Here is a 115,343-nt window from a genome sequence, read left to right as displayed (position 1 = left end):
AGATGTGAAACGCTTTACTTTTCACATTTAACTTTTTACTGTTTACAAATTATCAGATGCGTACCATTCTGCAAATGAAGATTCGGTTTCCTGAAGTTTTAGTGAAAATAGTTTAATTCCTGAAGGTAGTCTTGCGATAATTCTGTCTGCAAAATCAACCACCATATTTTCGCTGGTTGGCTGATAATCGACTAAAATTACATGATGTCCACGATTTTTGAGTTCGTTTGCTAATTCGATATGTGGTGTCGTTTCATTAAAAACAGTTGCATGATCAAACTGATCGACGATTTCTTCTTTTACAATTTTCTTTAGATCCGAAAAATCGATTACCATTCCGAATTTTACATTTGAGCGGTCTGTAATTGGTGAGCCAATAACCGTTACCGATAATTTGTAACTGTGTCCGTGAACGTTCTTGCATTTTCCGTCATAACCGTACAAAGCGTGTCCGGTTTCGAAACTAAATTGTTTTGTAATTCTGATATTACTCATCGGGTATTTTTTCTGCAAATTTAGGAAATAGAAGCGAGAAATGTTCTTTTAATACAAAAAGGTGTTAATTACAGTACTAGCCCTGATGGAAGCGGCATCCTTTTGTGCCAGGGTTCGGTACAAAAGATATAGCGCACAGCAGGATCAGCTCCTGAAAAAACTACTTCTTGAATTGCAATAAAGCCGTTTTACTAAAATCAGATAAGATTAATTTACCTGTAATTGCCGCACGTTCAAAAAGCAAGGATTCCCAATGTTCCGTGTTTTCCCAGATAATTTTCTTCATTTCACATAAAGCATCGGGATTGTATGCACTCAGTTTTTTGGCGAAATTTTCGACAGCAGCTTCCAGTTCGGTTGCAGGATGGATTTCAGAATATAGCCCATGTTCAAGCGCCCATTCTGCCGACTTCCACCCGTGAGCCGCCAATGTCATTTCGGTCATTGCCATTTTACCTATTTTACGGGAAACAGCGGGTTCAATCACAAACGGTCCAATCCCAATGGCAAGCTCTGAGAGTTTTACAGCACTTTCTGTCGTTGCAAAAACGTAATCGCAGGCAGCAATAATTCCAACTCCGCCTCCCACTGCTTTTCCTTGTACACGACCAATAATAATTTTCGAACAATTGCGCATCGCATTGAGTAAATGGGCAAATCCGGAGAAAAATTCAGTTCCCTGTTCTTCGTTTTCAACCTCCAAAAGTTCATCAAACGAAGCTCCGGAACAAAAAACTTTAGCCCCTTGGCTTTGCAAAATAATAACTGAAATAGTTTCATTTCTGCTCAACAAATTAATTTCAGCAGTTAAGCGATTCAATAAATTGCGCGGAAAAGAATTACTCGCAGGATGCCCAAACTCTACCGTTGCAACTGTACCAGTAAAACTAGTCTGTAAAGATCCGTTTTGATTTTCTAAACTCATAAAAATAGATTTGAACGTAAAGTTACGGTTTTGACAAGTATTTTCAATTCAATGCGATTTGAAATTTGTTTTTTGAAAATTAATTGACTTTATTTGCTGTCGAAATGGGGGATTAGCTCATTTGGCTAGAGCGCTTGCCTGGCAGGCAAGAGGTGACCGGTTCGAATCCGGTATTCTCCACAAAAAAAAACCGTATTACTTTATTGAGATACGGTTTTTCTTTTCAACTTAATTATCGTTCACTTACATTATCAAAATCAGGTTCATCTTCATCGGATTTCTTAAAATCGTTATTCAATAAATCGGTCAGTTTCTTTTTTTCCTTTTGATTTTTTTTTATCATAAATACAATCAAAGCAATTAATACGATTGCCATAACTCCTAACACTATCCAATTGATTTCCATAATCTTAAAAATTTTATTAAAGTTATGACTTTAAAATTCTCCTGACATTATTAAAAGGTTAAACCTCAACAATTGTGTTAAACTGTCTTTAGCAGCCTTTTATATCTTGGCAATTATAATTAAATTGCTGTTAGGGATTAAAACTATAGCCTTTTTAGGCCACATCGTTTACAAAAAATCAATGTCATGGATTCTGATAAATTTATTTTCTGCCTTGAAGGCGTTTTAGACATAGAAAACAACACAGCCACAGAAGTGGTCAAAAACTTAGAAAAACTGGCTTTTAATCAGGGGATTTCGAGCATTTATAAAACCTGCGACACGATAGAAGGACTTGAAGAAAGTCTGAATACCTTACTTTATGATGATCATAATTTTAAGGATTACGAAATCATCTATCTCGTTATGAAAGGCGAACCCAACAACATTTGTCTTCATGACTACTATTATAGCTTAGAAGAAATCGCCGAACTATTTGAAGGAAAAATGAGGGGCAAAATTCTACATTTTGCCAACTCAAAAATATTGGATTTAACACCTGAAGAGTCACAGTATTTTTTAGATATTACCGGCGCACGAGCTATTTCGGGCTACGGAACAGTTTCTAATAAATTTACCAGCACAAGTTCTGTTGACAAAGCTTTTTTTAAATTATGCCAGCAGGAAGATGATCTGATTGAAATTGTAGAAACCCTTTACGAAAAGCATTATGACCTTTGCAAACTGCTCGATTTTAGATTGTATTATTAATTTTTTTAAGGAGCAGTTTATTTAGTGATCAAACACAACTTTTGTCCCGCTATACATTTCAATCTTTTTTTCGATAAAGAATCTCAAAAAAAGGATTTCCATTTCTATCGGGGCTATATTAGAAATTTTAGAATTTTAAGAACCCAAAAAAAGCCCTCCATAACGAGAGCTTTCAAATATTTTACAAATCAAAACTTAAGCCTGATCGTCCGTTGTGGCCCCCGGAGCATTTGTTTTAACAGAGGCAATACCGTTATCTCTTGCTGCAACACTTTCGTACATTTCGCTTGAGCCAATAATTTGACCATTGGTAGCTTTTAAGTTAAAATATGGCTTTCCGTTTGAAGATTCTTTTTTATCAAATTTTGAATCATCCTGAGAGTTTTTTTTCACAGATTCTATTCCGTTCAAGCAAGCTGCTTTAGTAGTATACCCTTCACTTGCCAAAATGGTTTGGCCATTTCCAGCTTTTAAATTAAATTGAAACTCTCCGTTGGCTCTCGTGGTAATCACAAATTTTCCCATAGTGTTTTTTGGTTTAAGTTAGAACTATTTTTTTATCGTGCATTTTATAAAAATACAAAACTTAGAAATATGATTTAATGTTAAACAGTAATTTATAGAATTTATAAACTATTTAAGCAAAAACCCTAACCGAATCGAACCGTAAAAATAACCTGTATTGGTATTGTGAACCGGATCTTTTAATTCTCTTCCCCGATAAATAAAGGAGTATGAGATATTAAAATTGTTGTAACGATATTTGAAACCTGCTTCGGCATTAAAACGCAGTGGTTCCAAATCAAAAGTCAGCGGACTGCCATCATTAAACATACTGCCCTGAATTGTCGCATCATAAAATTGATAATTGACACTCGGTATCGCATAAAAGTAAAACTCCTGAATAGTATGCTGCGGTTCAAAACTTACCGAAGCATCGTGCAAATTAGAATCGTAAACAGGCAGTAATTTCTTAAATCCAAATCGTGCTAAAAATCCTGTCGAAAACCCTGTAAAAATGGTTCCCAAATTAGCTTCAGACTGAAAATGAAGATCTGAAAAATCATGATGTTTAATTGGAAATAATTTTTTAGAATACAGAACATGAGCCTGAACAGCCAATGCATTATGAAGTTGGTTCTCCCAGCCAAAAACTTCTTTATAACCAATTATTTTATGAAAACTTTCCTGCGTTTCTTCGCCAAAGGCATTCGGCCCCATGTAACCAAACTGAAAATCCGTTTTCAAAACCGATTCGCTTTGGTAAAAAAAATTCCTCCCCGCTTCAGCAAAAAGATATCCGGTAAAAGGACGGTCGTTTATCGTAACGGCTTCTTCATTAATAAATCTAGGATTATAAATATATTGCCCGATTCTGAATTCGGTTATCTTTTTATTGATTTTCTGGTTGGTGTTTTTCGACAAAAACCTATAAAAAAACTCTAGCCCATTGGTGTAATACATATCATTTTTAGACGAAGTATACAAATCATTATCTGTGATAAAACCTATTTCGGAGGTTTTTCCCTGAGCAAAAGATAATGCTGTTGTTAAAAGGAGAAATACAAAAACATTTTTTTTACTTCCCATTATAATTGATTTTTCCAACCGCACGCATTTCGCGAACTATTCTTTCTTTTCTTCTAATAATATAACTTGACGAACCAGTAGCCTTAAATTTGCGTGGATTTGGCAATATAGCCGCAATTCCGGCCGCCTGCATTGGAGTTAAGCTTGAAGCATCTCTTCTGTACCAATGTTCTGTTGCTGCATAAGCACCATAAACACCATCGCCCATTTCGATACTATTCAGATAGACTTCCATGATTCGCTCTTTACCCCAAATAATTTCAATGAGAACCGTAAAATAAGCTTCCAATCCTTTACGGAAATAACTTTTTCCCTGCCAAAGAAAAACATTTTTGGCTGTCTGCTGCGAAATGGTACTTCCACCACGAATTCTTCGGCCCCTCTCATTGCTTTTATAGGCTTTTTGAAGCGCTTTAAAATCGAATCCGTTGTGATGTAAAAAAGTGCCGTCTTCACTGGCGATAACCGCCTTTTGAAGATTCATGGAAATTTTTTCAATCGGTTCCCAATTATGGTCAAAATAAACTTCTTTACTATCCATTTTATTTTCAATGGCACGAATCACCATAAGCGGTGTAAACGGTACCGGAACAAATTTAAAAATCACAACTGATGCAATCGAGAGCCCGAAGAACCATAAACATAATTTGATAAAAAACCATTTCACTTTTTGGCCAAATGAGCGATTAGACTTTTTAGAAGCTGGTTTAGATTTACTCGAGGTTGTTTTTTTTGGTGCTGTTTTTTTTATTGCCATTATATTAAATCTGCTAATTCTGTTCCTATTAAACTGCCTATTGCTACTCCCATTCCGCCTAAACGAACTCCACAAAATACGTTTTCAGATAGTTGTGAGACAATAGGTTTTTTGCTGTTTCCTACTCCCATAATACCACTCCAGCGATGAGCGATCTGGAAATCCTGATTTGGTAAAATTACATTTTTAAGTAAATCTTCCAATTTATTTTGCACAATTTTAGTCCGACCGAATTCAGTCGTATTTTCCGTTTCAAAATCTAAGTTTCGTCCTCCACCCAGCAGAATTCTGTCACCGATATTTCTGAAATAGTAATACCCTTTGTCTAAATGAAAAGTTCCTTTAATATCTAAATCAGCAATGGGCTCCGTAATTAAAACCTGTGCTCTGGCTGGCTGAACAGCACCTTTTGTCAAAGTATTGGCAAAACCATTGGTTGCAAAAAGTATTTTTTTAGAAATAAAACTAAAATCATGCAGCACCACTTCAACATGGTTTCCTGTATCCCCATAAGAAGTTACGGTTTGTTGATTTAAAATCAAAATATTGGCAGCAACAGCTTCTTTGAGCAATTCCTGCATCATATTTCCGGTATCTATTTGCGCCTCAAAAGGATTAAAGATCAAATATTCGTGTATGTTTTGAAATCCAAACCGGTCTACTTCTTTTGAAAAAACGTCTGCTTTAAAAAGTGGTTTTAAAATTTCATTGACAAACGGCAATCTTACCACACATTCGTTAAATGCTCTCTCGTCCTCTTTCAAAAATAATTCGTATCCGCCATGAGGCCTAAAATCTATAGCAAAATCCCCTAACCTTTTTCGAAGCAATTGCAAACCTTGCCAGCGTTTTTCAATCAACTGAACTACATCTTCTTCTGTATGAATTTTTAAATCCTCCATAATTTCAGAAAGGCTTCCAAAACAGGCAAAACCAGCATTTTTAGTACTCGCGCCTTGTGGCAGCATACCTTTTTCTAACACCAGGATTTTCGCTGTTGGAAATCTTTCGCGCAAGCGTAATGCTGCATGAAGTCCTACTATTCCGCTTCCAACTACAGTATACTCTACATTTGTAAACCAATTTTTAAGTTCCCAATAACTTAATTCCATTTGTCAATTTTTTATAAAAATAGCATTTTTTTAAATTCCAAAACTTTTAAATTCCAAATTCCAAATATCATTTTGTGTTGGATTGAATAACTCCGTTTGCCAAATTGACAAAAGGTAAAATAGTAGAAAAATTTGGAATTTATTCCTACAATGAATGGTATTGGGAATTTATTTTTTGGGTTTTATTTAAAAAGATTGGAATTTAAAATTTGTACTTTTAGCACCATGAAAATTAAAGTTTTTATTATGAAAAAAGTATTATTTATAACCTTACTAATGATGAGTTTGAATGCTATCGGACAAAATGTAATGTCACAGGAATTGTTATGGAAATTAGGAAGAGTAACGACTCTTGGGCTTTCGAAAGATGCAAAAAATATTGTTTTTAAGGTTTCAACTCCTTCTGTAGAAGAAAACAAATCAAATTCAAAATATTATATTTTGCCTGTAAATGGCGGAAGTGCAAATGAAATCAAAGATACTAAAGACGTTTTGGCTAATAAAAACATTTCGCCAGACGGAAAATTTTTAGTGTATAATGAAGAAGTCAAATTAGAGAAAGTTTTAGGAAAAGATTTTTACCCAAATCTTGATAAATCGGATGCTCAAATTTATGACGGTCTGGATTATCGTCATTGGGATACCTGGAACGAAGGAAAATTTAATCACGTTTTTTATAAAGAAAACAAAGAAGGTGCCACAGGAACTGACATTTTAAAAGGTGAAACTTTTGATTCACCGCAAAAACCTTTTGGTGGTGACGAAGACTATATCTGGTCCCCAGACAGCAAAAACATTTTGTATGTGTGCAAAAAAAAATCAGGAACTGAATATGCTATTTCTACCAACACCAATATTTATGAGTATAATTTAGAAACTCAAAAGACTACTAACAGAACTGAAGATAATTTGGGCTACGATACGGCTCCGCAATTTTCTCCAACAGGAAATCTCACCTGGTTACAAATGAAACGTGATGGCTATGAGTCGGATAAAAATGATATTATTGTTGAATTTAAAGGAATCAAAAGCAATTTAACAGCTAACTGGGATGGAACTGTAGATAATTTTATCTGGAGCAAAGATGGTAAAAATGTATATTTTGTTGCTGCTGTTGAGGGTACAAAACAACTTTTTACGGTAAACTTTCCGGGATTAACCAGAATAGCCATTCAGGTTCGTCAAATTACCAGAGGTGATTTTGACGTAAATAACTTAGTTGGCTTTTCAGGTGATGATATTATAGTGACACGATCTGACATGAATCATGCTTCGGAGATTTTTTCTTATAATTTAAAGAAGAATAGCTGGAAACAATTATCAAACATCAACACCGAAACTTATAAAACAATAGCATTAAGCAAAACCGAAAAGCGTTATGTAACCACAACTGACGGTAAAAAAATGTTAGTTTGGGTAATTTTGCCGCCAAATTTTGATGCTACAAAAAAATATCCAACCTTATTATATTGTCAGGGCGGTCCACAAGCTGCATTGACACAATCGTATTCTTTCCGTTGGAATTTTCAGCTTATGGCTGCCAAAGGTTATATTGTTGTTGCACCCAATCGTCGTGGAATGCCGGGTCACGGTGTAGAATGGAACGAACAGATCAGTAAAGACTGGGGTGGTCAGGTTATGGATGATTACCTTTCTGCTATTGATGATGTTGCCAAAGAAAACTATGTTGACAAAAGTCGCTTAGGTTGCGTAGGTGCAAGCTACGGAGGATATTCTGTATTTTATCTGGCCGGAATTCACAAAAACCGCTTTAAAACTTTTATCGCTCATGATGGTGTTTTCAATACGCAAAGTATGTTTGGAACTACCGAAGAAGTTTTCTTTAACAACTGGGATTTTGGAGGTGCGTACTGGGAAAAGGACAATGCAGTTGCACAAAAAACATACACCACCTTTAATCCGGCAAGTTTAGTTGGGAACTGGAACAGACCTATTTTAATTATTCAGGGCGGAAAAGATTTCCGTGTGCCAATCGGGCAAGGTCAGGAAGCTTTTCAGGCGGCTCAGTTAAGAGGTATCAAAAGCCGTTTGCTTTATTTTCCAGAAGAAAATCACTGGGTTTTAAAACCTCAAAATGCGCAGATTTGGCAAAATGAATTTTTTAAATGGCTAAATGAAACCCTTTAATTAATGACTCAATTATAATGTGCCACAGATTTATAGTCTGTGGCTATTTTTTTATAGAAAGTTTGGCTTTTTAAAACAGAAAATATTGAATAAATTGCAGTAATCATTTTCAAAAAATAAATTCCTTACCACCAGTTTATGGAAAGCAAAAGAAGCTACATGCCTATTAAAGTACTTTTCGGCTATCTTGCCCTAATCGGATTAGTCGTGATTGTGGGATGGTTTTTATATTCTGAAAATGTAGTTTATAACAATTTGGAAAATAAAATTGCTTTTGAAAAAACAAAGATCTTAAGAGTCAGTAAGCTTTTTTCTAACGTGTATAAAACCGAAAGTTTAGCCCGAAAAACAATTCAGACCAACTCTGAAAAAGATTTCAAACGTTATCTTATCGAAACAGATTCCTTAAAATCAAGAATTGATACGCTAAAACAAATTGTTAGTACTGAGTATCAAAAAGTTTTATTGGACAGTGTTACTTATTTATTGTCTGAAAAAACAGAAAATATCACGCAATTAAAAGCTATAAAAAACAAAGCAGAAGATGAAGTTTCTGTAAATACCGCGATAAATGAAATAACCAAAATGGAGTTTAAACTCCGAAAACTGGAACTTCAGGACTTTGCCAAAAGCCCGAATGATTTAGGAAGTTACCAGCGAAATGTTTTACAAAAATATGTGGATTACCTGAATCAGAATATTCCTGATGACAGTACCAATACCTTAAGCAAGCAAGCATCTGATTCGATTTTAGCGAATTCAAAAAAACTGTTGAGTGATGTAAAATTAAAAGCAGAAAAGAAAAAAGAATCCCTGAATTTTGAAGAAAACAAACTGCTTAAAAACGAAATTGCCATATCTGAACAGCTCCGAAAAGTACTTCGTATTATTGAGCGGGAAATTATCATCAATTCGATAAAAAACAATTCACTCAAAGAAAAATCACTTAAAAAAGTAAATGAAATTGTTACTGCATCGGCCATAATCGGTTTGTTGCTTACGGTAGTTTTTTCGATAATAATTGTAAGCGATTACTCGAAATCGCAATTGTATAAAAAACAGTTAGAAATTGCGAATTTCAAAACCAAAAATCTACTCAAAAGCCGTGAACAGCTTATCTCTACAGTAAGTCATGATTTAAAAACACCATTGAGTACGATTGTTGGCTATTCAGAACTTTTGGGTAATTCTGATGTAAATACGAAGCAATCATATTTTATCAAGAATATTAAAAATTCTTCTGAATATATTACCCAACTCGTTCAGGATTTACTTGATTTTTCTCAAATTGAAGCCGGAAAAATCACAATTGAAAAAGTACCTTTTTTATTACCTGAAATCATTGATGAAGTTGCTAAAAGTATTCAGACAGTTTACAAACAAAAAAAAATCGAACTTATTATTAACATTGATGAAAAGCTCAACACAAAAATTGTTGGGGATCCTTTTCGTCTGAAACAGATTTTAAGTAACATTATTGGAAATGCCTATAAATTTACTCAAGAAGGTTTTATAAGAATCAGCGCTTTTGTATCTGAAGACAGTAACTTTTTCACCATTACTATTGAAGATTCAGGTATTGGAATTGAGAAAGAAAATCAGAAATTAGTTTTTGAAGAATTTGCGCAAGCCAATGAAAACATCGAAAAAACATATGGAGGAACCGGCTTAGGATTATCAATCTGCCAAAAAATAATTTTGCTTTTGGGAGGAAATTTAAACCTTGAAAGTACATTTGGAAAAGGAAGTAGTTTTAAAATTCAGCTTCCCTTATTGCTTGACACCAGTAAAACTGTACCTGATAAAAAGCCAGAAGAAATTATTCCGATTGCTAAAAAACTAACTTTTATAGTTCTGGATGATGACAGCAACTTATTGAATTTAACCAGCACCGTCTTAAAACAGCAAGATCATCAGGTGTTTTCTTTTACCCGTGCAGCAGAAGCATTAGAAACAATTAAAAATACCGATTTTGATTTTATTGTTACAGACATCCAAATGCCTGAAATGGATGGCTTTATGTTTATTGAAAAGCTAAAAAGCGAAACAACAAATTTATTTTATAAAAACCAGCCCATTATCGCCATAACAGGCCGAACAGATTTGGATTTTTCTGTTTATGCAAAAGCAGGATTTACCACTGTGATCAAAAAACCGTATTCACCAAAAGTTCTGCTTGAAACGATTCAGCGTGTTTTGAATAACAATCTTGTTTCTGATAAAATTGTAAATACTGAAGAAGTTATCTCTACAAAATCGTATTCACTGACAACTTTAAAAGAATTTTTGGGCAATGATATTGATACTTCGAAAGAGTTTCTTACATCATTTATGGAAAGTACCAAGGTAAATTTAAGTGCTTTGGAAAATGCCGTTCAGGAAAAAAACATAGCTGAAATAAATTCAATAGCGCACCGAATTGCACCTATGTTCAGACAAATTCAGTCACATGAAATTGGAAGAATACTGAAAGCATTGGAACAAAATAATTTAGACAATTCGGATTTGGAATCTCTTTATAATGCCTTAAAAAATAAAATTGATTCGCTTTTTGCTATTTTAAAGAAAGAAGTTCTTTAATCTATATTATATTGCTTTAGTTTGTTATAAAGCGTTTTTCGGGTTATTTTTAGCAATTTTGCTGCTTTAGATTTGTTGTTTTGAGTTCTGGATAGCGCATGAATAATGGTTTCTTTTTCATTTTCAGATAAAGAAAAACCCCCTTCATTGCTCTGTGTTTGTTTCTGAAAAAATTCGATAGGCAAAACGTCACTTTCAATAAAATCACCCTGTGATAAAAGTGTGGCACGCTTAATACAGTTTTGCAGTTCGCGTAAGTTTCCCGGCCAGTTGTATTTTTGAAAAATAGACACCACTTCAGGCGAAAACCCAATAATGTCTTTATTCAATTGCTGATTGGCTTTCTCTAAAAAATAATCTGCAAAAACCATTAAATCATCTCCTCTGTCTGTCAATGAAGGCGACTGAATAGAAAATTCGTTGATTCGATGATACAAATCTTCTCGGAAATCTCCATTTTTAACGGCTTCACGTAAATCCTCGTTTGTTGCCGTAATAATCCGGATATCAACATTAATTTCTTTGTTGCTTCCAACAGGCTTTATTTTTCGTTCCTGAAGCGCTCTCAATAACTGAATTTGGTTTTCATAGGAGAGATTTCCTATCTCGTCCAAAAAAATCGTTCCGCCATTTGCTGCTTCAAAATAGCCAGTTTTATCACTTATTGCTCCTGTAAAAGATCCTTTTAAATGCCCAAAAAATTCACTTGCTGCCAATTCTTTAGGTATAGCACCACAATCAACCGCTATAAAATTATTGTTTTTACGATGACTTTGCTGATGGATACTTTTAGCTATAATTTCTTTTCCGGTTCCGCTTTCGCCAATAATTAAAACAGACATATCGGTAGGACTAACCAGTTTAATATGCTCTAATAATTTTTTTGATGCTACAGAAATTCCTCTTACAAATTCGTTTTCAGAAGAAACTTTTTTAGGCAAGACTTTTTTTTCTTTTACAGGATCCTTACTTACTTCAAAGTTTTGCAGTGTATTGGTGATTACCAATAAAACCTCATCAGGATTAAAGGGTTTTGAAATATAATCAGAGGCACCATTTTTAATGGCTTTTACCGCTGTATTTACATCTGAATATCCTGTCATAAGAACAACGGGAATTTCAGGATTAGATGTTTTAAATTCAGCCATCAATGCAATACCATCCGAATCAGGCAAACGAAGATCTGTCAAAATCAAATCAAAAGATTCTTTTTTGATGCATAATCGGGCTTCCGCTGCAGAAAAAGCAACGGCTACATCGTATGCTTTTTTTGTTAGAAATTTTTCTAATAATTTGCAAAAAGAAATATCGTCTTCTATTATTAATATCTTCGGCATTTGCTTTGAGGGACTTTTTGTGCTAAAATACTACTATTATAGTAGGATTTTCATAAAATTATGCAAAAAAAAAGAGACTGCTAAAAGCAATCTCTTTTTCACCAAAAACATAAATCTAATTCACCTAATTATATTTTTAACCAGTTACCATTGACATCTGAGTAAACAGTAGCCTTTTGGTCTCCAACTGATATTTCTAATTTGTATTCTTTTTTATCGTTAACAAAGGCTTTTTCAAGCTTTGCTCCCGGATACGCCGCTTCTAAGGCTGTTTTTACAGCAGCCGGAATTTCTTCTGTCTTAACTTCGGTATATTCTGATTGAAAACTTATACTTGTTTTTACGGGCTCAACATTAGTCGTAGTTGTTGCGTAAATTGACAAACTTCCAAGAATTATGGCTGCTGATAATATTAACTTTTTCATAATGCTGATTTTTTAATTATTTTTTAATGATGTTTCCTGAAGCATCTGTAAAAACAGTATACTTTTTATCTCCGCTTGAAATTTCGAGCTTATACTCGTTTTTTTCGTTTTTGTACGCTTTTTCAAGTTTCGTGTTAGGAAAAGATTTTTCAATTGTAGACTTTACAGCGTCTGGAACTGCATCTGCAGCAACTTCTGTATACTCATCCTGAATAGTAATGAATTTTGCAGTAGAAATTGTTTCTGGAGGGGTAGCGGCCTGAACTGACAACCCTCCTAAAATAATTGCTGCAGATAAGATTAATTTTTTCATAATAGTTTTTTTTTAATTTATTTTTTAATAATGTTTCCCTTTTCATCTGTATAGACAGTAGATTTTTCTCCTCTAACTGTTATTTCGATTTTATATTCCTTTTTGTCATTCACATATGCCTTTTCAAGTTTTACACCTGGATAAGCATTGTCCAATCCTGTTTTAATAGCTGCCGGTACAGCATCAACTTCTTTATATTCATCCTGAATTATTAAATTGACAACTGGATCTGTTGAGCTTCTAAATGTAGCTGCGTTAATAGACAAACTTCCTAAAACGATTGCTGTTGATAAGATTAACTTTTTCATATTAATAGCTTTAAGGGTTACTTTGATTATTTTTTAATCCAGGTTCCATCTGCATTAGCAAAAAGATTACCTACTTTGTCACCAACAGTAACATCTAATTTATATTCAGATTTTTCGTTTTTATATGCCTTTGAAAGGACAGCATCTGGATATGCTTTTTTAAGAGCTTCTGTAATTGCTGCTGGTACTTCTTCTAATTTAACTTCAGTATATTCATCCTGAACTGAAATTGTTTTTACTATTGTATTTGATATTGGAGAAGTCGAAGCAAATGAAGTTAAACTTCCCAAAACGATTGCGGCTGATAAAAATAAATTTTTCATAGTGTATATATTTAATTATTTATTATTGTTTACGCTTTAGATAGAGAAATTATTATGCCGCAATTAAAATTATCTAACATTAAGAGCTAAAGTACTGTTTTTAATACAGTTAACTAAAAATAAGCTTTTTTTTTATATGAAAGAAGTGTGTAATTTTAAAAAAATGTGTGTAAAAAATACACAAGAAAAGTGTTTCTAAGTTACTTATAAATAATGCAGCAAAAAAACATTTTATAGTATGGGTTTAAAAAGTTTGGGTTTAAAAAAAATTGAAGACCTTGATTTTATAGATTATTGTGGCAACAACATTTTCTGCTAGGGAAAAAACTTATAAAATATTTTAAAAAAAACAAATACAGAAAAATAATTACAGAAAAATATTGCATAAAATATTTTTTTAACAAAATAGCAAACAATTTCATTATAAATATAATTTGTACATCAATATGTTAAAGAAATATATTGTAATTTCGCACCAAAATTTTAAAAATTGTAATTAAATGAAAAAAATAATACTATTACTTGTTCTACTTGTGACAGTTTTAACGGTTAATGCTCAGACAAGCACTGGTGAAAGTTTAACAGATGGAAATTTCAACAAATGGTCTATAGAATTTTCAGGTGGATTTAACAAACCACAAAAACCAATGAAATTTTATACATCAACGCCTAGTCTTTTTGTAGTTGATTTGGGTGCAAGATATATGTTCAACAACAAATTTGGTTTGAAAGCTGATTTGGGCTATAATAGCTTCCAGGAAGAAAAAAACTCAACTCCTTTTGATACAAAATACTATAGATTTGATGTTCAGGGTATAGCCAATTTAGGACGAATTATGAACTTTGAAACCTGGACTAATACTATTGGTTTATTAGGACATACAGGATTTGGTGCTGCATACTTTGAGGATAAAAATTCTTCGCTAGATGATAAAATGATTAATTTTATTATTGGTATAACTGGTCAGATTAAACTATCAAACAAATTGGTTTTGACAGGAGATTTTTCAACTATCATGAACGCTCTTCAAGGCTACACATACGATGCGGCTGCAGTAAATCCGGAAAAAGGTTTCAACGGAGCTCTATTTAATGGAACTTTAGGCTTAACATTATATCTTGGAAAAAATGAAAAGCATGCAGATTGGGTTACTCTTATTGATAAGGATGTACTTGCTCAAAGAGAAAGAATTGATGCTCTTGAAAAAATGTTAATCGATAGTGATAAAGATGGTGTTGCTGATTATTTAGATCTTGAACCAAATACTATTGCCGGACTTATGGTAGATTCTAAAGGAAGAGCTGTTGATTTAAATAATAATGGAATACCTGATGAATTAGAAAGTTATTTAACAAAAACTTACGCAAATAAATCAGAGGCTCCAATCAGCGACAGCCAATCAATTACAAATTTAGTTAACGGAGGTTATGTTGCAGCTTATTTTGATTTTAATAAGTCGACTCCAACTGATTCTTCTATGGACGGTATTAATTTTGTTTTAAATTACTTAAGAAACAATCCTTCAGCTTCAGTAGAAATTACGGGTTATGCTGATGAGATTGGAAACGCTACATACAATGAAAAATTAGCAACTGAAAGAGCAAACAGTGTAAAAAACATTCTTCTTAAAGCGAAAATTGCTTCTGAAAGAATAAATGTTGTAAGTGGAGGTGTAGATGCTTCAGTAGATAAAGAATCTGCTACAGCAAGAAAGCTGGTAAGAAGAGTTACTTTCAAAATAAATAATTAGACAGCTTAATTGCTTTAAAACAGATAAAAAAGCCACATTTAATTATGTGGCTTTTTTTATGAAATCCTGTAATGAAGAGATTTATCAGACATTGTTAAATTCTAAAGAAGGTAAAAATCCATTACATCTAAATAGTGAAGAATAAAGAAAATATGCTAGATTTTGATTTTAAAAATAAACTGTTGTTTGAGGCATCAAAGCTTTAAGTTTAGCAACCGTTTCTTTATCCATAGGATTACCTACCAGAATCAGCGTTTTGAGTTGTTGCAAATGCTTAATATTTACGGGCAAATCTTTTAGTTTATTATTAGCCAAATTTATACTTACAACATTTTTTAGTTTCTCAATCCTTGGAGAAATTTGAGTGACAGCATTATCACTTAAATTCAGATATTCAATATTTTTAGATTGAAATAATGTTTCAGGAACTTTTATAATACTATTTTTTTGTAATTCTAAATATTTTAAGTTTTTAGGCAATTTTACTTTTCCTAAATCATTAATTTGATTAGAAGATAGATTGAGATATTTTAAGTTTTTTATTTTATCAAGACTATCTGAAACATAACTTATCTGATTATTATTGAGATTTATCTCTTCTAAAGAAGGTATGCTTAAAAGGGCTTCGGGAAAAATGTTTAAATTATTTGACTCAAAGTGCACAACTCTTAGGTTTTGAAGTTTTGAAATATTTGAATTTATAGTTGTTAAACTATTTAGGTTTATCGAAAAAGTTTTTAGTTTTTTTAATTCACTAATTTCATTCGGAATAAATTTAATGCTGTTTTCATTAACATTCAAAATTTCAAGTTCCTTTAGAGAAAATATAGCTTTATCTATTTTTTCTAAATGATTTCCCATTACATTTAGAAAAAATAGAGAGTCCAGTTTTATAATATCAGGAGGAATGTTGTACAATCCTTTATTTCTGAAACTTACACTATAAACAATTTTCTTACTTGAAAGCGCCTCATCAATATCTGTATAAGTAGGGTATTTGATTGGATCAATTTGTGCTTTTACAGAAGAGACAGAAAAAACAATTGCAATTATTAAAAGTAATTTTTTCATAAATATAAAAGCTGCCGACATAAAAATGCCGGCAGCTAAAAAATAAAATTAATACTTATTTTTTTAGAAGTTTTACCGTTTTTTGAAACCCATCAGCTTCTATATTTAAAAGGAGCATATTCGAAAATTGAAGTTGACGCGTCAAATCTAATTCCGTAACTGAACCTGTTTGTGAGAAAAACTTTTTATAAACAATTTGCCCTAACATGTTGTAAGCTGTAACTTGCAAATTATTAAGATTATCTGAATTAATCTGTACAATTCCTGAAGTAGGATTAGGAGACACAACAATATCACTTTGTGTTGGATGATCAATCATCCCCAACGAACCATCTGTCCCTAAATTTTGCTTTAATGCTATAACTATTGTGGCTGATTTCCCTCTGTAATCAATAGTATTTCCTGTGGCATCAACATCTGTAGCAATGCCTGAACCCGGATGTTGAATAGAGAAAAAACCAAATTTATGATCTGGTGTAAAAGTAAGGCCGGTAGGCTCAGAACCAGCAGGCATAGAAGCAAAAAGCTTAACTTTTGGGCTTGCCTGAGTATGATCTGGAGCTATTACCCAAATATAATTTTTTCCTCCATCCTGAAGGACCCAAAGATTCCCTAACTCATCAAAAGTTAAATTATCGTTTCCATCACCCCAGGATTCAGTTTTAACTCCATCTGAAGTATTAAAAGAATATACAGTTGATAATCCACCTACAAAAACTTCTACATCTGAAGCTGTTGTTCCATTATCTTTTAAACGATATACTTTGTTTAATCCTTTTGCTGTAAAATATATTTTACCGTCTAACGGACTTATTTCAACATCTTCTATTCCGTTAAATTTGGTTCCACCTAATGACTCTGCCAAAGAAGTTGTGTTGTTTTGATCTGCTTGTGTTTTATTTGGAACCTGAATCCAAGTTGCTGTTGTAGATACCGGATTTCCATTAGTTAAACCCTGATCCAGTTTCAAGACATATAAATTTCCAGAAGAAAGGTCATTTTGAGTATCTAAAGTATATTTGTACAACATGTGTGTTCCGCCATCTTCTCCATAATAAGCTATTGTTCCGGCATTATTAACCACTACATTTTCGTGATTCATAATTCCCATTTGCCAAAGTTTCCCTTTAGTCCCATTAGTATTTTTAGAAACAACCTCAGCTGTAGCCGGGTCAATTTCTACTAACCAGCCATAATCTTTATAACCATCACCATTTGTATCATTCCCTGTTACCGATTCCTCTGCAGTAACGATAGTTCCCCAAGGCGTAACCCCTCCGGAACAGTTTCTGATCGTCTGCACTAAACTTGGTGTTGAAAAATCAACCGCTCTTGACTTTGTCAATCCCCAAAGTTTTGTTGTGGCATTGTAATTAATTTCTGCAATTGTAACACCACCTGGATTTGTTTCATGGTTTACCGAAAGATATCCATCTGTACTGCTTGCCACACCGCTTGTTTTTTTAGCTACATAACCCGTAAAATCATTCTGACCTCCAATGAATCCTCCACCTTCAGTATAATTATCGCCTTCTTTAAGAATCATTTGATATTTGTGCTGTGAAGGAATAATTAATTTAGCAGTCTGAACTGTAGGCACAATAGAGGTAAAACAGCTGATGTGATTTCCGTCATTACAAGAAGTATCTGGAGGAATTACTGCTGGTGCGTCTGCTTTTTTAAGATAAGCATCCATCCTTAAATCAGAACTGCTTGCTCCTCTATTGTGTAGTTCAATTGAAATTCTGTTAGTTCCTTGTACAAAATTTGCCTTCGGAATAGAAAAAATATTGTAAATGCTTTCATTTGCTCCATCAATTGTTGTATTTGAAAGTGTTTCGTAGGTAATTGTTCCAACAGGCATATTATCCCTTACTACCTCTACTCCATTTAAAAAAACAATTATTCCGTCATCTCTCATTACTCCAAGTTCCATCGTAGTACTAAGATCTGATAAATTAACTGTAAAATCTTTAGTAAAATAGGCTGCATTTAAAGGCTTTTTGATGGTAGTTGTTACAGGATCTCCATATCCTAATGGTCCATTTCCTGAAAGCCACCCTGAAATATTAAAATCAGGATTTTTCCATTGATCTACTAACTGAACGCCATTGTCATCATAGCTCCATGATGAACCTTTATCAAAAATTGTAGTCTGAGCATGAATTGCTGAACTTGTGATTAATAAAAGAGCTGCAATTGAAAGTAATTTTTTTTTCACGGTATAGTATGTTTTGTTATACTATGCGAAGTTATTTTTCTGTACCGGACTTTGTATTACGCTTACTTTAAATAAACATGCTAATAAATTAGCAAATCTTAAACTCAATGTTAAGCAGTTAATATTAAGTTAGTATTGGGCTTTACTGATGTCAGTCAGGGAATTAATAAAAGCAACAAGCTGTTTTATTTCTTTTTGATCCAGATTAAGTTTGTCCGGAGACAAGGTTTGGTTGTTAATTTCTAAACCCATTCCTTCCCCACCGCCTTCATTATAAAAAGTGATTACTTCTTCTAAAGTTGAAAAAGCACCATTATGAAAATAGGGTTTTGTAAGAGCAGCATTTCTTACCGTCATTGTTTTAAAAGAATTTTCATAAATCCATGAATTCTCTTTTTTTACATTACTGTTTATTCTGCCTTTATCCGCGTCTATTTCAATTGGAAGAATTTGCAATGGATTCTTGGTTACTCCCAAAACTTCTGATTCATTTTCATTATAGAAAGGAGGAACTAATCCTGAAAAATTCGGGGCAAAGTGACAAGTTGCGCAGGCCGCTTTTCCCATAAAAAGATTAAAGCCTTTTTTGGCATCTTGAGAAATCTCTTTTTCGTTTCTCATAAATTTATCAAAATCACTATTGAAAGAATAAAGCGATGCAACATAAGAGCTCAAAGCTTTAGAGAAATTTTGTTTATCAATATCTCCATTTTTAAACGCTTTTTTGAAAGCTTTTTTATACTCTGGATTTGTTTTTAGTTTTTTGATGATGCTTTCATAACTCGTATTGAACTCTTGTTCATTATAAATAACGTGTTCTACTTGTTGTTCCAGATAAAAGGCACGCATGTCATAGAAAAATCTTTTAGCAAAAACAGCATTATATAACGAAGGGGAATTTCTTAAAACTGTTTTCCCCTCTACATTACTTAATGATTTTATTTTTAAATCGGTAAAAGCATTTTCGGGCAAATGACAGGAAGCACAACTCATTTTGCTGTCATTACTCACCTTTTTATCAAAGAAAATTTCTTTACCCAAAGATCTCAATTCGGCATTATCTTCAGATGGTTTTAAAAGTGTATAAAAATAAGGGTTCAGGAAATCATCGTTAAAAAAGTTTTTATTGTTGCTATTCCATCCCGATATTTCTTTTAAGTCATCAGGAGAATTATCCCAATTCCCCAGTTCTTCATATAAAGGCTGAAGATGCATTTTGTAAAATTCTATTCGGTCAAAAGTGTCAAAATTGCTGTTTTCAGAAAGATACTTGATACTGCCTCCTAATAACTTCTCTGCTTTTTGAGTGTCAAATTTTTTAAAGTAATCATCTTTTTTAATGTAATTATCAATCCCTTTTAGTGCATGAATTGATTCTTCAAAAACATTAAGCGAACCTGGAGTATCAAACCCTGTAACACCCATCGTATAGATTCTGATTAGTTCTATCCGTACAGGAAGCGTTTTATTCTTTTCTTCAGATAAACCGTTTTTTACTGAACTTAAATAAAAATCATTATAACTGTTATAAAGAAAATCTGTTATTTCAACTATTTTATTTTGTTGCGTACTTACTTCATCTGAAAATACAAGTTCATCCAAAACCTGTAATCCTTCTGGCGGTAATGTATTTGATGCCGTACCTGTACCTTCTACATGAAATAATGGTGCGGCATTAATATGGGTTTTGGAAAATTCAGGGTAATGATATGCAATATAAAACTCTATTTCCTTATATAAATTTCGGGTGTTTTTTAATGACTCTTGTAAAGCCTCTTTTGAAATTTTATTCTCCTGAAACAGATGGGCATCCGATTTTAAAATAGCTAATTGATCTTTGAATGTTTTTAATCCGTGACTAATTAAAGCATTTGTAGATATGTATTCATCATCACCAGAATTAAAAGACATTATTACAGAACCTATAAAAAGTGTAATAATGAGAAACGAAAAAGATTTCATGTTTTTTTATCTGCAAAAGTACCCTCTTTAGATTGCCCTAATTTTAAGTTTGGATTAAATAATTAGTCTGAGTTGGTTAAATAAAGAGGAGTGCAAAATCGAGGCATAAAAAAACCTCATCTTTCAATGAGGTTTAGTATTTATTCGATTGGATTCATTTTAAAAGTATCCATAAAAGCAGTTGTATAATCTCCTGCTATATATCTTGGATCATCCATTAATTGTCTATGAAAAGGTATTGTCGTTTTTACACCTTCAATAACGAATTCATCTAAAGCTCTTCGCATTTTGCTAATTGCCTCTTCTCTGGATTGTGCTGTTGTAATTAACTTAGCAATCATTGAATCGTAATTTGGCGGAATTGTATATCCTGAATAAACGTGAGTATCTAAACGAACTCCGTGTCCTCCAGGCATGTGAAGCGTCGTGATTTTTCCCGGTGAAGGACGAAAATCATTATAAGGATCTTCGGCATTGATACGGCATTCTATAGCATGCAATTCAGGCAAATAGTTTCTTCCTGAAATTGGGATTCCTGCAGCTACCATAATTTGCTCACGAATTAAATCATAATCAATGACCTGTTCAGTGATTGGATGCTCTACCTGAATACGCGTATTCATTTCCATGAAATAGAAATTTCTGTGTTTATCCACTAAAAATTCTACTGTTCCGGCACCTTCATATTTAATGAACTCAGCAGCTTTTACAGCAGCTTCTCCCATTTTAGTACGCAATTCGTCTGTCATGAAAGGTGAAGGTGTTTCTTCAGTTAGCTTTTGGTGACGACGCTGAACTGAACAGTCTCTTTCAGAAAGGTGACACGCTTTTCCGTATGCATCTCCAACAACCTGAATTTCGATATGACGAGGCTCTTCGATAAGTTTTTCCATATACATACCGTCATTTCCAAATGCAGCAGCAGCTTCCTGACGTGCACTTTCCCAAGCTTTCAACAATTCATCTTCTTTCCAAACGGCACGCATTCCTTTTCCACCACCACCGGCCGTTGCTTTAAGCATCACCGGGTAACCAAATTCTTTAGCTAATTGTTGTGTTTGCTCAAAAGATTCTAATAATCCCTCTGAACCTGGTACACATGGAACTCCTGCAGCTTTCATAGTCGCTTTTGCAGAAGCTTTATCTCCCATTCTGTCAATCATTTCAGGAGCGGCACCAATAAATTTGATTCCGTGTTCCTGGCAAATTTTTGAGAATTTAGCATTCTCAGATAAAAATCCATATCCTGGATGTATTGCATCTGCATTGGTAATTTCGGCAGCAGCAATTATATTTGACATTTTCAAATACGATAAGTTACTTGGAGGAGGACCAATACAAACCGCTTCATCTGCAAATTTAACATGCAAACTTTCTGCATCGGCTGTAGAGTAAACTGCAACAGTTTTGATTCCCATCTCTTTACAAGTACGAATTACACGAAGTGCAATCTCTCCTCTATTCGCAATTAATATTTTTTTAAACATCTTATTTAAATTAAAAATTACAAATTCCAATCTCCAAATTCCAACAATTGGTTTTTGTGATTTCTCTATTGGAATTTTTAAAAATTATGATGGATCAACTAAAAATAAAGGTTGGTCAAATTCTACAGGAGACATATCGTCAACAAGAATTTTTACAATTTTACCTGAAACTTCCGATTCGATTTCGTTGAATAATTTCATTGCTTCAATTACACAAAGAACATCACCTTTAGCGATTGTGCTTCCTACTTCAGTAAAAACTGGCTTATCCGGGGATGGTTTTCTATAAAATGTCCCGATAATTGGAGATTTTATAGTAATGAATTTAGAATTCTCAGCTGGAGCTGCTGCTTCACTATTTACATTTACAACTACCGGTGCCTGTTGAGGAGCAACTGCTTGTGGCAATGTAGCCTGAGCAGGTAATTGTTGCACATAAGTAGCCTCAGTTACATTTGTTTCTAAAGTTGTTCTAATGGTAATTTTCACATCATCCATTTCTAACTTTACTTCTGCAACTCCCGAATTTGCTACAAATTTGATTAGGTTTTGAATTTCTTTTAAATCCATAATGATTCGTTTTTAGTTTTAATTTATTTGGTATCGTAAGCCCATTTCAAGTAAATAGATCCCCAAGTGAATCCACCACCAAAAGCGGCAAAAATAATATTATCTCCTTTTTTCAACAAGTGCTCAAAGTCATATAACACTAATGGCAAAGTTGCCGAAGTCGTATTACCATATCTTTCGATATTCATTAATACTTTTGAGTCTTCAAGATTCATTCTGCTTGCAGTCGCATCAATAATACGTTTGTTCGCCTGATGCGGCACTAACCAATTTACATCTTCGTTAGTCAAATTATTTCTTTTCAGAATTGTATCGCTTGCATCAGCCATATTTGTTACAGCATATTTAAAAACAGTTTTTCCATCCTGAATAATATTATGTCTGTTTTGCTGTACCGTTTCTAAAGTAGTTGGCACAAGAGAACCTCCGGCTGGTATTTTTAGAAAATCACGTCCTATGCCATCGCTTCTTAAATATTCGTCCTGCAAACCTAATCCTTCATAATTTGGCTCAAATAAAACTGCTCCTGCTCCGTCTCCAAAAATAATGCAGGTTGTTCTGTCTTTATAATCAACAATTGATGACATTTTATCAGCACCAATTAATAAGACTTTTTTATATCTTCCGGATTGAATATAAGCTGCGGCAGTTGACATTCCGTATAAAAAACTGGAACAGGCTGCCTGCAAATCATAAGCAAAAGCATTTGTAGCTCCAATTTCTGTTGCAACATATACACCTGTTGCCGCTACAGGCATATCAGCTGTAGCTGTTGCCATAATGATCATATCGATTTCCAAAGGATCAATATTAGCTTTTGCTATTAAATCTTGTGCTGCTTTTATAGCAAGGAATGAAGTTCCTTTATCAGCATCTTTCAAAATTCTTCTTTCTTTTATTCCGGTACGAGTAGTAATCCATTCGTCATTAGTATCGACCATTGTTTCTAGTACTTTGTTTGAAAGTACAAAGTCTGGAACATAAGCTCCAACAGCGGTAATTGCGGCTGTGATTGTATTCATTATATTCTATTATTTCCTCTCAAATACTACTATTTGAAAAATTTTTAAAAGACTTGAAAATTACAAAAAAAAATCTAAACGCATTGTCGTAAATTTCCTTAAAAAAGAAAGTTATATCCAACAAAAAAAACTCTCACATAGTGAGAGTTCTAATATCATTTAAAAAAACGTATTAAGCAACCGCTTCAGATTTATCGATAACAACTTGCCCTCTGTAATACATTTTACCTTCATGCCAGTAAGCTCTGTGGTATAAATGTGCTTCGCCAGTAATAGGACATGTAGCGATTTGAGCTACAGTAGCTTTATAATGTGTTCTTCTCTTATCTCTTCTTGTTTTCGAGATTTTTCTCTTAGGATGTGCCATTTTACTATATTATTTATCCGTTAATAGTTTTTTTAATTTGTCCCAACGCGGGTCAGTATCTTCTTCTTGTTTACTCTCTTCTTTTACTTCTTTGACTTTTAATTCATTTAGTTTTATAAGCGCTTCGGTTTGCAAACTTCCGTCTTTCACGCCTGGATGAACCCGTTTTAGCGGAACCGACAATACAATCATTTCATAAATGTATTGCGCAACATCTAATTCGAATTCGCCATGAGGCAAAATCAGCAATTCTTCATTGTCATTATTGAATTCATCTCCAAAGCGAACGATGAGTTTCATCTTTCCCTTTATAGGTAAATCAAAATCTTCTCCGGTTAAATCACAGGGCACATTTACGGTTCCTTTGTGTTTGAAATTCAACTCTAACAGGTTGCTTCCTTTGTCTAAAACTAAATTTACTTTGATATTAGAATTTTGAAATTCATCATAATCAAAGTTCTCAAAGAACTTGTTACTTATTTGATACTCAAAATGGTGTTTTCCTAGCTTTAATCCCACGAAAGGAATTAAAAATTCTTTTGTTTTGCTCATTTCAACATCAATTTGTCCAATTAGTATCTAAAACTCAGATACCTGAATTGGGGTGCAAAGATATAAAATTATTATAAAACTAATAATCTTATTCACCTTTTTTTGTTTATAACTGTTTTTCTTTTATTTTAAGAGGTTTTGCACTAATCTCTTCATATTGATTACGCGAACGAAAAATATCAATTGCAAGATACACTGCTTCCTTAAAAGAATTATAATCTGCCATATCCTTTCCGGCAATATCATAAGCTGTACCGTGATCCGGAGAGGTTCTCACTTTATTCAGTCCTGCTGAATAATTAACCCCTTTTCCAAATGAAAGTGTCTTAAAAGGAATTAATCCCTGATCGTGATATGTCGCCACAATGGCGTCATATTTTTCATACTGACCGCTTCCAAAAAAGCCATCGGCAGGAAATGGCCCAAAAACCATCGTACCTGAGTCAAATATTTTCTTTAAAGCAGGCTTTAACACTAAATCATCTTCTTTTCCTATTACACCTCCATCACCTGCATGAGGGTTTAAACTCAATACTGCAATTTTCGGTTTCACAATACTAAAATCCTGAATCAAAGATTTTCTGATCGTTTCAATTTTTCTCGTAATTAATTCATCTGTCAAATGTGATGAAACTTCACTTAAAGGAACATGATCTGTTAACAAACCTACTCTCAAATTATCCTGAACCATCATCATCAAAGCATTTCCTTCTAATTCCTGATCTAAATAATCAGTATGTCCGGGAAATTTAAAATCTTCTGATTGAATATTATATTTATTTATAGGAGCAGTTACCAAAACATCAATCAAATCTTCTTTTAAAGCCTTAGTTGCAGCTACAAATGACTTTATAGCATACGTTCCTATTTTTTCATCGTTAGTCCCCAAATTAATATCAACACCTTCTTTCCATAAATTATACACATTAATTTTGCCTGGTATAATCTGTTCTAATTTGTCTATGCCGTGAAACTGAACTGTGGACGTAAAGCTTTTTTTAACAAAAGAAAGTATTTTGGCATTTGCAAAAATAACCGGCGTACATAATTCCAACATACGAGAATCTTCGAATGTTTTTAATATAACTTCGCTTCCAATACCGTTTAAATCTCCAATCGAAATCCCAACAATTATATTTTCTGCTTTTTTATTCATGAGCTCCAATTATTTATTACTAATTTTGATGTGCAAATTTAGTAAATAAAACCAACAATGTTCACAGGAATTATAGAAACCTTAGGTAGGATTCACGAAATACAAAAAGATCAAAACAATCTTCATATAACAGTTGACTCCTCTATAACAAACGAATTAAAAATTGACCAGAGTGTATCCCATAATGGAATCTGCCTGACAGTTGTAGCTATAAAAGATTCTTTTTATACTGTAACAGCAATTGAGGAAACTATTTTAAAAACCAACATTGGAGACTGGAAAACCGGAGACATTGTTAATCTGGAAAGAGGAATGAAACTTGGTGACCGCCTGGATGGACATATAGTTCAGGGCCACGTAGACCAAAAAGGGATCTGTATTAAAATCGAAGAAGCTAACGGAAGCTGGAACTATACCTTTCAATACGATAAAAACCTAAACAATATTACAATCGAAAAAGGTTCAATAACTGTAAACGGAGTTAGCTTAACAGTGGTAAATTCCAAAACAAACGAGTTCAGTGTTTCCATAATACCTTATACTTTTGAAAATACAAATTTCAAAAATTTCGAAATCGGAACTAAAATAAATTTAGAATTTGATGTAGTAGGAAAATACATTTCAAAACTCTACTCAATAAACAAATAAAAACAAAAACTACCATAAAAACAAAAGCTTTAGTTTACACTAAAGCTTTTGTTTTTAATTTATATTTATAGATTACATATATCCCTAATAAGATTGCTGCGAAGATCAATATCCACAAACCAATACCATCAATTGGAGCAGGTGGCGGCGGTGGACCAGCTAAAGCCACAGCACCTTTAGCCGTAGTGGCAGGAGGACTTGGCGGGGTCACTCCCGCAAATGCGCTCAATATACCAAATAACATCAAAAAAACAGTCGCAATTTTATTTATTATTTTCATAAAAAACGAAATAATTGAATCTTAGTTTACTTAAATTTGATTTACAGACTTTAAAGAAAGCGTGGTTCTTTCACAAAAAATCCTGAGCAAATTTATACGTTTTTTATTCAAAACCAAGTATTAAACAAAAAAAAAGCTTCATAAAAATTTTATGAAGCTTTTTTAGTGGTCCCACCTGGGCTCGAACCAGGGACCACCTGATTATGAGTCATATTTTATTTATTTTACAATGACTTACTTTTACTTATTATATCTGAAAATCAATTATTTACAAAATTTAAAAAACAAAATACATTATTATAAATGATAATATTTGTAGATTTGTTCGTCAAATGTTCGTCAAATTTTTGCCTGTTTTTGCCTGTTTTTCTACGATTGCATAGCAAATGTTCGTCAAATTTACAAATTAAACATCAAAAGAAAATGATTTCCTATAAATTTACATTAAAAAGTACTTCAAATGCACAAGGGGATTATTCTATTATCCTTGTCTTTATAAAAGATCGAATAAACAGTAGTTTATCAATCAATAAAACATGTAAATATGAAGATTGGTCGTTTGATACCCAACGGCTAAAAAAATCGCACAAAGAGTATAAACAAATTAATGAACTAATCGAAAAATACTCGAATAGAATTAATGAAATAATTCATGATTTTGAATCAGATGAAAATCCATTTACAATACAAGATATTATAACTAAATTCAAAAAAAAATCTGGAAAACAGAAGGCCTTGAGTTATACGGATTTTCACGAAACTTTGATTGAAGAAATTAAAAACGCAGGAAAACTGTCAACGAGTAGTATTGAAAAGGAAACACTAAGATCAATACAACGTTTTTTGAATAAGACTGAAATCACTTTTAGAGATTTGTCCGTCGATGCAATCTATAAATATCAATCCTTTTTAAATGCCAACAAAAATAGCCAGAGCACCATTGGTATAAGAATTAGAACTTTAAGATCTGTTTTTAATAAAGCAATTAGAAGAGAAATCATTCCTGCTTCTATGTATCCTTTCACTAAATTTAAAGTATCCAAGATTAAGGAAAGTGGTAAAAAAGAATACTTGTCTGAAGAAGAACTCGATTTCCTGAAAAAAGCAGATTTATCTGATAAAAGTGATATTATTGCAAGAGATATGTTTTTACTAAGCTATTATGGAAGAGGCATCAATTTCATTGATCTTATGCAATTAAAGAAAAGAGACTTGTATAAAGAGACTATTACATATAAAAGAAGTAAAACAGGAGTAATTGTAAATTTTAAATTAAACGACTTCTGGAAGCAAAAAATTAACGAATATGCCTCTCCTGTTGACTCTATGTATATATTCAATATCATTCACAATAATCAAGATTCCGAAACCTATATAAATAACAGAAAGGAAAAATTTCTAAAACTTTATATAAACAAACCTATTAAAAAAATTATTAATGATTTGGGGATCCAAAAGAATATCACTTACTATTGCGCAAGACACACATTTGCTACAATCCTGAAATTTAATAATATATCAATAGATATTATTAAGGAAGCTTTAGGCCATAAAGATATCAAATCAACTATGTCCTACTTAAATACTCTTCCAAGCAACACTTTAGACAAAATGATTGATGATATTATATTTTAATGACACACATAATGCGCAAATTCTGGTAAAAAATGACCAATCACGCAGCAAATCTACCGGATCGCTTATCAATTATAATTATTACTTTTTGGTACATACTTAATTACATTTTTAAGCGATTTTTATGTTTCCATAAGATTTAATTTAAATAATTATTAAATGGAGATAGTAATATTTTGACATTAGCAAGAAAAATATACGTAATATTTTTCTTTAATCTATTTGATTGTGATCGTCATATTTGGAACTACAATACTTCCATTACTTCCCGTATAACGTTGCGCATAAACCTCTATATAATCATTAGTTAACATTTCAGTTGAGGCATTAAGTGGCAGGACCACAATATCATTTGTAGATACACCTTTACCGTAAACTTTATACTGACTTAGAAAAGTACCATTTTTTGCTATATAAACAATGTAAGTACCTGCAGCTGGAACCTGAAAAGAAATAGAACCCGTTATTTGAAAAATTCTTTTCTTTTTTCCAATGTACCTTAATCTATTTGGGGAATCAGTTGAAAATCTGAATAAATTGGAATAGGTTGTGGACGGCGTTCCTGAGCCTACTTTCACAATATCACTAGGATTTGAATTATTGAAAGCCACTCCAAGACCACTGCCTACAGTATAATCCATGGCAAAATCTGCAGTAGCATTTCCATCGGTCTCATTAGGAATTCCAGCAGATCGAACGCTCCAGCTATTGTTAAAATTGTATCCTGTATAACTTCCTGTAGTATATGGCTTAACATAATTTGCAGGAGTTGGTCCTGTAAAAACAATTGACTCTAAAACAGCATCACCTGTAATAGTAAGACCTGCTGTAGAAACATCGAGACCAATAGCACCTGTATTCACATTTGAGAAACCACCTTGTTTTTCTATCAGATTAAATGTTCCTGTAAATTTTTCATAAGTACCATTATTATTGCTAAACCACGCCTCGTTACTCAAAAGTAATTGACCGATATTACTATAAGTAATTCCGTTTGTATTTCCTGAAAAATTAACTATACTTAGAAAAACTAATCCATAACCGGATATAGTTCCTATGCTATTAGAATTAGCGACAATACAATCTCTAAGCAAAAAGGTTTGACCGGAAGTACCGCTTAGGTTGAAAACTGTAGCTCCTGGTGTCGTAATGGTAAGATTCTTTATGCTACCACCTGTTGTTCCATCAAAAAGATTTCCTGATGTTTTAACAACAATGTCCTCATTAGCATCCAAACCCTGCAAGTATGCATTGTTTAAATCTATTGGAAAATTAAATACGATTTGTCCATTAATTTCATATAATGTATTAGATGCCAAAACATATTTAGCACCACCACCTGCTGCAAGCTCAGTAGCCAATACAGTTGCTAAATTGTCACCAGCCCTAATACGCTTAAAATTTAATCGCGGAAGTGCACCATTTATTGGTACCCATGCTGAGGTAGCAGATATATAAGAATAAAACAATTTAAAGTCAGTATCATAGACCATCAGTCCGTCAGCTGGTGCAGCTATAGCATTCCTTTGTATTGTAGTCATCCGTGGTGTTAACAAGCCATGAGTAGTAGAACTTATATCTAAAATAGAGCTTGCATCAGGTGTTACCGTACCTATACCGATCTGTGCATTTCCTAACAATGATAATAAGAAAAAAAAGAGCAATAATATACTATGCTTTCTCTGCGTATGTGTATTTACCATAATTTTACTATTAATTAGTTATTAAAGATTAAGATATTTTACGAGCGGTGTGGTGTATTAAAAATCCCATACTGTTTCTCACTTTTTTACCGAATTTGATATAATAATTTTTTGAGATATTTTTTCATTGTTAGCGGTTAGAAAAGTGGCAATGTAAATTCCAGAGCTTAAGCCCGAAGTTGAAAAATTATAATTCTGTTTAACGCCTATATTACTTTCACTCAATACAGCCTTGCCACGAATATCAAATAAAACAAATGACTCAAAAATTATATTGTTTGGATTTGAAGCTTTCAAGACTTCATTGATATTGTCTTGAAGTATTAAGAGTTGACTTTTTATTTCTTCATCAATACCAAGAGTCTGATTGGTAAAAGTTATTTTAAATCGGTCAGTATACACCCCAGGTGCAATAGTAATCTGATAAGTACCGTTTTTGATATCATGATAAGATGAATCAAGTTGGTCAAATAAGTAAATATTTTGGGAAGAATCAAAATTAACAATCTCAGGAATATAAATTTTTAGAGTTGTGTCAGCAGCAGCTTTAACAGTTAATGGTATTCTTTTTGAAAGTTCAAAATTAACTCCTTGGATTACATAGCTGGCATCTTCCAACCAAAATGAAATGTCATTAGGAAGGCTTTGATCCATATTAAGGGCATCGATACCTTTATCAATCCCATCTGTAGCTTCTGGCATAAAAGCCAGAGCAAGCTGCCTTGTAAATTGATTGTTTATTATCGTATTTATTTTAAAATATGATATTGGAGTGTTCTTCTCTTTTGGGGAATCTGAATCTATAATTTTTATTGACTTGGCAAATTGAGATAGACCGGTACCTTCTTTATAAAATGCACGGTGCGAATTTTTAAAGGTGACCGAACCGTTAGCTACACCATTAATTAAAAAACCTTGTCCAATAGGGCTGTATTTTCGCTCTATCACTAACCCGGAGGATGTGCCAGCAGAGTTTAAACTACCATCACTGTTATAGCTGTTAAAAGTAGCTGCGACATATAATCCTGAAGACCCTAATGATACTGGAGAATATGTACCATAACCTCCACGATAAGCAGATAAATAATGAGAATTCACTGTTTTATCCTGCTCCCAAAAGTAAGCAACTCCAGTGCAGGCTGTATTAGATGGATCTAGTAGGAAAGCATTTAAATGAAGTGCGGAAGGGTAAGGATTACCTGTAAGTGTCGCTGCATTTCCAGCTCCAACAGCCACTGATATATTTCCATCATTGGGTTTACCCCTGAAATCATATCTTTGAGCTCCGGTACCAGGATTATTAATAATTCCTGTACCTTCGGGATCAGTTGTATCAATACCACTTGTCCCTTTCATTGTAAATCCTTCTCCAGCGGCTATTGTTGTAGAACCTCCAACCTGAACCCATTGCGAGTAGTTATTGGCATTGGTTAACTTATATATCCAATATGATGCTATAGCAAGCGGGTTTGCTGATCCGTCATAATTTGTAAGAGGGAGTATTACTGCAGGCACCGCATCAGTTGAAGTAGTTGGACGATTTAGCAATGTAATTCCAAAAGGTGTATTACCGGCTGATGAAATTGGGTTTCCAACAGGGGAACACCAGTAATTATACTCAAAGTTATCAGAAGTACCTTCCTGATAAACAGATATAATACCTGTTCCGCTATTGGTAGATACTCCCGTAGCACCCTGAACCAACTGAGAATTATTCCTTAAATATAGATTTGAATTTGTTGCTAAATTTATATTCTGATTTACATACAACACCTGATTTTTAACATATACAGGAGAATTTGCTCCTATATATATTTGTGAAAATGTTTGAATAGAAATAAAAACAAAAAATAATGGTAATATTTTTTTCATAATTTTTTTCTTTATTTTAAATACCAAAAAAAAGACTTCCACTCGCAGGAAACATTTATAGAATACTTTTTTTCTCTTAACTATAATATAAAACCCAAAAATAATTCCAAGTGCAAATAATATATATATCAATGAATCTATTGGTACCACTACTGGATCATCAGGTAATCCAGGAGGTGGTGGATTTTGAGCAAAAGCAATGTTATGTATAAGTAAAATTGCTGTACAGAAAATAGTGTAAAAAAGTGATTTCTTCATTTTTGAGGTGCAAAATTAAATGTAATTACTTTCAGCCCTTCTGATTTCTTTCGTAAACTTTTATCATTAATCTTAAAATTGTTAATTTATTGTAAACTAGAGAGTAGAAAAAAAATTAAAAAAGTTTTGTAATTATTATATTACAACATTAAGTCTCGTTATTAACAAAGTTGATTCTATATTATGGATTAATGTTATATAATTTATAGTTAAATTTTACATAATTCCCATGTATTAGAAAAAAAATATTATGGCATTTACTTCTAATGATGATCGAGTAAAAAAAGAAATCAAGAAACTATTTAAAATTTTTATTGTAATTTGAGTAGAAAAGTTTACATGGAAATAATCAAGTTTATTCATGTTTTTTATATATTAATTTAAATTTAGATATTCTGGATTACTTAAGCATTTTTAAAAAATTCAAAACTTTTGGAAATTTAAAAACAATCCTACTAGAACAGTGGCATAGATCACTTAGAATAGAAAACTTTTAAAAAAAAAATTAATTCAATTACTTTTCTTGTTAAAACTTTTGAATATAACTAGGCTTTATATTACCTTTAAAAAATGAGAAGAAATGGCGAAATAATAATAATTGAAGACGATGAAGATGACAGGATGCTTCTTCAGGATATTTTTGAAAGCTTGAACTATCCCAATAAGATAACCTTTATAGAAGATCCCATGGATGCAGTCTCGTATTTGGCTGATCCTCTTGTAACCCCGTTTATCATATTTTCTGATATTAATATGCCTAAGATAAATGGATTTGAATTGCGAGAGGATATACTTTCCGATGACACATTAAGCACAAAGTGTGTACCTTATATTTTTCTTTCAACATCCAAAACTCCCGAAAATATTATTAAAGCATACACCTGCAACGCACAGGGCTACTTCAAAAAAGAAGATGACTTCTCTGTTTTTAAAACCGTAATACAAAATATCGTGGAATATTGGCTTAAAAGTTTGACTCCAACAAACTCTTTATTATAATAAATAGTATTCACACTCAAAAGAAATGCTGTTATTATCAGCAATAATAAGTTAAGAAGAGCCATAAATAATTATTTCCTTTTGATATTTAGACGAAAGTAAAATTTTTTGTAGTTATGCTTCGCCAAACTTTATATTTAATTTTCGTTTTGGAACCAAAAAAATACTCTAATCAAATGATTTTAAATTTTTATATTTTTTTCCAGCAGTTAAAAGAACTTTAGTTAATAATTTTATCAAGAGATGAACAAGCTTGCATCTGCGTAATGCATAATTTTTTTGGTTTTCTGTATAAAATTATTAGAAGATAACTTTATTTTTAGTTTAATATTAAGGTATCAATCACTTCTTTACTTTTGCGTTTTAATTATATGAAAAGTTCTAACAATAAAAATCACTCGAATTAATGCTTTCTTGTAATGACGTTTCATTTAAGTCAACTCAAAAAAAAATTATATGTAATCCTTACAAAAAAAATGTACAAAAACATTGTAAAGACAAAAATAAAAATTGAGAAGCATCATCTATTAAAAAAACTATACATTTCCCTCTGTCAATTACTTTCTATTGAGTTTGCATACTCTTTTTTCATCAGTTTTTTAATTTCTTCGCTATTATTAGCATACATATATTCCCAAGCTCTTCGTATCCTTTCGTTTTGAATTTGTCGCAATTCAATTTCTTTCTTATTATCGTTATAATGTATTCCCCATTTGTAAAGATCGCTTACGGCTACCATTATAGCAAGCCATAAAAACCACCTGCCAAAAACAATTTTATAAAACAGTTTTGCATCCTGTTCCGGAAATAACAAAATCTGGAATTTCCTAAGGATACTTTTTGGTTGCCTTCCAATCATATATTTTATATCCAGGAAACCTTTTTGAAGAATAGTCTCAACTTGCATAATATCCAATTGTTCTGAAACATTTTTTTCTATTTTATGTTCCTTTTTAGACAAATCGATTTTATTCTCTACGTTTTTAACTGCAGCAATAAGCGCCTCAATATGCTGATTGTTTGTTTTCTGTTCCAGTGTAAATTCCTCCAATACTAATTGTAATGTCTCTCTTTCTATATGCCCTTTGTCTGTATTTGAATTTGTTTCCATATTTTCTAATTTCTAATACTATCTCCTTAATGCTGATTTCTTCTTTTTCTTTTGAGGAATTCTCTGTAATTCAGGATCGATATAATCCGGCTCATATTCAGAATTCATTAATTGTCCTATAGCTCCTAAAACGTCTTTAACAACTGTTTCTCCTTGTCTATCTAAAGTATAGCCTTGCTTTTCTTTGTTTTGTTTTTTAGTGTTAAAAGAATTAGATATTGACTGACTATCTCTATCATAATTTTTTTCTTCACCAGCATTTTTCATGACATACTGTTGTTTCTGATGCAAGATCTTTTCAATTTTCATCAATGAAAAACCAACTTCACTTCCTTTTATTTTTACTTTTTTATCATCTATAAAAGAAATCCCCCTGCCCTTAAGAACTTTATAACCCAACTCCCGCATAAGTCTTTCAAATGCTAAATATGAACTGGCATACTTTAATGTCTGTTGAACATCCTCTTTAAGTTTTTCCTTTCTACTGTCATGGCGAGGCAATAACCTGTCTTTAGGAGAAAGGAATGCTCTTGGACTTAATACTTCTTGAAGACCGTATTTCTTTTCAAGCCGTCGACAAAGTTCTGCCATTCGTTTATAGCTATTACTATCATTGGCAACCTTACCATCAAAGCCAACTCGATTGGATGCAATATGAATATGTTGCTCTTTGGTATCCTTATGTAGCACACAAATGTATTGGTTATCTGCTATACCAAACTCATTAGCGCATTCTCTCCCAATCTCTCTTAATTGTTCTTTGGTCAATATATCTTCTGGAGCTAGACGTAAGGTGAGATGCAACATTGGTTTCTCAACACGCCTACTTAATTTCCTAACATCCTTAAACTGTTGAGTAAGCTCATATTTGTTACCGAAACATTTATTATACTCCAATACTTCTGCACGACCTTTATGTTGCAAATGGTCTTGCAATTCAAGTGCAAGTTTTTTCTCTTCAGACAATTCTCTTTTATCTTCCAAACAGTAGCTAATGCAATGGTAAAAAGAGTTGCCTATACTTACATGACCTATCATGACATAAAATTTTTAATTTGTACGGCAAGATCTTTAACCTGTCGAGTCTGCACTTTTAATTCTGCCCGTTCAACTGGGTTTAATTCATCATTACTATTTCTCTTTTTGGCTATCTGGTTGAGGTTGGCTGCCATGTGATTGAGCACTCCTGTAAAACTTAGAATTTCTTTTGGAAGGGCTTTATTTCTATAATCAATCTTTGCTGTTAATCCGACTTCACGAAGGTATTCGGAAACAGTAAGATTTACTTTTTTAGCTTTGGATTCAATTATTTTACGCTCGTAGAGTGTACATTTAATTGCCATAAGTTGGTCTCTTTTTATCGCCTTTTTCGGTCTACCTCCTCTATTTTTTTTAGTTTCATTCTGTTCTTCCATAGTCTCTTATCATTTATTTTTTGAATGCGGATGCATGAAAAAAATTCCTCTAAACGAATGCAACTGCATGAGGGGAGCCAGCGTTTTGGTTTTACCAAAACATAGCTGGCTACCACTCGAACGTCATATAGATCTCCTAAAACTATGACCTCGTTTAACTTGCTGTTCCTGGTTTAACCATTCGTTTAAATCTTTCTTTTGCTCATATAAAAAACTTTGGTCGGTATATTTTGTTGAATCTCTTTGTAGGGCTTCATTAGTAAATTTGACACCTCCCATATCTCTGTCTAAATAGAGATCAACTCTCTCGTGTTTTTCCATCAACTGTAGTGAGTTGTTAAAAAAAGATAGTGAATTAAGTATTAGAAAATTTGTTTGTAGGTTAACCGATTTTTGATTCATCATTTTATAAGAGAGGTAGTCAAAAAAACCCTCAAAAACGACTACTGATTTTGCTTGGCTATCTATGAAGGTGATATCTTTTGGTGAGCTGCTACCTTTAAAATTTTCATTACGCAATTCATATCCTCCCGAAATATTCTGAAACCCAATAGCAGTATGCTTTCGATTATTTAAACAAAAATCAACCTCTTTACAATTGTATCTTGCTATCTCTTGTGAAATACTTCGGTTATGTAAATAAGCCATCAGGAATTTATTTTCTAATGTGCGAACATCAACAATAACAATTTTATCAAGGAGATTATCTTTCTTCTCATTTGCAATTCTTTGATTTGAAGACTGTCGATTCTCATTCTTAAGTGATAAACTTGTCCCGGAGGAAATACTACTGCCATTTAAAAGCTGTAAAAATTCAGAAACTGTACATCTAAAATATTCAATCCCAAAATCAACTACATTTCCTCCCTTGCCTAATCCATGGTCATACCATAAATTTAATTTTTGATTCACTTTAAAAGAGGGTGTGTTTTCATTTCGAAATGGCGATAGAAACCAATAATCCTGATTTTTAATTTTCGATGGCTCATGTCCTAATGTTTCAAGACAATTGACTAAATCAATTTGATTCGCAATTTTACAATTGAACTTTTCCATAACTATTATTTTTAAGTAACCTTTCTATTTGATTTGTGTAAGTCTGTTTATTTGCTGATGAAAAAAAAATATTTTTTTGATGCTTTGATGCAAATCTGACATAAACCATTGATTATTTTAACATTGCACTGCATCAATAGCTGCATCAGTGCATCACTTTATTTTTGTCCTGCATCGGTTTTGCATCAAAAAAGATTTTTTTTAGTTTGATGCAAGGTTTGATACAGATGTGTTTAGCTCAGATACAAGACTTTACACTAATTTTGCATCAAAGCATCAAATATTTTATAAAACAAAATCTTTTTAATGGTATAAAAACGTCCTCTTCGATCTACTTTTACAAATTCACCATGCGACAATAATTCAACTCCACAATAAGACTTCGTATTATCTTCCGGTGTAAAACCCCATCGTTTCAGAATATTTCTTATTTCATTAGCAGAAATATCCATTCTGTTATTTTGCTTTCTCAGTAGAATAAAAATATCATTAGGAGCTAATTTCAACTCATCCTCTTCCATTTTCTCAAAACATTCATGAATCAATTCAAGCATCAGTATTTCTTCTTTATTTCGATTTACAAGCCTTAACAAAGAGGCGGTCATAATCTGTTCAGGTTTAAACCACATTCTAGTTTTTTGTTGAGAAAAATAATTTCTCATTTGCAGGTACTTTAAGAAATAAGGAATTTCTTTGTTCAGTTTTTTAAGAAAGAATACATCTTCTGTATTTATAGTACGAATTTTACGAATCCAAAAACGAATTTCTTCTTCGTCTATTTGAATAAAATTATCTTCATTATTAGAACAAAGAACAAATTTTGCAAAGAATTCAATTTCTTGTCGATCCTTTCCCTTTGCTTCTACTTTATCTTTGTCAGTCGTAGAAAGGTACTTTAAACGTTCTGTAATTTCTTTTTTATCAAAAAACACTTCATCAATCGCTACAAGTAACATACTCGCCCAATCAGAATTAAACTGCGAGCCAAATGAATCTCCTTTTATGTAAGTCATATTCATTCCAAAAATTGATTTCAACCACTTTATGAAGGAGCTTTTTCCTGTCGATCGTTCTTTGCTCACTAAGCAAAGAATCGGTAATGTTTGCGTAGGTTTTTCATATAAAAGTTTTATGTAGTCTAAGCCTAATTGTGCTTGATCGCCAAAAATATGTTGAATAAATTGCAATGAATTCGGAATCAATTTTTCTAGTTCATCTATCGGAAAATCCTTGACGATGGGTTCGTTAGGTAGTTCATGATAGGTATTATAGAAATCATCTACAATTTGCTCGTAACCAAAATGATTAGGAATACAGCAAAATCCATCTAATTTAAGTATGCTATTCAAAAATGATTTTCCATGATCTGAAATGATTGTTTCACGATTCCACCGAACCATTACTTTTACTTTATCGCCAGATATTAAAGGTTTATCAATAATTTTGAAATAGGAAGTTCCTACTCTGATATAAGGAATATCTAAGTCCATAAGATTCAAATTATAATCCTTACAATCTTGTCATAAGAATTTGATTAAAAAATAAAGGATTTTTATGCGTTCATTTACGGAAGTTGAACGCCTTATTTTTTCCACAAAGTAGCATTTGTGTTCTCAAGATCTTCAGTAGTACTAATGATCTCTCCGTTTAAATAATCAAGAAGATCTGCTTTTCTAAAATAGATTTTCTTCTGACCTTTTTTCTTGGAATATCTAATCTTTCGTTGGTGAGTAAGCTGATAAATGTATTTGACCTCTATTGATAAAAACTCGGCAGCTTCTTCAGAGGAATAAACATCTTTACTATTTAAAGATAGTTTCATTAATGCCTTTTTAATAAACGCATCTTGTTTCTTTGCTAGTTCCATTACGATCAATTCCAATCGATCAATTTTGGAAGTAAAATTACTTGCATCCATGTTTCTAATTTTTAAATTATGAAACAAGTTTACGGAGGTTTGGTTATGTAAAAAATCGTGTAAAAACAATTTACATATTTAAAATAACTAATAATAATAAATTCTCAAACAGAACAAATCACTTTAGCTTATTTTATCTTTAAAAAACATATTTGAGTAATCAAATTTTACATAGCGATCAAGGCAATTTTTCAAAAAATCTTGTAAAATCGTTAATGTGTAAAATTTTATCTCCATCATTTATTGTAATATACTTATTCAAAAAATCAATGATTTTGGTGTTTGTTTTATCTTTAATCTGAGAATTCCAATTTTTTTGAATATTGAAAAGTGCTGTCAATATTTCAATTATGTTCTGTTTTGAATTTCTTTTATTATCTATTTTTATTGAAATTGATCCTTCTTTTATTTCCATTCCATTGCATAACTTATAAAGATTTTCAATTGAAGAACTATCTCGAAAGATATTAATATACTTCTCTATTACCAGATCAAACTCTCTTTGATGAATCTGTTTAATGATATCTCCATTGGTTAGATTTACGGCATCTTTAAAATTTACCCCATTCTGATTTATTGATCCAATTACATTACTTTCTTCAAAAACAACTTCTCTTTGTTTAAATATTTCCTTAGGGTTTTCAAAACAATCTTTTACTATTTTAAAAATACTCCTAGGTGTTTTTATTTCAAACATATAAAACAATAGAAACTGGGTAAAAACAAGTAAAAAGAGATTCAATAAGATTTTGTAAGTTTCTGAAACACTCAAAACTTCTTTACCAAGAAAGACTCCTAATAAAAATGATAAAAGCAAAATTAGAACCAAGATCAACAACCTACTTTTATTGATTCCTATATAATATCTAAATTTCTCTTCAAAATATAAATTTACAAATAGAGGTTTAACTATGAAAAAAAATCTAAAAAGCAGATATACAGGAACAACAATTCTCGCAAAAATCAGAATAAATGACAAGATGTAGATATAATTGGTCATATTATATTCAATTAAGTTATATAAAAGTAAACAAAACTAATTGATTATAAAACAATTGATGTTCGTCAAATGCTCGTCATAAGAAAATAAAAAAGCCTTTACATCACTGTAAAGGCTTGATTTTATTAGTGGTCCCACCTGGGCTCGAACCAGGGACCACCTGATTATGAGTCAGGTGCTCTAACCAGCTGAGCTATAGGACCGGTTAAGAGTTTGCAATATTACTACTATTTTTTATTTGCTCCAAATATTTTGCACTATCATTTATGGTAAATTATAATATTAACAATTTTTATCAAAAATAAAATTGATTATCAAGCGATTATTAAACTATTAAAATTATCTAATTTCCTGACAAAGCTCAACTAAAACGCCATTTGTGTTCTTTGGATGTAAAAAAACGACTAACTTATTATCTGCACCTTTCTTCGGAATATCATTTATCAAAACAAAACCTTCTTTTTTTAATCGTAATATTTCTGCGAAAATATCTTCAACATCAAAAGCAATGTGATGAATTCCTTCTCCTTTTTTCTCTAAAAACTTAGCAATGGAACTTTCTGGATTGGTTGCCATTAAAAGTTCAATTTTATTTGTTCCTGTCTGAAAAAAAGAAGTTACAACGCTTTCAGACTCTACCGTTTCCGTTTTATACGTTGGAACTCCTAATAATTTTTCAAATAAAATATTGGCATCATCCATATTCTTAACTGCAATTCCTATGTGTTCAATTTTATTTACCATATTATTACAATTTATTGAGTGACATACGTATTAAAATAACCGCATTCTGCAATTACATCCTGATAATATTTCGTATTCGAATAATCGTTTTGCAATGTTTTAAATCCGTTCCATGCGATAAAATTAATTTTATCATCCTGGATTTCCCACCAGCTGTTAACTTTGTTATATTTAGCATTATAATATTGATTGCGCTCACATTTTGACATTAAATAAATGCATTTTGCTTTTTGCTCTTTGGTTGTTGCGGCCTCAAATGCTTTTTGATAATACATTTTTGGCAAATCGCAATTGGTTATCATTCCTTTCATCGAATCTCTAAACGAATACGGACTTGATCCATAACCTACTATTGTAATTTCATAAAAAGTCCTGCCGTTTCCAAAATGTGTAATGTTGTAAAATGCATTTCCAAGCAACAAACTATTCGTATAAACATCATCTTTTTGAGCCAGTTTATCCTGCATAATCTTAATTGTATTTAAAAAATCAATATAGCTGTATTTCTTTTTTTGATAAGCAACATGATCGCAATCATGGCAGTCTTTAATATTTCCGTTAAACGGATTCCCTAAAAAAGTCTGATACTGAACTGAATCAGCCTGTTGTATAAACACAATTGCTTCTGAAATTTTATTTTCAAAAGTTGCCTTAACAGCCTGAAAGTTATTGATATCTTTTAGTTTCAAACTATAAATTCCCGCGCCAATTTTTTCGATTTCGGTTTTATTGGGTTTGGATAAAAATGCTTTTATCCCCTGCAGGTTTTTTTCATTATCATAAAAAGCATTTCCATTGTTCCAATAACTGTAGCGCGATTCTCCGAATATTTCAGCCATAACCGGATCTGCTTTTGCTTTATAAAGTGCAGATAAATAACTTCTGCTCCATGATGATGCATTTTGATAACGAAACTCCTGCCCTTTATAAGTCTTTGGAAGCTCATTATAAAGCCAATTCAAATCTGCTAAAATTGTTTTTTCGTTTTTATCAGTCAGTTTATCTATTTTGTTCAGATTATTTACAAAGCGAAGCAAACGCAATTGCATTCCTGCCAATTCTGTTTTCGGAAGCGTTTTTACCGCCTTGTCTAAGCTTTTGTCTGCATTTGCATAGTCTCCTTTTAAAGTTTGAAGATATCCCAAAGAAAGATCCCACAGATAAGGTCTCTCTGTATTTCCTGCTGCTGCAATTTTTTCGATTAAACCAAAAGCCGTTTTATCAATTTTAGACTGATTTTCTGTTTTATTTTCGGCAACAGTCTGGTTTTTCATTGGCACATTTTCTCCTGCATTTTGCTGAAAAGAATTATTGATCGCCTGTTCCTGTTTGTTAACCAGTCTTGTTGCCAGATAATTCAAATGCTTACTTTTAGGATCTAATTCATAAATCTTTTCAATCGCTTGTTTTTCATCTTTATAATATCCGTGAATGGCCCAAAGAGCGGCTTTTTCCTTATTATTTTTAGCCAATGCTAATGATTTATTCCAATCAGCATCATTTTTGGGATGGAAACTATAAGCCGTTACAATTCGCAGTTCCGGGCATTTATCAAAAACCTGAGCATATAAATAATTTGAAGTAGCATATTGTTTTGACTTATAGTGAATTCCCGCTACATAAGAAAGAGCACGGTAATATAGCATATTCTTAGGTACGGAATTTTCTGTTTTATTAAAAAAATCAATCGCTTTTTTCTTGTCTGTACTATAAAAACGCGCTTTCATGGTCAAAAACCAATATCTGTTTTTCAAAAACGGATCTGAAGTCGTGTTATAAACATTTTCTATAGACTGAATCATTTTCAAATCTTTAAAAGTCTTAGCCACAACTGGATCATAGCTCCAATAATCTTCTCCTATAGAAACAGTTTCAATTTTTTGTGCCAGATACAAAAACTCAATAAAACTTTTTATCTTATCATCTTTAAGACTAATTTTTTTACCCCATTTTACAGAAGCTGCATTGACTTTTTTGTTTTTATAGTATACGTGAAGCTGCTCAACTTCTTCTTTATTTTTTATGGTGTTTTTTTCATTCGTATAATAATGTGGTTTATCATCTCCAATTAAAAAATAATTTATGGTTGCCGTATCAACTTTTCCTTTGAGATAAGTTCCCCAGTCTGACTTTATATTTTCGTTGAAACGTGAATTATGCTCCGTATCAAAACCAATTCCATAAAAGACATCTCCCGCTAAGAAAAGCGGCGAGTAAGATTTATCTGCAAACGTTTCGGGTGTAAAATTCGAATTGTAACCAAAAAAATCCCAATCGTCACCGCCCCCGCAAGCATAAATCACTCCGTAAACAAAAAGTAAGGAAGTGCTAGAAACAAGAAACAACTTGTTTAAAAATATTCTTTTCATAGTTTTCTATATTGAATTCGTCTAAATCGTAAAATATGATTTCGTTAGGTTTTTGTACACAATTTTTATTTAAATTTTCTGCCATTTCTATTAAATCTTCTGATGAAATAGCTTCTGTTTTTAACAAATCATTTTCTTCATAATAGACACCATTTTTATAATTTGGCTTTTTGACTTTAAAAAAAACCGAATTTACTTTTTCAAAATTTTCGTCTTTCTTCAGTTCCGAAATACTCAGTTTGGATCGCAGCCCAATCACTTTTTGATTTCTAATATGAACTGCCCAGGAATAAATTGGCAGGGCAAAATCAAGATGCAAAGGATATTTTTTCAAACTTTTAAGATAACGCTCTGCAATTTTTTTGTCATAAATGGAATTTAATGAATCCACTGCGATTGTACCCATATTGTAATACATCAAAACGCCCGAATCGACATTTGGTATTTTGGTTTTTTTGAAATACTTAATCTGATGAAGCCGTATCGTAGCTGAAATTTTCTTCTGCGAAAGCTTTTTAAATAACGCAATAAACTGAAGATAATTATCCCTGCTCGAAAGTGTCCAGTCGCAGTCTATTTGAATTTCCTTACTGTCGATTTTATTTTTAGTATTGATTTCATTAATCAGTTTAACCGTTTTTTGAGCTAAATCTTCAATATCAAGATTTTGTTTCAGCATCACTTTATTTTTGATATAAACTACCGGTACAACATCAAAATCATTCATTTTTTCTTTAAAATGGATTGGTGTTAAAGGAATTGGATTTGTATCTTTTGGATGTAAATCAATATCGAAATAACGAATGTAAATTTTACGGATATTATTCTCTCGGAGAATTTCTTTTTCAGTATTCGATAATTTAAAAATGGTTTTCCAGTAATAAAAAGAAACAATCGGTTTAGTCTTTTCATTACACGAAATCAATAAAGAGCAGAACAGTACCAAAAAAAAAATCTTTTTCAAACCCTGTAAATTAAATTAAAGCCAAAAGTAAGAAATTATATCTCGTTTATAAATTAGCTGCAATAACTTTTTATAAAAATCAAAATACAACTTTCCTTAAAGTTCTAAAACCTAATAAAACGATAAAAAATTTCGATTAAAGCAAATATAATTGTTATTTTGTGCAATTAAATCACAAATTGTTATGTTGAAAAACAGCTTAAAATATTTTACTTTTTTAATAGTATTTTTAATGATGAGTTGCGCAAAGCGCGGCAGCATAACGGGAGGTTTAAAAGATACACTTGCACCAATTTTAAGATCAAGTTCACCAAAAAACTTCAGTACTGAGTTCAAAGCTGATGAAATCATTTTGACATTTGATGAATATGTAAAACTTAAAAACGCTAATAAACAGCTGATTATCTCTCCGCCAATGAAAAATCCGCCTATTATTACGCCTACAAATGCCAGTAAATTTATTAGTATTAAGATAAAAGATACTTTACAGCCTAACACGACTTACAGTTTTAATTTCGGACAAAGTATTACTGATAATAATGAAGGAAATCCGTATAATCAATTCAAATATGTTTTCTCAACAGGTACTTATATCGATTCTCTTGCCCTAAACGGAAGGATTAAAGATTCTTATGATAAAACCGCTGATAATTTTGTAACTGTAATGCTGTACGAGGTTAATGATAAATTTACGGATTCTGTTATTTACAAAGAAAATCCACGTTATATAACCAATACTTTAGATAGCTTAACGACATTTAGACTAGAAAATTTAAAAGCCGGAAAATATCTTTTGGTAGCTCTAAAAGACAAAGGAAACAATAATAAATTTAATCCGAAAGATGATAAAATTGGCTTTATCAAACAGCCTATTACCATACCGAATGACACTATTTACGAAATAGAATTATTTAAAGAACAGCTTCCTTTAAAAGCTTTTAAACCGATACAGGCTTCAGGAAACAGATTGTTGCTTCCGTATGAAGGAAAACAGAATTTTAATAAAGATTCGAAACCTAAAATTGTACTTAAAAATAGTACTGAAGTTCTGGAAACCATCATAACACGTTTTCCAAAAAAAGACTCTTTGCAAGTTTGGTATAAACCAATAAAAGTAGATTCGTTATCAATAGAAGTCAGTAAAGATAATTATGACAAGAAGTTTAGTTTTAAAATTAAAAACCAGAAAAAAGACTCGCTAAATATTACGGCATTGCAAAATGGTATTATCCATTTCAGAGATCGATTTACGCTTGAAACTGCAACACCGCTAGTTGCGTTTGATAAGTCAAAAATTAAGCTAGTCAACAAAGATTCTGCAGCAGTTGATTATACGACAGAATATGATGAGTTTGAACAAAAGCTATATATCGATTTTAAAAAAGAGCCTGCACAAAAATATAATTTCACATTTTTACCCGGTGCGTTGACAGATTTTTACGAGAAATCTAATGATACGTTATTGTACAAATTAAATACCCGAGAAATAGAAGAATATGGCAATCTTACACTGAATTTACAAAATGTAAAACGTTTCCCGATTATTGTTGAATTAACCAATAAAAAAGGAGATGTCGTACTCGCCAGTGATTATTCTGAAAGTAAGACAAAATTTGAGTTTCAGCTTTTAGAACCAGCTGTATATAGTGTCCGTGTAATTTATGACGACAACAAAAACAAGGTATATGATGCTGGAAACTATTTAGAAAAAAGATACGCAGAAGAGGTCTTTTATTATCAGGAAGAAATTGATTTACATGCAAATTGGGACAAGATCGAATCTATAGATTTAAGTATTCCTTTCGACCCTGAATTAGAAAAAAAGAAAGAACAAGTAAAACTGCAGGCAGAAAAAAAGAGAAAGAAAACGGCTTTTTAATTCTTGATTTCAAACACATCTTGATCACTTAGGAAATTCAATTTTTTTCGGCTTTCCAACATCACATTTTTATCTAGCTCAACTATAAAAACACCTTCATTTTCTTGTGGGTATAAAATTGGATTCCCAAGAAAATCAACCACTTGCGAATGGCCGTTATATTGATGATCATTCGCATCAAGACCTGTTCTGTTTACTCCAATTGTGTAAGTGAGATTTTCAACTGCACGGGCTTTCAGTAAAATATCCCAGGCATTTATACGTACTTTTGGCCAGTTGGCAACATAAACAAGCAAATCATAATTTTCGACATTTCGGGCAAATACCGGAAATCGTAAATCATAACAAACCTGCAGGCAAATCTTCCAATCCTTATATTCTACAATTTGTTTTTTGCTTCCGGCAGTATATACTTTATCTTCACCTGCCAGCGTAAACAAATGCCTTTTATCATAAAACTGAATTTCTCCTGATGGAAAAACAAATAACAACCGATTGTAGAAATTATCGCTTTCTTTAATGATTAAACTTCCTGTAATAGCTGTTTTTTTAGCTTTTGCTAAAACCTGCATCCAAAGAACGGTTTCTCCTTGCATGGTTTCAGCCATTTTTGGAGCATTCATAGTAAAGCCTGTCGAAAACATCTCCGGAAGCACAATTAAATCAACAACAGCCTTTATATCATTGATTTTAGCTTCAAAATTAATTCTGTTATTCTCTGGGCTTTCCCAAACAAGAGTAGATTGTATAATAGCTATTTTCATTTTGTAATTTTATATAAAGATAAAAAAAACGCATTCAAATTAATGAATGCGTTTTTTATAAAAAGCTAAATCTATTTTACTTATCCTTTTAAACTTGCTGCCAAATACTCACGGTTCATACGCGCGATATTTTCAAGAGAAATTCCTTTTGGGCATTCTACTTCACAAGCTCCGGTGTTGGTACAGTTACCAAAACCTTCTAAATCCATTTGGTGAACCATATTTAATACACGTTCAGTAGCCTCAATTTTACCTTGCGGCAACAAAGCATATTGAGATACTTTTGCACCAACAAATAACATTGCCGATGAGTTTTTACAAGTTGCCACACAGGCTCCACAACCAATACAAGCCGCTGCATCAAATGATTTGTCTGCGTCGTCTTTGTTAATCGGAATTGTATTTGCATCAATTGTATTTCCTGAAGTGTTTACCGAGATAAATCCTCCTGCATGTTGAATTCTGTCAAAAGAACTTCTGTCAACCACTAAATCTTTAATTACAGGGAACGCTTTTGCTCTAAATGGCTCAATAAAAATCGTGTCACCATCTTTAAACATACGCATGTGCAATTGACAAGTTGTAACACCTCTGTCTGGTCCGTGTGCTTCTCCATTGATGAATAAGGAACACATTCCGCAGATTCCTTCACGACAATCGTGATCAAATGCTACTGGCTCTTCTCCTTTGTTGATTAGCCCTTCGTTAAGAACGTCAAGCATTTCAAGGAAAGACATATCCGGTTCGATTCCGTCGATTGGGTAATCAACAATTCCCCCTTTATCCTGGGCGTTTTTTTGACGCCATATTTTTAATGTAAGTTTCATACCTTTTTAGTTTGAAAGTCTTAAAGTCGAAAGTCGAAAGTCGCTTGGCACATTTTGCCTTTTGACTTTAAGACTTTGGACTTTCGACCAAATTCTTATTTATAGCTACGCTGTACTAATTTAATGTTTTCGTAAACCAGAGGTTCTTTGTGTAATACTGCATCACTTGGTTTGCCTTTGTATTCCCAGGCTGCAACGTATGCAAAGTTTTCGTCATCACGAAGTGCTTCCCCTTCTTCTGTCTGGTATTCTTCACGGAAGTGACCTCCACAAGATTCGTTACGGTGCAATGCATCTTTTGCAAACAATTCTCCTAACTCCAAGAAATCGGCAACACGGATTGCTTTTTCAAGTTCCTGATTAAATTCGTTTGCAGTTCCAGGTACTTTTACATCTTTATAAAATTCTTCACGTAAAGCAGCAATTTCTACAATCGCTTCATTTAAACCTTTTTCATTACGAGCCATACCTACTTTATCCCACATGATTTTTCCAAGTTTTTTATGGAAATGATCTACAGAATGAGTTCCTTTATTATTGATAAATTTATCAATTAAGTCTTTTACGTTTTTCTCTGCTTCAACGAATTCCGGTAAGTCTGTAGAAATCGGACCCATTTTAATATCTGGGGCCAAATAATCTCCAATAGTATAAGGGAGAACGAAATATCCATCAGCTAAACCTTGCATCAAAGCAGAAGCTCCAAGTCTGTTTGCTCCGTGATCAGAGAAGTTAGATTCTCCGATTGAGAAACAACCCGGAATTGTAGTCATCAAATTATAATCAACCCATGTTCCACCCATTGTGTAGTGAACCGCCGGGTAAATCATCATTGGTGTAGTATAAGGATCTTCGTCAACGATTTTGTAATACATCTGGAATAAGTTTCCGTATTTACTTTTCACGATTTCGGCTCCTAGTTTAGTTATCAAAGCACTATCGTTTGCATCTAAACCTTTCACATAAGCTGCTTCTGTACCGTATCTTTTAATCGCTGCAGCGAAATCCAAATAAACAGCTTCTCCTGTTTTGTTAACTCCAAAACCGGCATCACATCTTTCTTTTGCAGCACGGGACGCAACGTCACGAGGTACTAAGTTACCAAAAGCAGGGTACCTTCTTTCTAAGAAATAATCTCTTTCACTTTCAGCTAAATCTGTTGCTTTTTTCTTTCCCTCACGAATTGCCTGAGCATCTTCTAATTTTGCAGGAACCCAGATACGACCGTCATTACGTAACGATTCAGACATCAAAGTCAGTTTTGACTGGTGATCTCCTGAAACCGGAATACATGTTGGGTGAATTTGTGTGTAGCAAGGATTCGCGAAAAACGCTCCTTTTTTATGAATTTTCCAGGCTGCTGTTGCATTACTTCCCATAGCATTTGTCGAAAGGAAAAATACGTTTCCGTATCCTCCGGAACCAATAACTACGGCATGAGCAGAATGTCTTTCTATTTCTCCTGTAATCAAGTTACGAGCGATAATACCTCTCGCTTTTCCGTCAACGATTACTAGATCAAGCATTTCGTGACGGTTGTACATTTTTACTTTTCCACGACCAATCTGACGGTTCATTGCAGAATAAGCTCCTAATAATAATTGCTGTCCTGTTTGTCCTTGTGCGTAAAAAGTACGGGAAACCAAAGTTCCTCCAAAAGAACGGTTATCTAAAAGTCCGCCATATTCACGTGCCAATGGCACCCCTTGAGCCACACACTGGTCGATAATATTAGCTGAAACTTCAGCCAAACGATGAACGTTTGCTTCACGTGCACGATAGTCTCCTCCTTTTACAGTATCGTAGAACAATCTGTAAACAGAGTCACCATCCCCTTTATAATTTTTTGCTGCATTGATACCCCCTTGTGCAGCAATAGAGTGCGCACGACGAGGGGAATCCTGAAAACAAAATGCTTTTACGTTATATCCTAACTCAGCCAAAGTTGCCGCAGCAGAACCTCCAGCCAAACCTGTACCTACGATAATAATATCTAAATTACGTTTGTTTGCAGGGTTTACTAAATTAATATGATCTTTATAATCTGTCCATTTGTCCGCAATTGGACCATGTGGAATTTTTGAATCTAATGCCATTATAATTGATATTAATTATTGAAATGATGAAATAATGCGATAATTACGAAAGCGGCCGGTACTACAACTGCAAACCAGTAACCTACTTTACTTAAGAATCTTGAATATTTATTGTGCATCCCCATTGATTGAAGAGATGAACCGAATCCGTGCCAAAGGTGAAATCCTAAAAGTACAAATGAAATACAGTATAATCCTGTACGAATTGGATCATGAAATTTATGAACTAACTCTCCGTAATATCTTGTAGCATCCGGCTCATTTCCTGCGATATACTTGTAGGCAACTTCAGGAAACCAGAAATCATAAAAATGCAATCCTAAGAAAGCCAAGATAACCAATCCTGAAATAATCATATTTCGGGAACTCCATGAAGCATTGGCAGCTCCGTTGTAATTTGCATAAGCAATTGGTCTTGCAGCTCTGTTTTGGATAGTCAGTACAAATCCCATAACGAAATGGAAAATTACCCCGATTGCCAAAACTGGTTGCATTACATATTGTATTAGCGGATTGTAACCCATAAAGTGAGAAGCTTCGTTAAAAGTATCTTCACTAATAATAGAAATGAAATTTAAGGAAACATGCAGCGCTAAAAACGTGATTAAGAATATTCCCGAAAGTGCCATTGCCACTTTCTTTAAGATGGAAGCATTCAATAGTGCAGATTGTGCCATAATTGTTTAAGTAGTTTGTTTTAAAAAATTAAGCAAAAATAAACCAATTACACATCAACTACAACCATTTCGTTGTTATTTATAATGATTTTAAAATAGACTACTATACGTACTTTTACGTATTAAAAAAACAAATAACACATTAATTTTTAATAAAAATTTTTAAAAACACAATTAAGAGCTTTATTTAAGAAAAATATAGAACTCACAAAAAAATAACAAAAGTTAACTAAATTATTATTTTAATCAAACTTTTAATTTGTTTTCATCAAAAGTGGGTGAAAAGCGTAATTTTGTAATCTTATAAATTGCTATTCTATTGCATAATTTTACCTTTATCCGCTTCAAAAAAAATGAGAATGAAAACAGGAATTGATGCTATTTCTTTTGATGTAGCCAACATACACTTACCCATCAAAACTTTGGCTTTCGCCAGAAATATTGAACCAGAAAAATTAGAAAAAGGACTCGGATTAATTAAAATGACTTTGCCGGATGTTCATCAGGATCCAGTTGTTTTTGGAGCCAATGCGTTGACCAAATTAGTCCTTGAGAACGAAATAAACCTGAACGAGATTAGCCGCATTTATGTAGGTACAGAAAGCGGTATCGACAGTTCGAAACCCATCAGTTCTTTCTTAATCAGTTTAATGGAACAGAAATTTGGAGAAGATTCTCTTGCCGAATGTGATGTTGTCGATTTTACTTTTGCCTGTATCGGCGGAGTTGATGCTTTGCAAAACTGTATTGATTTTGTAAAACTGAATCCGGCTAAAAAAGCAATTGTGGTTACGACTGATTTTGCCAAATACGATTTAAATTCTACCGGAGAATATACACAAGGCGCAGGTGCTTTGGCAATGTTAGTGACTTCAAACCCGAGAATTATTGCTTTTGATGACAATTGGGCAACGAGCACAAAAGGTGTTTTTGACTTTTTTAAACCGTACAGAACTATCTCAAAAGAAGCGATTACACAAAAGGAAAACAATGATCCGTGGTTTGATAATTTAGAAGCTGAAATCGAAATTCATAAAGACCAGCCGGTTTTTGATGGTCAGTATTCGAATCAATGTTATATGGATCGTACTCGTTCTGCTTACTTTTCATTCAAAAAATTAAAAAACACAACCGAAACTTTATACAATTCCTGGAACAGCATCATCATGCACCTTCCCTATTCTTTTCAGGGAAGAAGAATGTTATCTGAAATTTATGCCTTAGATCATTCCGATAAAATCATTTCAGAAAATATAGAGCCATCAGATTATCAGAATAAAATTAAAGAAGTTGGAAAATCTGAAGAATACAAAAAATTTGTAACCGAGAAATTACAGCCTGCAGAATTGGCTTCTTCTTTAATTGGAAACCTTTATACAGGTTCCATTTTCATGGGATTGTTATCAACTTTGGCTCATTACTATGATACGGAGAAAGATATTGCAGGAACAAAATTCGGATTTCTGGCTTATGGAAGCGGATCAAAATCGAAAGTTTTTGAAGGAACGATTCAACCGGAATGGCAATCGGCTCTAGCCAAAACCAAACTTTTTGAAAATCTGGAAGAAAGTACAGAAATAGGTTTTGAAACTTATGAAAGCCTTCACAAAAAAGAACAAAAACAAAGTATTCGAACGCCTAAAAACGAATGGGTTTTAGAGCGAATCGAAAAAGAGATCCCTAATTTGATTGGGGCGAGATATTATAAATGGGTGGATTAAATTTCAATTTATAAAGTCCAAATTCCAAAACCGAAGTTTAATTACTTCGGTTTTTTTGCTAAAAACATTTTCGATAATTCAATTTCGAGTTTATCAAAGTTTTCTTCATTTTTATCGACTACAAAAGGTTTTAATTTCTCATACTCTTCGGCTGTATCGAAAATCATTTTGAAAACCACTTTTGTGGAATTCTCTGATACTTCATCAAAGGTAACAAGAATCTGAAAAAGCGGTTTTGAAAATCGTTTCCAGGCTATAAGACTTGGTTTTTCTATTCTTGTAAACTCACATTCATTAGGATAATTTCCTTTTTCAGGTCCGTGCATAATAAAACTCCATTTCCCTCCAGGACGAAAATCGAATTCGTTGAAGGTATTTGTGAATCCTTTTGGTCCCCACCAATTTTTCAAATGATCCGGATCTGACCACGCTCTATAAACAAGATCTTTTTGTTCTTTTATTATTCTCGTTGTTACAATTTCACGATCAGGTGTTGCTGAAATAATTTCTGTTGCCATTTTTTGTGATTTTAATTGCTCTATATCTATGGGTGCGTGTTTTTTTTATGCAATGTAATTGATATTCAGAAAGTTAAACATGAAAATATTTAATAATAGCTAGAACTTCATGCCTGTGTTATTTCAATTCAGTCTTCATTTGTTCGGCTAAAGATTTAATTTTTTCATTGCTCATCAAATATGAATTCGCTTCTGTAAACCAATGATTGAAATTTTTAATATCTTTCTTGATATAATGTGCCTGCAAAATGTTGTAGGCATTTTCAGAGTTATAGGTCTTATCCTTGCATTCTTTAAAAACTTTTCGGCAGACATTTTCAGCATCCTGAATATTACCATTTTTAGTTTCAGCATAAATTAATTCCTTATTCGTATAAGCATCCAGAGGATTTTGTTTTAAAGCAATTTTCAGCACATCAACCGCTTTTTGATATTGTTTGAGGCAATTATAAGAAAAAGCTAATTCTACACTAAGACCTTTATATTCCGGATCCATTTTATTAGCTTTTTCAAGATATTCCAATGCTTTTTCACATTCATTCCAGCCGTTGTACATGAATCCCCACCTGTAAAGACGTCCTATTGAATTTTCATCCCCTTTATAATGTTTAAGCCAATCCGGTGTTTTTTGAATATGCAACTCTGCAAATTTTGATTCGGGTATAAATGCCACTAAAGTATTATTTGGCTGTAACCTATATTTCATCGAACTTGTCTTTTCCTTTTTATCCATTATAAATTTTCCGGCTTGATCAATTTTAAAAAAACCTTCATATTCCAATGTTAATCCTGCCTGAGCATCAACATATATGAATCCGAAATTATAATTACCGATACTATCGGCCTGAAAAGCAACCCACTTATCTTCACTTTCTACAAATTTCTTATCAAATTGAAGTTTTTGTGCCGAAAGATTAATTGAGATTATTAAAGCAAGTAGAGTAAATAGTTTATTCATAGGGGTGGTTTTTAGTTTTGATTAAACATGTTTTTAGCAACAATTGCTTGGTCACGGATTGCAAATCCATACTATCGGGTTAAACAGTTAACCATTCTAAAGTTATGAGTTTATCACAATTATCATTCATATCAGAAGCCCAGTCAATTAATATCCCAGAACCTCCTTTTCTAATTTCATTTCTAACAATATCACAAGTTTCTTTTGCATCCTTAGGTCCTTGTCCCGCTAATTCAAAAACGATATGTTTTGTTTTAGAGAACGTTGCATATAATGCAAGTAGTCTTTTAGTATTCCAGTAAAGTTCATTTATTTTCGTCTTCTTATTAATCCAGGGAATTTCAAAAATTTTATGGATAAACTTACTCTCCAAATTTGCATTTTTCCTTAAATATCCATCAACTCTAACTGGAAAAAACAAGTTTCTAAATTTCGATTCTTTAAAATAATCTACATAAGTCAGAGGCTTAAAGATAATTACATTTTCGTTTTTTATTTTTCCCGTAAAAATATTAACTAATTCCGTTTTGATACTTTGGAAATGAGCTCCACCGTACAAATATAAAACGACCAGCTCTCCTTCTCTTAGCTCAAAAGGCGGTATAAAATATTGGTCGGTTCTTATTCCTTTACTTTCAATTAGCAGTTCTTTCATTTTTATTAAATCAAAATCATCACAATATACAAAATCGAATTATTAAATCCATTTCGATAAATTTTCTTATGAAACCGAGTTCGCGTGAGGGATAGAGGCGGTATCCTTTTATGAAGCGACAGCGGAATAAAAGATATAGCCGAAAGCCCGGCCCTTGGGACACGCCCAAACAATATGAAAACTTTAATAAATCAATTATACGTCACTTCTTCAAAAAATCATTAATTTTGAAATTCGAAGTTCAAAAACGAAATAATTATGAAATATCATCAAATAAACAGCGCTCTTTTTGTAAAAAACCGCAGAAAATTCACGGCAGAAATTAAACCTAACAGTGTTGCCGTTTTCAACTCCAATGACATTTACCCAATTAGTGCCGACAGCACGATGCCTTTTGCACAGCACAGGGATATTTTTTATCTGAGCGGTGTGGATCAGGAAGAAAGTATTTTGCTTTTGTTTCCGGATGCGCCTTATGAAAATCAAAAAGAGATACTGTTTCTGAAGGAAACCAACGATCATATCGCAGTTTGGGAAGGCGAAAAACTAAGTAAAGAACGTGCTTTTCAGGTTTCGGGAATCAGAACGGTTTATTGGCTGCAGGATTTTCATAAAGTTTTGAACGAAATGATGACCTATGCCGATACGATGTACATCAACACCAACGAACATTACCGTGCAGCTGTTGAAACAGAAACCCGCGAGGCCCGTTTTGTAAAATGGTGGAAAGAGAAATATCCGGCACACAATGTGGCGAAAAGCAACCCGATTTTGCAACGTATTCGTTCTGTAAAGGAAAGCGAAGAGATAGATTTGATTCAGAAAGCCTGTGACATTACCGAAAAAGGTTTCCGCAGATTGCTTCCTTTCGTGAAACCCAATGTTACCGAATATGAAATCGAAGCCGAACTGATTCACGAATTCATTCGTAACCGTTCTAAAGGTTTTGCCTACACCCCTATTATTGCTTCGGGAAACAATGCGAATGTTTTGCATTATATCGAAAACAATCAGCAATGTAAAGAAGGAGATTTGATTTTATTGGATGTTGCGGCAGAATATGCGAATTATTCCAGCGATATGACGAGAACGATTCCGGTTTCGGGAAAATTCTCGGATAGACAAAAAGCAGTTTACAATGCGGTTTTAAGAGTGAAAAACGAAGCGACAAAAATGTTGACTCCGGGAACACTTTGGAAACAATACCATGTGGAAGTGGGTAAAATTATGACTTCGGAATTGCTTGGTTTAGGTTTGATTGACAAAGCCGATGTTCAAAACGAAAATCCGGACTGGCCGGCTTACAAAAAATATTTCATGCACGGAACGTCACACCACATGGGACTGGACACGCATGATTACGGACTGCTTCACGAACCAATGAAAGCGAATATGGTTTTTACGGTAGAACCGGGAATTTATATTCCGGCAGAAGGTTTTGGAATCCGTCTGGAAGACAATATTGTAATTCAGGAAAAAGGAGAACCTTTTAATTTGATGCGTAATATTCCGGTTGAAGTCGATGAGATTGAAACGCTGATGAATGCATAAAATAACAAAGCCCTTAATAATTTACTTCATTAAGGGCTTTTTAAATTATAAAGATCAGTGTTTATCCGATTTTTGATATTTGCAAATCCAATTCAAATTTGCCTGTAGCTTCGTTTTCGTTAATCAGATCAAAAAGCTCTAAAGCTCTTCTTGCATTTTTCTCCTCTTCTCTTTGCTCAGCAACATACCACATCATAAAATCTTCTGTAGCGTAATCATTTTCAGCTCTACATTTTGCAATAACTCTATTAATTGCCTGCGTAACTGCTATTTCATTTTGCAAAGCAATTTCGAATACTTCTCTAAAAGAAGCAAATTCCTGCTGCACTTCCGGAACAGATGGTGTAACTGCAATCCCTCCCATGTCTGTAATATATTTGAAAACTTTAAGGAAATGCTCTCTTTCTTCTTCCGCTTGCTTATACAGATACGATGCTGTATTTTCATAACCATTTCTATCCAGCCATGCAGCCATCGCTAAATATTTATTGGAAGCGTCACTTTCTATCTTTGCCTGTAAGTTTAATATATTTTGTATTCCCTCAACTAATGAAGTACTTGTTCTTAGTAAATCTTTCATAACCTTTAAATTTTATACGTGTAAAGTTACAAAAATTAAAGGGAACAGTCTTATGTGCCTGTAAATTTGGATTTAATCTAAGTAAACATCAAATCAACTCTGCATTTAGAATATTGCAAAGCATAGAATGTAAATTAAGGGTAAATTTAGTTCCGTTTAATAATTCTCTAAGCTGTACTATTTCGCAAATAGTTAGGTTTCTCGAAAAATTTCTTTTAGTGGTTTCAATCAACTGCGCATCCGAGTGATCAGACAAATCATAAAGCATGTTAAGAATATCAACGCTATTAACCTTTCTCTGAAAAATTAAAAAATCATGAATTTTATAACTTGATACTGTGTCTACAAAATTGATAATAATACTATTAGTCAAATCACATTGATAACTGTATCCTTTTTCGGTTTCAAATAATATTTTGCTGGTCAAATCACTAACTAATGCCATTCTGATAAAATTAATACAGTGCAAAAATATAGAATTTATAGTAATTAAATGCATAATTAAGACTAATTTAAAATAACAAATCTTTTTAATATCTTTAATAAGATGTTTTCATCTACAATTTTCTGTCTCAAATTAACATCTTAAGAAAAAAAATTGTAACATTTAAAAACTTCATTCGACTTATTTTAAAACTAAATCATTTAAAAATTATGCAGTCACACGAAATAGATTATCAGATTTTTGGAGAAGAAATGCAGTATGTTGAGATAGAATTAGATCCAAAGGAAATTGTAATTGCCGAAGCTGGCAGTTTTATGATGATGGAAAACAATATCAAAATGGAAACTATATTTGGTGACGGTTCTCAACAACAAGGCTCAGGCTTGTTTGGCCAGCTTTTAAGCGCCGGAAAAAGAGTTCTTACCGGAGAAAGCTTGTTTATGACTGCATTTTTAAATCAGGGTAATACAAAAAGTAAAGTTTCATTTGCATCCCCCTATCCAGGAAAAATCCTTCCAATTGATTTAACGCAATTTCAGGGTAAATTCATTTGTCAAAAAAGCTCTTTTTTATGCGCTGCCAAAGGTGTTTCTGTCGGAATAGAATTCTCTCAGAAATTAGGACGCGGTTTATTTGGCGGCGAAGGCTTTATTATGCAGAAAATCGAAGGAGACGGTATGGCATTCGTACATTCAGGAGGAACAATGGCAAAAAAAGAACTAGGTCACGGTGAAGTGCTAAAAGTAGATACAGGATGCATTATAGGTTTTACCAAAGACGTAGATTATGACATTGAATTTATTGGCGGCATTAAGAATTCTCTTTTTGGAGGCGAAGGTTTATTTTACGCTACTCTAAAAGGTCCGGGAACGGTTTATATCCAGTCACTGCCTTTCTCCAGATTAGCAGATCGCATTATTGCATCAGCACCAAGATCTGGCGGAAACAGTCGGGATGAAGGAAGCCTGCTGGGCGGATTAGGAAATCTTTTAGATGGTGATAATAGGTTTTAATTATATTACGGTTCATATTACAGTGAGCCGTTTTTTTATTTCACCACTCTATTTGTTATAAAAAAAATAATAACAGATAGGATAATATTAAATCCTAAGTGTATTTCTAATGCAGTCGTGCTTTATTATCTTTGTTTTTATTATTTAAATTATCATTTTGAAAACTCTTCTATACAAGAATACCAAAATATCCTATACTGATTCAGGTGAAGGAACTGCAATTGTTTTACTTCACGGCTTTTTAGAAAACAAAAAAATGTGGCAGGGTTATGTTACTTTATTCTCTGAAAACTATCGCGTCATCACAATTGATCTATTGGGTCATGGCAAATCAGATTGTTTGGGTTATTTACATTCAATGGAAGATAATGCCAATGTAGTTCATGAGGTTTTAAAAGATTTGAATATTCAAAAAACTATTGTTGTAGGACATTCTATGGGCGGTTATGTAGGTTTGGCTTTCGCCGAATTGTATCCGAAAGAAATCCAGAAATTAGTTTTACTGAATTCCACTTCCAAAGAAGACAGTGCCGAAAAAAAATTAAACAGAACGCGAGCCATCAAAGCAGTAAAACAGAATCATGTCACTTTTGTGAGCATGGCTGTTGCTAATTTATTTAGTGAAAACAACAGGACCCGCCTTATTTCTGAAATCGAAGAGGTAAGAGAACAAGCTTTAAAAACACCTCTACAAGGAATTATAGCATCTCTTGAAGGGATGAAAATCAGAAAAGACAGAGAAAACATTTTGAAACAGAATCTTTTTCCGGCCTTATTAGTTTTAGGAAAAAAAGACCCTGTTTTAAATTATGATGAAAGTATTTCTCAAATCGAAAATACAACTGCACAACTTGTTTCTTTTGAAGATGGACATATGAGCCAAATCGAAAACAAGGAGGAATTAGAAACTATTTTGCTTCATTTTTTTTCGTCTTAAAAAGACTTTTAGAAAAGAAATCTTATCACAAATCATTAGACAAAAGTTAATTATTTTTAGTTAATCAAAATAATCTTAAATTTGAGGTCTAATTTGATTTAATGAAGAAAGAGCTCAAAATACTGTTAGTTGATGATCATAGTGTAGTCCGGCACGGAACTTCTTTACTGCTAAAAAAAGCTTTTGAGGGAATTGTAATTAGCCATGCTGATAATTTTAAAGAAGCAATTGATAAATTAAACCAAAAACAGGATGTTGTTTTTCTGGATATAAATATTCCGGGGGGAAACAGTACCAAAATGGTTGAAAAAGTCAGACATGATCATCCAGAAATATTAATTATGATGTTTTCTGCATATGATGAAACTCAATATGCGCTTCGTTATATTCATGCTGGCGCTAATGGTTTTTTAAACAAATACAGCAGCGATTCAGAAATAATCAAAGCGGTAAAGCTATTACTCGAGACCGGAAAATATTTAAGTGATGCTGTAAAAGAAAAAATCGTAGAAAATACATTTTCTAAAAACCCTGTAAATCCATTAGATAAACTATCAGAGAGAGAAATTGAAGTTGCCCAGCTTCTTGTTAGTGGTGAGGGAAATCTTGAAATTTCAAACAAATTAAACATCCAAATGTCAACTGTGAGTACTTTTAAAAGCCGAATTTTTGAAAAATTGGGTATTAACAATATTGTTAAATTAGTTGAAGTTCTAAATATTTACAAAAACTAATTTTTGTTTTCAAACATTCTACTGTACACTTCTCTTTTTATTACAATACTTTCAATTTCATTTTACTTCTATAAACTTGAAAAGCTCTGGGTTAATCTAACTCATATTTTACATTTCTTTTATTTATATTTTATTCAGCCTTAATAAATTTATTAGCTAAGACTTCAAAAAGAATTTGCAGAATTCAGGTACAAAATACTGTTTTCTGTAGGTAGTTATATATTATTTTCTATGTAGTAAATTAGGCTATAAAACTGCATTTATGTCTGTCATTAAAAAAAACAAACAAAGATATCTTCGATTTAAGGACACATCTATAAAAATCTGATTTTCAACACTACAAAAAATAAGTAGGAAAAAGATACGCATTCTTTGTAGAATTAGTTCTACAACGGAAGACTAAATGCGCTACAACTATTTACTCATTTAATAATGACCTTTGCATTTGAATTAATTGACAAAATCAATGAAACCCAAAGCTTTAGATTCAGTTCACTTAATAAAGTAACACAAATATAAGAAAAAAGATATTTTTTTATACACTAAAAATTTTTATTGCTTAATTATTACTAAATAACCAGAATAAAGCATAAAAAAATAAAAAAAAACAACTCACACAAATTGAAATTAATAAAAATACCATGAAGCAAAAAAATCTTTTAAAAATATACCTCTTAATCGTCTTTGGCGTATTTTTTTATTTTGATTCATATTCTCAAAAAAGTGTTTATGCAGGAATAGAAATAGGAAGTAAAGGAATAAAAATTTCTGTCATTGACGTCAATAACATTAAAAAAGGAGACTACGACATAATATCATACTGGACAGAAAACATTGGAATAGCAAAAGGCATATCAATTGATGGTAATCTTGCAGAAGGAGATATTAACAGAGCTGGAGCTGTTGTTTTTGAAAATCTTACCAAAATCAAAAACAAATATAATGTTGCTGATGAAAATATATTTATTGTTGCTTCTTCCGGAGTAGCATTAGCTAATAATACACAGGCTTTAATTGATAAAATTAAGGTCTCAACAAACAAAGAGCTTGAATTCATTAGTGCTGAAACAGAAGGAAAAATGCTCTTAAAAGGATCTATACCTCCAAACGAGTATCAGGATGCCCTCATACTTGACATTGGAGGAGGTAATACAAAAGGAGGATATGTAGATGTTCAGAATGATAACAAATTTGAGTTTTTTCCTTTAAAACTAGATTATGGAACTATTACACTTACTGAAGCAATTAACAAAACAATTGTAATTCCTAAAGAAACTGAAGACATTGAAGTATACAAAGAGAAATCATTTGCCTATGCCCCACTTTTAAGAGAAAAAATAAGCGAAATGCTTAATACAAAACCTTTGTCATTGCAAAAAAAGAGAATATATCTTTCCGGAGGAGCAATTTGGGCATTTACAACTTTGTACTACAACAATGACAATGACGACCATTTTGTACCATTAAAAATGGAAGACATTTTATATTACGATGCTATTTTAAAGAACAATTTTGGCAAATACGAAAACCTGGCGAAAACTAATAAAAATGCTGATAAAGTAATTAACACCTACAGTCAGAGACATCTAATTTCGGCTAATAACATTCTTATAGCCTGCTTGGAAAGCATTCCTGATTTGAAATCAAAAAAAATATATTTTGCAAAAGAAGGACAAATTGCATGGCTGGTTTCCTATGTTGTGGATCGTTCGAAAAAAGTCAAAAATAATTTTTAATATTTTAAAATAAGCAGTTTATAATGAATTTAATCGCTGCTTAATTGATGTAAAACTAAACAATGTTGAATATATAACAATTTAAAAACAATTTATAATGTCAGATTTTTTAAAACAATTTGGAGATGAAATCAAAAAAAACATCCCTGGTTATGTTGCAGTTGCCGTAACCGAAATAAAAAGTGGTATATCTTACTTTAGTGATTCATCACTTGACGGTTTTGATCCTGAATTAGCTTCAGCTTTCAACCTCGAAGTTGTAAAGGCAAAATTAAATGCAATTAGCGCATTAGGTTTAGACCAAAGTATCGACGATATCATGATTACGCTTACAAATCAAATACACATTATTGACATCTCTGAGAACAATGAGTATTTTATTTACCTGGCAGTAGATTCAAATAATGCTAATTTAGGCATGACCAAAGCTCTTTTAAACAAATACAAAAAAGAGATTTCTGGTAAATTATAATATCATTTTTACATATAATTTTATAGCTTTTTTTGCCCCAAATCGCTATTACCATTAAACAGTTTAATTTTCTTAATTAAACGCTTACTAAACAAAAATGATATTACTTAAAGTTTATTGATTAATTTCAATAAACTTTTTTTGTTTAAAATTATTTACTTGAAGTTGCAAATAATGACTCCACAATTTTCTTTTTAATCATTTCTTTTTCCTTATCCACAATAAAAACCAATCGATAAGCCAGAAGAAATCCTAAAAAACCTAAACAAGTTAAAAATATCCAATTCGCTTTATAACCATACTCTGCTATAATGGTCATACCAGATTTAGTACTTAAGATATGCGCAATACTGTAACTCATTGTAAAGACAGCCATAAATTTACCTTCCTGCTTTTTTAAAGATCTTTTTTTGACAAAAGAATTTGCAAAAGGAAAAGTAAACATAATACCAATAGTCATAAAAACCATCATCACAACGAGTGCCAAAACACTATTTTCGATCAGCAAAAATAAGTAACTGACTGCCATAGCTAAAACACCTAAAGAAACCACTAAAAGTTTATTTATATTCTTAGCTTCTACATAACCGACAATAGAAAGCTCAAAAAGCAAAATTAAAACACCATTTAATGCTAGAAACAGACCACTCTCGATACTTGAAAAATCAAAAACTTCTTTATAGTAAAGGGAAAGAGTAGTAAACATTTGAAAAAAAAGTATCCCGGTAATCAGAGTAACAACTAGGTGAATCAAAAAAGGCTTATCCTGAAAAACTGAGTTTTCTTCTTTTAAATGTTTAAAAGTATTTAGTTTATAAGGCAGTTTTTTCTCTTTAACATAAATAGAAAATAACAGAATACTTAAAACACAGGTTAATCCATCTATTAAAAACAAAAAGCTATAATCTAAAACGGTAATAATTATTCCTCCGATTAATGGACCAAACATAAAACCTAAATTTACAGATGATCGTACTAACGATAAGGCTTTTGTTCTTTCATTTTTACCCGCGTAAGTATCCAAAGAAACTAACATTGCAGGTCTATACATATCTGAAATCGTCGTGAGTAATAATACACCCAAACAAAAACTGTAAAAAGTAGTTAAAAACTGTAACAGAATAAATATAAGTCCGCTTGTAAATAAGCTAAAGACCATAACCTTGTAAAAACCTATTTTATCAGATAACTTCCCACTGATCCACGTTCCTAAAAAAGAACCCACTCCAAAAAAGACCATTACCCATCCTATTTGACTGTAACTAAAATGAAGTTCTTCCAACATATATTTAGAAAGAAACGGAACCACCATTGTCCCTAATCTATTAATAAATGTAGTGATAGCCAAAACTTTCACCTCTACTGAAAACTGGCTGAAATTTTTGAAATAATTTTTAAGTAACGTTGTCATAAATTTGTAATCTTAATATATACTTAAGCGTATTTGTCTTTAAATAAAAATGTATGATTTATCAATACAATAATTTCATTTCGTAATAATAATAATTTGATATAAAATTCTTCCTGACAAATCCAAAACCTTCATAAAGTTGGTGTGCTGCAAAATTTTCGGTATCTGTATTTAATGAAATATGATCAACCTTTGTTTTTTTTGCGTAATCGATACATCGCAACAAAATTTCCCTGCCAATATGTTTTCTTCTATAAGCAGGCTTAACATACAGATATGAAATATGCCAGTTATATTTTATCTTAGATAAAGGACTTACTTTATAATGCAGAACTATAAATGCAACAGGAATATCCTGTTCTTTTTTAATAAATATTTTTGCCTTGTTTCTGTCGAGTTTGTCTTTTATAAACAGTACAGCATTTTCTAAATTAAGCAGTTTTTCATCTATTAATTTAGACTCATAAATTATATCTTTCACCGATTCAAAATCCTTTGGGCCAACTTCTAAAATTTCATGTGCATTCTCCATAAAAAAAAGCTAAGAGAAATTCACAAAAAACCCTTATTTAAAAGGGGTTAATAAAGATTTTCATCTGATTTTATATAGTCGCAAATCTAAGTAAATATTAATCAAAAAAGTGTGATTTTCTATTATTTTTTATCGGTTTTTAAATGATATAAAAACGTTAAATATTCAGTAAAAATTAGCTTACATTTTTTTTTACTTTTTGCACCAAAACCCACCAATTTTATACAGCAATAAAAAAGGCTGTTCATATAAAAATGAAACAGCCTTTTCCTCATTATCGGGGGCAAAATCTTTGTCGTTTTAATTTTGACATCTTGTGTCAAACTTCTAAAATAATCCTTTTTTAGATGCCACAAAGATATTCGAATAATATAACTTTTCAATAACCAACTGTTAAAAATGGCTACTGAAATCGATTTCCGAATCACTTTTATTTATAACATATTAATTCTTTATTTTTAAAATAAAGAATGCAAAAAAATTAAATAAAAAATTCATATCTCATTATAAAACAAAAAGATAAATTATAGACACACAATTTACAATTTGAGAATTACACTTCATTTGATAGAAAAAAACTTCATAAGTTTAAAAAAGACTATTTTTTAAACAAAACAAGTGATTATCTTCTGACTATAAAACACTTGACAAATATCCCTTCTGGATAAGATCTTCTTTTTGATTGATATTATACAATTTACCATCCTTAATCAAAATTAACCGGGTCGATATTTTGATTACATTTTGATAATTATGATCCGTAATAATTATAGCTTTTTTCTTAGAATTCTCTTTTATTAATACATCTATAACATCAAGCATAATGGGTGACAATCCGTTATAAGGTTCATCTAGAAGAACAAATTTTGAAGAATTACTAAGTACTATTTTGATTTCTAAATAACGGCGCTCTCCCGCTGACAGGTGTATTATTTTTTTATTTAAAATAGACTTAATCATTTCATCTTCGTAAAAACTTTCAATTTCTTTTGTGTCAATCGATAATAAAACAGCTTTTTTAACAGACAAATGATTTGGAATAAACTGATTCTGATGCAAATAACTAATTTCATTAAACAAACCCATTGCCTTATTTTTTGAAATTCCATTAATGCGAATACATTTATCCGGAGCCTTCACAAGACCAGCAATAATTTTCAGTAATGTAGATTTACCGGAGCCGTTACTCCCCAACAAGCCGACAATTTCAGATGTTTCGCATTTTAAATATATATCAGAAAGTATAACACTTTCGTCAAACTGCTTCTGAATTCCGTCGACCTCTAAAATGTGTTTTTTCAAAACAACTTTTTTATTAAAAAAATTATTAGATCTATTAAAACTGTAGTACAAAAAGTAAAAATATAGCTAAAGACCCAAAGCTGAATTTTATTAATGCCGTTATTTGAATAAAACAGGTAATCATTTTTACGATACAATTCTTTAACACCAATACTTATTAAAAAACCAAAACTCAAAAACATAATAAAAAAATAATCAAAGCCACCTAACAAAACAGCAATAAAACATACAGCCAAATTAAGTACTAATGTGGTTTTAAAAAAATCGAATATATTGAATAGCTTTCTGATATTTAATTTATTTTTTCTTCAAAAGGAATATTTGCATCAAAAATCTCATTTAACAAAAATACAATTTCATCTAAATAGTGGTTTAGAGTTTGATTGGTAACAGTACTATCTAATTCTTTATCTTCCTTAAAACCGAACGGCAAAAAACCTGACTTTAAATTTTTAAATGAAATAATCCCAACTTCAACAGGAATCTCACCTGCTTCTTTTTCAAACATAAAAGCATACGCTAATACCTGAATAATTTTGTCGTTTTTAAGCTCCTGAGTCAATCCATTCCATGATTTCAAGACCACATTAGTTTTTTCAACTTTTCCTGTCTTATAATCGATGATTCTTATTTTTCCATTGCGCAATTCAATTCTGTCAACATTTCCTTTAATTAAAACAGGAAATGGTAGTTTTGGATGTTGCAGTTGACGTTCAAAAGTTTTCTCTAAAGCAATTATTTTAATGGCATCTCCATTTTTAATTGCATCCAATTCCATTTTTAAGAAATTAGAAACATTACGCTTTGCAACTTCAAAAGCCAAAAGATTACGCCCTTTTTTAATTTCCCCCTCTTTATAAACCAATTTAAACTGCCTTAAAACTTCACCATCTAACAATTTAAAACAATTTAAAATATCTGATTCTGAAATAAACTTACCTATAAAAGGTTCATATAAGGTTTTTAAAGTTTCATGAATAATGGTCCCCAGCGTATTTAATGCAATGTTTTCTTCGACCTCTTCGACTTCTCTAATGCGTAAGATTTTTTGAAAATAAAAATCAATTGGATTCCGAATATAACTTGTCAAGGCAGAAGGCGAAAACCCTGTTGCCGCAATTTCTTTCAAACGGACCAGTACGTTATCCGATTTTGGAATCAGCATTGGTTTATAAGCCGTTGTCGGCAAAACCGGGTTATAAATGTCAAACGTTAAATTATGATTAGATTGTTTTTCTACTTCTAATTGTGTGATAAAACGACTGCGTTCACCGGCATCCAAGCCATCATTTTCGGTATTATAAATCAAATAAATATTTTTGGCTCTTTGCAAAAGATGATAAAAGTGATAGGTATAAATTGCATCCTTTTCCTTAAAAGTTGGCAAACCAAGTTCTCTTTTCACATCATATGGAATAAAGGAATTTTGAGATTTACCAGCCGGAAATTTTCCTTCATTCATCGAAGTTACGATTACTGTGTCAAAATCCAAGACCCGACTTTCTAAAACCCCCATTATCTGCAGACCATTCAAAGGCTCACCTTCGAACGAAACTTCTGCAACATCAATAACCTGCTTATAAATTGCATATAAAGTCTGAATATTGTCTATATGGGTATGTTGAGAATAGTAATTGATTAATTTATTGATAACTTTAAAAATAGAGAAGACAAAAGTTTTGGCAATTTTTTCATCCTCTTTGTCATTGCTAAAATTTTCTTTTATCAAAAGCAAAAGCGCAGAAATACTTTCCAGTACTGCCAAAGATCCATTTTCCCATTTTTTAAATAACAAATCAAATAAAACTGACGGATTTGAATTAAGTTCTTTTAATCTGGAATAGGTAATAAAAGTATAATTATTCTCTTTTATAATTTTAACCAATTGACTTGTTTTCGCATAGGGCTCAATGAGCGGATGTGTCAAAATATCAAGTACATCTTTGTAATAAAAAACATAACTCACGCCATTTCTGGAAAGTGCGTTTGTATGCATTTTAAATAACTTCGCAATTAAAATTTGTGAAGGATTATTTTTACCTGAATACCCCATAGTGATGTTAAGTCCCCCAACGGAATTTGGTAAAGAGTACAAAACAGGCATCAATAAATTTTCTTCCCCAAGTACAATAGCCACTTTATCAAGAGAAGAACCCGGATTATCCCTGATTATATCCTCAATGATACTTCCGGAAAGTTTTGCCTGACCAATAGTTTTTGGAGTTCCTATTACATGTATGTTTTTTGCCTGAGAAAAATCATTCACAATCCACTCGAAAGAATTCGATTTATAGTGTTTCCAATTTTCTTTAAATCGCCTAACAAAAAGACCGGCATCGTGATAAGGATCATTTAGAAAAATTTGATCAATATCCCAATAAATTTTTGCCTGATCAAGCGCCAAAAGATGTTGTACTATTTTTTCTTCAGCTGCATTTAAAGCATTAAATCCCGCAAAAACATAAGAGTTATTTGAAATAGTATTCGAAAAATGATTTAGATTATGTACTGCTTCACGATAAATAAGCCCTTGATATCCTATTGACTTATTTAACAAATGTTCATATAGTGAATTATAATACAGCGGCAGAAGTTTCCAAAAATCAATATAATTTTCTAATAGCCTGGTTTTATTTTCAACTTCTATTCCCCATTTCTTTATATCTTCAATATCCTTTAGATATGACAAAACATGCGAAGGCTCTAAAAGATATCGATCAATTTCATTAAAATCCTGAAGAAGTGTTTTTGCCCAATTGGCAAATAACTCAAATGATTGCTGATGTTGCTTTTCGGTAACCGAAAGATAAACTTCGTAAAATTCAAATAATAACTCAATTGAATCAACAGAGCGTACAGAAGCAATTTCTTGTACAAAATCCTCAATTGAAACAATTTTTGGAGAAAGAATAGTGTTATAAATTTGTTTTCTCAAAGCTTCAATTAAAAAAACCTTAGCCCTCTTATTAGGAAGCACAATAGTAATTTCAAATAACCTATCAGAATAATCCTGAATAATAGTAGCTGCAATTTTGTCAAGAAAAGAAGTATTTATCATATGATAAAAATAAAAAAAGCCATTCAATTAAGAATGGCTTTTTAAAATTATTTAGAAAAGTAAATTATAGTTTACCTTCGTATTTTGAACCAATATGTTTAATTTCAGTTCTTCTGTTTTGAGCTTTACCCGCAGCAGTTTTGTTGCTTGCTACTGGCATAGACTCACCAAATCCTTTTGAAACTAAGTTGTCAGCGCTAACACCTCTTTCGATTAAGGCATTCATAACAGCTGCAGCTCTCTCTTCAGAAAGTTTTTGATTTAATGCATCAGATCCATCACTATCTGTGTGTCCTTCAACACTGAATTTTGCATTTGGATAATTTTTAAGGATTTCTTTTATAGCATCCAATCTAGCTGGCGTTTCTTTGTCACCTGATTTGAAAGTAGCTTTACCTGAGTTAAAGTAAACTGCTCTTGCCTGAACTTTAAGTTCTTCTAAAGCTTCTGTAGTCACTTCAGGACAACCTCTATTGCTAGCTGGACCAGCTACAGTAGGACAATCATCATCTTTGTCAGCAACACCATCTTTGTCAGCATCTAAGAAAGGACAACCACCGTTTTCTTTTGGACCAGCAACAGTAGGACATTTATCATCTTTATCTGCAACACCGTCACCGTCAGTATCAGGACAACCTTTTAAAGCAGCTAAACCAGCAACATCCGGACAAGCATCATCTTTATCAGCAATTCCATCTCCATCAGTATCAGGACAACCGTTTAATGCTGCTAAACCAAATACATCTGGACAAGCATCACTTGCATCAACAATTCCGTCTCCGTCAGTATCAGGACACCCATTGAATTGTTTCAAACCAGCAACATCCGGACAAGCATCATCTTTATCGTAGATTCCGTCTCCGTCAGTATCCTTACCTCCGAATTTGAAAACTAAACCAGCAGTATGCTGGAAATGCGATGGAGTATCTGGAGTTCCAGAAGCATCTTCTCTATCTCCAAAAGCCCATTTGTATCTTGAAGCAAGCTCAAGACCAATAGCATCTGTAAACCAGAATGTCAAACCAACACCTGGATTAACAGTTCCAAAACTACTGTCTCCAAAGAAAGTATAACCTCCACCAACAGATAAAGACGGATCAATTACTTTAGATTTAATTAATTCCATGAAGCTATATTTGATAGTAGCATCAATTCCATAATACATTAAATCACCAGGATTGTAGGCTACATTACCTCTTGAATCAGCATTTGGGCTAGTTGGATCAAAAACAACATATTTGTCAATTTTGTTTACAGATCCTTGCAAACCAACAGAGAACCCTGCTCCTACATATTTAGACACTCCTATGTAAGATAATGATGGAAGAATATTCCAGTTGTCTTTTACAGCAAATGGCTGAGAAAAGTGTTGATCAAAGAAACCACTTCCTGATCCAGAACTTGTTCTGGTATCAACGGCATTCACTCCAAAAGAGATAGCCCATGGGTTGTTACTGTCCTGTGCATGAGAGCTTAAGCCCATCACCACCATCCCAGCAACTAAAAGTTTTTTAAGATGTTTCATACTTATTTTTTTTAATTACAATTTAGTTAATTATAGACAAAAGTAACACGTAATTTTTTAAATACAAAATGTAATGTTAAAAAAAACCTACAAAAATCGCATTAAATGGTAATTATATAACTTTTAACATTTGACCAACTAACACAAAAGCATTGATTGCCCTATCCAAATGTTCTTTAGAATGTGCAGCAGATAATTGTACTCTAATTCGTGCTTTTTCCTTAGGGACAACAGGAAAAAAGAACCCAATAACATAAATACCTTGCTTAAGAAGTTCATTTGCCATCGTTTGTGATAATTTTGCATCATACAACATGACGGGTACAATTGCTGAATCTCCGTCAATAATATCGAAACCTGCTTTTTTCATACCCTCTTTAAAATAATTCGTATTCCATTCTAATTTATCCCTTAGAGTAGTATCTTTTTCTAAAAGTTCAAAAACTTTAATTGAAGCACCAACTATTGCAGGCGCTAAAGAATTTGAAAACAAATATGGACGTGAACGTTGGCGTAGTAATTCGATAATTTCTTTTTTAGCAGTAGTATAACCACCCATTGCCCCTCCTAAGGCCTTACCTAGTGTTCCAGTGATTATATCAACCCTTCCCATCACACCTTTTGCTTCAAGAGTTCCTTTTCCTGTTGGCCCAATGAACCCTGCAGCATGGCATTCATCAACCATTACCATTGCATCATATTTATCCGCCAGATCACAAATTTCATCTAAAGGCGCTACAAGGCCATCCATTGAAAAGACTCCATCAGTGACAATTAATTTAAAACGCGCTCCTGCTTCATTAGCCTTAACTAATTGCCGTTCTAAATCTTCCATATTGCTGTTTTCATAACGATAACGAGCGGCTTTACATAAACGAACTCCATCAATAATCGAAGCGTGATTCAGGCTATCTGAAATTATGGCATCCTGTTCACCCAACAAAGGCTCAAAAACTCCTCCATTAGCATCAAAGGCTGCCGCATAAAGAATGGTATCCTCAGTGCCATAAAAATCTGCAATCTTTTTTTCTAATGTTTTATGAATATCCTGTGTACCACAAATGAAACGAACTGAAGACATTCCGAAGCCATGTGAATCCATTGCATCCTTTGCTGCCTGAACTACTTCAGGGTGGGAAGAAAGTCCTAAGTAATTATTAGCACAAAAATTCAAAACCTTTTCTCCTGTAGAGATAGTAATTTCAGCATCCTGTGCTGAAGTTATGATACGTTCTTTTTTAAAAATACCATTTTCTTCAATTGCCTGTAATTCACTTTGTAAATATTCTTTAATTTTTCCGTACATTTTTTTATTTTTAAAACGTTAAAAATTAATACGTTAGCAAAATTTAAGCTACATTAATTCTTTAACATCTGATTAATTTTATCACAAATTTACCACATCGATTTCAGTTCCTATATACACCAAAGCCTTTTTTAACACATTGTATCCTAAATCTTCAATAGCGTTTTGATATTCCTGAATTTGATGTATATATTTAGGATTTCTGGCACCGGTTTTATAATCCAGTAAATAAGCTTCCATACCTTTAGTCAGTACAATCCTGTCCGGTTTTAAAGTTTTACCTTGTTTTTGAACAAGTGTCTGCTCATTCAAAACAGCATTGTCACTATCAAAGCAAATACTTATTTCAGGATGATTTACAATTTCATACAGCGTTTTCGAAACGATTTCTTTTTGATTATAAGTTATCAATCCAATTTCAATTGCTTTTGTAATAGCCAATTCAATATCCGATTTGTCTTTTACAAAAGCCAGAATTTCATGAATTACATTTCCGTACGATATTGCCTCTTGTTGATATGTACCCCACATCAAAGCTTCTCGCTGCGCAATTTTAATATTTTTTGGATTTAAAACTTCTGAAACTATTGGAATTGTTTTTACCAAACCTAACGCTTTCCCGGGAGGAGACAGTTTTGTCGGATTTCCAAATTCATACTCCAGTTTCTCTGGATCATAAACACCTTTATTGAGCAAATATTTAATAAAAAATGAAGCCATATTATTTGGGAAATCCCCATCTTTTCTCTCTTTTAATGATTGAGAAATAATATACAATTGCTCTTCTGCACGTGTTAATGCTACATACAAAACATTAATATTATCAAGCAATTCCTCTTGTTTTTTTAAATTAAAAACCACAGAAGCACTTTCGCCAAAACCTTCTACAGCAATGCTATTATCAATTAAAGCTTTTGGAACACCCAAATCTGCATCTTCAGTGTCCAGCCACAATTTATCTTTTGGCTTCCTATTATAATCTTCTTCTGCAAATGGCATAATAACAACAGGAAACTCCAAACCTTTCGATTTATGAATGGTCATAATTCGAACCGCATTATTACCTTCAGGAGACGGAATACTGAATTTCTCAGCATTTTTATTCCAATAACTTAAAAAATCAGCTATTCCGGCTTGATTCCGAATATCACGCTCCAGAACAATATCAAGAAAATATTGTACATAAGCATTTCCATCTGATGGAAGAACAAATTTAGATATGATAATTTCCACAGCCTCATAAAGTGATTTTTTTCGAATATCATCAAATGAAAGTGAAACATCAAAAGTGAGAAGCCATTTTTCAAAATCACTTTCAAAATTTTGCATCATTCCCTGAGCAATAAAATCATGAACCGGCATTTCAATTTCTTTAGTATTCGCTAAAAAATGCAGGAAATTTGCTTTTGCTTCTAAGTCAATACTATTATTGAGATATTTTAGAAGATGAATAATTAATCGAACCTGTGTTGCATTTTGGATCATTAGTGTTTCTGAGGATAAAAGCGGAATATTCTGCTCAGTCAAATAATTTGCAACCGCGATTCCCTGATCTCTTTTTCGGGTCAGTATCACGATGTCTTTATATTCAAAACCATCACTGATAACTTTTCGAATAGTATTTAAGGCTGCCAAAACATATAAATCTGATTTTTCGATTACTTCTTCTTCATCCGCAAAATCATTTTTTTCAATCATAGGAAGAAAAGAAATATTTACATACCCGCCTTTTTTTGAATTTGAATGCTGAAAACTATGATTCTCATACAAATCTTTATAATCTTCATTTGAGAATTCAGCCGAAATTAATTTAAAAAAAGCATTATTAAAATCAATTACCTCACTATAACTTCTATAATTAGTATCTAAATGTCTGATTATTTTATCCCGATTATTAAACGGGTTTATATCCTTACTTAATTCAATAAACTGTTCTGCTTTTCCTCCACGCCAGCGATAAATGGATTGTTTCGGATCTCCCACGATCATCAAAGTCCCCTTATTACCAAAATCATCCTGTCCGGAAAGCGCATTATCTATAAGAGGAATTAAATTTTGCCATTGCATTTCAGAAGTGTCCTGAAATTCATCTATAAAAAAGTGCCGATATCTTTCACCTAAACGCTCATATATAAAAGGTGCCGGCTGGTTTTGAATTTCACGATGAATGATCGCATTAAATTCGGAAATTGACAAAACATTTTGTTCCGACTGAATTTTTGCCAGTTCATTACTAACAGTATTCAATAAAGAAAGTGGTGTTATATTTTTTAAAAATGCTTTGTAAAAATCCCTTTTTTCAAAATGCTTATAAATTTTCTTTAATATTTGAAGCAGCTCAGGAATTATGTTTTCGATTAAAGCTTTGTCTTTTGCTGTTTTATTAATTGCAATATCATCAAATTCATGAAAAGTTTTATTTTTTGGATTAAATTTTCCGTCACGAATACTTTCTAAATGATTTGGAAAAGTTCCTCTTGAAAATGATTTCAGGTCGATTCCGTTTTTATCAATTAAAGACAAAGCTTCTACTGCAAAATCAGCATTTTCTTTTTCTAAATCGACACACAATAGAGACATTTTCTTTTTAATGACAACAAATTCCTCAATTGATTTATCATGAAAATGTAAAATCTCATTTCGATTATTTTCATTTAGAACTAAACGGCCTGTCTCCAGAATTTCACGAGAGACATCCCAACTTTTATCATCATCTGTTTTTTCCATGGTGAAATCGATGAGCAGCTTTGTCAAAGTCTCATCCTGACCAGCCTGAGCAATAATAGCATCAACAGCCTCAACCAGTAAATTCTCAGTATCCAGAGTTACTTCAAAAGTCATGGGTAAATGTAAATCGTGTGCAAAGGCACGAATAACTTTATGGGTAAATTTATCAATAGTTGAAATATCAAAAGCAGCATAATTATGAATAAGATGCTTGATAATATTTTGAGATTTTGTTTTGATTTTAATTATTGATAGTCCTGTTTCCGTGGACAAATCTTCCATCAATTCTACAGCTTTTCCAGAAGGAGCGTCTTTGGTAAACTCAGATAAACTTCCCACGATACGGCTTTTCATTTCATGAACTGCTTTATTGGTAAAAGTTATGGCGAGAATATTTCGATAAGCATCGTTTTTAGGCGACAAAAGAATTATTTTAAGGTATTCCTTAACCAAAGTATAGGTTTTTCCGGAACCTGCAGACGCATCATAAATTGAGAAAGACGGACTTTGCATACGTTTAGGTATTTGTATTGTAAAAATAGCACAATAAATACGAAATCCTAATAAATGTAAAATTCCAAATTCGAATATTTAAATCGCTCTTGCATTCAAATATTCGAATTTGGAATTTATTTAGTGTTTGAATTTTTAAGAAATAAGTTTAGTGTTTTGGAAAAGCTCTTTTATTAAAAACAAGCAAAATTCCAACACCTGTAGAAATCGCTACATCGGCAACATTAAAAATAGCATTAAAAAACTCAAATCGTTTTCCTCCAAAAAAAGGTATCCATGCAGGCAAATTGCCTTTCCAAATTGGAAAATAAAACATATCTACTACTAAACCATGAAACCAGGTTCCATATGGTTCCTGAGAAAAAGGAGTCGCTAAATTATTATAACTATCATCAAAAACAACCCCATAGAATACAGAATCCAAAATATTCCCTGCAGCTCCTGCAAGGATAAGTGCAATTGCTGTCACCAAATAAGACGAAGCATTCTTTTTTACAGAATCGTATAACCAATATCCTATCCCGAAAACAGCAAAAATTCTAAAAACAGTTAAAATCAACTTACCATATTCTCCCGGGATTTTTGTTCCCCAAGCCATACCCTCGTTTTCTATAAAATGAATCCTAAACCAATTAAAAACAGGATATTCATCACCCAATACAAAATTAGTTTTCACATAAATTTTAGAAATCTGATCAACAAGTAAAACTAGAAATATAAGGAGATACGCTTTTCGTAATGACATTTTTATAATTTTTGATGAGCAAAAGTAGTAATTAAATCAAAAAAAACGCTCCAAAGAGAGCGTTAATTGTTTTACAAAACTATTTACTACAGGTTTTTGTTTATCATAGATTACAAATGTTATTTTTTAGCCTTTACTTTAGAAGTCTCTTTAGGACTATCCGTAAAAAAATCAGAGATAGATTTTAACAATCCTTTTGTCTCTTTTCCTTCCTTAGCTTTTTTTGCAGCGTCTTTGCTAATTTGAGACTTTAATTTAATTCGCAATTTTTCGAACTCTTTCATTCTTTTTTCGACATCGGAGTTCACTTCTTTGAATTTCAATACTTTAGCCATGATGTAAGTTTTTTATAGTGAAAAATTAAAATTATTAACAGTTTAACATTACAATGATACATAATTTAATTTATATTTGTTAAAAAACATTAACACTTGTTTAGCGAGCAATCCATAAGATTTATATATAAAAATGAAAAAATGAACTAATTTTAACAACCCTTTCTAATCCTACAAATATGAATGAAATTACAATTACCTTAAATGATTTTTTGCTTACTACTAAATCCTCATCTGCTTTAGTTTTAAACGGAAAAGGCAAATTAATCACATCACTACACATGGATTACAGCGACAGCATTGCAGCAATGAGCGCTGCTATTTTATCAATGAGTGAAAAATTTTTATCGGATTTGGAAAAAGGCTCACTTAAACAATTATTTTTAAAAACCACAGATGGTGTTGTTATTGGAAACAAAATAAATAGTTCAAATTTTGTAATTGCCTTTTCAAAAGACGGAAGCAATCTTGGATTATTAATGCGAACAGCTGATGAACTTTCGATTGAACTTAGTAAAAACTCGCTTTTAAAATAACATAAATATATTAACCCATCAAAACCAACAAACTATGAGTAACGACTTTTTAAATGTGTTTTTAAATGAAATGAAAACCAATGTAAACGGCTTTATAGCAGTAGCTGTAACAGAAATCGAATCAGGATTAAGCTTTGGCAATCTAACAATCGATCCGGGTTTTGACCCCGAACTTGCAGCTGCTTACAACCTCGAAGTTGTAAAAGCAAAACTAAGTGCCGTTAAAGCCTTAAACTTAAAACAGGACATCGAAGATATTTTGATTACCCTTTCCAATCAAATCCACATTATTGACATTTCTCCAAACAAAAAATTTATGATTTATTTAGCTGCTGATTCAGCTAAAGCAAATTTAGGAATGACAAGAGCTATTTTAAGAAAACACAAATTAGATTTAGAGAAAAATTTATCTTAAATCATTACTCTCATCATTATCAATTAGAACTGGCTTTAATTAAAAACAGTTTTAAATGAAATACATTCAAAACGCTGATTTTTGTATTCTTACAAAAACAAAGCCATTTTTATGTAAAAAAATTTGAAAATTGTAATTAATCCCTTTTAATAAATTACATTCTACAGTGCTTACTAATTGTTAATACATTAAACAAAAAAATGCTCCCAAAAGGAGCATTTTTTGTTACAATCAATTTTCTAAAATTATTATCTCTGCAAGTTTTTAGCTTCTATACTCATTGTAGCATGAGGAACAATTTTAAGCCTCTCTTTGCTAATTAATTTACCAGTAACTTTACAGATACCATATGTTTTATTTTCAACACGGAATAATGCGTTTTTTAAATCGCGAATAAACTTTTCCTGTCTGATAGCCAATTGTGAGTTCGCTTCTTTTGACATTGTTTCACTTCCTTCTTCAAATGCTTTAAATGTTGGAGAAGTATCATCTGTTCCGTTATTCAAATCATTCATATAAGCACTTTTTATTAAATCCAGATCGGCTTGTGCTTTTTGTATTTTATTTTGAATTATTTCTTTGAACTCTGCTAAATCAGCATCTGAGTATCTTGTAATTTCATCTATCATCGTATTGTATTATTTTGAAATTAATATCATTGTTTTAATATCATCAAATTCAATTTCTATGCCGCTTTCTAAAGCATCTATAAAAACCAAATCATCTGTTAATGTCTCAGACTTAATATAGTCTTCATTTTTCAGAATTGACTCTTCTAAAAGGCCACTTCTTTTAATTTGAACCTTAATTTTATCGGTAACTTCAAATCCTGAATCTTTACGGATATTCTGAATTCTGTTAACCAATTCTCTTGCGATTCCCTCGTTTTTTAATTCTTCTGTAATTGTAATGTCAAGCGCAACTGTAATTCCGTTTGAATTTGCAACCAGCCATCCTTCGATATCCTGTGATGTTATTTCGACGTCTTCTAAGGATAAAGTTACATTATTTCCAGAAATAACAATATCCAGCGTCCCTTGCTTGTCTAACTGGTTAATCTGATCCGCTGAAAAAGATTGTATTTCTTTGGAAATCAGACCCATATCTTTTCCAAAGCGTGGTCCCAATGCCTTGAAATTAGGTTTAATTTGTTTTACCAAAATACCTGAAGCATCATCTAAAAGCTCAATTTCTTTCACGTTTACTTCTGCTTTTACCAGGTCAGAAATAGCCACAATTTCAGCTCTCTGATTTTCATCAAGTACCGGAATCATTACCTTTTGCAAAGGTTGACGCACTTTAATCATTTCCTTTTTACGAAGCGATAAAACCAAAGAAGAGATGGTTTGCGCCTTCTGCATTTTGCTTTCTAACGTTTTATTAACAAAGTTTTCGACAAATTTTGGAAACTTAGACAAGTGAACACTAGTATATTGCTCATATCCTGTAGAACTCGTTAAATCTCTGTACAATTTATCCATAAAAAATGGAGCGATCGGTGCGCTTAACTTACTTATTGTTAACAAACAAGTATAAAGCGTTTGATAAGCAGCAATTTTATCCTGAGCATATTCACCTTTCCAGAAACGACGACGGCACAAACGAACATACCAGTTGCTTAAGTTCTCCTGAACGAAGTCAGAAATAGCTCTTGCTGCTTTTGTAGGCTCATAATCTTCATAACATTCGTCAACAAATTTGATTAAGGAATGTAATTCAGAAATAATCCATTGATCAATTTCAGGTCTTTCGTTTAACGGAATCTCTGCTTCAGCGTATTTAAACCCATCAATATTCGCATATAACGAAAAGAAAGAATATGTGTTGTATAAAGTTCCGAAGAATTTACGACGAACCTCAGCAATTCCTTCAATATCAAACTTAAGATTGTCCCACGGATTTGCGTTTGAAATCATGTACCAGCGTGTGGCATCAGGGCCATACTCTGCAATTGTTTCAAAAGGATCTGTCGCATTACCTAAACGTTTCGACATTTTTTGCCCGTTTTTATCCAAAACCAGACCATTCGACACTACGTTTTTATATGCTACTTTATCAAAAACCAAAGTTCCGATTGCGTGCAACGTATAAAACCATCCACGAGTCTGATCTACACCTTCAGCGATAAAATTCGCAGGGAAATCTTTGTTCTCATCAATTTTATCTTTATTCTCAAAAGGATAATGCCATTGTGCGTAAGGCATTGCTCCTGAATCAAACCAAACATCAATTAAATCGCTTTCACGTTTCATAGGCTGGCCTGAAGCCGAAACCAAAGTAATTTGATCAACAACATTTTTATGCAAATCGACTAAATCATAATTTGTTTCAGACATATTTCCGATTTCAAAACCTTTAAAAGGATTTTCTTTTTGAAAACCAGCTTCGATAGATTTTTCGATCGCATTGTACAATTCTTCGACAGAACCAATAAGAACTTCTTCTTTTTTGTCTTCAGTTCTCCAAATTGGCAGCGGAATACCCCAATATCTAGAACGAGATAAATTCCAGTCGTTGGCATTTTTCAACCAATTTCCAAAACGTCCTTCACCAGTAGACTTAGGCTTCCAGTTGATAGTTTCGTTCAGGTCGAACATCCTATCTTTTACATCGGTTACTTTAATGAACCAGGAGTCTAGTGGATAATACAATAACGGTTCATCAGTTCTCCAGCTATGTGGATAACTATGTACGTATTTTTCAACCTTAAAGGCTTTATTTTCTTCTTTTAATCGAATAGCAATTTCAACATCTACAGAACGCTCTGGCGCCTGACCTGCATTATAATATTCGTTTTTGACATATTTACCAGCCAAATCACCTAAATGAGAAGTGAATTTTCCTTGTAAATCTACTAAAGGAACTGCAGTTCCGTTTTCATCTAAAACCAACATTGGCGGCACTTCCGGCTTTGCTTCTTTTGCTACTTTAGCATCATCAGCCCCAAAAGTCGGAGCAGTATGTACAACTCCGGTTCCATCTTCTGTAGTAACAAAATCTCCGGCGATTACTCTAAATGCATTTTCAGCATTTTGATAAGGCAATACATAAGGCAATAATTGCTCGTAACGAATATCAACCAAGTCAATACCTTTAGCTTCAGCTAAAATTTTATATGGAAGTTTTTTATCGCCTTCTTTTACATTATCAAAATCATCGTCGTCTTCGCTTGCAAAAAATCCTTTCCCGAACTGTTTTCCAACTAAATTCTTAGCCAAAACAACATTGATTGGCTCAAAAGTATATTGATTGAATGTTTTTACTAAAACATAATCGATTTTTGGCCCAACAGTTAAAGCTGTGTTTGATGGTAATGTCCAAGGAGTAGTCGTCCAGGCTAAAATGTGGATATCTCCAAAACCTTGTAAAAAGCCTGGAAGCGTTTCCGTTAAGGTTTTGAACTGCGCTACAATTGTAGTATCTGTAACATCTCTGTAAGCTCCGGGCTGATTTACTTCATGAGAAGACAATCCTGTTCCGGCTTTGGGAGAATACGGCTGAATCGTGTATCCTTTGTACAACAAACCTTTATCGTAGATTTGTTTCAAAAGCCACCAAACCGATTCCATATATTTCGGTTTATAAGTCACATACGGATCTTCCATATCTACCCAATAGCCCATTTTTTCGGTCAAATCATTCCATACGTCAGTATAACGCATTACGGTTTTTTTACACGCTTCGTTATATTCTTCTATAGAAATGGTTTTCCCAATATTTTCTTTTGTAATTCCTAATTCTTTTTCAGTACCCAATTCTACAGGCAAACCATGTGTATCCCAACCGGCTTTTCTTTTTACCTGGAAACCTTTTTGAGTTTTATATCTGCAAAAAATATCTTTAATCGCACGTGCCATTACGTGGTGAATTCCCGGTAATCCGTTTGCAGAAGGCGGACCTTCAAAAAATACGTAAGGCTCTGCACCTTCGCGAGTCGTTACACTCTTTTCAAATATATTTTCTTTCTTCCAAAAATCAAGTACTTCTGACGCTACCGTTGGCAAGTCAAGTCCTTTGTATTCAGTAAATTTTGTGCTCATTTTATCCTTTTCTTAATCGAGGTGCGAAAGTAAGGAATTTTGAATTATTGTCCATCACTTTATTAAAATTTCACAAACTTTTGTTGAGACAATAGGCAAAAAAATAAAAAAAAATTGATTAATTTCTGATATTATTCTCAAAACGCTGAGCAAATAAACCAAAAACTAATCAATTCTAAATATCTTTAATAGGATGGTAACAATTATTTAAATCCGCCGAAATAAACTTCTTTCATAAAGATTCTATTTCCAAAAACGGGATTTATTTCAATTTTCTCTCTTTGTTCCTGAAAAATGGTTTCGCCGTTAAAATCCTCAATTTCATAATTTACTTTATATGGAATTTTCCCTGAATTTAATGCGGCAACTGGGCGATAATCTCCAAACAGTTTTCTTTCGAAGAAACTTTTGTTTCCGTTATCAAATTCTGTTTTTTCAGTAGAAACGATATTGAAGTTTTCTTTATCGATAAAAACGTGATAATCTGTTTTAGGAATTGTTCTGTTTCCGGTACTTAATGTTTTTTCAAAATAATTCAAATGATAACATTCTCTTCCTTCGTACATTTCATCTGGTAAAACTTCAAAATTATTCCACAAATCCAATCTTAAATCTGTAAGGAAATTTATTAAATCAACATTTTTAGACAAATTGCCAAAATCATACGCGGTTAATTTCGTCCATTTTGCATTTAAACCGCTTTCGCGATCGTCGTGGCTCCAGGCTTCGGCACCGTTTACAATTTCATAATAACTCTCCGGCATTTTTTTTCTAAGAATATAATTCGAGTTCGTTGCCCATTTTTCTTCAGTTTGAGTCACATTATTTCCTTCGATTTTAAGTTTAGAAAACAAATGTGCTTTTTCGATTTTCTTTAGGGCTTCGCTTCCGCCTAAATTAGCAATTACTTTGGCTAGTAAATTAGCATTTAGCTGATAAGGTATCGAATCAAGCATATTAAATCTTTGCATTCTTGCTTTCTCTACATTTGCTTCTCTGGCTGCTTTTTCTACTTCCCACTCTTCTTCCTGCAGCGCTATTTTTTCAAAAAAAGCTAATCTTCGTTCTTCTTTTTCTTCGGCAATCTGAACGCCTAATTTTTTAAGATCGGCAAAACGGGTCGTATGGCTTCTTATTTTTTTATCGGCAAAATAGCCATTATTTACTTTTTTAATAATCGAAGATCCTCTTGAATCCTGTTTGTCATTCTCGACTAGCAAATTAGCATACAGTAATGCTTTTTCTTTATTCTCAAGCAAAAAATAAGTTTCAGCCAAATTGTTGGTTACAATAAACCGGATATTTTCGTTTGCAGGTGAAGGCGGATATTTAACCAGTAAACTTTCCAGATATTGCAAATGTGGCGTTAATAGCTTTTCATCTAAACCTTTTTCAAGCGTAACTTTTTCCATTTGAGCTGTAATTTCATTCTCAAACGCCAACATCTGATTGTATTCTGAATGTCCTTTTGAAGTTACAAATTCAAACTTTATTTTAGATTCATCTACATAATAAGCCAATTTATAATTTAGATAATTCTGAATTCTGTCGACAGAACTAAAAATGATATGATCCATTCCTAATTCTTCTGCAGAATAATCACCATCTTTTTCGGCTAGTGCACTTCTTTTATTACTTAACTCAACAGCAAGTTTTACCTTGCCTTTTTCGTATGTACCTCCTACTATGCGAGATTCAGTACTATTAAAATCCTGGGTAAATAAAATTTTATCTCCACACTTGGCATCCACTTTTATTTTTACATCATAGTTAGAATAAACCTGAAATTGCCAGCTGTTTCTTTTTTTATCAAAAGTACTATCTACTTTTGTTGCATTAAATTTGGGTAATGCAACGGTTAAGTAAATTTTCAGTTTTCCGTTTGCAGGATCTTTTATAAAACCATCGATGTGAAAATATTTTTTCTTCAAAATAATTTCCTCTTGTATTAACTCTTTATCCATTTGATAAAAAGTAGTTTGCGTTAAAGCATTATCAAGAACAGGAAATTCTGAATATTTAATTACGGGTATATAAAATTTCTTCTTTTTTGAGCTTATTTTTTCTTGTGCCTGAATTGAAGCAATTACAAGCAAAGCTATAAAGAGTAATATTTTTTTCATAGGCAAAAAAAAGCCATCAGAATTTCTTTCTGATGGCTTTGGGTTTTTATTTTTTATTAAAAATTTGAATAGACTTATCCGAAACATAAAATATATTTTGTGTCGCTGGATCTATTTCATAAAGAGGTTTGTTGTTGATGAAGATAATTTTATCAACCTCAACGCCATCAGATTTGTTCACTTTTACAAGAATTTTTTCTCCTGTATCTGCTTTTGCAAAAATATAAGAGAAATCTCTGTTTTGTTTCATTGCATTAAAACGAGAATTAAATTTGGCCGCTACAACTCCAAGAGCTGCTGAACCAGCTGCCATGTCTCTAGATTGTTTCATTTTTGATGAATTTTCTTCTCTAACAACTGCAGATCTCATGTTTCCATTAGAATCACGATATGTCATTGTCAATTCAGAGCCTTGTATAGCACTTACTCCTGAACCAATTCCTAAACCAATGCTTCCTGCAATGGCAGCACTTTTCATAAGACGTCTTCCTGTTTCTCCAGGTTGCGTGTATACATGGTGATATTTTACAGTTCCGTCTAAATTAACTCCCATTACTTCAACTGGTCCTGAAAGAACAACTCCCCAAGGGAACAATTCGATACTGTTTAATTCTTTTTCTTTTTTGATGTTTACTTTAGCGAAAGGCTCTGGCTTATCGTTAATGCTTGGATCAAATTTGTATAATTTTTCGTCGTTGTAAACTAAATAAGCGTTTGAAGCTTCATCAAAAGCTGGTAAAACTGGACGGTTTTTATCAAAATTGATGTTACGTTTCCAAAGTTTAACTCCGGTTTTATAATCCACCATGTTTCCATAAGTACCTGTAAGATACATTACTTTTTCACCCACTTTTCCTAAGTAATAAATTGGGTCTTCTTTGTCATCAGAAATTTCGATGAATTTTTTCCAAAGTTTTTCTCCCTCTTTGTTAATCAACATCATTTCATTTTCTGCAACGTATAAGAAATCCTGTTCGATAGGAATTACTCTTTTTAATCCATCACCACGAGCATCTTTTTTCCAGATTTTCTCTCCTGTTTTTAAATCAAAAAAGTTAAAACCGCTATTGTGAGCCACTAATAATTTTGTTCCCCAGTCTTCTAGATAAACAACTTGTTTTGTTTTGATAGATTCTTTCCAGATACTTTTTCCATTGTCTGTACTTAAAACATTCAAGTATTGTTTGTTAGAGAAGAAACCAGCAGCGTTAACTACAACAATATTTTTATCGTTTTGTGTTTCAAAGAATTTTGTATATTCTTCTGTTGCTTTCCAGTTTAATTTTCCTGTTTCTTTGTCAAAAGAATATAAATTACCGTAAAGTAAATAATAAATAGTGTTTCCGTTAATTTTTGCTTTGTTTGTATTGGCAGATAATTTCAAAGAAAAACTAATCATAGCTTTTGCTTTATCAACAGTTGTAGTCCATTTAAGTTCTCCTGTTGCCATATCCAATAAAGCGATTGCCATATCTCCATCTTTTTTCAAAGTAAGAAGGTATTCATTTGTTTCTGGAATAAAATCTGATTGAAATACCCAGAAAGATTCTTTAGAAGAGTTGTAAACTACTTTACCAGTATCCGTGTTGACAATTAGGTATTTTGAGTTGATGTAAGCTTCAACATAAGGACTTCCTGGAACGGTAGTTAGATCTCTTTTTTCTTTAAAGAGAGTCCCTAATTCTGGATCTGTTAAAATGTCTTTACCGGTAATTGTTCCGAAATCTTCTTTGGTTAACGTCCAAACAATTTTTTTTGTTTCAGGATCTAAACCTTTTATAGAACCTCCTTCTTTAAAAACAACAATACCTGTTATTTCATTCTGAACCATGTCTTGTACATTGTTCTCTGTGGTAATTATTTCGTCATATTTCCTTTGGGAAAACGCCGAAACATTCATTAATAAAAGCAAAAAAATCGAAAATGTAATTTTCTTCATAGCAGTTTTTTCTTTAAAAGAATTAATAATTAAGCCAAAAATTTTGTTATCGCAATCATTTCTTATAAAAATAATTAGCAAAATTTTAACAAAAATTCACTGCGCAAATATATAAAAATAGGAATCAGTTTAAGAAAATATTTCTTTAAGGACGTCTAGTGATTTTGGCCTCTTAAATCCATCTAAATGAAAGCTATAATAATCAATTAGAATTTTTAGCAATAACTGCCTCTCGATTACATGAAAAATTTTCTGATCATTATCAAATTTCAATTCTAATAGTTTTTTAAGCAAATTGGTTTCATGTGCTGTGAGTGCTGTAATTCCATGAAATAAAGTAAAGACACCTTCATTCATTTCAAAATAAGGCAAATCCAAATCCGAAACATCAGGATAAAAACCAAGATATTTAGTAGTTTCAAGCAGTAATATTAAATGAAAATTAGAGATTTCACTATGATGATCCAACCACGACAAAGCTGTCTCTAGAAACACAAACAACGATTCGTTTTTTTCTTCTTCCTGAATAGAATGATGCAGCACTTCGGAAATAAACATCACCATTGTGCTTTTTATCAGATCTGTGTGAATTGTTTGAAAAGCAACAGCTGTTTTTATTTCTTTGAAATTTTCCAGCGTTCCTTTGTTTTTATGAACTGCTTCAATTTCCAAAATAGATAAAGGCTGAAAATAAGCAATCTTCTGACTTGTTTTCCGAGCAGAAAAAGCATCACGTACAAAATAAGACTTCAGTCCACTTGAAAGCGTAAAGCATTTTACAATTAGGCTTTTTTCCTGAAATTTTAATGCCGAAATAACGATTGCTTTGGTTTTAACTAACAAAATTAGATTTTTAGATTTTAGACTTCTTCAATAAATGGCATTTCTATTTTTTAAGAAGACCGAAAATTGAGACAAAACTATCGAATTATCATTATTTTTTTGACTTTAGTTTCTCCTCCATCCTGAGCTGAAATAAAAACCATATATACGCCAGATGCCACTTTGTATCTGCCAAAAGCTGTAGTATCCCATTCTATTGTTCCTCCTTCGGATATGGCTTCATAAACCAGATTACCCTCTATATCAGTTACTTTTACATTAGCTTTATCAAGTAAACCTGCAATTTTTACAGTTCCTGAATAAGCAGGACGAACCGGATTTGGATAGATATATACATTGTTCAAATTTTCATTAGCTTCTGTAGACGATCCCTTAAAAGAAATCATTCCTTTATCAGTAGCGATAAATACCTCACCTGTTGTATTGTTAATTTTAACATCATTTATAACATTACTTGGAAGCGGCGAATTATTTATAGTAAAATGATACTTCGTTTCCTGACCATTAGGTGATACCATAAAAACTCCTGAATCGACAGTACCAATCCATTTATTATTAGCTCCATCCACTTCAATTGAAGTAATAAATTGTTCGTATAATAATTCTTGTGCCAAATTATCTTCTACAATAATAATCGGATTCGTTTTTAATTGGGCATCATTTTGAAAACTCCCAACATTAGACAGAACACGAAGTCCTTTTGTTGTTCCTATCCAAAGCTGATTTTTAGTATCAACCGCCAGGGATCTGGCATCATAAATTGGTAAGTTTCCTGTATCAGTTCCGGCAGTTATTTTTTTGTATGTATTGGATGCTTCATTAAAACCAATGACTCCATTTCTATTATTTGCTATCCATTTTGTATTATTTTTATCAACAACAATATCCCCATAAGAAGTATTTTCAGCATCATCCAGAATGCTTGTCATAGCATAACTTTGCCATTGCCCATTGGTTTTTAAAACCTTCAGTCCATTTTTAACTAGACTATTAGTTATCCATAGATTTCCTGCCTTATCAAACGCAGTTCCGTTTATACGAACATCAATATAAGTGGGGCCTAAGAAGGTTAAAGTTTCCAAACCACTGTTTTTCTCATTGTATAAAATAGATGGAATATCGTTTTCAATTTTTAACAATCCTGAAAAAAAAGAACTGGCATACACCTGATTTTCATTATTTGGATTTACTATAATACGAGTCATTGATTTAGCATCAAAAACCTGAGAGTAAGGAATATTCAGCCAACCCGAAGAACTATATTTACTAATCCCGTAACTATCTAAGGAATACGGATTATATGACACATTATAGTCTCCATAAACAACCCAGATTTGATTTGAAACCGCATCTATTGAAAAAATGTTATTTCTTAAAGGACCAGCCGGAGTATTGTTTTCAAAAGCAGAAACTCCTGAAAGAGTAGATGAAAACACCCCATTTTCTTTAGTTCCGATACTAATAACATTTCCAAGTAATGTTGCGCAGGTAAAACTTAAACCAACATCCGAAACCTCAGTATTTGTAATCTGACGATTAAGAATCATTTGATTATTATAAACATACACAGCATTTGATGTCGTAATAAATAAATTATGATTAACTGCACGCATATCTAAAGAAGGCTGTGGAAGCTGTGAAAACCCAATAAAAACATTCGAATTATAGCGATGAGCATAGCCAGCTGTATTAATTGCAATTAGCTCTGAATCCAAAGCTTCAACGCTCGACCATTCACCAGAATTCACAACTGACCATTGGTTATAATCGACTAAATTTGCATTGGTACTATCTGCCCTTCTAATCCCATTTGAAGTCGCTGCATAAATAAACCCATCAAAAAAAGTAGTTTGTTTTACACTAATTTCTGCTCCGGAATCACCAATAAAATAAGTGTCTCCAAATTGCGAAGTGGATAAATCAAACTGCACAATTCCAAAATCACACGAAACATATATCAACCCATTATGTTCCATAAAATGATTGATTTTTTTTATTCCCGATGGCAATTGTTTATTGATAATATCTACAACTTTCAAAATACTGCCATCCTTTTCATTTATAACAATCATCAAACCATTTTCATAACCTACTAATGTTTTATTTGAAGCTTCACTATAATACATCGATGAGATTGTTTGTCCGGAAAGACCATCAATAGTTGTGGTTGTTTTAATAATGTTTGTAACTGTATTTTTATAGAACAAAGCATTTTCTGACGCAGCAATAATTGCCTTTCCTGAAACTGAAACATCTTTAATATTATTATATGAAAAATACCCCTGCCAGGACAATTTACTTTGTGAAAAGCTGTTTTGGAGCGCTATAAAAAATAAAATATATAAAAATCTTTTTTTCATTATTTGGAAGATTCAGATTGACAAATATAACACAAACGAAAGTATTTGATTTTTGTTCTGTTTTAAATTATTATTTTTTAAAACACCCTGAAATTTAATAAACTAAAAATGCCTCCGATTCTATCCTGATTAAAGATGAATGAAGGCATTTTTTGAAATTTTTGATAAAACTACACTACTCCCTGAGCAAGCATAGCATCCGCTACTTTTACAAATCCTGCTATATTAGCACCTTTTACATAGTTAACATAACCATCTTTGCCTGCCCCATATTTTTTACATTGGTTATGAATTCCAACCATTATTTCTTTTAATCTTAAATCAACTTCTTCACTTGTCCAGTTTAGTCGAATTGAATTTTGAGTCATTTCTAAACCAGATGCCGCTACACCACCAGCATTTGCAGCTTTTCCTGGCGCGAATAACACTTTGTTTTTCAAAAGCAATTTAATTGCATCTAGTGTTGAAGGCATATTTGCAGCTTCAGTTACACATAAGACACCATTCTTAATAAGCTTCTTAGCATCCTCTCCGTTTAATTCATTTTGAGTCGCACACGGAATAGCAATATCGACTTTTACTTCCCATGGACTTTTCCCTTTATGAAAAACCGCTTTTGGATATTTTTTAAGATAAATCTCTGCTCTGTTATCACCACTTGCTCGCATTTCAAGCATATGATCAATTTTATCTCCTGAAATTCCTTCTTCATCATAAATATAGCCATCAGGACCTGAAATAGTTACTACTTTACCACCTAACTCATTTACTTTTAAAGCAACTCCCCAGGCAACATTTCCAAATCCTGAAATCGCAACTGTTTTTCCTTTTATCTCATGTCCTATTGTACGCAACATTTGTTCTGTAAAATATACAACTCCATAACCAGTAGCTTCAGGTCTTATTAATGAACCTCCATAAGCAAGTCCTTTTCCGGTTAAAACACCGGTAAACTCATTTCTAATTCTTTTATACTGACCAAATAAATAACCAATTTCTCTTGATCCAACTCCAATATCTCCTGCCGGAACATCTAAAGCCGGACCTATATGACGACATAATTCAGTCATAAATGATTGACAAAAACGCATAACCTCAGCGTCTGATTTTCCTTCAGGATCAAAATCAGAACCTCCTTTTCCTCCTCCCATTGGAAGTGTTGTGAGACTATTTTTAAAAACCTGTTCAAAAGCCAAAAATTTCAAAACAGAAAGATTTACTGTATGATGAAATCTGATTCCACCTTTATAAGGTCCAATTGCTGAATTCATCTGAATTCTAAAACCTCTATTTACAATAATTTCTCCTTTATCATCAACCCAGGGAACCCTAAAAATTATAGAACGCTCCGGCTCAGCTATTCTAAGAAGTAGGTTTTTTCCATCGTATTTTTTTTGTTCGGCAATAAACGGGATTACCGTTTCTGCAAACTCTCTAACGGCTTGAAGAAATTCAGGCTCATTTGGGTTTTTGGACTCTACAAGAGCCATAAACTCATTTATTTTTTGTTTCATCGTTTTGAAATAAATTGTTCAAACAAATTGTTATTTGTATCTGTTAAATAAGAAAATACACTTAAGAAAACGTTTTCGTTATTCACAACAAAGGTATATCAAATTCAGAATCAGAAAATTATTTTTATAACATTTTTACAAGAATTATGCTTTTTTCAAACAAAATTAAGTTTCCCATTTACAACTATTATTTTTCATTTTAAATCCCATATTATGATTAGCTTTTTAAGTGATTTGTTACTTATTTTTTAATTGAAGAATTAATTATTTAAAATGGATTATGTTTTTTATATATTTGCCAATATTTGAAAGCCCAAAAACTCATGTTCAAGCAAATAGCCCTAACTTTTTTTACAATATTTGGTATTACCACGGTATCAAATGCACAATTGGCCCACGAAATTGGTTTTATATTTGGTCCCGTAGCTTTTCAGTCCGATTATGGACAGAGACACGATAATTCTACAAATATTGGAAATACCGGATTTGGAATTGGTGCCGTTCACTGGCTGAACTTTTCATCAGCTGCAAATGGGAATGAATATTTCAATGAGCATTTTAAATTTCGCTCTGAAATTTCGTTTACTAAAACCAATTTCCAACATTATGGCCGCTGGGTAGAAGGAAAGCCTTCATTAACAAAGGAAAAGCTTAAAGCTATGAGTGGAAAAACTACTTTATTAAATATAGGAACCCAATTAAATTTTTCACCTTTTACAACAATTCACGAATTCGAAAAATATGTAGGAAGTTTTTATCCTTACCTGAGCGTTGGTGCCATGGCAAGTTATTATAGTACACATGCTGACTCTTCTCTTGGGCCTTTGGGAATTCCTGCTACTACTCCAGACAAGTATTTGATACCTTCAGAAGGTAATAAATATGGTTTTTCTACAGAAAGCGGTGTTACATTTTCAGTCCTTCTTGGCGTAGGAGTTCAATACAAATTAGACGAAATGAATGATTTGCTTTTTGAAGTACGTTATCAGGGATTCAATTCAGACTGGATTGATGGATTAAATCCTAATAGAGATCTTTATAAAGAAAACAAAGCAAAAGATTCTCAAGTTTGGTTCAATTTTGGATATTCCCATTATTTAGAATTCTAAAAAAAAAATATAAAAGACAAAACCCCAATTCTTTCGAGTTGGGGTTTATTGTTTTTATGATAAAGCTTGTTTTAAATCGGCTATTAAATCCTCGGCATCTTCGATACCAACACTCAAACGAACCAAATCATCTGTAATTCCAACTTCGGCTCTTTTATCTGCAGGAATTGAAGCATGTGTCATCAAAGCCGGATGATTCGCTAATGATTCTACACCTCCTAAAGATTCAGCTAATGTAAACACCTTCAATTTTTCTAAAAAAGAAATTGAATCTTCTTTTTTTCCTGAAACAAATGTAAAAGATACCATTCCGCCAAAAGCCTTCATTTGTTTTTTAGCAATTTCATGAAACGGATGATCTGGTAATCCGGGATAATAAACTGTTTTTATTTTTGGATGGTTACTTAAAAATTCCACAACTTTCTCTCCGTTTTCACAATGTCTTTGTACTCGTAACGAAAGTGTTTTAATTCCTCTTAAAACCAAAAAACTATCCATTGGTCCCAAAGTTGCTCCGGTTGCAAATTGTTGGAAATGTAATTGCTCTCCCAACGTCTCATCTTTTACAATTAAAGCTCCGGCAATAACATCAGAGTGACCTCCTAGATACTTTGTTGCAGAATGCATCACGATATCTGCACCCAGATCCAGAGGTTTTTGTAAATAAGGTGTTGCAAAAGTATTGTCTACAGCAAGCCAGATTTTATTCTCTTTTGTGATTTTGGCAATTTCTTCAATATCAGCCAATTTCATTAACGGATTAGTGGGTGTTTCAACCCAAATCAATTTTGTGTTTTCGTTAATCAAAGACTTCAACTTTGCAAGATCAGTCATATCCACAAAGTGGAATTTAATTCCTGAATCTTTATAAATTCTTGAGAACATTCTATAAGTTCCTCCATACAAATCGTCCATGGCTATTATCTCGTCTCCGGCTTTAAAAGATCTTAAAATACAATCTGTTGCAGCCAAACCAGATGAAAAAGCCAGTCCGCGAGTACCGTTTTCAATACTTGCCAAGGCATTTTCTAATGCCGTACGAGTAGGATTTGATGCCCGGCTATACTCATAATCTCCCAATGGCTGTCCCGGACTTGTCTGAAGAAAAGTTGAAGTTTGATATACCGGGGGCATTACTGCTCCCGTACTTGGATCATGATGCTGACCACCATGTATAACTTTAGTATTGAATTTCATATAGTTAGCGTATTTAAATTCTTAAATTTTGTACAAATTTACCGTTTAATTTATTCTTATCCTGACACAACTTATTACCTTTGTATATAATTAACACTTTTGAAGATGAAATACTACTCTATTTTTGTAATGGTGCTTATTTTACTAACCGGATGCACTAAAACATTAACTATTGAAAACGAGGTTTTTGAAAAAGAATCTAAAATACCCTGCAAAAAAGATTGTCCTAAAATTACAATTGATGTGCCGGTTGCAAAAAATATTCCTGTAGTAGCAGACAGCATCAACAAAAAGATATTAAGCGTTTTAAAAGAAATCCTTTATTTTGGAGAAAAACCATCAGACGCTAAAGATTATAATAATCTGACTGACTCTTTTATTGCCTCCTACGAAGAAATGCATAGAAAATTTCCAAGCGAAACATTTGGCTGGGAAGCCACAGTTAAAGGAAATGTCGAATATCAATCTGATCAGATTTTAAATATAAAACTTGATCATTATACCTTTACAGGTGGCGCTCATGGCTATCAGGGTTATCGTTCTTTGATATTCAATCCAAATACCGGGAAAACCATTTTTTGTGATGAATTATTTAAAAATGAAAATGAGTTTAAGGCTTTCGCCGAAAAAGAATTCCGAAGCAAATATAAAATTCCTGCCCAGGTAAATATAAATGCAACCGGTTTGATGTTCGAAAAAGATACTTTTCAATTGCCCCAAAATATATTTTATACTGACGAAGGACTCCTTCTTTATTACAATTCTTACGAAGCTGCATCTTATGCTGATGGCCCAAAAGAGATTTTATTTCCGTATGAAAAAATCAGTAAATACTTGATTTATCAATGATTTTTCTTAAACAATAATTCGGCGAAAGTCAATTCAAAAAAGCATTTGAACCTTTTATGACTTTGGACCTTCCTGAAAATCATATTTCATTTTTCGCAAAATTCGCAAAGCTTCCTTAAACGACAAATACACTTGCCCAAATGGTTTTAAAAGTAATTTTGCATCAATTAGTTTTTGTTTGGCATCATCAAAACCATTCAGATAACAAATCATAAAAGTAGAGGGAAGATTTTCTAAATCTTTAAATTCCCGTTCTGATAAAGCAAAACCTTTTTGAAGTTTTTGAAGCAAGGCTACATTCGAATTATAAATATGAAAGAGCATTCGCTTATTAAACTCGGGTGGATGAAAAAGCATTTGACTATCAATTTTATAGTAACCGTTATCAAAAAAATGAATAGTTTGTTTTTCTAAAGGGTAATAACTGGTTTTATCATTTAAACCTAACGGAACATACTCTGTTATGGTAAAACTATCATCATCAAAAACAATGGTTACTACATCTTGCGCGGAATAGAAAAGTTTAATCTGTTCATTTATTAACTCAATATCTACGCGGGAAAGAAAGGTTTTGTCTCTTGATTTTTTAGGCACTCCCGCCCAGCAAATCACAAACAATTCTTTAAATACAAGATATTTAGGAGACATATCTTTATGTCTGAAATTCATAAAATCAAATACCCCGTCGAGTGTATATTGAATACTGTTTCGCGAACTATTTTCGATTCCGATCACAGTTTCTGTATTCTGGTAGTTTTTTTCAATTTCACCTTCTACCGGAACCGAATTACTGCCACGCCTTATAAAAACACTGTTGGCAAGAATGGTATGAATTCCTTTTTTAAAATACGAAATTTTACTTTTGGGTTTAATCGTAACCAATCCTATTACTTTATCTTTTGGAAGATTCGGAAATGGTACATTTTCGTACTGAATTCTAGGCGGATTTTCTAAAAAAGCATTGACCAGATTTTGTATTCGGCTGTCATCAAAGAAATCATCCCCAACAATTTCGTTATCCTGATCTTCAACACCCACCACTATATAAGAATTATTCGTTGGATTGGAATTGGATAACGCACAAATATGTTTTAAAAACTTTCCTTTTCCTTCACGGGAATGTAAATTCAACTGTCTTTTTTTATCATAAAAACTGCTCTCATCATTATGAGCGAGCAGATTTTTTATTAAAAGGCGTTTGTTAATCATTTAACTGGACTTCTTAAATGTTAGATTTTTATTCTTCTTAGCATTGAACCTGTTAAATATTTAATAATTTTAGATCCGCTGTCTAAGCTAGTCTAAAATCTAAGAAATCCAATACCAAATAATCTAAATATTCTTATTGACTATTGTTGCCGATGCCTGTGCCGTTGGGTACACAATTAAATCAGCAATATTAACATAGTATTTTCTGGATACTACAAAATGAATAATATCTGCAATATCTTCAGCTTGTAAGGCGTCTAAACCTTTATAAACATTCGATGCTCTGTCTACATCGCCTTTAAAACGCACTTCACTAAACTCTGTTTCAACCATTCCTGGGTGAATTGCACCTACCCTAATTCCGTATGGATTCAAATCCATTCGCATTCCGTTATTAATAGCATCAACTGCATGTTTTGAAGCGCAATATACATTCCCGTTTGGATAAACTTCTTTACCGGCAATGGAACCAATATTGATAATATGCCCCGACTTTCTTTCAATCATCTGCGGTATAATCGCTTTTGAAACATACAAAAGCCCCTTCACATTGATGTCAATCATCGCATCCCAATCATCAATATTTCCGTTTTGAATAGGATCTAACCCATGTGCGTTCCCTGCATTATTAATTAAAACGTCAATTTCCGAAAAATATTCCGGCAATGAATTTATACTTTCAAAAACTGTCTTTTTATCCCGCACATCAAAAACCAAAGAATGTACTTCTGTATATTCCGAAAGTTCATTTTCGAGTTTTGCTAACCTTTCTTTTCGTCTTCCGCAAATAATAACCTTATAATGATTACGTGCCAATATTTGAGCTGTAGCTCTTCCGATTCCGCTTGTTGCTCCAGTAATTAAAACTGTTTTTTTCATGCTGTTATTTTTTTTATCACCAATTAGAAGAATAAATTATATTTAATCCTTCTTTGACAATTTTTCTAATCTTTGTTTTTTTATTATGCCACATCATTCCCCATGCTTTCTGTCCAGATTGCAAACCAGTCTTCCGTATCAAAATCTAATTCAACGGCTTTCATAAGAGACTGAATTCTGGCTACATTTACAGTTCCTGCAATTGGCATAATTCCTGCCGGATGTTTCAAAATCCACGCAAGTAAAAGCGTATCTGAACCCAAACTATATTTTTCTACCAAAACAGAAAGCAATTTTTTTAAACGACGGGTTTTTTTGTTATCTTCCCTAAAGACTGTTCCGAGCGGATTCCATGACAATGGACGAATTCCGTGAGTCTGCATATAATCAAAGCTTCCGTCAATCATAGGTTCAAAATTCGTAGCCGAAAATTGTACCTGATTATAGCTAACCTCTGTTTTCTGGCGAATTAATTCAGTTTGTGAACTGGTAAAATTCGAAAGTCCGAAATCAATGATTTTTCCTTCCGATTTTAATTTCTCAACTGCTTCCGCTATTTCATCAGCCTGCATTAACGGGCTTGGTCTGTGCAATAAAACAACGTCAATGTAATCTGTTTTTAGCTTCTTAAGTGATTCTTCAACAGACCAAATAATATAGTTTTTAGAATAATCATAATGCTTAATTTTATTTTTACGGTTTTCAGCAATAATCTGAATACCGCATTTGGTTATTAATTGTATTTTTTCGCGAGAAATTTTGCTATTATAAAATGCTTTTCCAAAATCGGTTTCTGTAGTATAATCACCATAAATATCAGCATGGTCAAAAGTGGTTATTTTATTTTCGACACAAAGCTGTATTGTGTTTTCCATTTCCTTTCGCGAAAGATTTTTATCCCAGACACCCCAATTCATAGTACCTGAAATTATAGGTGATAACATTGTTTTGTACATGTTTTATTATATTATTTTCAATGATTATTATCTGCCAATAAAGCATAATCACCAAAGTTCTTAAAAATATAAAAATAGAATCACAATTCGTCCTTAAAATTGGTGTATTGGTCGAAGTTTTAACCATTTTTTAACATCTTACTTCTCAAAAAATATTCAATTTGCACTCTCAAAAGTTAGGCATAGAAATCAAGGTTTTAAAAATATTTATATGGAAGAAAATACAACGACTTTAGACATTAGAGCGATTAATGAAAAAATTGAAAGAGAGAGTGCTTTTATAGACCTTCTTACAATGGAAATGAACAAAGTTATTGTGGGCCAGAAGCATATGGTCGAGCGTTTACTAATTGGTCTTTTAGGACAAGGACACATTTTGCTTGAAGGTGTTCCTGGTTTGGCCAAAACGTTAGCGATAAATACATTATCGCAAGCAGTTCAGGGTTCTTTTAGCCGTATCCAGTTTACTCCGGATTTATTACCTGCCGATGTTGTCGGAACGATGATTTACAACATTAAAGCTAACGAATTTTCGATTAAAAAAGGGCCAATCTTCGCTAATTTTGTCCTGGCCGATGAGATTAACCGTGCTCCTGCTAAAGTTCAGTCTGCACTTTTGGAGGCGATGCAGGAAAAACAAGTTACTATTGGCGATACGACTTTTAAACTTGATCGTCCGTTTTTAGTATTGGCAACTCAAAACCCTGTTGAGCAAGAAGGAACTTATCAGCTTCCTGAAGCTCAAGTTGACCGTTTTATGTTGAAAACAGTTATTGATTATCCAAAAATTGATGAAGAACGTTTTGTAATTCGTCAAAACTTAAAAGGAACTTACGAAAAAGTAAATCCTGTGGTTTCTGTAGAACAAATTCTTCGCGCACAAGAAGCTGTTCGTGAAGTTTATATGGACGAAAAAATCGAAAAATATATCTTAGATATCATCTTTGCTACTCGTTACCCGGAGAAATACAAACTTGCCGACTTAAAACCTCTTATTAGCTTTGGAGCATCGCCACGTGGAAGCATCAACCTTGCCAATGCAGCAAAATGTTACGCTTTCATCAAACGTCGTGGTTATGTTATTCCAGAAGATGTTCGTGCCGTTGTACATGATGTTTTACGTCACAGAGTTGGGATAACGTATGAGGCTGAAGCCGAAAATATTACTTCTGTAGACATCATCAATAAAATCGTAAACGAGATTGAAGTACCTTAAAAAGTTGATGGTTGATCGTTTTTTGTTGATGGGTATAACCCCATTAACCAACAACCAACAACCGTAAACCAAATCACAAATGGATACAAAAGAGCTTTTAAAAAAAGTACGGAAAATAGAAATCAAGACTAAAAGACTGAGCAATCATATCTTTTCGGGAGAGTACCATTCTTCATTTAAAGGGCGCGGGATGACTTTTAGCGAAGTGCGTCAATATCAATATGGCGATGATATTCGTAACATCGATTGGAATGTAACCGCACGCTATAATGAAGCCCACGTAAAAGTTTTTGAAGAAGAACGCGAATTGACCATGGTTTTAATGGTTGATATCTCTGGTTCTGAAGGTTTTGGCTCAAAAAGTCAGTTTAAGAAAGACATCGTGACTGAAATTGCAGCCACGATGGCTTTTTCGGCTACACAAAATAATGATAAGATAGGTTTAATATTGTTTTCGGATATTATCGAATTGTATATTCCTCCAAAAAAAGGACGTTCGCATGTTTTGAGAATTATTCGAGAATTAATCGAATTTGAACAGAAAAGTAAAAAAACAGATATCGCTCAGGCTTTGAAATTCTTATCAGGGACGCAAAAAAAGAAAGCCATCATTTTTATGATATCAGATTTCATGTCTGAAAATTATGAGCATACTTTAAAAATTGCTTCTAAAAAACATGATATTACAGGCGTTCGTGTGTATGATATCCGTGAAGAAAAAATCCCGAATTTAGGAATGGTAACAATGCTTGATGCTGAAACCGGTAAAATCCAATTAGTTGATACGGGTTCCAAAAAAGTAAGGATGAATTACGAAAAACATTATCAGGAGCGAGTAAATTATTTCAAAGATATTTTCAGTAAATCTGGTGCAGGAGTAGTGAATACAAGAGTTGATGAGAATTACGTAACAAAACTTTTGGGTTACTTCAAATCAAGATAACTTCAAACATTAGAGTTCTTAGAGTAGATTAATTTGAGTTAAATATCATAAAATAAAAATTTGCTTAAAAATGGATCACGCATTTAAGTATTCATTTTAGATTAAAATCTGAAATCAAAAATCAAATGAAATTAAAATTTTACATATTTTTATTTTTACTTTCTTCAGCTGTTTTTGCACAAAAAAAACAAGTAGAAACAAGTATTGATACTACAAAAAATAAAATTGGTGCCGAGTTTAAGTTAACGCTTAAAACCGTGGTGAGTTCAAAATCTAAAGTTGTTTTTCCTAAGCTAAAAAACATTGGTGCTTTAGAAGTAATTCAATCGTATCCAATTGATACTGTCAAAAAAAATGACCACTACGAACTGATTAAAAAATATGGCTTAACTCAATTTGATTCCGGAAAATATACAATTCCGAGCATCAAAATTTTGATTGATAAAAAACCCTATCTAACAGACTCAATTCGGGTTGAAGTTGCCAGTGTAAAAGTAGACACTTTACAACAAAAAATGTACGACATCAAAGATATTTCTACTGTTGACAACGGAATTGGAGATTGGTGGAAATATCTTTTAGGTTTTTTATTAATCTTAGCAATTGGTGCTTTTGTATATTGGTTCATTAAAAAACGCCAGCAGAAAAAAATTGAGGAAGAAATTTATAAAACTCCAATTGAAAAAGCGACCAGTTTATTAAACGTACTGGAGAAAAAAGAACTTTGGCAAAAAGGTGAAATAAAAGAGTATTACAGTGAGTTAACAGACATTGCCCGTAATTATATTGAAGAAGCGATCCACATTCCGGCTATGGAAAGCACAACTTCTGAATTGATTCAGGGGCTTAAAACAGCTTCTACCAAAAAGAAAATGAGCCTGACTCCTGAAACAGTTGAAAATCTGGAACGTGTTTTAAGACAGGCCGATCTGGTAAAATTTGCAAAATCAAAACCTTTAGAATTTGAAATTACCGAAGACCGAAACAAAATTCAGAAAGCAATCTTAACGCTTGACAATGCTATTCCGACTGAAGTACCAGCTGAGGAAGAAGATCTACTGCTAAATGAGGCACAAAAGCAAAAGCAAATCAAGCTTCAATTAAAGAAAAAAAGAAACAAACGTATAACCATTGCGATTGCTACAGTGGTCTTTTTATTGACAGCAACTACTACTTATTTTATTGTAACAAAAGGTTTTAATTACGTAAAAGATAATATCATCGGACATCCAACCAAAGAACTACTGGAAGGAGAATGGGTGAAAAGTGAATATGGAAATCCTGGTGTTTTAGTTGAAACCCCAAGGGTCCTAAAACGACTTGACACTCAAAAAGTGTTGCCAAAAGAGGCAATGGCTTTAATTAAAGAAATGCAGCTCTTTGGTTATGGAAGCTTATTGGATAACTTTTATATTACGGTTTCTACTGCAAAATTTAAAAACCCGACAGAAATTGATTTGTCAAAAGCACTTGAAGGAAACTTAAAAGTAATTGAAGCTCAAGGGGCTAAAGATATGATTGTAAAACAAGAAGATTTTGAAACCAAAGAAGGGATTACTGGTATAAAAGGCTATGGAACTTTTAATCTTATCAATGGAAGCCTCAAATCCAGCACTAAACTTTATTATGAAGTCCTGATGTTTAAACAAGATGGCGGTATACAGCAAATTGCTATATTTCATGAAGAGGGAGACACGTATGCTAATGATATTTCGGATAGAATTTTAAATTCTGTTGAACTTAAAAAAGCAAGTAACTAATGGAAAAAATAACTTTTTTAAATCCGGAATTTTTTTGGCTGTTTGTACTAATTCCAATTGCAATTGGATGGTTTTTCTGGAAACGTAACCAGCAATCTGCTACTTTAAAAATGAGCTCAATTCAGGGTTTTAAAAATAGTGAATCACTATTAACAAAATTAAAACCTTTCTTATATGTTTTCAGGATTATTGCATTATGTTCTTTAATCATTGCATTGGCAAGACCAAGAACGGTTGATATCAGTAATCAGACAAAAACCACTAAGGGAATTGATATTGTAATGGCAATTGACGTTTCAGGAAGTATGCTCGCCAAAGATTTGAAGCCAAACCGTATGGAAGCTTTAAAAAGAGTAGCTGCAGATTTTGTTGAAGAAAGACCAAATGACAGAATCGGATTGGTTTTATACGCTTCTGAAGCCTATACCAAAACACCGGTTACCAGCGATAAAGCCATTATTTTAGAGGCAATTAAAGGAATCAAATACGACAATGTATTACAAGACGGTACTGGAATTGGAATGGGGCTGGCCACCGCGGTAAACCGACTTAAAGACAGTAAAGCAAAAAGCAGGGTTATCATTCTGCTTACTGATGGTGTAAACAACGCCGGTTTCATTGAGCCTGAAACTGCTTCGGATATCGCAAAACAATACGGAATAAAAGTATATACTATTGGAATTGGAACCAACGGAATGGCTGAATTTCCTTATGCATATGCTCCAAATGGCGGTTTTTTATTCAAAATGCAAAAAGTAGAAATTGACGAAAAATTGTTGAAAAGCATCGCCAGAAAAACGGATGGAACCTATTTTAGAGCAACCAGTAATGATAAATTGGCGGAGATATACAATTCGATCAACAAACTAGAAACTACTGAGATCCAGGAATTAAAATTCTACGATTATGATGAAAAATACAGAACACTTGTTTTGTTCGCCGGATTTTTGCTGTTGTTAGAAATAGGTTTAAGAAACACACTTTACAGAAGCTTTATTTAATTTTTTTAATTAAAAAATTCCAAATAACAAATTGGAATTTAAAAAGTAAAAAACAACAAAAAATTGAAATTTAAAAATTAATATTTAGAATAACAGCAAAGATTGGAGTTTGGAATTTAATTTTTGGAATTTAAAAAATTATATGGAATTAGACGAAAAAAAATATTTATATCTATTATTTCTCATCCCAATTTTGGTATGTGTATTTCTTTTTAATATGTATTGGAAAAGAAAAAAACAACGTGAATTTGGTGATTTGGAAATGGTCAAAAAACTAAGTCCGGAAAGTTCTGTATTTAAACCGGTTTTGAAATTAATAGTATTTCTTTTGGCATTAGCCTGTTTGATTATAGGTTTGGTTAATCCAAAAATTGGAACTAAAATGGAAACTGTTAAACGTGAAGGAATAGATATTGTTTTTGCTGTTGACGTTTCAAAAAGTATGCTTGCAGAAGATGTGGCACCAAGTCGTTTAGAAAAAAGTAAACAATTAGTTTCACAAATCATCAATAATTTAGGGAGCGACAGAATTGGAATTGTAGCTTACGCCGGCAGCGCATTCCCGGTTTTACCAATTACAACAGATTATAGTGTAGCCAAAATGTTCCTGCAAAGCATGAATCCCGGAATGGTTTCATCACAAGGAACTTCGTTAGACGAAGCTATCACGTTATCATCTACTTATTTTGATGAAAAAAGCAAAACCAGCAAACTGCTGATTTTAATTTCTGACGGAGAAGACCATTCTGAAGGAGCCTCTGCTGCTGCAGAAGAAGCCAATAAAATTGGGATGAAAATAATCACTATTGGTATTGGAACTGAAAAAGGTGGAACCATTCCATTAAGAGAAAATGGAATAGTTAGAAGCTACCAAAAAGACAACAATGGCGAAACTGTTATTACAAAACTAAATCAGGAAGGTCTAAAAACGATTGCTAAAGCAACAAAAGGTGGATATGTTTATGGTGGAAGTACAAAAGAAGTGCTGGAATATGTAAAAAATGCCTTAGATAATATTCAGAAAACAGAATTTGAAGCTACGCAAATGGCCGATTTTCAATCACAATTTCAATGGTTTTTAGGTTTTGCTTTCTTACTGTTGTTTTTGGATATTTTTCTGCTGGAAAGAAAAACAAACTGGATAAACGAGTTGAATTTATTTAACGAAAAGAAATAATTGTTCTGATAAAATTTGGAACAAAAAAATAAAAAACAGAATGAAAAATTTACTTCTTTATATTTTACTAACCTTTTCTTTGGCAGTTTCAGCTCAGGAAAAAGACAAAACATTGCCAGATGCCAATGAAGAATATAAACAGAATAAATTTGTTGATGCAGAAGCAAATTACAGAATTTCACAATCAAAATTTCCTAAAAAAGCTGCTGCTTCTTATAATCTAGGAAATACAATTTACAAACAAAATCAGGCATCAGAAGCAAAACTTGCCTATGAAAAAGCTATTAAAAATGCCCGAACAAAATCTCAGAAACATAAGGCTTTTCACAATTTAGGAAACGTTTTTATGAAGGAAAAAGATTATTCTCAGGCAGTCGAAGCTTATAAAAATGCATTACGTAATGACCCAACTGATGATGAAACCCGTTACAATTATGCTTTGGCCAAACAAAAATTAAAAGAAAATCCTCCTAAAAACGATAAAAACAAGGACAAGGATAAAAAGAACGATAAAAAAGACGACCAGAAAAAGGACGGCGACAATAAGGATAAAGACAAAAAAGACGGCAAAGACGATCAGAAGAAAGACGACAAAGGCGATAAAGACAAGGATAAAAAAGATGGTAAAAATGATCCGAAAAAAGATGATAAATCAAACAATAACGGAGAACCAAAACCTATGCCGGGAGGAATTTCAAAAGATCGAGTTAAAAATCTATTAGATGCGGTAAATAATGAAGAAAAGAAAATTCAGGATAAGGTAAACGCACAAAAGGTAAAAGGAAAACCAACTAAAACTGAAAAAGACTGGTAGAATTTACGATTAAACATTTAAACTAAAAAAACGATTAAACGATTAATGAAAAGATATTTAATTCTATTACTATTCACTTTTCAAGGACTTATGGCTCAGGTTCAATTTGAAGCCAGAGTAAGCAAGAATACGCTTGGAGTTAACGAAAGACTTCGGATTGACTTTATCATGAATGTTGATGGAGACAATTTCGAACAGCCTTCTTTTGAGGGTTTCAGAATTGTAGGCGGACCCAGCCAGCAAATAAGTCAGTCCTGGGTAAATGGAAGAAGTTCATTTCAGAAAATTTATTCATATTTTTTGTTACCTGAGCAAAAAGGCACCTTGACAATTAAACAGGCTGCAATAGAATACAATGGTCAGGTTTACAAAACATCTCCAATAAAAATAACTGTTACCAATGCCGTCGCTCAGGAAAGAGATCCTAACTCGCAGCAACAGCAAGGAAATGGAAATGAGGTTTTAAATCTGGTAGCAGAAATTTCAAAAACAAATCCATATATAAATGAACCTATTACAGTAGTTTATAAATTGTACTTCTATGGAATTGGTGTAACTGGTTTTAAAGAACTTGCCAAACCAAAATATAAAGATTTTTGGAATCAGAACATTGATATTAAACAGCTGCAAATTGAAGAAGGCACATACAAAGGCGAACGTTGTTATTTTGTTGTTCTTAAAAAGACCATTTTATACCCTCTAAAACCAGGAAAACTTACTATTGAACCGCTATCTTTAGACATAGGAGTTCAGCTTCCAACGAACCGTCGTGATATGTTTGGGCAGATGATTATTACTGAAAGTAACAAAACAGTTTCTGCCGGAGCCAAAACAATTGACGTAAGAGGACTTCCTGAAACAAATAAACCAATTGGCTTTACAGGTGCTGTTGGTAAACTTGATTTTAAAGTCACCCCTTCAAAAACTTCATTAAAAAATGGGGAGAGCCTTGATTTGGTTGTTAGTGCAACTGGTACAGGAAACATGAAATTATTTACCTTACCAAAACCTGTTGTGCCAAATGCATTAGAAATGTACGATCCGGTTCATGATGAAAATGTAAATACATCACTTGCAGGAATGTCAGGTAAAATTTCCGACAAGTATACAATTATACCACAATACAAGGGGAAATATGCTATAAAACCAATGGAATTTTCTTATTTCGATTTAAATTCTGGCAGTTACAAAACCATAACTTCTCCAGAAATTATGATTGATGTTTTGGATGGTCCATCTCAGGCCGAAGCCGTTGCTTCACACACATCGAAAAATGTAATTTCTAAATCGGAACAATTTAAATACATCAAATCAAAAACTGTTTTGGTTTCGACAGCAAAAGATGATTTTTACGGCTCTGATTTATATTATAGCTTATTGTTACTGCCTTTCGTGATTTTACCGATAATTGTCATTGCTAAGAAGAAAAAAGAGGCAATTGACAGCGATGTGACCGGTAATCGAATTAAAATGAATAATAAACTGGCTAAGAAATATTTATCTCAGGCCAAAAAACAACTTAACAATAAAGAAGCATTTTATATAGCCCTGGAAAAAGCAATGCATAATTTCCTGAAAGCCAAATTACATATTGAAACTTCAGAAATGAGCAAAGATAATATCCGAGAATTACTATTATCCAGAAATTCTAATCCGGAAACAGTTCAAAGCTTTATAAATCTTACCGAAAATTGTGAATTTGCACGTTATGCTCCGGCATCTAGTGCATCAATCCAACAGGATTATGATAAGGCTGTTTTAATTATATCAGAATTAGAAAAACAAATTGTTTAGTTTTTTAACCGCAACTTTCACTAAGAAAATTGATTTAGCTTTCGCTGCATTAAAGTTCGCAAGTTGAAAATATTACAAATAGAAAATGAAAAACATATTATATCTCTTTTTATTAATCTCACAGGTTTTCTTTGCTCAAGACAGCTTTAAAAAGGGTAATGCCTTATATCAAAAGGGGCAATATCAGCAAGCAGCGCAGACTTATGAAAGCATTATTAAGGAAGACAAGCAACACTCGGCCGAATTGTATTTCAACTTAGGAAATTGTTATTACAAACTTAATAAAGTGGCACTGTCGATTTATAATTATGAAAAGGCTCTTGTCTTAAAACCGCATGATGCCGAAACTTTAAATAATCTGAAGTTTGCCAAAAAACTAACCATTGACGAAATTAAGGAAGTGCCAAAAGTTGGTTTTGCCAAACTGATTCAGAACTTTACCGGTATTTTTAATTATAATATCTGGGCCTGGATTTCGGTAGGTATTGCATTTGTTTTTTTGCTGAGTTTCATTGGATATTATTTTTCACAGCTTACACTTTCAAAAAGAATATATTTTATTGGAATGTTTATCTTATTATTTGCTTTAGTATTAACTGTTTCAGCAGGAATAACCGAAAAAGATCACTATAATAATGATCGTCCTGCAATAGTTTTTGCCGAAATGACAGAGGTGAGAAGTGAACCTCAAAAAGCCGGATCAAGCATTTTTCTATTACATGAGGGATCTAAAGTTTACGTAAAAGAAGTCTTGGACAACTGGAAAAAAATAGAATTGACAGATGGCACAGAAGGCTGGATCGATGCTTCGGCTATAAGGGAAGTCAAATAATAAATATTTTTATAAAAAAGATCCTTTTCTAAATTTAGAAAAGGATCTTTTTTATGTAGTTGAATTCTTTTAATCTAAAGATTCGGTAAGTTTTTTGAAAACAGTTTTGGCATTTTTACCTTCGTACAACACAGCGTAAACTGCATCAATAATAGGTGTTTTAGCTCCATAACCCTGATTTAATTTGTAAGCACTTTTGGTTGCATAATAGCCTTCGGCGACCATACTCATTTCCATCATGGCACTTTTTACGGTATACCCTTTTCCAATCATATTTCCGAACATTCTGTTTCTTGAAAATACTGAATATCCTGTTACCAATAAATCACCCAAATAAGCTGAGTCATTAATATCGCGTTTCATTTTATGCACTTTCTTGATGAATTTTCGCATTTCGCGGATTCCGTTACTCATCATCACTGACTGAAAATTGTCACCATAACCTAAACCATGAGCAATTCCGGCTGCTATGGCATAAATATTTTTCAGCATTGCAGCATATTCAGTTCCGATAATATCATCTGAAATTTTAGCTTTTATATAATTACTCGATAATGTTTTGGCAACTGTACAAGCTTTATCGGGATCACCGCAGGCGATAGTTAAATAAGAAAGTCTTTCTAAAGCAACTTCTTCAGCATGACAAGGACCTGTAATAACTCCAATATTGTAGTAAGGAATATCGTATTGAATGTGAAAGTGTTCCCCAACAATCAAACTTGTTTCAGGAACAATTCCCTTAATAGCCGAAAAGATAATCTTATTTTCAAGAGAAACCGTTAACTGCTCTAATTCTGCATTTAGAAAAGCAGAAGGAATAGCAAAAATTAAGTAATCTGCATATTCAACTGCCTCATTTATATTATTGGTTAATTTAAGCTTCGCAGTATCAAATTCAACTGAACTTAAATAATTTGGATTATGCTTGTATTTTTGAATGTGCTCTATCGCTGCATCGTTTCGCATGTACCACGATATTTCAGGAAGATTCACACATAACATTTTTGCAATAGCAGTTGCCCAGCTCCCCCCTCCAATTACCGCAAATTTTAAATTTTCGCTCATTATTTTATTAATTTAAAGCAAAAGTACTTAATAATGCAGTAATATCACAAAATGTAGTTTAAGAATTTTAAAAAAGACCTTTAAATACAACGCTTTTCAGCGATTTTAAAAAAAATGAAAATATTTTTATTCTATCGCAATAAAAACCCAACCTTTACGTTGTAACTTATTATAAATTAGATTTTTAAATGAATTTAGAAAAACTTGAGTTAGTTAGTTTTGTTTTAGTATTGTAAAAAGGCGTTCCTAAATAGTTTAAGAACGCCTTTTTCTAAATGCCCCTTTTTCTAAATTCCAAATCCCAACATTTGATATCAAAAAATTCCAAAATTCAATATCACAACTTAGAGCTTTGAAGTTTAAAATTTTAAAAATTTTGGAATTTATTTATTAATAGCTCATCTCTACAATTGATTTTACTTTATCTAAAGTCACCAGTTGATTTTCTCCTAAACCTTTCCAGCCTCTTTCGTCAAAACGATTTACAATAAAATCTGCTGTTTTGTCGTAGTCATTTGTATATTGAGAAAGTTTAGTATCCATTCCCATAGTGTGGAAAAACTCTACCGTTTTTTTTATAGCTTCTTTTGCAACTTCATCGTCAGAACCTGTTAAGTTAAAGATTCTTCTTCCGTATTGCGCTAATTTTTCTTTTTTGGTATCAAACATTACATGGTATAAACTTGGACCAATAATCGCCAAAGTTCTCGCATGGTCAATTCCGTATAAGGCTGTTAATTCATGACCAATCATGTGCGTTGCCCAGTCTGAAGGAACTCCTTTTTGGATTAATCCGTTTAAAGCCATTGTACAGCTCCACATAAAATTGGAAGCCAAAGCATAATCTGATGGATTTTCTACGACTTTTGGACCAACTTCAATTAGAGTCTGCAAAATTCCTTCGGCAATCCTATCTTGTAAAAAACCTTCATGCGAATACGTTAGATATTGCTCCATTACATGCGTGTAGGCATCAACCACACCATTTTGAATTTGTCTTTTTGGCAAAGAAATAATAACTGTTGGATCGCAAATAGAGAATTTTGGAAACATGGCGCTTCCGCCAAAAGCCAGTTTTTCCTGAGTTGCTTCAATAGTTACAACTGATCCTGAGTTCATTTCGCTTCCAGTTGCCGGCAATGTCAAAACAGTTCCAAATGGCACTGCATTTTCTTTTATCAAGATTCTTTTTTGCAAAATATCAATTGGATTTCCGTCAAAGTTTACTGCTGCTGAAATAAATTTAACACCATCAATGACTGATCCTCCACCAACGGCCAGAATAAAATCGATTTTCTCAGCTTTTATTACTTCAACGGCTTTCATTAAAGTTTCGAAATGCGGGTTTGGCTCAATTCCACCAAATTCTACTATATCAAAACCTTTTAGGTTATCAATTACCTGTTCGTGAATTCCGTTTTTAAAAATACTTCCACCACCATAAGCCAAAAGTATTTTAGCATCTTTTGGAACTAAAGTTGAAAGTTTTTCTATTTGTCCTTTTCCGAAAATTAAATTCGTCGGATTGTATAATTCAAAGTTTAACATCTTTTATTTTTTTAATTGTGCCATTAATTTTTCTGCTACCAGCTTTGATGAAGCCGGATTTTGACCTGTAATCAACAAACCATCTTCCACAGCATAAGGTGTCCAATCATCTCCTTTTGAATATTGGCCACCATTGTCTTTCAAGGCATCTTCTAATAGAAATGGAACCACTTTTGTCAATCCAACAGCTTCTTCTTCAGTATTTGAAAATCCGGTAACTTTTTTGTCTTTTACCAAATAAGAACCATCAATTTTTACATTTTTTAATGCTGCCGGAGCGTGACAAACAAAACTTACTGGTTTTTTATGCTTATAAAAAGATTCAATCAAAGCAATAGAGTTTTGATCTACAGCCAAATCCCACATTGGTCCGTGACCACCCGGATAAAACACTGCATCAAAATCTCTTTGATTTACTTCTGCAATTTTATGGGTATGTTTTAGTTTTTCCTGTAAACCTGCATCGGCATCAAAACGTTTAGTGTCTTCTGTAGCAGCACTCGGATCATTACTTTTGGGGTCAATTGGCGGCTGGCCACCCAAAGGGCTTGCAATTTCTACAGTATAACCCTGATCTGTTAAGGTATAATAGGGAGCAGCAAATTCTTCTGTCCAAAATCCTGTTTTCTCACCTGTATCTCCTAATTTGTCGTGGCTTGTAAGCACAAATAATACTTTTTTCATCTTTTTTTTATTTAATTTTTGAGCAGTAGCAGAAATGCTACTCACTGTAAAAGCGATTATCGCAAATACTACAATTTTGTTCATTTGAATAATTTTAAACAAATTTACAGCTTAAGTGATATTTGTAAAAATAAAATAAACTATGTTTGTTATAAATAAAACTATATCATGGTAAACTTAGAATGGTACAGAACGTTTAAAGCGGTTTATAAAAATGGAAATTTTTCTATCGCTGCAAGGGAATTATTTATGAGTCAGCCTGCGGTAAGTCAGCAAATTTCAATGCTGGAAGCACATGTTGGTAATAAATTGTTTAACCGAAAGTCAAAAGGCGTAGAAGCAACAGAATACGCTAAGTTACTGAATAACTTAATAATAGACGCACTCGATAGGCTTGAAAATGTAGAAACTACCTTTAGGGCTAAAGCAGAAGATGCTACCCGATTAATTTCTATAGGTATATCAAAGCATCTTTTCAGCAGTGTTGGCAATAGTCTAATTGCAAAATTTGATTTAATAGATTTCACTTTTGCCGATGATGACACTCTTTTTTCATTAGTCGATTCAAAAAAACTGGATTTTGCAATTGTTTCCAAAAAGTATGACACATTTGATACCATTCAGGAAATTGTTGCAAAGATTAAATTGGTTATGGTTGCTCCTGCTAGTCTGGATATAACAGAATTTCGCCAGAAGCTGAAGTCTGATAATCTTACTGAAGTTGAACATTGGCTAAACGAACAAAAATGGTTTTCACATGATGCAAGAATTCCTCATATAAAATTATTTTGGCTTCATGCTTTCCATAAAAAAAGACCTTCCATGATTCCTAATTATATCATTCCCTCAGAATTTGAAATGCTGGAAATGCTTTCTAAAAATTCTGGTGTTGCCATAACCTGGAACTGCAATGCAAGAAGATTTATACAGAAAAACAAATTACAATTGGTATGGAATAGTTTTCATGTTCCAGAAGAATACGTTTATTTATTGACGGCGAAAAACAATAACTTAAAAACGTTTCATGATATTATTGCAAGAGAAGTAAGAATTGCATTGTCATCTTAAAAAGACAACTATAAAATCATAAATAATGAGTTGGGATAAAGTATTACTCATTAAATTTATCATTTATGCTGAACTATTTTTTGTGTAAGATTTAAGTTAAATCTTAAATTGCATAACTAGAGAAATATAAAACTTTATATTTGCCAGAAGGCGTAAGCGTGCCTTTGAGAGTGCCAATGTTTACAATGTACAATACGATTCCCGAGTTTTTCTGGCTGACGAATTATTTCGAGACTTTACTTTCTGCCGTAATTTGGCTGCCTTGTAACTCAGCTACAATTGCAAGGGAATATAGAAAAGTATTGGATAAATATGCTGACGAAACTTCTTCTGCTCCTGATTTTGTCAACTGGCAGGGACACGATTTCTCCATGAGGGGAATGGGCGGAATCGAAGCAGCAGTAACTTCTGCAGCTGGTCATTTGCTAAGTTTTACAGGATCGGATACGATTCCGGCAATTGATTTCTTCGAAGAATATTACAACGCTAATTCAGATACCGAATTAATCGCAGGTTTTGTGGCTGCAACAGAGCATTCTGTAATGTGCATGGGAACTACAGAGGGCGAATGCGAGACCTTCAAAAGGTTAATAACTGAAGTATATCCAAAAGGAATTGTATCAATAGTTTCTGATACCTGGGATTTATGGAAGGTTTTAACCGAATATTTACCGCGTTTAAAAGATGATATTGTTGCCAGAGAAGGAAAAGTTGTCATTAGACCTGATAGTGGCGATCCTGTGGATATTATCTGCGGAAATTCGAACGGAAAAACAGAACAAGAAAAGAAAGGTGTTATTGAACTTCTTTGGGATGTTTTTGGAGGAGCAACCAATGCAAAAGGATATAAAGAGCTTGTTCCGCAAATTGGCGCTATTTACGGCGATAGTATTACAGTTGCAAGAGCAACCCAAATTTGTGAGCGTTTAAAAGCTAAAGGCTTCGCTTCTACGAATGTTGTTTTAGGAATTGTTTCGTTTACCTATCAATACAATACCAGAGATACGTTTGGTTTTGCCATGAAAGCCACTTACGGCGAAGTGGATGGTGAGGGCAGAGCAATCTTCAAAGATCCAATTACAGATGACGGAACTAAAAAATCGGCTAAAGGATTAATGAAAATTGATCTGATTGATGGAGAATATCAGTTAACCGATAATGTTTCCTGGGAAGAAGAAAAACAAGGTGAATTGAAAGAAGTTTTTAGAGACGGAAAACTTCTGGTTAATGAATCTCTCAGCGCTATACGATCACGAGTAAAATCTCAGATTAGCGTTATGGCATAAAACTTAAAAAACCTGAATTTTGAAATTCAGGTTTTTTTGCACACAATTTTTCATTTCGACCAAGGAGAAATATCCGTAACAAACTACGCGAACAGCGCTAATCTTTGTCGACTTAGCAACAGAGATTGCTTTGTTCCTGGCAAAGACAATATTGTGTTTTTTACTTCTTATAAAAATTATTATGATCAATATATTCCCAGACTTTTGAAGGTAAAAGCGGCTGGATATTCTTTCCTTTTTTAATATTGTTCCGAATAAAAGTAGACGAAATTTCTACAACCGGTGCATCGATAATATGAATTCTCGGATGTGATTTTAATTCTGTATTTTCCGGCTCTTCTGAAATACGCGGGTAAACATAAATATCATGATTATCCAAAAGTACTTGGTAGTTTTTCCATTTGTGAAGTGTTTTCAAATTATCCTCACCCATAATCAATGAAAATTCATGGTTTGGATATTTATCATGCAAATGTGCCAGTGTATTGACTGTATAATTGGGCTGTTGCAACTTAAACTCAATATCCGAAGGTTTTATTTTTGAAAAATCCTCTGTTGCCAGATAAACCATTTGCAAACGATGATGATCATCGAGTAATGTTGCTTTCTTTTTTAACGGATTATGAGGTGTAACCACCATCCAAACCTGATCTAAATCGGCAAATTCAGCCATGTGATTGGCAATGATCAAATGACCAACATGAATGGGATTATAAGTTCCGAAATAGAGGCCTATCTTCATTTTAGTCCTTAGTTTATTATTCGTTAGTCCTTAGTTTTTTTAATACTTAGTCCCTAATGTATAATTTTAGATTATTCTTTTAATTTTTTTGAAAAAACATTTATCATTTTGCTTTCTTCTTCAATTAAAAACATAATGTCATTAAATAAGAGATCATCATAAATGAATTCTAATTCTTTTGCTATAATTAGTTGTGTTTCTATTTCGTTTAATGGGCCTCTTGAGACATTCAAAAAATGATTGAATGATTTATCTGTTAGTCGCCCAAACCCTCAGCAATATTTGAAGGAATTGAAACACTGGCTCTTTTTAACTGGCTCGTTAATGCATATATTTTCTTTTGGAAAACTCCTGGTAAGCTTATAAACCAAAACAACAATTTTTATTCCCTTTTGCTAAATAAGTAATTCCTTGTACGATTTAATCCCGCTCATAAATTTTATAGGTTAATTCCACTTCACAGACTAAGTACTAAAAAACTAAGGACTAAGAACTACTTTGAAACAAAATCCTTCACCAGCTGGTGTGCTTCTTCTAAAGCAACTGGTAAATCATAATTCTTAATAATCACATCAAATTGTGGCGCTGTTGCCAATTCTACAGATGCTTTTGCAATTCGCATATTAATTTTGTCATCACTTTCAGTAGAACGTTCTTTTAATCTGCGTTTCAATTCGTCAACACTTGGGGGTTTTACGAAAACAGCTAAAGTCTGTTCCGGAAATTTATGCTTGATGCGCAATCCGCCAGCCACATCAATGTCAAAAATCACATTTTTCCCCAAAGCCCAAATTCTTTCGATTTCAGCTTTCAAAGTACCATAAAAATTGTCGCGGTATACTTCCTCCCATTCGAGAAAATCTTCGGCTTTGATGTGTTTTTTGAATTCTTCCAGCGAAATAAAATAATAATCTTTTCCGTGTTCTTCTTCTCCGCGTGGGTCGCGTGAAGCAGCTGAGATCGAAAATTCTAAATTTAAATCTTCCTGTTTAAGTAAATGTCTTACTATAGTTGTTTTTCCAGATCCCGAGGGTGCCGAGAAAACAATTAATTTTCCTTTGTTCATTATTGTATGCTTTAGGCTCTAAGCAAATGCTTTAAGCTTTTATTCGTTCGATTTTCTGCCTATAGCCTAAGGCTTAAAGCTTACAGCGTTTACAACACATTCAAAACCTGTTCTTTAATCTTCTCCAGTTCATCCTTCATCATCACCACCAATTTCTGCATTTGAGCATGATTCGATTTTGAACCCATTGTGTTGATCTCACGACCCATTTCCTGAGTAATAAATCCTAATTTTCTACCATTGGCTTCGGTACCTTTTATTGTTTCTAAGAAATAATCTAAATGGTTTGTTAAACGAACTTTTTCTTCAGTAATATCTAGTTTTTCCAGATAATAAATCAATTCCTGTTCAAAACGATTTTCGTCAACATTCACCTGCAATTCAGAAATCGCCGTATGTAAACGATCTTTTATAGCCTGAACTCTTTCCGGATCCAATGCCAATGTATCTTCCATATATTGACGGATATTTCCAATTCGAAGATTAAACTCTCTTTCTAGCGATTCGCCTTCGTCTCTTCTAAAAGTTAAAATATTTTGCAGCGCTTCTTCAATGATAACCTGAATCTGTTCCCAGTCGTTCTCATCAATTTCTTCACGTTCTATTTTTAGAACATCGGGCATACGAACAGCCATTTTCATCAGTTCGGTTTCATCTGCAGCCGGATAAACTTCTCTTAATTGCGCAATATAATTTTTCACAACCGGAACATTGACCTTTGTCGAAGTCTGTTCTGAGGTACTTTCGATAAAAATAGAGAAATCCACTTTTCCTCTTTCCAATTTAGTAGAAATCAAAGTTCGCAGACCTAATTCCATTTCGCGGTAAGGAGATGGCATTCTTACGTTCAGGTCTAAACCTTTGCTATTTAAGGATTTTACTTCTACAGTAATTTTTTTTGTTGGCAATTGCAAAGATGCTTTACCAAAACCCGTCATCGATTGTATCATATATTGAGTATAAAGGCGCAAAGATAATTAAAAGTTTGCAGTGTTGGGATGAAAACAGTTTTCAGTTTTACTCCAAAGCTTTCATAACCTGCAGTATATTTTGCTGACTGTTGCCAATGTAAATTTTACCATCGATAATGAAAACCGGACGGCTTAAAAACGTATAATGTTCCAAAATGTATTTTTTAAAATCAGCTTCGGTTAAGTTTTTATTTTTTAAATCCATTGATTTGTACAATTGTGCTTTTTTACTAAATAAAGCTTCGTAACTACCGGATAACTGATACATTTCTTCCAGTTGAGCTTCTGTAATCGGATTTTGTTTGATATCATGAAAAACTAAATCGTTGTCTTTTGGCAAGCTTTTAATAATTTTTCGACAGGTATCGCAGGATGCTAAGTAGTATATTTTGTTCATAATTTTAATTTATTTTACATACAAAGAAAATTCATTGAAACTTAAAATTACCTATTTTTAGAAAAAAATACATTTATGAATTCAGTTTTCGAAGTACAAAAAACGACCAGAGAAATTCTTGTAAAGATTTTAGACAATCATTCATTAGAGCAACTAAACAAAATCCCTGAAGGATTTAGTAATAACCTGATTTGGAATATAGCGCATTGTGTCTCTGCACAACAAAGTTTGGTTTATAAATTATCAGGTGTGCCGTCAAAGGTATCTGAAGAATTTATTGCCAAATACAGAAAAGGAACAAAACCAGAAGGAGATGTTTCACAAGCCGAAGTAAATGAAATCAGAACATTACTTTTGGAAACATTACATCAGACAGAAAAAGATTATTCAGATAAAATATTCTTAAATTATACGGAGTACACAACCAGTATGGGATTTACACTTCGAAACGTAGATGATGCTTTGTCCTTCAATAATTACCATGAAGGTACCCATACCGGAATTATAATGTGTATCCGAAAGTTTGTTTAGAACTTTCGGATTTTTTTATTTTTGAATGACTTCAATTGTAACGGTCATTGCTCCTGCTCGTTTGTTATTAGTAATATCCATGAAAGCTCTTTTAGATAAATCTATTTCTCTTGTTTTAACAAAAGGTCCTCTGTCTGTAATCTCAACAATCACAAATTTGCCATTAGCTTCATTTGTGACTTTTACTTTAGTACCGAAGGGCAGTTTTTTGTGTGCAGCAGTGTATTTATTATTATTGAAACGTTTTCCGCTCGCAGTTTTTCTTCCGTTAAAACGATCATGGTAGTAGGAAGCATGAGCCGATTTTTTGTAGACTTTCAACCTTAAGCCTTCTACGCTAAAAATAGAGTCTGTTTCAGCAATAGTTAAAACTTTTAATTTATCTGTTTTTAAGGTATCCTGAAAAACCTTATTTTCAACAGATTTACTCTGACTCATCACGTAGGTAAAGCAACTTAATAAAGTTACAGAAAGAAGAGAGAGTAAAATATTTTTTTTATTCCTCATAATTTATTTTTTTTTCAGACTTGGGAGTTTGTACAAATAATATGCCGATATAAAAAAAGCCCTGTAGGAGGGCCTTATTTTGTTTTTTTTAGAACCATAAGTTCCAAGGAATTCTGCTTAAAATAAGCACTAAACCTAATCCATAAAAAATAGCAAATGTTTTAAACTTCGCTTCGCTATTGATTAGTTTTTTATGTTTTGACCATCCTATTGTAATTAGAACGATTGCTATTATGTTAATTAACGGATGCTCTAATGAAGTTAATCGAAGTGCGGCATTAGACATTTGCCCAAAAGCATCTTTTCCTAATGGAGAAACAAAATAAAGAATCAAACCGATCAATAATTGTGTATGTGTTCCGATTAAAGCAAATAATGCAATTTTGCGGTCTTTGGCTGTAAAATCTTTTTTTGAAGTGAATCCAAGCAAGGCATTTACAACTGCAATTAACAAAAGCAGCAATGCCAAATAAGCCCAGCCTGAGTGGAGTTTTTGAAGAAAATGATACATAGATTAATATTTTGTTTAAAACAAATATAATAAAAAAGGTCAAAAAAAAACGGCAATGACTTATAAAGTCAATGCCGTTTTATTATTTATTTAGATTCTAAATTTTAGAAGTTGAAACGAACACTAAAGTTCCATGTTCTTCCATATCCATAGTATCCACTATTATTTGCATCTATTCCTTTTACAAGAACACTTGTTGGAGTTGCAGCTACATTTGTTGTCAATTCTGAAAGATAAATTTCATCAAACACATTGTTTACGTTAACTCTAAAAGCAATTGAATTCAAACCCTTCGTTCCAGTTAACAATTTATAAGAAATACCTGCATCTACTAAATCATAATTTGGTAATTCTAAGTTGTTTTTAACTGCCCCAACATTTGAATATAATTTTGAATAGTTTCTCCAATCAGCATCAATCGAGAATCTTGGTAGGAATTCGTATTTAGCACCTAATCCCCAGCTTGTTTGAGCAGCATCTCCAACTTTTCCTCCATCAACATCGACAATATCTTGACTGATTATGTTTCTGTCTTCATCTCTTACTGTAATTACAGAGTTTCCTACGTATTGGTAGTCTCCAAAAGAAGCAAATCCTGTTACACTTAAACTATTTGTTGGTTTTGCAACAAAATCTAATTCTATACCGCTGTGTAATTGTTCTACACCCTCATTGGTTTTGTATGATAAAACACCATCCGAAGCTTCAGTTGAAGTTGTTGTAACTCTGTCTTTCCAAGAAGTTCTGTATGCATTAATACTTCCAGTAATTAATTTTGAACTATATGTATATCCTAACTCTAAACCTAATATTTTTTCATTTTTTGTTAATGGATTTACATCAT

Annotated in this window: 103 protein-coding genes, 2 tRNA genes and 1 pseudogene (1 of these 106 only partly in view); 31 read left to right on the top strand and 75 right to left on the bottom strand. The window is 32.6% G+C overall.

Going from position 1 to position 115,343, the window contains the following annotated elements; translation table 11 throughout:
- Positions 1–42 precede the first annotated feature (42 nt).
- Both ACEN2I_RS07985 and ACEN2I_RS07980 read right to left on the bottom strand, forming a co-directional pair.
- A complete protein-coding gene (locus ACEN2I_RS07985; protein ID WP_441765569.1) occupies positions 43–495 on the bottom strand; it encodes a 6-pyruvoyl trahydropterin synthase family protein in 453 nt (150 codons plus the stop codon).
- Between the two features lie 160 nt (positions 496–655).
- Entirely contained in the window at positions 656–1,420 is a 765-nt protein-coding gene (locus ACEN2I_RS07980; protein WP_441765568.1) for an enoyl-CoA hydratase/isomerase family protein, read from the bottom strand.
- Positions 1,421–1,526: 106 nt separating this feature from the next.
- Here ACEN2I_RS07980 and ACEN2I_RS07975 point away from each other — a divergent pair.
- A tRNA-Ala gene (locus ACEN2I_RS07975) sits at positions 1,527–1,600 on the top strand.
- Positions 1,601–1,652: 52 nt separating this feature from the next.
- Here ACEN2I_RS07975 and ACEN2I_RS07970 read toward each other — a convergent pair.
- The gene (locus tag ACEN2I_RS07970) at positions 1,653–1,826 is read right to left on the bottom strand and encodes a hypothetical protein (RefSeq protein ID WP_441765567.1); all 174 of its coding nucleotides are present in this window, start codon (positions 1,824–1,826) and stop codon (positions 1,653–1,655) included.
- Positions 1,827–2,012: 186 nt separating this feature from the next.
- Between ACEN2I_RS07970 and ACEN2I_RS07965 the strand changes: the two genes are divergently transcribed.
- Complete coding sequence (locus tag ACEN2I_RS07965) at positions 2,013–2,576, top strand: DUF6642 family protein (RefSeq protein WP_441765566.1); 564 nt, start codon at positions 2,013–2,015, stop codon at positions 2,574–2,576.
- Between the two features lie 195 nt (positions 2,577–2,771).
- On the opposite strand, the gene ACEN2I_RS07960 is transcribed toward ACEN2I_RS07965, so the two are convergent.
- From ACEN2I_RS07960 to ACEN2I_RS07945, 4 genes are all read right to left on the bottom strand, one after another.
- Positions 2,772–3,101 (bottom strand): YegP family protein, encoded by a 330-nt coding sequence (locus ACEN2I_RS07960; RefSeq protein WP_441765565.1) that lies wholly within the window; start codon positions 3,099–3,101, stop codon positions 2,772–2,774.
- 108 nt (positions 3,102–3,209) lie between these two features.
- Positions 3,210–4,166 (bottom strand): lipid A deacylase LpxR family protein, encoded by a 957-nt coding sequence (locus tag ACEN2I_RS07955; RefSeq protein ID WP_441765564.1) that lies wholly within the window; start codon positions 4,164–4,166, stop codon positions 3,210–3,212.
- Positions 4,156–4,923, bottom strand: a complete 768-nt coding sequence (mtgA, locus tag ACEN2I_RS07950) for a monofunctional biosynthetic peptidoglycan transglycosylase (protein WP_441765563.1) — start codon at positions 4,921–4,923, stop codon at positions 4,156–4,158. The genes ACEN2I_RS07955 and mtgA overlap by 11 nt, the downstream gene beginning before the upstream one ends.
- Entirely contained in the window at positions 4,923–6,035 is a 1,113-nt protein-coding gene (locus ACEN2I_RS07945; protein ID WP_441765562.1) for an NAD(P)/FAD-dependent oxidoreductase, read from the bottom strand. The genes mtgA and ACEN2I_RS07945 overlap by 1 nt, the downstream gene beginning before the upstream one ends.
- Before the next feature lie 246 nt (positions 6,036–6,281).
- Between ACEN2I_RS07945 and ACEN2I_RS07940 the strand changes: the two genes are divergently transcribed.
- Together ACEN2I_RS07940 and ACEN2I_RS07935 are read left to right on the top strand one after the other, a co-directional pair.
- A complete protein-coding gene (locus tag ACEN2I_RS07940; RefSeq protein WP_441765561.1) occupies positions 6,282–8,183 on the top strand; it encodes an alpha/beta fold hydrolase in 1,902 nt (633 codons plus the stop codon).
- Positions 8,184–8,321: 138 nt separating this feature from the next.
- Entirely contained in the window at positions 8,322–10,763 is a 2,442-nt protein-coding gene (locus ACEN2I_RS07935; protein ID WP_441765560.1) for an ATP-binding response regulator, read from the top strand.
- On the opposite strand, the gene ACEN2I_RS07930 is transcribed toward ACEN2I_RS07935, so the two are convergent.
- The 5 genes from ACEN2I_RS07930 to ACEN2I_RS07910 all read right to left on the bottom strand — a co-directional run bounded on the left by ACEN2I_RS07930 (position 10,760) and on the right by ACEN2I_RS07910 (position 13,469).
- Positions 10,760–12,100, bottom strand: a complete 1,341-nt coding sequence (locus ACEN2I_RS07930; protein ID WP_441765559.1) for a sigma-54-dependent transcriptional regulator — start codon at positions 12,098–12,100, stop codon at positions 10,760–10,762. The two genes, ACEN2I_RS07935 and ACEN2I_RS07930, sit on opposite strands and share 4 nt — an antisense overlap.
- Before the next feature lie 128 nt (positions 12,101–12,228).
- Entirely contained in the window at positions 12,229–12,525 is a 297-nt protein-coding gene (locus ACEN2I_RS07925) for a hypothetical protein (protein ID WP_441765558.1), read from the bottom strand.
- Positions 12,526–12,541: 16 nt separating this feature from the next.
- Positions 12,542–12,838: a PepSY-like domain-containing protein gene (locus ACEN2I_RS07920; protein WP_441765557.1), complete on the bottom strand. Its 297-nt coding sequence runs from the start codon at positions 12,836–12,838 to the stop codon at positions 12,542–12,544.
- 17 nt (positions 12,839–12,855) lie between these two features.
- The gene (locus ACEN2I_RS07915; RefSeq protein ID WP_441765556.1) at positions 12,856–13,146 is read right to left on the bottom strand and encodes a hypothetical protein; all 291 of its coding nucleotides are present in this window, start codon (positions 13,144–13,146) and stop codon (positions 12,856–12,858) included.
- Between the two features lie 26 nt (positions 13,147–13,172).
- The gene (locus tag ACEN2I_RS07910) at positions 13,173–13,469 is read right to left on the bottom strand and encodes a hypothetical protein (RefSeq protein ID WP_441765555.1); all 297 of its coding nucleotides are present in this window, start codon (positions 13,467–13,469) and stop codon (positions 13,173–13,175) included.
- A 500-nt stretch (positions 13,470–13,969) separates the two neighbouring features.
- On the opposite strand from ACEN2I_RS07910, the gene ACEN2I_RS07905 reads away from it, so the two are divergent.
- On the top strand, positions 13,970–15,220 hold the full coding sequence (locus tag ACEN2I_RS07905) for an OmpA family protein (RefSeq protein ID WP_441765554.1): 1,251 nt from the start codon (positions 13,970–13,972) through the stop codon (positions 15,218–15,220).
- A 168-nt stretch (positions 15,221–15,388) separates the two neighbouring features.
- On the opposite strand, the gene ACEN2I_RS07900 is transcribed toward ACEN2I_RS07905, so the two are convergent.
- From ACEN2I_RS07900 to pdxA, 9 genes are all read right to left on the bottom strand, one after another.
- On the bottom strand, positions 15,389–16,291 hold the full coding sequence (locus ACEN2I_RS07900; RefSeq protein WP_441765553.1) for a leucine-rich repeat domain-containing protein: 903 nt from the start codon (positions 16,289–16,291) through the stop codon (positions 15,389–15,391).
- A 55-nt stretch (positions 16,292–16,346) separates the two neighbouring features.
- Positions 16,347–18,512: an alkaline phosphatase PhoX gene (locus tag ACEN2I_RS07895; protein WP_441765552.1), complete on the bottom strand. Its 2,166-nt coding sequence runs from the start codon at positions 18,510–18,512 to the stop codon at positions 16,347–16,349.
- Between the two features lie 129 nt (positions 18,513–18,641).
- The gene (locus tag ACEN2I_RS07890) at positions 18,642–20,474 is read right to left on the bottom strand and encodes a cytochrome-c peroxidase (protein ID WP_441765551.1); all 1,833 of its coding nucleotides are present in this window, start codon (positions 20,472–20,474) and stop codon (positions 18,642–18,644) included.
- 140 nt (positions 20,475–20,614) lie between these two features.
- Positions 20,615–21,961 carry an acetyl-CoA carboxylase biotin carboxylase subunit gene (gene accC / locus ACEN2I_RS07885; protein ID WP_441765550.1) on the bottom strand — a complete coding sequence of 449 codons (1,347 nt, stop codon included), beginning with the start codon at positions 21,959–21,961 and terminating at the stop codon, positions 20,615–20,617.
- Between the two features lie 84 nt (positions 21,962–22,045).
- Positions 22,046–22,531: an acetyl-CoA carboxylase biotin carboxyl carrier protein gene (accB, locus tag ACEN2I_RS07880; RefSeq protein WP_441765549.1), complete on the bottom strand. Its 486-nt coding sequence runs from the start codon at positions 22,529–22,531 to the stop codon at positions 22,046–22,048.
- A gap of 23 nt (positions 22,532–22,554) precedes the next feature.
- On the bottom strand, positions 22,555–23,553 hold the full coding sequence (locus ACEN2I_RS07875; RefSeq protein WP_441765548.1) for a beta-ketoacyl-ACP synthase III: 999 nt from the start codon (positions 23,551–23,553) through the stop codon (positions 22,555–22,557).
- A gap of 172 nt (positions 23,554–23,725) precedes the next feature.
- On the bottom strand, positions 23,726–23,920 hold the full coding sequence (gene rpmF, locus ACEN2I_RS07870) for a 50S ribosomal protein L32 (RefSeq protein WP_031455170.1): 195 nt from the start codon (positions 23,918–23,920) through the stop codon (positions 23,726–23,728).
- A gap of 9 nt (positions 23,921–23,929) precedes the next feature.
- A complete protein-coding gene (locus tag ACEN2I_RS07865; protein WP_441765547.1) occupies positions 23,930–24,472 on the bottom strand; it encodes a YceD family protein in 543 nt (180 codons plus the stop codon).
- Between the two features lie 106 nt (positions 24,473–24,578).
- Positions 24,579–25,628: a 4-hydroxythreonine-4-phosphate dehydrogenase PdxA gene (gene pdxA / locus ACEN2I_RS07860; protein ID WP_441765546.1), complete on the bottom strand. Its 1,050-nt coding sequence runs from the start codon at positions 25,626–25,628 to the stop codon at positions 24,579–24,581.
- 57 nt (positions 25,629–25,685) lie between these two features.
- Between pdxA and ACEN2I_RS07855 the strand changes: the two genes are divergently transcribed.
- Positions 25,686–26,276, top strand: a complete 591-nt coding sequence (locus ACEN2I_RS07855; RefSeq protein WP_441765545.1) for a riboflavin synthase — start codon at positions 25,686–25,688, stop codon at positions 26,274–26,276.
- A 34-nt stretch (positions 26,277–26,310) separates the two neighbouring features.
- Here ACEN2I_RS07855 and ACEN2I_RS07850 read toward each other — a convergent pair whose 3' ends face one another.
- Complete coding sequence (locus tag ACEN2I_RS07850) at positions 26,311–26,505, bottom strand: hypothetical protein (protein ID WP_441765544.1); 195 nt, start codon at positions 26,503–26,505, stop codon at positions 26,311–26,313.
- A 474-nt stretch (positions 26,506–26,979) separates the two neighbouring features.
- On the opposite strand from ACEN2I_RS07850, the gene ACEN2I_RS07845 reads away from it, so the two are divergent.
- Positions 26,980–28,191, top strand: coding sequence for a phage integrase SAM-like domain-containing protein (locus ACEN2I_RS07845; RefSeq protein WP_441765543.1), 1,212 nt, complete (start codon positions 26,980–26,982; stop codon positions 28,189–28,191).
- A 218-nt stretch (positions 28,192–28,409) separates the two neighbouring features.
- Here the strand turns inward: ACEN2I_RS07845 and ACEN2I_RS07840 are convergent, their stop codons facing one another.
- Positions 28,410–29,894, bottom strand: a complete 1,485-nt coding sequence (locus tag ACEN2I_RS07840; RefSeq protein WP_441765542.1) for a hypothetical protein — start codon at positions 29,892–29,894, stop codon at positions 28,410–28,412.
- Between the two features lie 78 nt (positions 29,895–29,972).
- Complete coding sequence (locus ACEN2I_RS07835; RefSeq protein WP_441765541.1) at positions 29,973–31,766, bottom strand: T9SS type A sorting domain-containing protein; 1,794 nt, start codon at positions 31,764–31,766, stop codon at positions 29,973–29,975.
- An 828-nt stretch (positions 31,767–32,594) separates the two neighbouring features.
- Here ACEN2I_RS07835 and ACEN2I_RS07830 point away from each other — a divergent pair.
- Complete coding sequence (locus ACEN2I_RS07830) at positions 32,595–33,023, top strand: response regulator (protein WP_441765540.1); 429 nt, start codon at positions 32,595–32,597, stop codon at positions 33,021–33,023.
- Between the two features lie 553 nt (positions 33,024–33,576).
- On the opposite strand, the gene ACEN2I_RS07825 is transcribed toward ACEN2I_RS07830, so the two are convergent.
- The 11 genes from ACEN2I_RS07825 to ACEN2I_RS07775 all read right to left on the bottom strand — a co-directional run bounded on the left by ACEN2I_RS07825 (position 33,577) and on the right by ACEN2I_RS07775 (position 43,600).
- Positions 33,577–34,134 (bottom strand): hypothetical protein, encoded by a 558-nt coding sequence (locus ACEN2I_RS07825; RefSeq protein ID WP_441765539.1) that lies wholly within the window; start codon positions 34,132–34,134, stop codon positions 33,577–33,579.
- Positions 34,135–34,152: 18 nt separating this feature from the next.
- Entirely contained in the window at positions 34,153–35,172 is a 1,020-nt protein-coding gene (locus tag ACEN2I_RS07820) for a relaxase/mobilization nuclease domain-containing protein (RefSeq protein WP_441765538.1), read from the bottom strand.
- Positions 35,169–35,549, bottom strand: a complete 381-nt coding sequence (locus tag ACEN2I_RS07815; RefSeq protein WP_441765537.1) for a plasmid mobilization protein — start codon at positions 35,547–35,549, stop codon at positions 35,169–35,171. Before ACEN2I_RS07815 ends, ACEN2I_RS07820 begins: the two co-directional genes overlap by 4 nt.
- 123 nt (positions 35,550–35,672) lie before the next feature.
- The gene (locus tag ACEN2I_RS07810) at positions 35,673–36,605 is read right to left on the bottom strand and encodes a toprim domain-containing protein (protein ID WP_441765536.1); all 933 of its coding nucleotides are present in this window, start codon (positions 36,603–36,605) and stop codon (positions 35,673–35,675) included.
- A 257-nt stretch (positions 36,606–36,862) separates the two neighbouring features.
- A complete protein-coding gene (locus ACEN2I_RS07805) occupies positions 36,863–38,095 on the bottom strand; it encodes a primase-helicase family protein (RefSeq protein WP_441765535.1) in 1,233 nt (410 codons plus the stop codon).
- A 92-nt stretch (positions 38,096–38,187) separates the two neighbouring features.
- Positions 38,188–38,523, bottom strand: a complete 336-nt coding sequence (locus tag ACEN2I_RS07800) for a helix-turn-helix domain-containing protein (protein ID WP_441765534.1) — start codon at positions 38,521–38,523, stop codon at positions 38,188–38,190.
- A 178-nt stretch (positions 38,524–38,701) separates the two neighbouring features.
- Positions 38,702–39,220: a hypothetical protein gene (locus ACEN2I_RS07795; RefSeq protein WP_441765533.1), complete on the bottom strand. Its 519-nt coding sequence runs from the start codon at positions 39,218–39,220 to the stop codon at positions 38,702–38,704.
- 432 nt (positions 39,221–39,652) lie between these two features.
- Positions 39,653–39,726 (bottom strand) — tRNA-Ile (locus tag ACEN2I_RS07790).
- Positions 39,727–39,862: 136 nt separating this feature from the next.
- Positions 39,863–40,267, bottom strand: a complete 405-nt coding sequence (gene mce / locus ACEN2I_RS07785; RefSeq protein WP_441765532.1) for a methylmalonyl-CoA epimerase — start codon at positions 40,265–40,267, stop codon at positions 39,863–39,865.
- Positions 40,268–40,278: 11 nt separating this feature from the next.
- On the bottom strand, positions 40,279–42,636 hold the full coding sequence (locus ACEN2I_RS07780; protein WP_441765531.1) for a hypothetical protein: 2,358 nt from the start codon (positions 42,634–42,636) through the stop codon (positions 40,279–40,281).
- Positions 42,596–43,600: a hypothetical protein gene (locus ACEN2I_RS07775; RefSeq protein ID WP_441765530.1), complete on the bottom strand. Its 1,005-nt coding sequence runs from the start codon at positions 43,598–43,600 to the stop codon at positions 42,596–42,598. The genes ACEN2I_RS07780 and ACEN2I_RS07775 overlap by 41 nt, the downstream gene beginning before the upstream one ends.
- 184 nt (positions 43,601–43,784) lie before the next feature.
- Between ACEN2I_RS07775 and ACEN2I_RS07770 the strand changes: the two genes are divergently transcribed.
- Positions 43,785–45,479: an Ig-like domain-containing protein gene (locus ACEN2I_RS07770; protein WP_441765529.1), complete on the top strand. Its 1,695-nt coding sequence runs from the start codon at positions 43,785–43,787 to the stop codon at positions 45,477–45,479.
- On the opposite strand, the gene ACEN2I_RS07765 is transcribed toward ACEN2I_RS07770, so the two are convergent.
- From ACEN2I_RS07765 to ACEN2I_RS07750, 4 genes are all read right to left on the bottom strand, one after another.
- On the bottom strand, positions 45,476–46,243 hold the full coding sequence (locus ACEN2I_RS07765) for a nitrilase family protein (protein ID WP_441765528.1): 768 nt from the start codon (positions 46,241–46,243) through the stop codon (positions 45,476–45,478). The two genes, ACEN2I_RS07770 and ACEN2I_RS07765, sit on opposite strands and share 4 nt — an antisense overlap.
- A gap of 80 nt (positions 46,244–46,323) precedes the next feature.
- Complete coding sequence (locus tag ACEN2I_RS07760) at positions 46,324–47,070, bottom strand: succinate dehydrogenase/fumarate reductase iron-sulfur subunit (RefSeq protein WP_441765527.1); 747 nt, start codon at positions 47,068–47,070, stop codon at positions 46,324–46,326.
- 95 nt (positions 47,071–47,165) lie between these two features.
- Positions 47,166–49,166, bottom strand: coding sequence for a fumarate reductase/succinate dehydrogenase flavoprotein subunit (locus tag ACEN2I_RS07755; protein WP_441765526.1), 2,001 nt, complete (start codon positions 49,164–49,166; stop codon positions 47,166–47,168).
- A gap of 11 nt (positions 49,167–49,177) precedes the next feature.
- Positions 49,178–49,843, bottom strand: coding sequence for a succinate dehydrogenase cytochrome b subunit (locus ACEN2I_RS07750; protein ID WP_441765525.1), 666 nt, complete (start codon positions 49,841–49,843; stop codon positions 49,178–49,180).
- Positions 49,844–50,202: 359 nt separating this feature from the next.
- On the opposite strand from ACEN2I_RS07750, the gene ACEN2I_RS07745 reads away from it, so the two are divergent.
- Positions 50,203–51,564: a hydroxymethylglutaryl-CoA synthase family protein gene (locus tag ACEN2I_RS07745; protein ID WP_441765524.1), complete on the top strand. Its 1,362-nt coding sequence runs from the start codon at positions 50,203–50,205 to the stop codon at positions 51,562–51,564.
- A 41-nt stretch (positions 51,565–51,605) separates the two neighbouring features.
- Here the strand turns inward: ACEN2I_RS07745 and ACEN2I_RS07740 are convergent, their stop codons facing one another.
- The 3 genes from ACEN2I_RS07740 to ACEN2I_RS07730 form a co-directional block, all read right to left on the bottom strand.
- Complete coding sequence (locus ACEN2I_RS07740) at positions 51,606–52,082, bottom strand: SRPBCC family protein (RefSeq protein ID WP_441765523.1); 477 nt, start codon at positions 52,080–52,082, stop codon at positions 51,606–51,608.
- Between the two features lie 118 nt (positions 52,083–52,200).
- Positions 52,201–53,040, bottom strand: a complete 840-nt coding sequence (locus ACEN2I_RS07735; RefSeq protein WP_441765522.1) for a tetratricopeptide repeat protein — start codon at positions 53,038–53,040, stop codon at positions 52,201–52,203.
- Positions 53,041–53,119: 79 nt separating this feature from the next.
- Positions 53,120–53,695 (bottom strand): hypothetical protein, encoded by a 576-nt coding sequence (locus ACEN2I_RS07730; RefSeq protein WP_441765521.1) that lies wholly within the window; start codon positions 53,693–53,695, stop codon positions 53,120–53,122.
- A 258-nt stretch (positions 53,696–53,953) separates the two neighbouring features.
- Here ACEN2I_RS07730 and ACEN2I_RS07725 point away from each other — a divergent pair, with 258 nt between their 5' ends.
- Entirely contained in the window at positions 53,954–55,246 is a 1,293-nt protein-coding gene (locus tag ACEN2I_RS07725) for an aminopeptidase P family protein (protein ID WP_441765520.1), read from the top strand.
- Positions 55,247–55,307: 61 nt separating this feature from the next.
- Here the strand turns inward: ACEN2I_RS07725 and ACEN2I_RS07720 are convergent, their stop codons facing one another.
- Both ACEN2I_RS07720 and ACEN2I_RS07715 read right to left on the bottom strand, forming a co-directional pair.
- Complete coding sequence (locus tag ACEN2I_RS07720) at positions 55,308–55,826, bottom strand: ferritin (protein WP_441765519.1); 519 nt, start codon at positions 55,824–55,826, stop codon at positions 55,308–55,310.
- An 88-nt stretch (positions 55,827–55,914) separates the two neighbouring features.
- Positions 55,915–56,271 carry a hypothetical protein gene (locus ACEN2I_RS07715; protein WP_441765518.1) on the bottom strand — a complete coding sequence of 119 codons (357 nt, stop codon included), beginning with the start codon at positions 56,269–56,271 and terminating at the stop codon, positions 55,915–55,917.
- Between the two features lie 209 nt (positions 56,272–56,480).
- On the opposite strand from ACEN2I_RS07715, the gene ACEN2I_RS07710 reads away from it, so the two are divergent.
- The 5 genes from ACEN2I_RS07710 (at position 56,481) to ACEN2I_RS07690 (ending at position 61,163) form a co-directional block, all read left to right on the top strand.
- Positions 56,481–57,284, top strand: coding sequence for a TIGR00266 family protein (locus ACEN2I_RS07710; protein ID WP_441765517.1), 804 nt, complete (start codon positions 56,481–56,483; stop codon positions 57,282–57,284).
- A 157-nt stretch (positions 57,285–57,441) separates the two neighbouring features.
- Positions 57,442–58,221, top strand: coding sequence for an alpha/beta fold hydrolase (locus tag ACEN2I_RS07705; RefSeq protein ID WP_441765516.1), 780 nt, complete (start codon positions 57,442–57,444; stop codon positions 58,219–58,221).
- Between the two features lie 101 nt (positions 58,222–58,322).
- Positions 58,323–58,955 carry a response regulator gene (locus ACEN2I_RS07700; protein ID WP_441765515.1) on the top strand — a complete coding sequence of 211 codons (633 nt, stop codon included), beginning with the start codon at positions 58,323–58,325 and terminating at the stop codon, positions 58,953–58,955.
- A gap of 641 nt (positions 58,956–59,596) precedes the next feature.
- Positions 59,597–60,691 carry a Ppx/GppA phosphatase family protein gene (locus ACEN2I_RS07695; RefSeq protein ID WP_441765514.1) on the top strand — a complete coding sequence of 365 codons (1,095 nt, stop codon included), beginning with the start codon at positions 59,597–59,599 and terminating at the stop codon, positions 60,689–60,691.
- 97 nt (positions 60,692–60,788) lie between these two features.
- Positions 60,789–61,163 carry a hypothetical protein gene (locus tag ACEN2I_RS07690; RefSeq protein ID WP_441765513.1) on the top strand — a complete coding sequence of 125 codons (375 nt, stop codon included), beginning with the start codon at positions 60,789–60,791 and terminating at the stop codon, positions 61,161–61,163.
- A 151-nt stretch (positions 61,164–61,314) separates the two neighbouring features.
- On the opposite strand, the gene ACEN2I_RS07685 is transcribed toward ACEN2I_RS07690, so the two are convergent.
- From ACEN2I_RS07685 to ACEN2I_RS07645, 9 genes are all read right to left on the bottom strand, one after another.
- Complete coding sequence (locus tag ACEN2I_RS07685; protein WP_441765512.1) at positions 61,315–62,574, bottom strand: MFS transporter; 1,260 nt, start codon at positions 62,572–62,574, stop codon at positions 61,315–61,317.
- Positions 62,575–62,635: 61 nt separating this feature from the next.
- Positions 62,636–63,106 carry a GNAT family N-acetyltransferase gene (locus ACEN2I_RS07680; protein ID WP_441765511.1) on the bottom strand — a complete coding sequence of 157 codons (471 nt, stop codon included), beginning with the start codon at positions 63,104–63,106 and terminating at the stop codon, positions 62,636–62,638.
- Between the two features lie 633 nt (positions 63,107–63,739).
- A complete protein-coding gene (locus tag ACEN2I_RS07675) occupies positions 63,740–64,408 on the bottom strand; it encodes an ATP-binding cassette domain-containing protein (protein ID WP_441765510.1) in 669 nt (222 codons plus the stop codon).
- Positions 64,409–64,700: 292 nt separating this feature from the next.
- On the bottom strand, positions 64,701–67,466 hold the full coding sequence (locus ACEN2I_RS07670; RefSeq protein ID WP_441765509.1) for a PD-(D/E)XK nuclease family protein: 2,766 nt from the start codon (positions 67,464–67,466) through the stop codon (positions 64,701–64,703).
- 64 nt (positions 67,467–67,530) lie between these two features.
- The gene (locus ACEN2I_RS07665) at positions 67,531–68,991 is read right to left on the bottom strand and encodes an OmpA family protein (protein WP_441765508.1); all 1,461 of its coding nucleotides are present in this window, start codon (positions 68,989–68,991) and stop codon (positions 67,531–67,533) included.
- Positions 68,992–69,103: 112 nt separating this feature from the next.
- Positions 69,104–70,297, bottom strand: coding sequence for a glycine C-acetyltransferase (kbl, locus tag ACEN2I_RS07660; protein ID WP_441765507.1), 1,194 nt, complete (start codon positions 70,295–70,297; stop codon positions 69,104–69,106).
- An 81-nt stretch (positions 70,298–70,378) separates the two neighbouring features.
- Positions 70,379–73,537 carry a UvrD-helicase domain-containing protein gene (locus ACEN2I_RS07655; RefSeq protein WP_441765506.1) on the bottom strand — a complete coding sequence of 1,053 codons (3,159 nt, stop codon included), beginning with the start codon at positions 73,535–73,537 and terminating at the stop codon, positions 70,379–70,381.
- Positions 73,538–73,685: 148 nt separating this feature from the next.
- Complete coding sequence (locus ACEN2I_RS07650; protein ID WP_441765505.1) at positions 73,686–74,282, bottom strand: lipoprotein signal peptidase; 597 nt, start codon at positions 74,280–74,282, stop codon at positions 73,686–73,688.
- A gap of 119 nt (positions 74,283–74,401) precedes the next feature.
- On the bottom strand, positions 74,402–74,617 hold the full coding sequence (locus tag ACEN2I_RS07645; protein ID WP_441765504.1) for a hypothetical protein: 216 nt from the start codon (positions 74,615–74,617) through the stop codon (positions 74,402–74,404).
- 179 nt (positions 74,618–74,796) lie between these two features.
- Between ACEN2I_RS07645 and ACEN2I_RS07640 the strand changes: the two genes are divergently transcribed.
- A complete protein-coding gene (locus tag ACEN2I_RS07640) occupies positions 74,797–75,153 on the top strand; it encodes a roadblock/LC7 domain-containing protein (protein WP_441765503.1) in 357 nt (118 codons plus the stop codon).
- A 34-nt stretch (positions 75,154–75,187) separates the two neighbouring features.
- Complete coding sequence (locus ACEN2I_RS07635) at positions 75,188–75,568, top strand: hypothetical protein (RefSeq protein WP_441765502.1); 381 nt, start codon at positions 75,188–75,190, stop codon at positions 75,566–75,568.
- 248 nt (positions 75,569–75,816) lie between these two features.
- On the opposite strand, the gene ACEN2I_RS07630 is transcribed toward ACEN2I_RS07635, so the two are convergent.
- From ACEN2I_RS07630 to gdhA, 7 genes are all read right to left on the bottom strand, one after another.
- Positions 75,817–76,197, bottom strand: coding sequence for a TraR/DksA family transcriptional regulator (locus tag ACEN2I_RS07630; RefSeq protein ID WP_026983623.1), 381 nt, complete (start codon positions 76,195–76,197; stop codon positions 75,817–75,819).
- A 9-nt stretch (positions 76,198–76,206) separates the two neighbouring features.
- A complete protein-coding gene (gene ileS / locus ACEN2I_RS07625; RefSeq protein WP_441765501.1) occupies positions 76,207–79,608 on the bottom strand; it encodes an isoleucine--tRNA ligase in 3,402 nt (1,133 codons plus the stop codon).
- A gap of 203 nt (positions 79,609–79,811) precedes the next feature.
- On the bottom strand, positions 79,812–81,731 hold the full coding sequence (locus ACEN2I_RS07620; protein ID WP_441765500.1) for a hypothetical protein: 1,920 nt from the start codon (positions 81,729–81,731) through the stop codon (positions 79,812–79,814).
- A 46-nt stretch (positions 81,732–81,777) separates the two neighbouring features.
- Entirely contained in the window at positions 81,778–83,670 is a 1,893-nt protein-coding gene (locus ACEN2I_RS07615; RefSeq protein ID WP_441765499.1) for an outer membrane protein assembly factor BamB family protein, read from the bottom strand.
- Positions 83,671–83,799: 129 nt separating this feature from the next.
- The gene (gene recO, locus ACEN2I_RS07610) at positions 83,800–84,513 is read right to left on the bottom strand and encodes a DNA repair protein RecO (protein WP_441765498.1); all 714 of its coding nucleotides are present in this window, start codon (positions 84,511–84,513) and stop codon (positions 83,800–83,802) included.
- A 77-nt stretch (positions 84,514–84,590) separates the two neighbouring features.
- The gene (gene porZ, locus ACEN2I_RS07605) at positions 84,591–86,873 is read right to left on the bottom strand and encodes a type IX secretion system anionic LPS delivery protein PorZ (protein ID WP_441765497.1); all 2,283 of its coding nucleotides are present in this window, start codon (positions 86,871–86,873) and stop codon (positions 84,591–84,593) included.
- Between the two features lie 170 nt (positions 86,874–87,043).
- Positions 87,044–88,387: an NADP-specific glutamate dehydrogenase gene (gene gdhA, locus ACEN2I_RS07600; protein WP_441765496.1), complete on the bottom strand. Its 1,344-nt coding sequence runs from the start codon at positions 88,385–88,387 to the stop codon at positions 87,044–87,046.
- 323 nt (positions 88,388–88,710) lie between these two features.
- Between gdhA and ACEN2I_RS07595 the strand changes: the two genes are divergently transcribed.
- Positions 88,711–89,496, top strand: coding sequence for a THC0290_0291 family protein (locus ACEN2I_RS07595; protein WP_441765495.1), 786 nt, complete (start codon positions 88,711–88,713; stop codon positions 89,494–89,496).
- Positions 89,497–89,550: 54 nt separating this feature from the next.
- On the opposite strand, the gene ACEN2I_RS07590 is transcribed toward ACEN2I_RS07595, so the two are convergent.
- On the bottom strand, positions 89,551–90,693 hold the full coding sequence (locus ACEN2I_RS07590) for a cystathionine gamma-synthase (protein ID WP_441765494.1): 1,143 nt from the start codon (positions 90,691–90,693) through the stop codon (positions 89,551–89,553).
- Between the two features lie 105 nt (positions 90,694–90,798).
- On the opposite strand from ACEN2I_RS07590, the gene ACEN2I_RS07585 reads away from it, so the two are divergent.
- On the top strand, positions 90,799–91,542 hold the full coding sequence (locus ACEN2I_RS07585; RefSeq protein ID WP_441765493.1) for a PdaC/SigV domain-containing protein: 744 nt from the start codon (positions 90,799–90,801) through the stop codon (positions 91,540–91,542).
- A 54-nt stretch (positions 91,543–91,596) separates the two neighbouring features.
- Here ACEN2I_RS07585 and ACEN2I_RS07580 read toward each other — a convergent pair whose 3' ends face one another.
- The 3 genes from ACEN2I_RS07580 to ACEN2I_RS07570 all read right to left on the bottom strand — a co-directional run bounded on the left by ACEN2I_RS07580 (position 91,597) and on the right by ACEN2I_RS07570 (position 94,586).
- On the bottom strand, positions 91,597–92,751 hold the full coding sequence (locus tag ACEN2I_RS07580; RefSeq protein WP_441765492.1) for an ATP-binding protein: 1,155 nt from the start codon (positions 92,749–92,751) through the stop codon (positions 91,597–91,599).
- A 123-nt stretch (positions 92,752–92,874) separates the two neighbouring features.
- Entirely contained in the window at positions 92,875–93,630 is a 756-nt protein-coding gene (locus ACEN2I_RS07575) for an SDR family NAD(P)-dependent oxidoreductase (protein ID WP_441765491.1), read from the bottom strand.
- A gap of 83 nt (positions 93,631–93,713) precedes the next feature.
- Positions 93,714–94,586 (bottom strand): aldo/keto reductase, encoded by an 873-nt coding sequence (locus tag ACEN2I_RS07570; RefSeq protein ID WP_441765490.1) that lies wholly within the window; start codon positions 94,584–94,586, stop codon positions 93,714–93,716.
- A gap of 211 nt (positions 94,587–94,797) precedes the next feature.
- Between ACEN2I_RS07570 and ACEN2I_RS07565 the strand changes: the two genes are divergently transcribed.
- From ACEN2I_RS07565 to ACEN2I_RS07530, 8 genes are all read left to right on the top strand, one after another.
- On the top strand, positions 94,798–95,802 hold the full coding sequence (locus tag ACEN2I_RS07565) for an AAA family ATPase (RefSeq protein WP_134151343.1): 1,005 nt from the start codon (positions 94,798–94,800) through the stop codon (positions 95,800–95,802).
- 79 nt (positions 95,803–95,881) lie between these two features.
- Positions 95,882–96,745: a DUF58 domain-containing protein gene (locus tag ACEN2I_RS07560; RefSeq protein ID WP_441765489.1), complete on the top strand. Its 864-nt coding sequence runs from the start codon at positions 95,882–95,884 to the stop codon at positions 96,743–96,745.
- Positions 96,746–96,870: 125 nt separating this feature from the next.
- On the top strand, positions 96,871–98,505 hold the full coding sequence (locus tag ACEN2I_RS07555; RefSeq protein ID WP_441765488.1) for a hypothetical protein: 1,635 nt from the start codon (positions 96,871–96,873) through the stop codon (positions 98,503–98,505).
- A complete protein-coding gene (locus tag ACEN2I_RS07550) occupies positions 98,505–99,506 on the top strand; it encodes a vWA domain-containing protein (protein ID WP_441765487.1) in 1,002 nt (333 codons plus the stop codon). Before ACEN2I_RS07555 ends, ACEN2I_RS07550 begins: the two co-directional genes overlap by 1 nt.
- Before the next feature lie 142 nt (positions 99,507–99,648).
- Positions 99,649–100,683, top strand: a complete 1,035-nt coding sequence (locus tag ACEN2I_RS07545) for a vWA domain-containing protein (RefSeq protein WP_441765486.1) — start codon at positions 99,649–99,651, stop codon at positions 100,681–100,683.
- 40 nt (positions 100,684–100,723) lie between these two features.
- Positions 100,724–101,497, top strand: a complete 774-nt coding sequence (locus tag ACEN2I_RS07540; RefSeq protein ID WP_441765485.1) for a tetratricopeptide repeat protein — start codon at positions 100,724–100,726, stop codon at positions 101,495–101,497.
- A 45-nt stretch (positions 101,498–101,542) separates the two neighbouring features.
- Entirely contained in the window at positions 101,543–103,291 is a 1,749-nt protein-coding gene (locus tag ACEN2I_RS07535; RefSeq protein ID WP_441765484.1) for a BatD family protein, read from the top strand.
- An 85-nt stretch (positions 103,292–103,376) separates the two neighbouring features.
- The gene (locus tag ACEN2I_RS07530) at positions 103,377–104,123 is read left to right on the top strand and encodes a tetratricopeptide repeat protein (protein WP_441765483.1); all 747 of its coding nucleotides are present in this window, start codon (positions 103,377–103,379) and stop codon (positions 104,121–104,123) included.
- A gap of 69 nt (positions 104,124–104,192) precedes the next feature.
- Here the strand turns inward: ACEN2I_RS07530 and ACEN2I_RS07525 are convergent, their stop codons facing one another.
- From ACEN2I_RS07525 to ACEN2I_RS07515, 3 genes are all read right to left on the bottom strand, one after another.
- Positions 104,193–105,188 carry an NAD(P)H-dependent glycerol-3-phosphate dehydrogenase gene (locus ACEN2I_RS07525; protein ID WP_441765482.1) on the bottom strand — a complete coding sequence of 332 codons (996 nt, stop codon included), beginning with the start codon at positions 105,186–105,188 and terminating at the stop codon, positions 104,193–104,195.
- Between the two features lie 390 nt (positions 105,189–105,578).
- Complete coding sequence (locus ACEN2I_RS07520; RefSeq protein ID WP_441765481.1) at positions 105,579–106,736, bottom strand: iron-containing alcohol dehydrogenase; 1,158 nt, start codon at positions 106,734–106,736, stop codon at positions 105,579–105,581.
- 3 nt (positions 106,737–106,739) lie between these two features.
- Complete coding sequence (locus ACEN2I_RS07515) at positions 106,740–107,504, bottom strand: type 1 glutamine amidotransferase domain-containing protein (protein ID WP_441765480.1); 765 nt, start codon at positions 107,502–107,504, stop codon at positions 106,740–106,742.
- A gap of 84 nt (positions 107,505–107,588) precedes the next feature.
- Here ACEN2I_RS07515 and ACEN2I_RS07510 point away from each other — a divergent pair, with 84 nt between their 5' ends.
- Together ACEN2I_RS07510 and ACEN2I_RS07505 are read left to right on the top strand one after the other, a co-directional pair.
- Positions 107,589–108,488 carry a LysR family transcriptional regulator gene (locus ACEN2I_RS07510; RefSeq protein ID WP_441765479.1) on the top strand — a complete coding sequence of 300 codons (900 nt, stop codon included), beginning with the start codon at positions 107,589–107,591 and terminating at the stop codon, positions 108,486–108,488.
- 140 nt (positions 108,489–108,628) lie between these two features.
- The gene (locus tag ACEN2I_RS07505) at positions 108,629–109,774 is read left to right on the top strand and encodes a nicotinate phosphoribosyltransferase (RefSeq protein WP_441765478.1); all 1,146 of its coding nucleotides are present in this window, start codon (positions 108,629–108,631) and stop codon (positions 109,772–109,774) included.
- A 160-nt stretch (positions 109,775–109,934) separates the two neighbouring features.
- Here ACEN2I_RS07505 and nadD read toward each other — a convergent pair whose 3' ends face one another.
- The 5 genes and pseudogenes from nadD to ACEN2I_RS07480 all read right to left on the bottom strand — a co-directional run bounded on the left by nadD (position 109,935) and on the right by ACEN2I_RS07480 (position 112,950).
- Positions 109,935–110,516: a nicotinate (nicotinamide) nucleotide adenylyltransferase gene (nadD, locus tag ACEN2I_RS07500; protein ID WP_441765477.1), complete on the bottom strand. Its 582-nt coding sequence runs from the start codon at positions 110,514–110,516 to the stop codon at positions 109,935–109,937.
- Between the two features lie 71 nt (positions 110,517–110,587).
- A pseudogene (locus ACEN2I_RS07495) lies at positions 110,588–110,892 on the bottom strand (four helix bundle protein).
- A 117-nt stretch (positions 110,893–111,009) separates the two neighbouring features.
- Positions 111,010–111,582, bottom strand: a complete 573-nt coding sequence (gene gmk / locus ACEN2I_RS07490) for a guanylate kinase (protein ID WP_441765476.1) — start codon at positions 111,580–111,582, stop codon at positions 111,010–111,012.
- A gap of 89 nt (positions 111,583–111,671) precedes the next feature.
- Positions 111,672–112,532, bottom strand: a complete 861-nt coding sequence (locus ACEN2I_RS07485) for a YicC/YloC family endoribonuclease (protein WP_441765475.1) — start codon at positions 112,530–112,532, stop codon at positions 111,672–111,674.
- A 67-nt stretch (positions 112,533–112,599) separates the two neighbouring features.
- Entirely contained in the window at positions 112,600–112,950 is a 351-nt protein-coding gene (locus ACEN2I_RS07480; RefSeq protein ID WP_441765474.1) for an arsenate reductase family protein, read from the bottom strand.
- Positions 112,951–113,025: 75 nt separating this feature from the next.
- Between ACEN2I_RS07480 and ACEN2I_RS07475 the strand changes: the two genes are divergently transcribed.
- The gene (locus ACEN2I_RS07475) at positions 113,026–113,481 is read left to right on the top strand and encodes a DinB family protein (RefSeq protein WP_441765473.1); all 456 of its coding nucleotides are present in this window, start codon (positions 113,026–113,028) and stop codon (positions 113,479–113,481) included.
- A 15-nt stretch (positions 113,482–113,496) separates the two neighbouring features.
- Here ACEN2I_RS07475 and ACEN2I_RS07470 read toward each other — a convergent pair whose 3' ends face one another.
- The 3 genes from ACEN2I_RS07470 to ACEN2I_RS07460 all read right to left on the bottom strand — a co-directional run.
- A complete protein-coding gene (locus ACEN2I_RS07470) occupies positions 113,497–113,988 on the bottom strand; it encodes a septal ring lytic transglycosylase RlpA family protein (RefSeq protein ID WP_441765472.1) in 492 nt (163 codons plus the stop codon).
- An 88-nt stretch (positions 113,989–114,076) separates the two neighbouring features.
- Positions 114,077–114,499 carry a hypothetical protein gene (locus ACEN2I_RS07465; protein WP_441765471.1) on the bottom strand — a complete coding sequence of 141 codons (423 nt, stop codon included), beginning with the start codon at positions 114,497–114,499 and terminating at the stop codon, positions 114,077–114,079.
- A 104-nt stretch (positions 114,500–114,603) separates the two neighbouring features.
- Positions 114,604–115,343 carry the 3' end of a TonB-dependent receptor gene (locus tag ACEN2I_RS07460; RefSeq protein ID WP_441765470.1) on the bottom strand. 1,825 nt of this gene lie beyond the right edge of the window, so the window shows 740 of its 2,565 coding nt (coding positions 1,826–2,565); the start codon falls outside the window, past its right edge; it ends in the stop codon at positions 114,604–114,606.

The sequence above is a fragment of the Flavobacterium sp. W22_SRS_FK3 genome (assembly GCF_052113665.1).
Taxonomy (GTDB): domain Bacteria; phylum Bacteroidota; class Bacteroidia; order Flavobacteriales; family Flavobacteriaceae; genus Flavobacterium.
This window is presented reverse-complemented; position numbering and strand designations above follow the sequence as displayed.

Coding starts and splice junctions, on each gene's coding strand:
- ACEN2I_RS07985 (WP_441765569.1), bottom strand. CDS start 495: ATGAGTAATATCAGAATTACAAAACAATTTAGTTTCGAAACCGGACAC.
- ACEN2I_RS07980 (WP_441765568.1), bottom strand. CDS start 1,420: ATGAGTTTAGAAAATCAAAACGGATCTTTACAGACTAGTTTTACTGGT.
- ACEN2I_RS07970 (WP_441765567.1), bottom strand. CDS start 1,826: ATGGAAATCAATTGGATAGTGTTAGGAGTTATGGCAATCGTATTAATT.
- ACEN2I_RS07965 (WP_441765566.1), top strand. CDS start 2,013: ATGGATTCTGATAAATTTATTTTCTGCCTTGAAGGCGTTTTAGACATA.
- ACEN2I_RS07960 (WP_441765565.1), bottom strand. CDS start 3,101: ATGGGAAAATTTGTGATTACCACGAGAGCCAACGGAGAGTTTCAATTT.
- ACEN2I_RS07955 (WP_441765564.1), bottom strand. CDS start 4,166: ATGGGAAGTAAAAAAAATGTTTTTGTATTTCTCCTTTTAACAACAGCA.
- mtgA (WP_441765563.1), bottom strand. CDS start 4,923: ATGGCAATAAAAAAAACAGCACCAAAAAAAACAACCTCGAGTAAATCT.
- ACEN2I_RS07945 (WP_441765562.1), bottom strand. CDS start 6,035: ATGGAATTAAGTTATTGGGAACTTAAAAATTGGTTTACAAATGTAGAG.
- ACEN2I_RS07940 (WP_441765561.1), top strand. CDS start 6,282: ATGAAAAAAGTATTATTTATAACCTTACTAATGATGAGTTTGAATGCT.
- ACEN2I_RS07935 (WP_441765560.1), top strand. CDS start 8,322: ATGGAAAGCAAAAGAAGCTACATGCCTATTAAAGTACTTTTCGGCTAT.
- ACEN2I_RS07930 (WP_441765559.1), bottom strand. CDS start 12,100: ATGCCGAAGATATTAATAATAGAAGACGATATTTCTTTTTGCAAATTA.
- ACEN2I_RS07925 (WP_441765558.1), bottom strand. CDS start 12,525: ATGAAAAAGTTAATATTATCAGCAGCCATAATTCTTGGAAGTTTGTCA.
- ACEN2I_RS07920 (WP_441765557.1), bottom strand. CDS start 12,838: ATGAAAAAATTAATCTTATCTGCAGCAATTATTTTAGGAGGGTTGTCA.
- ACEN2I_RS07915 (WP_441765556.1), bottom strand. CDS start 13,146: ATGAAAAAGTTAATCTTATCAACAGCAATCGTTTTAGGAAGTTTGTCT.
- ACEN2I_RS07910 (WP_441765555.1), bottom strand. CDS start 13,469: ATGAAAAATTTATTTTTATCAGCCGCAATCGTTTTGGGAAGTTTAACT.
- ACEN2I_RS07905 (WP_441765554.1), top strand. CDS start 13,970: ATGAAAAAAATAATACTATTACTTGTTCTACTTGTGACAGTTTTAACG.
- ACEN2I_RS07900 (WP_441765553.1), bottom strand. CDS start 16,291: ATGAAAAAATTACTTTTAATAATTGCAATTGTTTTTTCTGTCTCTTCT.
- ACEN2I_RS07890 (WP_441765551.1), bottom strand. CDS start 20,474: ATGAAATCTTTTTCGTTTCTCATTATTACACTTTTTATAGGTTCTGTA.
- accC (WP_441765550.1), bottom strand. CDS start 21,961: ATGTTTAAAAAAATATTAATTGCGAATAGAGGAGAGATTGCACTTCGT.
- accB (WP_441765549.1), bottom strand. CDS start 22,531: ATGGATTTAAAAGAAATTCAAAACCTAATCAAATTTGTAGCAAATTCG.
- ACEN2I_RS07875 (WP_441765548.1), bottom strand. CDS start 23,553: ATGAATACAATCACAGCCGCAATTACCGCTGTTGGAGCTTATGTTCCA.
- rpmF (WP_031455170.1), bottom strand. CDS start 23,920: ATGGCACATCCTAAGAGAAAAATCTCGAAAACAAGAAGAGATAAGAGA.
- ACEN2I_RS07865 (WP_441765547.1), bottom strand. CDS start 24,472: ATGAGCAAAACAAAAGAATTTTTAATTCCTTTCGTGGGATTAAAGCTA.
- pdxA (WP_441765546.1), bottom strand. CDS start 25,628: ATGAATAAAAAAGCAGAAAATATAATTGTTGGGATTTCGATTGGAGAT.
- ACEN2I_RS07855 (WP_441765545.1), top strand. CDS start 25,686: ATGTTCACAGGAATTATAGAAACCTTAGGTAGGATTCACGAAATACAA.
- ACEN2I_RS07845 (WP_441765543.1), top strand. CDS start 26,980: ATGATTTCCTATAAATTTACATTAAAAAGTACTTCAAATGCACAAGGG.
- ACEN2I_RS07840 (WP_441765542.1), bottom strand. CDS start 29,894: ATGGTAAATACACATACGCAGAGAAAGCATAGTATATTATTGCTCTTT.
- ACEN2I_RS07835 (WP_441765541.1), bottom strand. CDS start 31,766: ATGAAAAAAATATTACCATTATTTTTTGTTTTTATTTCTATTCAAACA.
- ACEN2I_RS07830 (WP_441765540.1), top strand. CDS start 32,595: ATGAGAAGAAATGGCGAAATAATAATAATTGAAGACGATGAAGATGAC.
- ACEN2I_RS07825 (WP_441765539.1), bottom strand. CDS start 34,134: ATGGAAACAAATTCAAATACAGACAAAGGGCATATAGAAAGAGAGACA.
- ACEN2I_RS07820 (WP_441765538.1), bottom strand. CDS start 35,172: ATGATAGGTCATGTAAGTATAGGCAACTCTTTTTACCATTGCATTAGC.
- ACEN2I_RS07815 (WP_441765537.1), bottom strand. CDS start 35,549: ATGGAAGAACAGAATGAAACTAAAAAAAATAGAGGAGGTAGACCGAAA.
- ACEN2I_RS07810 (WP_441765536.1), bottom strand. CDS start 36,605: ATGGAAAAGTTCAATTGTAAAATTGCGAATCAAATTGATTTAGTCAAT.
- ACEN2I_RS07805 (WP_441765535.1), bottom strand. CDS start 38,095: ATGGACTTAGATATTCCTTATATCAGAGTAGGAACTTCCTATTTCAAA.
- ACEN2I_RS07800 (WP_441765534.1), bottom strand. CDS start 38,523: ATGGATGCAAGTAATTTTACTTCCAAAATTGATCGATTGGAATTGATC.
- ACEN2I_RS07795 (WP_441765533.1), bottom strand. CDS start 39,220: ATGTTTGAAATAAAAACACCTAGGAGTATTTTTAAAATAGTAAAAGAT.
- mce (WP_441765532.1), bottom strand. CDS start 40,267: ATGGTAAATAAAATTGAACACATAGGAATTGCAGTTAAGAATATGGAT.
- ACEN2I_RS07780 (WP_441765531.1), bottom strand. CDS start 42,636: ATGAAAAGAATATTTTTAAACAAGTTGTTTCTTGTTTCTAGCACTTCC.
- ACEN2I_RS07770 (WP_441765529.1), top strand. CDS start 43,785: ATGTTGAAAAACAGCTTAAAATATTTTACTTTTTTAATAGTATTTTTA.
- ACEN2I_RS07765 (WP_441765528.1), bottom strand. CDS start 46,243: ATGAAAATAGCTATTATACAATCTACTCTTGTTTGGGAAAGCCCAGAG.
- ACEN2I_RS07760 (WP_441765527.1), bottom strand. CDS start 47,070: ATGAAACTTACATTAAAAATATGGCGTCAAAAAAACGCCCAGGATAAA.
- ACEN2I_RS07755 (WP_441765526.1), bottom strand. CDS start 49,166: ATGGCATTAGATTCAAAAATTCCACATGGTCCAATTGCGGACAAATGG.
- ACEN2I_RS07750 (WP_441765525.1), bottom strand. CDS start 49,843: ATGGCACAATCTGCACTATTGAATGCTTCCATCTTAAAGAAAGTGGCA.
- ACEN2I_RS07745 (WP_441765524.1), top strand. CDS start 50,203: ATGAAAACAGGAATTGATGCTATTTCTTTTGATGTAGCCAACATACAC.
- ACEN2I_RS07740 (WP_441765523.1), bottom strand. CDS start 52,082: ATGGCAACAGAAATTATTTCAGCAACACCTGATCGTGAAATTGTAACA.
- ACEN2I_RS07735 (WP_441765522.1), bottom strand. CDS start 53,040: ATGAATAAACTATTTACTCTACTTGCTTTAATAATCTCAATTAATCTT.
- ACEN2I_RS07730 (WP_441765521.1), bottom strand. CDS start 53,695: ATGAAAGAACTGCTAATTGAAAGTAAAGGAATAAGAACCGACCAATAT.
- ACEN2I_RS07725 (WP_441765520.1), top strand. CDS start 53,954: ATGAAATATCATCAAATAAACAGCGCTCTTTTTGTAAAAAACCGCAGA.
- ACEN2I_RS07720 (WP_441765519.1), bottom strand. CDS start 55,826: ATGAAAGATTTACTAAGAACAAGTACTTCATTAGTTGAGGGAATACAA.
- ACEN2I_RS07715 (WP_441765518.1), bottom strand. CDS start 56,271: ATGGCATTAGTTAGTGATTTGACCAGCAAAATATTATTTGAAACCGAA.
- ACEN2I_RS07710 (WP_441765517.1), top strand. CDS start 56,481: ATGCAGTCACACGAAATAGATTATCAGATTTTTGGAGAAGAAATGCAG.
- ACEN2I_RS07700 (WP_441765515.1), top strand. CDS start 58,323: ATGAAGAAAGAGCTCAAAATACTGTTAGTTGATGATCATAGTGTAGTC.
- ACEN2I_RS07695 (WP_441765514.1), top strand. CDS start 59,597: ATGAAGCAAAAAAATCTTTTAAAAATATACCTCTTAATCGTCTTTGGC.
- ACEN2I_RS07690 (WP_441765513.1), top strand. CDS start 60,789: ATGTCAGATTTTTTAAAACAATTTGGAGATGAAATCAAAAAAAACATC.
- ACEN2I_RS07685 (WP_441765512.1), bottom strand. CDS start 62,574: ATGACAACGTTACTTAAAAATTATTTCAAAAATTTCAGCCAGTTTTCA.
- ACEN2I_RS07680 (WP_441765511.1), bottom strand. CDS start 63,106: ATGGAGAATGCACATGAAATTTTAGAAGTTGGCCCAAAGGATTTTGAA.
- ACEN2I_RS07670 (WP_441765509.1), bottom strand. CDS start 67,466: ATGATAAATACTTCTTTTCTTGACAAAATTGCAGCTACTATTATTCAG.
- ACEN2I_RS07665 (WP_441765508.1), bottom strand. CDS start 68,991: ATGAAACATCTTAAAAAACTTTTAGTTGCTGGGATGGTGGTGATGGGC.
- kbl (WP_441765507.1), bottom strand. CDS start 70,297: ATGTACGGAAAAATTAAAGAATATTTACAAAGTGAATTACAGGCAATT.
- ACEN2I_RS07655 (WP_441765506.1), bottom strand. CDS start 73,537: ATGCAAAGTCCGTCTTTCTCAATTTATGATGCGTCTGCAGGTTCCGGA.
- ACEN2I_RS07650 (WP_441765505.1), bottom strand. CDS start 74,282: ATGTCATTACGAAAAGCGTATCTCCTTATATTTCTAGTTTTACTTGTT.
- ACEN2I_RS07645 (WP_441765504.1), bottom strand. CDS start 74,617: ATGGCTAAAGTATTGAAATTCAAAGAAGTGAACTCCGATGTCGAAAAA.
- ACEN2I_RS07640 (WP_441765503.1), top strand. CDS start 74,797: ATGAATGAAATTACAATTACCTTAAATGATTTTTTGCTTACTACTAAA.
- ACEN2I_RS07635 (WP_441765502.1), top strand. CDS start 75,188: ATGAGTAACGACTTTTTAAATGTGTTTTTAAATGAAATGAAAACCAAT.
- ACEN2I_RS07630 (WP_026983623.1), bottom strand. CDS start 76,197: ATGATAGATGAAATTACAAGATACTCAGATGCTGATTTAGCAGAGTTC.
- ileS (WP_441765501.1), bottom strand. CDS start 79,608: ATGAGCACAAAATTTACTGAATACAAAGGACTTGACTTGCCAACGGTA.
- ACEN2I_RS07620 (WP_441765500.1), bottom strand. CDS start 81,731: ATGAAAAAAATATTACTCTTTATAGCTTTGCTTGTAATTGCTTCAATT.
- ACEN2I_RS07615 (WP_441765499.1), bottom strand. CDS start 83,670: ATGAAGAAAATTACATTTTCGATTTTTTTGCTTTTATTAATGAATGTT.
- porZ (WP_441765497.1), bottom strand. CDS start 86,873: ATGAAAAAAAGATTTTTATATATTTTATTTTTTATAGCGCTCCAAAAC.
- gdhA (WP_441765496.1), bottom strand. CDS start 88,387: ATGAAACAAAAAATAAATGAGTTTATGGCTCTTGTAGAGTCCAAAAAC.
- ACEN2I_RS07595 (WP_441765495.1), top strand. CDS start 88,711: ATGTTCAAGCAAATAGCCCTAACTTTTTTTACAATATTTGGTATTACC.
- ACEN2I_RS07590 (WP_441765494.1), bottom strand. CDS start 90,693: ATGAAATTCAATACTAAAGTTATACATGGTGGTCAGCATCATGATCCA.
- ACEN2I_RS07585 (WP_441765493.1), top strand. CDS start 90,799: ATGAAATACTACTCTATTTTTGTAATGGTGCTTATTTTACTAACCGGA.
- ACEN2I_RS07580 (WP_441765492.1), bottom strand. CDS start 92,751: ATGATTAACAAACGCCTTTTAATAAAAAATCTGCTCGCTCATAATGAT.
- ACEN2I_RS07575 (WP_441765491.1), bottom strand. CDS start 93,630: ATGAAAAAAACAGTTTTAATTACTGGAGCAACAAGCGGAATCGGAAGA.
- ACEN2I_RS07570 (WP_441765490.1), bottom strand. CDS start 94,586: ATGTACAAAACAATGTTATCACCTATAATTTCAGGTACTATGAATTGG.
- ACEN2I_RS07565 (WP_134151343.1), top strand. CDS start 94,798: ATGGAAGAAAATACAACGACTTTAGACATTAGAGCGATTAATGAAAAA.
- ACEN2I_RS07560 (WP_441765489.1), top strand. CDS start 95,882: ATGGATACAAAAGAGCTTTTAAAAAAAGTACGGAAAATAGAAATCAAG.
- ACEN2I_RS07555 (WP_441765488.1), top strand. CDS start 96,871: ATGAAATTAAAATTTTACATATTTTTATTTTTACTTTCTTCAGCTGTT.
- ACEN2I_RS07550 (WP_441765487.1), top strand. CDS start 98,505: ATGGAAAAAATAACTTTTTTAAATCCGGAATTTTTTTGGCTGTTTGTA.
- ACEN2I_RS07545 (WP_441765486.1), top strand. CDS start 99,649: ATGGAATTAGACGAAAAAAAATATTTATATCTATTATTTCTCATCCCA.
- ACEN2I_RS07540 (WP_441765485.1), top strand. CDS start 100,724: ATGAAAAATTTACTTCTTTATATTTTACTAACCTTTTCTTTGGCAGTT.
- ACEN2I_RS07535 (WP_441765484.1), top strand. CDS start 101,543: ATGAAAAGATATTTAATTCTATTACTATTCACTTTTCAAGGACTTATG.
- ACEN2I_RS07530 (WP_441765483.1), top strand. CDS start 103,377: ATGAAAAACATATTATATCTCTTTTTATTAATCTCACAGGTTTTCTTT.
- ACEN2I_RS07525 (WP_441765482.1), bottom strand. CDS start 105,188: ATGAGCGAAAATTTAAAATTTGCGGTAATTGGAGGGGGGAGCTGGGCA.
- ACEN2I_RS07520 (WP_441765481.1), bottom strand. CDS start 106,736: ATGTTAAACTTTGAATTATACAATCCGACGAATTTAATTTTCGGAAAA.
- ACEN2I_RS07515 (WP_441765480.1), bottom strand. CDS start 107,504: ATGAACAAAATTGTAGTATTTGCGATAATCGCTTTTACAGTGAGTAGC.
- ACEN2I_RS07510 (WP_441765479.1), top strand. CDS start 107,589: ATGGTAAACTTAGAATGGTACAGAACGTTTAAAGCGGTTTATAAAAAT.
- nadD (WP_441765477.1), bottom strand. CDS start 110,516: ATGAAGATAGGCCTCTATTTCGGAACTTATAATCCCATTCATGTTGGT.
- gmk (WP_441765476.1), bottom strand. CDS start 111,582: ATGAACAAAGGAAAATTAATTGTTTTCTCGGCACCCTCGGGATCTGGA.
- ACEN2I_RS07485 (WP_441765475.1), bottom strand. CDS start 112,532: ATGATACAATCGATGACGGGTTTTGGTAAAGCATCTTTGCAATTGCCA.
- ACEN2I_RS07480 (WP_441765474.1), bottom strand. CDS start 112,950: ATGAACAAAATATACTACTTAGCATCCTGCGATACCTGTCGAAAAATT.
- ACEN2I_RS07475 (WP_441765473.1), top strand. CDS start 113,026: ATGAATTCAGTTTTCGAAGTACAAAAAACGACCAGAGAAATTCTTGTA.
- ACEN2I_RS07470 (WP_441765472.1), bottom strand. CDS start 113,988: ATGAGGAATAAAAAAAATATTTTACTCTCTCTTCTTTCTGTAACTTTA.
- ACEN2I_RS07465 (WP_441765471.1), bottom strand. CDS start 114,499: ATGTATCATTTTCTTCAAAAACTCCACTCAGGCTGGGCTTATTTGGCA.